This is a genomic window from Leptolyngbya sp. ST-U4 (assembly GCF_039962215.1).
Taxonomy (GTDB): Bacteria; Cyanobacteriota; Cyanobacteriia; order Elainellales; family Elainellaceae; genus Leptolyngbya_A.
Genome location: NZ_JAMPKZ010000001.1, coordinates 980,004 through 1,095,346, shown reverse-complemented (window position 1 = coordinate 1,095,346; position 115,343 = coordinate 980,004). Strand labels below are relative to the sequence as shown.

General features: G+C 51.9%; 97 protein-coding genes and 1 pseudogene (1 of these 98 only partly in view). 47 read left to right on the top strand and 51 right to left on the bottom strand.

Annotated features, from left to right (window positions below; genetic code table 11):
- The 3 genes from NDA02_RS04740 to crtD all read right to left on the bottom strand — a co-directional run.
- Positions 1-96, bottom strand: the 5' end (the start) of a protein-coding gene (locus NDA02_RS04740; protein ID WP_348247822.1) for a hypothetical protein. The gene continues 321 nt to the left of window position 1, outside the view; only the first 96 of its 417 coding nucleotides appear in the window; its start codon is at positions 94-96; its stop codon lies off the left edge, out of view.
- Between the two features lie 579 nt (positions 97-675).
- Positions 676-900 carry a Uma2 family endonuclease gene (locus NDA02_RS04735; protein ID WP_199296823.1) on the bottom strand — a complete coding sequence of 75 codons (225 nt, stop codon included), beginning with the start codon at positions 898-900 and terminating at the stop codon, positions 676-678.
- A gap of 65 nt (positions 901-965) precedes the next feature.
- Positions 966-2,480, bottom strand: a complete 1,515-nt coding sequence (gene crtD, locus NDA02_RS04730; protein ID WP_190794276.1) for a C-3',4' desaturase CrtD — start codon at positions 2,478-2,480, stop codon at positions 966-968.
- 185 nt (positions 2,481-2,665) lie between these two features.
- Between crtD and NDA02_RS04725 the strand changes: the two genes are divergently transcribed.
- Both NDA02_RS04725 and NDA02_RS04720 read left to right on the top strand, forming a co-directional pair.
- The gene (locus NDA02_RS04725; protein WP_190794275.1) at positions 2,666-4,117 is read left to right on the top strand and encodes a DICT sensory domain-containing protein; all 1,452 of its coding nucleotides are present in this window, start codon (positions 2,666-2,668) and stop codon (positions 4,115-4,117) included.
- A 73-nt stretch (positions 4,118-4,190) separates the two neighbouring features.
- Positions 4,191-4,832, top strand: a complete 642-nt coding sequence (locus NDA02_RS04720) for a pentapeptide repeat-containing protein (RefSeq protein WP_190794274.1) — start codon at positions 4,191-4,193, stop codon at positions 4,830-4,832.
- A gap of 69 nt (positions 4,833-4,901) precedes the next feature.
- On the opposite strand, the gene NDA02_RS04715 is transcribed toward NDA02_RS04720, so the two are convergent.
- The 4 genes from NDA02_RS04715 to NDA02_RS04700 all read right to left on the bottom strand — a co-directional run bounded on the left by NDA02_RS04715 (position 4,902) and on the right by NDA02_RS04700 (position 7,710).
- Positions 4,902-5,234 (bottom strand): hypothetical protein, encoded by a 333-nt coding sequence (locus NDA02_RS04715; RefSeq protein WP_190794273.1) that lies wholly within the window; start codon positions 5,232-5,234, stop codon positions 4,902-4,904.
- A gap of 369 nt (positions 5,235-5,603) precedes the next feature.
- Positions 5,604-6,962, bottom strand: a complete 1,359-nt coding sequence (locus NDA02_RS04710; RefSeq protein WP_348254482.1) for a folylpolyglutamate synthase/dihydrofolate synthase family protein — start codon at positions 6,960-6,962, stop codon at positions 5,604-5,606.
- A gap of 208 nt (positions 6,963-7,170) precedes the next feature.
- Positions 7,171-7,488, bottom strand: a complete 318-nt coding sequence (locus NDA02_RS04705; protein ID WP_190790248.1) for a DUF3007 family protein — start codon at positions 7,486-7,488, stop codon at positions 7,171-7,173.
- 3 nt (positions 7,489-7,491) lie between these two features.
- Entirely contained in the window at positions 7,492-7,710 is a 219-nt protein-coding gene (locus NDA02_RS04700) for an NAD(P)H-quinone oxidoreductase subunit L (protein WP_190790249.1), read from the bottom strand.
- Between the two features lie 661 nt (positions 7,711-8,371).
- Here NDA02_RS04700 and NDA02_RS04695 point away from each other — a divergent pair.
- On the top strand, positions 8,372-9,319 hold the full coding sequence (locus NDA02_RS04695) for a hypothetical protein (protein WP_190790250.1): 948 nt from the start codon (positions 8,372-8,374) through the stop codon (positions 9,317-9,319).
- Positions 9,320-9,424: 105 nt separating this feature from the next.
- On the opposite strand, the gene NDA02_RS04690 is transcribed toward NDA02_RS04695, so the two are convergent.
- Positions 9,425-10,273, bottom strand: coding sequence for a DUF1350 family protein (locus tag NDA02_RS04690; protein WP_190790251.1), 849 nt, complete (start codon positions 10,271-10,273; stop codon positions 9,425-9,427).
- 495 nt (positions 10,274-10,768) lie between these two features.
- Between NDA02_RS04690 and NDA02_RS04685 the strand changes: the two genes are divergently transcribed.
- Complete coding sequence (locus NDA02_RS04685; RefSeq protein WP_190790507.1) at positions 10,769-12,967, top strand: cation:proton antiporter; 2,199 nt, start codon at positions 10,769-10,771, stop codon at positions 12,965-12,967.
- A 1-nt stretch (position 12,968) separates the two neighbouring features.
- On the top strand, positions 12,969-13,463 hold the full coding sequence (locus tag NDA02_RS04680) for a hypothetical protein (protein ID WP_190790508.1): 495 nt from the start codon (positions 12,969-12,971) through the stop codon (positions 13,461-13,463).
- 87 nt (positions 13,464-13,550) lie between these two features.
- Here NDA02_RS04680 and rppA read toward each other — a convergent pair whose 3' ends face one another.
- The 5 genes from rppA to groES all read right to left on the bottom strand — a co-directional run bounded on the left by rppA (position 13,551) and on the right by groES (position 20,582).
- On the bottom strand, positions 13,551-14,252 hold the full coding sequence (gene rppA, locus NDA02_RS04675; RefSeq protein WP_190790509.1) for a two-component system response regulator RppA: 702 nt from the start codon (positions 14,250-14,252) through the stop codon (positions 13,551-13,553).
- A 273-nt stretch (positions 14,253-14,525) separates the two neighbouring features.
- Positions 14,526-14,669 carry a hypothetical protein gene (locus NDA02_RS04670; RefSeq protein WP_190790510.1) on the bottom strand — a complete coding sequence of 48 codons (144 nt, stop codon included), beginning with the start codon at positions 14,667-14,669 and terminating at the stop codon, positions 14,526-14,528.
- Positions 14,670-14,785: 116 nt separating this feature from the next.
- Complete coding sequence (locus NDA02_RS04665) at positions 14,786-17,920, bottom strand: DUF4347 domain-containing protein (protein ID WP_190790511.1); 3,135 nt, start codon at positions 17,918-17,920, stop codon at positions 14,786-14,788.
- 629 nt (positions 17,921-18,549) lie between these two features.
- Complete coding sequence (gene groL / locus NDA02_RS04660) at positions 18,550-20,184, bottom strand: chaperonin GroEL (RefSeq protein ID WP_348254479.1); 1,635 nt, start codon at positions 20,182-20,184, stop codon at positions 18,550-18,552.
- Between the two features lie 86 nt (positions 20,185-20,270).
- On the bottom strand, positions 20,271-20,582 hold the full coding sequence (gene groES / locus NDA02_RS04655; RefSeq protein ID WP_190791161.1) for a co-chaperone GroES: 312 nt from the start codon (positions 20,580-20,582) through the stop codon (positions 20,271-20,273).
- A 670-nt stretch (positions 20,583-21,252) separates the two neighbouring features.
- Between groES and NDA02_RS04650 the strand changes: the two genes are divergently transcribed.
- Positions 21,253-25,131 carry a DUF4347 domain-containing protein gene (locus tag NDA02_RS04650; protein ID WP_190791162.1) on the top strand — a complete coding sequence of 1,293 codons (3,879 nt, stop codon included), beginning with the start codon at positions 21,253-21,255 and terminating at the stop codon, positions 25,129-25,131.
- A gap of 3 nt (positions 25,132-25,134) precedes the next feature.
- On the opposite strand, the gene dapB is transcribed toward NDA02_RS04650, so the two are convergent.
- The 8 genes from dapB to NDA02_RS04610 form a co-directional block, all read right to left on the bottom strand.
- Positions 25,135-25,956, bottom strand: coding sequence for a 4-hydroxy-tetrahydrodipicolinate reductase (gene dapB / locus NDA02_RS04645; protein ID WP_190791163.1), 822 nt, complete (start codon positions 25,954-25,956; stop codon positions 25,135-25,137).
- A gap of 92 nt (positions 25,957-26,048) precedes the next feature.
- Positions 26,049-26,630 (bottom strand): adenylyl-sulfate kinase, encoded by a 582-nt coding sequence (gene cysC / locus NDA02_RS04640; RefSeq protein ID WP_190791164.1) that lies wholly within the window; start codon positions 26,628-26,630, stop codon positions 26,049-26,051.
- A gap of 350 nt (positions 26,631-26,980) precedes the next feature.
- Entirely contained in the window at positions 26,981-27,667 is a 687-nt protein-coding gene (locus NDA02_RS04635; RefSeq protein ID WP_190791165.1) for an ABC transporter permease, read from the bottom strand.
- Positions 27,668-27,946: 279 nt separating this feature from the next.
- Positions 27,947-28,687 carry a DUF3891 family protein gene (locus NDA02_RS04630; protein ID WP_190791166.1) on the bottom strand — a complete coding sequence of 247 codons (741 nt, stop codon included), beginning with the start codon at positions 28,685-28,687 and terminating at the stop codon, positions 27,947-27,949.
- Positions 28,688-28,792: 105 nt separating this feature from the next.
- Positions 28,793-32,044 carry an MFS transporter gene (locus NDA02_RS04625; RefSeq protein WP_190791167.1) on the bottom strand — a complete coding sequence of 1,084 codons (3,252 nt, stop codon included), beginning with the start codon at positions 32,042-32,044 and terminating at the stop codon, positions 28,793-28,795.
- A gap of 403 nt (positions 32,045-32,447) precedes the next feature.
- A complete protein-coding gene (locus NDA02_RS04620; protein ID WP_190791168.1) occupies positions 32,448-33,326 on the bottom strand; it encodes a DUF2267 domain-containing protein in 879 nt (292 codons plus the stop codon).
- A gap of 112 nt (positions 33,327-33,438) precedes the next feature.
- On the bottom strand, positions 33,439-33,846 hold the full coding sequence (locus tag NDA02_RS04615) for a hypothetical protein (protein WP_348254477.1): 408 nt from the start codon (positions 33,844-33,846) through the stop codon (positions 33,439-33,441).
- A 414-nt stretch (positions 33,847-34,260) separates the two neighbouring features.
- Positions 34,261-35,547 (bottom strand): hypothetical protein, encoded by a 1,287-nt coding sequence (locus NDA02_RS04610; RefSeq protein ID WP_348254475.1) that lies wholly within the window; start codon positions 35,545-35,547, stop codon positions 34,261-34,263.
- A 381-nt stretch (positions 35,548-35,928) separates the two neighbouring features.
- Between NDA02_RS04610 and NDA02_RS04605 the strand changes: the two genes are divergently transcribed.
- Together NDA02_RS04605 and NDA02_RS04600 are read left to right on the top strand one after the other, a co-directional pair.
- Positions 35,929-36,495: a DUF6658 family protein gene (locus NDA02_RS04605; RefSeq protein ID WP_190790236.1), complete on the top strand. Its 567-nt coding sequence runs from the start codon at positions 35,929-35,931 to the stop codon at positions 36,493-36,495.
- A gap of 45 nt (positions 36,496-36,540) precedes the next feature.
- Positions 36,541-37,191 (top strand): hypothetical protein, encoded by a 651-nt coding sequence (locus tag NDA02_RS04600; RefSeq protein ID WP_190790237.1) that lies wholly within the window; start codon positions 36,541-36,543, stop codon positions 37,189-37,191.
- 102 nt (positions 37,192-37,293) lie between these two features.
- Here NDA02_RS04600 and NDA02_RS04595 read toward each other — a convergent pair whose 3' ends face one another.
- The 4 genes from NDA02_RS04595 to NDA02_RS04580 form a co-directional block, all read right to left on the bottom strand.
- The gene (locus NDA02_RS04595; protein ID WP_190790238.1) at positions 37,294-37,668 is read right to left on the bottom strand and encodes a type II toxin-antitoxin system RelE/ParE family toxin; all 375 of its coding nucleotides are present in this window, start codon (positions 37,666-37,668) and stop codon (positions 37,294-37,296) included.
- Entirely contained in the window at positions 37,661-37,900 is a 240-nt protein-coding gene (locus tag NDA02_RS04590) for a hypothetical protein (protein WP_190790239.1), read from the bottom strand. The genes NDA02_RS04595 and NDA02_RS04590 overlap by 8 nt, the downstream gene beginning before the upstream one ends.
- A 160-nt stretch (positions 37,901-38,060) precedes the next feature.
- Positions 38,061-38,444: a hypothetical protein gene (locus NDA02_RS04585; protein WP_190790240.1), complete on the bottom strand. Its 384-nt coding sequence runs from the start codon at positions 38,442-38,444 to the stop codon at positions 38,061-38,063.
- Positions 38,445-38,589: 145 nt separating this feature from the next.
- Positions 38,590-40,737, bottom strand: coding sequence for a polyribonucleotide nucleotidyltransferase (locus NDA02_RS04580; RefSeq protein WP_190790246.1), 2,148 nt, complete (start codon positions 40,735-40,737; stop codon positions 38,590-38,592).
- A 377-nt stretch (positions 40,738-41,114) separates the two neighbouring features.
- On the opposite strand from NDA02_RS04580, the gene NDA02_RS04575 reads away from it, so the two are divergent.
- Positions 41,115-41,897 carry a hypothetical protein gene (locus NDA02_RS04575; protein WP_190790241.1) on the top strand — a complete coding sequence of 261 codons (783 nt, stop codon included), beginning with the start codon at positions 41,115-41,117 and terminating at the stop codon, positions 41,895-41,897.
- Positions 41,898-41,940: 43 nt separating this feature from the next.
- Here NDA02_RS04575 and NDA02_RS04570 read toward each other — a convergent pair whose 3' ends face one another.
- Positions 41,941-43,044 (bottom strand): ABC transporter ATP-binding protein, encoded by a 1,104-nt coding sequence (locus NDA02_RS04570; RefSeq protein ID WP_190790242.1) that lies wholly within the window; start codon positions 43,042-43,044, stop codon positions 41,941-41,943.
- A gap of 149 nt (positions 43,045-43,193) precedes the next feature.
- On the opposite strand from NDA02_RS04570, the gene NDA02_RS04565 reads away from it, so the two are divergent.
- The 4 genes from NDA02_RS04565 (at position 43,194) to NDA02_RS04550 (ending at position 48,230) form a co-directional block, all read left to right on the top strand.
- The gene (locus tag NDA02_RS04565; RefSeq protein ID WP_190790247.1) at positions 43,194-44,864 is read left to right on the top strand and encodes an ABC transporter permease subunit; all 1,671 of its coding nucleotides are present in this window, start codon (positions 43,194-43,196) and stop codon (positions 44,862-44,864) included.
- 156 nt (positions 44,865-45,020) lie between these two features.
- On the top strand, positions 45,021-45,512 hold the full coding sequence (locus NDA02_RS04560; protein WP_190790243.1) for a pentapeptide repeat-containing protein: 492 nt from the start codon (positions 45,021-45,023) through the stop codon (positions 45,510-45,512).
- Between the two features lie 193 nt (positions 45,513-45,705).
- Positions 45,706-47,349, top strand: a complete 1,644-nt coding sequence (locus tag NDA02_RS04555) for a bifunctional pantoate--beta-alanine ligase/(d)CMP kinase (protein ID WP_190790244.1) — start codon at positions 45,706-45,708, stop codon at positions 47,347-47,349.
- Positions 47,350-47,540: 191 nt separating this feature from the next.
- Positions 47,541-48,230, top strand: a complete 690-nt coding sequence (locus tag NDA02_RS04550) for a GDSL-type esterase/lipase family protein (protein WP_348254472.1) — start codon at positions 47,541-47,543, stop codon at positions 48,228-48,230.
- An 89-nt stretch (positions 48,231-48,319) separates the two neighbouring features.
- Here the strand turns inward: NDA02_RS04550 and NDA02_RS04545 are convergent, their stop codons facing one another.
- Both NDA02_RS04545 and NDA02_RS04540 read right to left on the bottom strand, forming a co-directional pair.
- Positions 48,320-48,826 (bottom strand): pentapeptide repeat-containing protein, encoded by a 507-nt coding sequence (locus NDA02_RS04545; RefSeq protein WP_348254470.1) that lies wholly within the window; start codon positions 48,824-48,826, stop codon positions 48,320-48,322.
- Positions 48,827-48,858: 32 nt separating this feature from the next.
- Complete coding sequence (locus tag NDA02_RS04540; protein WP_348254469.1) at positions 48,859-50,298, bottom strand: LCP family protein; 1,440 nt, start codon at positions 50,296-50,298, stop codon at positions 48,859-48,861.
- 524 nt (positions 50,299-50,822) lie between these two features.
- Between NDA02_RS04540 and NDA02_RS04535 the strand changes: the two genes are divergently transcribed.
- From NDA02_RS04535 to NDA02_RS04455, 17 genes are all read left to right on the top strand, one after another.
- On the top strand, positions 50,823-51,875 hold the full coding sequence (locus NDA02_RS04535; RefSeq protein ID WP_190794687.1) for a mannose-1-phosphate guanylyltransferase: 1,053 nt from the start codon (positions 50,823-50,825) through the stop codon (positions 51,873-51,875).
- Between the two features lie 586 nt (positions 51,876-52,461).
- Positions 52,462-52,872, top strand: a complete 411-nt coding sequence (locus tag NDA02_RS04530; protein WP_190794688.1) for a hypothetical protein — start codon at positions 52,462-52,464, stop codon at positions 52,870-52,872.
- 109 nt (positions 52,873-52,981) lie between these two features.
- Positions 52,982-53,671, top strand: a complete 690-nt coding sequence (locus NDA02_RS04525) for a polysaccharide deacetylase family protein (RefSeq protein WP_190794689.1) — start codon at positions 52,982-52,984, stop codon at positions 53,669-53,671.
- Between the two features lie 142 nt (positions 53,672-53,813).
- Positions 53,814-54,488 carry an HAD family hydrolase gene (locus NDA02_RS04520; RefSeq protein WP_190794692.1) on the top strand — a complete coding sequence of 225 codons (675 nt, stop codon included), beginning with the start codon at positions 53,814-53,816 and terminating at the stop codon, positions 54,486-54,488.
- 20 nt (positions 54,489-54,508) lie between these two features.
- Complete coding sequence (arfB, locus tag NDA02_RS04515; RefSeq protein ID WP_190794690.1) at positions 54,509-54,928, top strand: alternative ribosome rescue aminoacyl-tRNA hydrolase ArfB; 420 nt, start codon at positions 54,509-54,511, stop codon at positions 54,926-54,928.
- 214 nt (positions 54,929-55,142) lie between these two features.
- Positions 55,143-55,268: a hypothetical protein gene (locus NDA02_RS04510; protein WP_277879004.1), complete on the top strand. Its 126-nt coding sequence runs from the start codon at positions 55,143-55,145 to the stop codon at positions 55,266-55,268.
- Between the two features lie 257 nt (positions 55,269-55,525).
- A complete protein-coding gene (locus NDA02_RS04505) occupies positions 55,526-57,280 on the top strand; it encodes a porin (RefSeq protein ID WP_190789814.1) in 1,755 nt (584 codons plus the stop codon).
- Complete coding sequence (locus tag NDA02_RS04500) at positions 57,277-59,619, top strand: tetratricopeptide repeat protein (protein WP_348254467.1); 2,343 nt, start codon at positions 57,277-57,279, stop codon at positions 59,617-59,619. The genes NDA02_RS04505 and NDA02_RS04500 overlap by 4 nt, the downstream gene beginning before the upstream one ends.
- Positions 59,620-59,734: 115 nt before the next feature.
- Positions 59,735-62,173, top strand: coding sequence for a cellulose biosynthesis cyclic di-GMP-binding regulatory protein BcsB (locus NDA02_RS04495; protein WP_348247848.1), 2,439 nt, complete (start codon positions 59,735-59,737; stop codon positions 62,171-62,173).
- A gap of 3 nt (positions 62,174-62,176) precedes the next feature.
- Positions 62,177-64,834, top strand: coding sequence for a UDP-forming cellulose synthase catalytic subunit (bcsA, locus tag NDA02_RS04490; protein WP_242067103.1), 2,658 nt, complete (start codon positions 62,177-62,179; stop codon positions 64,832-64,834).
- An 860-nt stretch (positions 64,835-65,694) separates the two neighbouring features.
- Entirely contained in the window at positions 65,695-66,861 is a 1,167-nt protein-coding gene (locus NDA02_RS04485) for a response regulator (protein WP_190789817.1), read from the top strand.
- 40 nt (positions 66,862-66,901) lie between these two features.
- A complete protein-coding gene (locus tag NDA02_RS04480) occupies positions 66,902-67,279 on the top strand; it encodes a response regulator (protein ID WP_190789818.1) in 378 nt (125 codons plus the stop codon).
- Positions 67,280-67,535: 256 nt separating this feature from the next.
- Positions 67,536-68,045, top strand: a complete 510-nt coding sequence (locus tag NDA02_RS04475) for a chemotaxis protein CheW (RefSeq protein WP_190789819.1) — start codon at positions 67,536-67,538, stop codon at positions 68,043-68,045.
- Between the two features lie 340 nt (positions 68,046-68,385).
- Positions 68,386-71,895 (top strand): methyl-accepting chemotaxis protein, encoded by a 3,510-nt coding sequence (locus NDA02_RS04470; protein WP_190789820.1) that lies wholly within the window; start codon positions 68,386-68,388, stop codon positions 71,893-71,895.
- A gap of 191 nt (positions 71,896-72,086) precedes the next feature.
- Positions 72,087-75,368: a response regulator gene (locus tag NDA02_RS04465; protein ID WP_348254464.1), complete on the top strand. Its 3,282-nt coding sequence runs from the start codon at positions 72,087-72,089 to the stop codon at positions 75,366-75,368.
- A gap of 49 nt (positions 75,369-75,417) precedes the next feature.
- Entirely contained in the window at positions 75,418-75,978 is a 561-nt protein-coding gene (locus NDA02_RS04460) for a chemotaxis protein CheW (RefSeq protein WP_348247853.1), read from the top strand.
- A gap of 12 nt (positions 75,979-75,990) precedes the next feature.
- A complete protein-coding gene (locus tag NDA02_RS04455; protein WP_190791361.1) occupies positions 75,991-76,719 on the top strand; it encodes a pentapeptide repeat-containing protein in 729 nt (242 codons plus the stop codon).
- A 170-nt stretch (positions 76,720-76,889) separates the two neighbouring features.
- On the opposite strand, the gene NDA02_RS04450 is transcribed toward NDA02_RS04455, so the two are convergent.
- The 4 genes from NDA02_RS04450 to NDA02_RS04435 form a co-directional block, all read right to left on the bottom strand.
- On the bottom strand, positions 76,890-78,359 hold the full coding sequence (locus tag NDA02_RS04450) for a glycosyltransferase family 2 protein (RefSeq protein WP_190791362.1): 1,470 nt from the start codon (positions 78,357-78,359) through the stop codon (positions 76,890-76,892).
- Complete coding sequence (locus NDA02_RS04445; RefSeq protein ID WP_190791363.1) at positions 78,289-79,287, bottom strand: radical SAM protein; 999 nt, start codon at positions 79,285-79,287, stop codon at positions 78,289-78,291. The genes NDA02_RS04450 and NDA02_RS04445 overlap by 71 nt, the downstream gene beginning before the upstream one ends.
- A gap of 475 nt (positions 79,288-79,762) precedes the next feature.
- On the bottom strand, positions 79,763-80,536 hold the full coding sequence (gene crtW, locus NDA02_RS04440) for a beta-carotene ketolase CrtW (RefSeq protein WP_348247856.1): 774 nt from the start codon (positions 80,534-80,536) through the stop codon (positions 79,763-79,765).
- 520 nt (positions 80,537-81,056) lie between these two features.
- Positions 81,057-81,251, bottom strand: coding sequence for a chlorophyll a/b-binding protein (locus NDA02_RS04435; protein ID WP_190790070.1), 195 nt, complete (start codon positions 81,249-81,251; stop codon positions 81,057-81,059).
- 482 nt (positions 81,252-81,733) lie between these two features.
- Here NDA02_RS04435 and NDA02_RS04430 point away from each other — a divergent pair, with 482 nt between their 5' ends.
- The 4 genes from NDA02_RS04430 (at position 81,734) to NDA02_RS04415 (ending at position 85,085) form a co-directional block, all read left to right on the top strand.
- On the top strand, positions 81,734-82,384 hold the full coding sequence (locus NDA02_RS04430) for a 2'-5' RNA ligase family protein (protein ID WP_199296323.1): 651 nt from the start codon (positions 81,734-81,736) through the stop codon (positions 82,382-82,384).
- Between the two features lie 141 nt (positions 82,385-82,525).
- Positions 82,526-83,329 carry an NADH-quinone oxidoreductase subunit NuoB gene (gene nuoB, locus NDA02_RS04425; RefSeq protein WP_347277817.1) on the top strand — a complete coding sequence of 268 codons (804 nt, stop codon included), beginning with the start codon at positions 82,526-82,528 and terminating at the stop codon, positions 83,327-83,329.
- 286 nt (positions 83,330-83,615) lie between these two features.
- Positions 83,616-84,443: a hypothetical protein gene (locus tag NDA02_RS04420; RefSeq protein WP_190790072.1), complete on the top strand. Its 828-nt coding sequence runs from the start codon at positions 83,616-83,618 to the stop codon at positions 84,441-84,443.
- 228 nt (positions 84,444-84,671) lie between these two features.
- Positions 84,672-85,085 (top strand): hypothetical protein, encoded by a 414-nt coding sequence (locus NDA02_RS04415; RefSeq protein WP_190790073.1) that lies wholly within the window; start codon positions 84,672-84,674, stop codon positions 85,083-85,085.
- A gap of 271 nt (positions 85,086-85,356) precedes the next feature.
- Here NDA02_RS04415 and NDA02_RS04410 read toward each other — a convergent pair whose 3' ends face one another.
- The 10 genes from NDA02_RS04410 to NDA02_RS04365 all read right to left on the bottom strand — a co-directional run bounded on the left by NDA02_RS04410 (position 85,357) and on the right by NDA02_RS04365 (position 93,727).
- Positions 85,357-86,118: a phycobilisome rod-core linker polypeptide gene (locus tag NDA02_RS04410; RefSeq protein ID WP_190790074.1), complete on the bottom strand. Its 762-nt coding sequence runs from the start codon at positions 86,116-86,118 to the stop codon at positions 85,357-85,359.
- 133 nt (positions 86,119-86,251) lie between these two features.
- Positions 86,252-86,989, bottom strand: a complete 738-nt coding sequence (locus NDA02_RS04405; protein ID WP_348254462.1) for a phycobilisome rod-core linker polypeptide — start codon at positions 86,987-86,989, stop codon at positions 86,252-86,254.
- Between the two features lie 368 nt (positions 86,990-87,357).
- Complete coding sequence (locus NDA02_RS04400) at positions 87,358-88,101, bottom strand: phycobilisome rod-core linker polypeptide (RefSeq protein WP_190790815.1); 744 nt, start codon at positions 88,099-88,101, stop codon at positions 87,358-87,360.
- 232 nt (positions 88,102-88,333) lie between these two features.
- A complete protein-coding gene (locus NDA02_RS04395) occupies positions 88,334-89,173 on the bottom strand; it encodes a phycobilisome rod-core linker polypeptide (RefSeq protein WP_190790816.1) in 840 nt (279 codons plus the stop codon).
- A 66-nt stretch (positions 89,174-89,239) separates the two neighbouring features.
- A complete protein-coding gene (locus tag NDA02_RS04390) occupies positions 89,240-89,878 on the bottom strand; it encodes a HEAT repeat domain-containing protein (RefSeq protein WP_190790817.1) in 639 nt (212 codons plus the stop codon).
- 98 nt (positions 89,879-89,976) lie between these two features.
- Positions 89,977-90,825, bottom strand: coding sequence for a HEAT repeat domain-containing protein (locus tag NDA02_RS04385; protein WP_190790818.1), 849 nt, complete (start codon positions 90,823-90,825; stop codon positions 89,977-89,979).
- Between the two features lie 139 nt (positions 90,826-90,964).
- Positions 90,965-91,225: a phycobilisome linker polypeptide gene (locus tag NDA02_RS04380; RefSeq protein WP_190790819.1), complete on the bottom strand. Its 261-nt coding sequence runs from the start codon at positions 91,223-91,225 to the stop codon at positions 90,965-90,967.
- A 173-nt stretch (positions 91,226-91,398) separates the two neighbouring features.
- Positions 91,399-92,265 (bottom strand): phycobilisome linker polypeptide, encoded by an 867-nt coding sequence (locus NDA02_RS04375; RefSeq protein WP_348247862.1) that lies wholly within the window; start codon positions 92,263-92,265, stop codon positions 91,399-91,401.
- Positions 92,266-92,610: 345 nt separating this feature from the next.
- Positions 92,611-93,099: a phycocyanin subunit alpha gene (gene cpcA, locus NDA02_RS04370; RefSeq protein ID WP_190790087.1), complete on the bottom strand. Its 489-nt coding sequence runs from the start codon at positions 93,097-93,099 to the stop codon at positions 92,611-92,613.
- A 109-nt stretch (positions 93,100-93,208) separates the two neighbouring features.
- On the bottom strand, positions 93,209-93,727 hold the full coding sequence (locus NDA02_RS04365) for a phycocyanin subunit beta (RefSeq protein ID WP_190790088.1): 519 nt from the start codon (positions 93,725-93,727) through the stop codon (positions 93,209-93,211).
- A gap of 503 nt (positions 93,728-94,230) precedes the next feature.
- Here NDA02_RS04365 and NDA02_RS04360 point away from each other — a divergent pair.
- The 3 genes from NDA02_RS04360 (at position 94,231) to NDA02_RS04350 (ending at position 95,673) form a co-directional block, all read left to right on the top strand.
- Positions 94,231-94,368 (top strand): hypothetical protein, encoded by a 138-nt coding sequence (locus tag NDA02_RS04360; RefSeq protein WP_190790089.1) that lies wholly within the window; start codon positions 94,231-94,233, stop codon positions 94,366-94,368.
- A gap of 110 nt (positions 94,369-94,478) precedes the next feature.
- A complete protein-coding gene (locus NDA02_RS04355) occupies positions 94,479-94,955 on the top strand; it encodes a TspO/MBR family protein (RefSeq protein WP_190790090.1) in 477 nt (158 codons plus the stop codon).
- Positions 94,956-95,181: 226 nt separating this feature from the next.
- Positions 95,182-95,673, top strand: a complete 492-nt coding sequence (locus NDA02_RS04350; RefSeq protein ID WP_190790091.1) for a hypothetical protein — start codon at positions 95,182-95,184, stop codon at positions 95,671-95,673.
- A gap of 141 nt (positions 95,674-95,814) precedes the next feature.
- On the opposite strand, the gene NDA02_RS04345 is transcribed toward NDA02_RS04350, so the two are convergent.
- The gene (locus tag NDA02_RS04345) at positions 95,815-96,549 is read right to left on the bottom strand and encodes a M15 family metallopeptidase (RefSeq protein ID WP_190790092.1); all 735 of its coding nucleotides are present in this window, start codon (positions 96,547-96,549) and stop codon (positions 95,815-95,817) included.
- 258 nt (positions 96,550-96,807) lie between these two features.
- Here NDA02_RS04345 and NDA02_RS04340 point away from each other — a divergent pair, with 258 nt between their 5' ends.
- The 3 genes from NDA02_RS04340 to NDA02_RS04330 all read left to right on the top strand — a co-directional run bounded on the left by NDA02_RS04340 (position 96,808) and on the right by NDA02_RS04330 (position 99,900).
- Positions 96,808-97,725 (top strand): response regulator, encoded by a 918-nt coding sequence (locus tag NDA02_RS04340; RefSeq protein WP_190790093.1) that lies wholly within the window; start codon positions 96,808-96,810, stop codon positions 97,723-97,725.
- Positions 97,726-97,901: 176 nt separating this feature from the next.
- On the top strand, positions 97,902-98,618 hold the full coding sequence (ubiE, locus tag NDA02_RS04335) for a bifunctional demethylmenaquinone methyltransferase/2-methoxy-6-polyprenyl-1,4-benzoquinol methylase UbiE (protein WP_190790094.1): 717 nt from the start codon (positions 97,902-97,904) through the stop codon (positions 98,616-98,618).
- Between the two features lie 52 nt (positions 98,619-98,670).
- On the top strand, positions 98,671-99,900 hold the full coding sequence (locus NDA02_RS04330; RefSeq protein ID WP_190790095.1) for a DUF445 family protein: 1,230 nt from the start codon (positions 98,671-98,673) through the stop codon (positions 99,898-99,900).
- A gap of 9 nt (positions 99,901-99,909) precedes the next feature.
- On the opposite strand, the gene NDA02_RS04325 is transcribed toward NDA02_RS04330, so the two are convergent.
- The 5 genes from NDA02_RS04325 to NDA02_RS04305 form a co-directional block, all read right to left on the bottom strand.
- Positions 99,910-100,320 carry a TIGR02588 family protein gene (locus NDA02_RS04325; protein ID WP_190790096.1) on the bottom strand — a complete coding sequence of 137 codons (411 nt, stop codon included), beginning with the start codon at positions 100,318-100,320 and terminating at the stop codon, positions 99,910-99,912.
- Positions 100,317-101,192 carry a TIGR02587 family membrane protein gene (locus NDA02_RS04320; protein ID WP_190790097.1) on the bottom strand — a complete coding sequence of 292 codons (876 nt, stop codon included), beginning with the start codon at positions 101,190-101,192 and terminating at the stop codon, positions 100,317-100,319. The genes NDA02_RS04325 and NDA02_RS04320 overlap by 4 nt, the downstream gene beginning before the upstream one ends.
- Before the next feature lie 310 nt (positions 101,193-101,502).
- Positions 101,503-101,772, bottom strand: a complete 270-nt coding sequence (locus NDA02_RS04315) for a GlsB/YeaQ/YmgE family stress response membrane protein (protein ID WP_190792474.1) — start codon at positions 101,770-101,772, stop codon at positions 101,503-101,505.
- A gap of 90 nt (positions 101,773-101,862) precedes the next feature.
- Positions 101,863-103,194, bottom strand: a complete 1,332-nt coding sequence (locus tag NDA02_RS04310; RefSeq protein WP_190792475.1) for a hypothetical protein — start codon at positions 103,192-103,194, stop codon at positions 101,863-101,865.
- Positions 103,195-103,462: 268 nt separating this feature from the next.
- On the bottom strand, positions 103,463-103,837 hold the full coding sequence (locus tag NDA02_RS04305; protein ID WP_190792476.1) for a phage holin family protein: 375 nt from the start codon (positions 103,835-103,837) through the stop codon (positions 103,463-103,465).
- A 356-nt stretch (positions 103,838-104,193) separates the two neighbouring features.
- Between NDA02_RS04305 and NDA02_RS04300 the strand changes: the two genes are divergently transcribed.
- Positions 104,194-105,852, top strand: coding sequence for an alpha-amylase family glycosyl hydrolase (locus NDA02_RS04300; protein WP_190792477.1), 1,659 nt, complete (start codon positions 104,194-104,196; stop codon positions 105,850-105,852).
- Between the two features lie 143 nt (positions 105,853-105,995).
- Positions 105,996-106,799, top strand: a pseudogene (map, locus tag NDA02_RS04295) (type I methionyl aminopeptidase); the annotation flags it as partial.
- A gap of 174 nt (positions 106,800-106,973) precedes the next feature.
- Here map and NDA02_RS04290 read toward each other — a convergent pair.
- A complete protein-coding gene (locus NDA02_RS04290) occupies positions 106,974-107,873 on the bottom strand; it encodes an LPS biosynthesis glycosyltransferase (RefSeq protein ID WP_242067394.1) in 900 nt (299 codons plus the stop codon).
- Between the two features lie 134 nt (positions 107,874-108,007).
- Here NDA02_RS04290 and NDA02_RS04285 point away from each other — a divergent pair, with 134 nt between their 5' ends.
- From NDA02_RS04285 to NDA02_RS04275, 3 genes are all read left to right on the top strand, one after another.
- Positions 108,008-109,330: an FAD-binding oxidoreductase gene (locus tag NDA02_RS04285; RefSeq protein ID WP_190792479.1), complete on the top strand. Its 1,323-nt coding sequence runs from the start codon at positions 108,008-108,010 to the stop codon at positions 109,328-109,330.
- 3 nt (positions 109,331-109,333) lie between these two features.
- Complete coding sequence (locus tag NDA02_RS04280) at positions 109,334-110,719, top strand: heterodisulfide reductase-related iron-sulfur binding cluster (RefSeq protein ID WP_348247871.1); 1,386 nt, start codon at positions 109,334-109,336, stop codon at positions 110,717-110,719.
- Between the two features lie 758 nt (positions 110,720-111,477).
- On the top strand, positions 111,478-111,891 hold the full coding sequence (locus NDA02_RS04275; protein ID WP_190789596.1) for a gamma-glutamylcyclotransferase: 414 nt from the start codon (positions 111,478-111,480) through the stop codon (positions 111,889-111,891).
- A gap of 12 nt (positions 111,892-111,903) precedes the next feature.
- Here NDA02_RS04275 and NDA02_RS04270 read toward each other — a convergent pair whose 3' ends face one another.
- Both NDA02_RS04270 and NDA02_RS04265 read right to left on the bottom strand, forming a co-directional pair.
- A complete protein-coding gene (locus tag NDA02_RS04270; protein ID WP_190789597.1) occupies positions 111,904-112,455 on the bottom strand; it encodes a zf-HC2 domain-containing protein in 552 nt (183 codons plus the stop codon).
- A 214-nt stretch (positions 112,456-112,669) separates the two neighbouring features.
- A complete protein-coding gene (locus NDA02_RS04265) occupies positions 112,670-113,329 on the bottom strand; it encodes a sigma-70 family RNA polymerase sigma factor (protein WP_348248720.1) in 660 nt (219 codons plus the stop codon).
- A 649-nt stretch (positions 113,330-113,978) separates the two neighbouring features.
- Here NDA02_RS04265 and NDA02_RS04260 point away from each other — a divergent pair.
- Positions 113,979-114,272 carry a hypothetical protein gene (locus NDA02_RS04260; RefSeq protein ID WP_190791052.1) on the top strand — a complete coding sequence of 98 codons (294 nt, stop codon included), beginning with the start codon at positions 113,979-113,981 and terminating at the stop codon, positions 114,270-114,272.
- A 35-nt stretch (positions 114,273-114,307) separates the two neighbouring features.
- Entirely contained in the window at positions 114,308-115,288 is a 981-nt protein-coding gene (locus NDA02_RS04255) for a DUF362 domain-containing protein (RefSeq protein WP_190791051.1), read from the top strand.
- The last annotated feature ends 55 nt before the right edge of the window (positions 115,289-115,343 follow it).

The window sequence follows — 115,343 nt, the reverse complement described above, 5'->3', positions numbered from 1 at the left end:
TTCAGCAGGAGTAATATGGGGGTCGTAGGCGTTATCAGCAGCGCGATCGGCAGAATCGGAAGCAGTGTGCTTGGTGTTATCACGTTCTTTATTCATGGCTTTGCTACTCATTTTGAAAATGCTTGTCAAAAATTCGTTTACGCCATAAGAGTAGCCCGCTGGTAACAACGAATACACTCTCCCTGTAGGGGAATTAAGTTGAATTCAAACGAATTTTGGCTCTGTCAAAAGACGGAAGAAAGTCTGGACAATGAAAAAATTCCGCGATCTTGTCGTGATGGAAGACCCATTCCTTTTGAGCTTCGCATTTGGCATCTTTCCGCTAGCGGCTGATCACCATGCGATATTTCTTGTCTTCCATGCACCGTAGCTCGTTATAGAACTTGTTTGCAGGCAAATTCTGAGTTCAAAAAGCGATCGTTTCTGTTTTGCAGTGCAACTTCTAGGATTGGAAAGACAAGTTTTGAGTTGAAAGGGATAACTTTTGGGTTTAGAGGGCGAGCAGATTTCTTGTCCCTTTGAGCAAGCGTGGAGCAAGAATTCAGCGCAAGAGATGGTCCGAGAGTTACGCAATCAGGCTTAAAGGAATTTCAAAGTTCCCCAGTATTGGGGAATTCAGGGGACACTGCGGGAGGCTTACGACTGCGTCAAATCTCTCCTTAAAAATCCCACTCCTCAAATAGTTCGGAAACAGGCATTGAAAAGCCAGGAACGATGCTTGTGCTGCCGAACATGAATCGCTAAGAGACCACCCAGAAATGAGCTAATGCCTCCATGCTCCATTCCAAAATTGCCCATATCCGCTAGCTGCCCGTTAACCAATTCATAGCGATGCCCATCCTGGGACAATGCCATGAATTCCTCATCCGTCCAGACCTTGTTCTCGGTGGAGATTGTCATCACCCAAGCCTCCTGAGATCTTGCCGGATTGCTGTCTTTAGTGTGGCACGCCCTCACGCGCTCACTTACCTTTTCACTTCCTGCTCAACCTGCCGCATCACGGTCAACGCTGAATAACTTACCCCTGCTGTGCCCTCACCAGGATGGGTCGAGTCTCCCACGAGCCAGAGTGATCGAATTGGAGTGCGCGTCGCAAACCCAAACGGACCAAAGGTGGGAATGCGTTGACCAATGCCGCCGACAATGCCTTTGCTGCGTCCGGTGTAGTGGGCAAAGGTGCGGGGCGTAGCGGCTTCCTGATGCACGATTGTCTCCGGCGTGAGCTGGAAATATTGGGAAAGGCGGGAAAGCGCCTGGTCGGTGTACTGCTGTTTGAGCTGCTGATAGTCTTCGATCGAGCAGTCCCACCAGCGTTTAGGGTCGGTAAACGAAGAGGCAATGATTGTGGCATGACCTTCTGGAGCTCGGCCGTCTCCCGGCTTGCTGACGGACACAAAGAACGAGTTGTTTTCGGCGATCGGTCCCGCGTAGTCGTAAAGAAACTGAAGGTGGGGCGGACAGTTGGCAGGCAGCGCGTCCTGCTTTACGCCCAAATAGATAACAAAAGCGCTAGAGGCAGGCGGCAGTTTTGTAATGCGATTTCGATAGCCTTGGGGAACCGCATTGCCCAAAAGCTTCACCAGATTCTGTACTGTGACATTTGCCACTACCTGGTCGGCGGATTCTGTCCAGACTTCTCCCGTTTTCTGGCTGCGAATTTGCACCGCTTTCACCTGCTTGCCTTCGGTCAAAATCCGCTCAACAGTATGCCGCATCAGGAGCCGACCGCCATCCCGCTCTAGGGATTCGACGAGTCGATCGCTCAATGCCTGCATACTGCCCTGAAGGTGAAACAGTCCATGCGGCTCTTGAGACACTGCCAGCGCGGTTGCGGCATAAAGCAACGCTGTTTCGTCTGCGCTCACCTGGGAATAAAGCTTAAGCTGCATATCGAGAAAGGTCTTCAGGCGGTAATCATGCCCCAGCCCATACCAGCGCAACACCTGACCGACTGTAGAGAAGGTATGAGGCAAGGTCAGCAGGGTATCGGGGCGAACGGCTTGAACGAGCTGCCCAATATCCCACAGATCGCGCGGCGGCAGCACTGGATCGCGAGACTGAAACGCCCAGCTATAGCGAAACAAATCCGCCATCAGTTGCCAAAAGGGTTCGCTGCCGGGAAACTGCTTTTGTCGTTCTGCCTGCCATTGCTGCGGGTCACGCCAGACGTTGATTGGTTGCGTTTCACCAGGAAGGTACACGGCACAGGCAGGGTCGCACTCGGTTGCCGCCGGGGGTTCAATTCCTAACTCCTGAAAAATTCGGTGGTGAACGCCGCCCGGTTCCAGCCCTGCGACCTGGGTTGCGCCCACATCAAAGGTAAAGCCGCGCCGCTTAAACGTAGAGGCACAGCCCCCGGGGACGATCGCCTGATCCAGCACCAGAACGGAATAGCCGCGATGAGCTAGCAAGGCGCCTGCGGTCAGCCCCCCAATTCCTGCCCCAATCACGACCACGCGCCGACCGTGTTTCCTTGTCATAAATTCTGCAAATTCCTAATGGCGTGTTACATTACTTAATATCCTTATCATATCGCTTGTTTGCAGACTGAAAGGAACCTGGACGAGATGAGGAAAGCAATCTGGATTTATCTCTGACTGATCTCCTTGAAGAAGCAAAATCATTTGCGATGATAGAGATGAGAAGTTTTGCTTAAGTTGCCGCAATGCTGCAAGGTTCCATTCTGCAAAAGCTGGGTGACGCGCACCGATCGAGTTTCCCTGAAAAGCGACCGCTTAATTTTGGGGTGTATTACAAAAACACGCTGGTCGCCCTTTGTCATGCGCTGGAGGATGCCATTCTATCGGCAGACTACCAGCCCCTGATGATCACGGCATTTCAACGCGGCAAGTGGTATCTCCAAGAAGCCGATCGCTATGGTGACATTGCCGATCGATCGCGTCAGGTCGTGATTTTAGCCGGGGCAGATGCAGGCTTTACCGACCATCCCACCAGTCATAAGGCGAACGTAGATCTGGTTACGCTTGATCCGACCGATGCTGTAGCGCAGGAGTGGCACTTAATTATCGTGTCGCCCAATTACACTGCAATGGTGCTGTGTCAGGAGCTTTCTGACGAAGATTACGGAACGGCAGGTAGACCGCAGGCAGACTTGGAGCGCAAGTTTTACGGACTCTGGACGTTTGAACCTAGCCTGGTACAGGAAACCGCAGCCCTGGCGATCGACCACGTAGGACGCTATAACCCCGCCCTTCAGCAGCAGCTTCAAACCCATCTGGCGGAGTTGATCGATCGATCGCAGCACCATGATGCACTGTGTCATACGCCGACTGCCGATCATCTGGGCGATATTGTGATGCGGGTGATCGAGTATCTGGAAGAGAGCCAGCAAACCGTCACGACTGACCCCCAACCCCATGCTTTGGTAAGCAATCTCACCTCCAACGAACTTCAGGCACTGCTGCGAATCGCTCAGTTGATTGACCAGACTGACCTGAGTAATCCTAATGCCGCTGCCGAAGTGGCAACGCTGGCAGAAGCAATGGGTCAGCTTTTGGACCTTCCTGCCTGGCAGCTTCATCGTTTGCGGTTGGCGGGTTTGCTGCATCGGATTGCGTTTCTTCAGCCGATCGAAACGGTACTCAGTGCACAAGGTTCTGGTCAAGCGACTCATGCCGCCACACCCCTGACCAGTCCGATTATTCCGGGTGTCAAAGTGCTGCGGAAAATGCAGCGGCTCAAGGCAATTTCGACCATCCTCACCCATCAAACCGAGTGCTGGAATGGCTCTGGTCGTCCTTCGGGGCTAGCAGGCGATGAGATTCCAGTGGAGTCGCGAATTCTGGGGCTGATTGCTGACTTTCAGCAAAAATCGGCGCAGGCGCGATCGAGCGGTACTCCCGATGCCGAAGCTGCTTTGCAGGCATACCAATCCTGTCAGCAGGGTGCAAATGAGCAGTGGGACCCGAAGCTGGTTGAGGCTCTGGGTCTGTTGGTAAGCGCGATGCAGCAGGGCATAAGTTTACCCGTTGCGCTGCCCAAAATTGCTGCTGGACTGTGGCTGCTGGATTCTCACTCCTCGGAAGAATTGCTGTCTTATGGTTCTGAGCCAGAGGGGAGTGAATCAGAAGAGACGATCTCCAAAACAGGCTCCTAAAAATTCCTACTATCCCTTTGCTGGAAGCATTCGTTGTTAGATGCAGTTCAGTTATCACCAAGGACAGGAAACGATGGATATTGAAGCAATTCGCGCAGGAAAAGTGAAGCGGCTCACAGGTGCAGATCTCGAAGACGAAGACCTGTCAAAAGTAAACTTGAGCCGAGTGAATTTGGCAGGAGCCACGCTCAATGGAGCCGATCTGAGGGCAACGACGCTCAACGGAGCCAATTTGGACGGTGCGAGCTTGATGGGCTGCTGTCTGGTTGGGGCGGATTTAAGAGCGAATCTCGTTGGGGCAAACCTGATGCAGGCAGACCTGTCGGAGGCAGACCTGCGAGGCGCAAATTTGCGTGGGGCGAATCTAATGCAGTCCCGACTGGCACAAACCACGCTGGCAGGCGCATTTCTGAGTGGCGCAAATTTGATGGGCGTTAGCTTGCAGGGTGTTGATTTGCGTGGGGCAGACCTGCGTGGGGCAAACTTCAATAGCGCAAATTTGGCAGGGGCAAACCTGGCACAGGCAGACCTTCAAGGTGCGATGCTAACCGGAGCAAACCTGGAAGAGGCAGATCTGCGGGACGCAAATTTAGCCGGAGCGAATCTGAGCGGGGCAAACCTGCTTTGTGCAGATCTAGAAGGCGCAAATCTTCAGGGAACGACGCTAACGAGTGCCTGTGTTAAAGGAACGGTTCTCGATCGCGCCGAAGCCTGATTGCCGTTTTATCCAATCCTTTGTTTTACTCGACTTGCTCAACTGACTTCGCTTCCTGAGATAAGCTTCCTAGGACAGTTGCCCGTAGGTTAGCATGCCAGTGCCGGAGTCTAAATCGGTTGAGGTGTGCGTAATTTGCTCGAGTGCCATCTCGAAGTCGAGTTCGGGCGGCAGGGTCTTGAGCAGCGTCGTGAGGGCGCGGGATACGTCGCGAAATGCCTCAGCCTGTTCATTGAGTGATTCATCGCTCGATTCAGTAGAATCCGATTCAGCGGCGATCGTCTCTGTGCTGTCAGCGCGGTTGTCTACGAGTTCTCGCAAGGCTTCCAGCGTGGAAATTAATCCATACTCCCGGATGAGAGCGTTGAGATCTAATTCGAGGTCATCTGTGGTTTCTATCATGAGCTTTTGTGGTGAGGGGTATGCAGAGTGAGCGGGGGTGTTAAGTGAGCCAATTAGCCTGATCGAGTTCAGACAGTCTCAGGTTCTGATTCAAGTTCTGATTCAAGGTTTGATTATTGATAACGCTACGATGACCAGGAAGCGTCTCGCGTTGATCTTGAGAGGGATTCCCATAGGATGCGAAGCAGGATTTTTGAGCAGAACGAATTCCAGCGTTGCTGAATAGAAATATGAAGAACCCAATTGAGCTTCTGCATCGCCCCCTAAATCCCCCAATCCTGGGGGACTTTGAGGATTAGTTCCCCCCAACGTTGGGGGCTAGGGGGCAAATCATACTCGAATTCAGCAACACCTGATTAAGCGGTCTGGTTAAGTGGAAGTCTGGCGCACCAGACTGAAGAAATGCCCAATTAAGTACAGTGAACCGCACAGCCCGATCGTAGATTCAGCAGCGTCAGTCCGAGCGGCTTCTAATCCTATAACCACATCTGTGTGAGTCTGGCAGTCTTTCAGTTCGGGGCAGACTTCCCAGGCAAGTTGGGCAAGCTGAGCAAGGCTCACCGGGGTTGAGTTGGGCACGGGAACGAGGTAAAGTCGATCGCCCGGACGCAACAGAGCCTTGAACACATCCCCGTGATCTTTTCCGGCGATCATACCCATTACCCAGGCGATCGGTTTTGTCACTTGAGGACTGGTATCGACATATTGCCGCAGCATTGCTGCCCCTGCCGGATTGTGTGCTCCATCAATCAAAAGCGGCTGACCCTGCCAGGAAATCCACTGGAGTCGTCCCTGCCAGGAGGTTTTTCCCATGCCTGCCGCAATTTGCTCGTTGTCGATCTGCCAGCCTTGCTGGCGGAGAATTTGCAGCGTTGCGACTGCCAGCGCAGAATTAATAAGCTGATGCTGTCCTAAAAGCGGGAGCGGATAGCAGATTGACTCGAATGAAAAGGGTGAGTTTTCTACTGAAGTGTCGCACCATTCTGCCCAGCGCGTTTGCTGAGAATCTCTAGTTTGCTCGATCGCAGGCTCTACCCAAACGGCAGGACAGGCTAGCTGCTCTAATCGTTGCTGGAGGACGAGCGCCGCTTCTGTGGGCTGGGGTGCGATCACTGCCGGGCAGTGGGGCTTTAAAATGCCTGCTTTTTCAAAAGCAATATGCGCCAGAGTGGGTCCGAGCCGCTGCCAGTGTTCCAGGCTGAGGGATGTGATCACGCTAACCAGGGGACGATCGACCACATTGGTAGCATCCAGCCGTCCGCCCAACCCGACCTCGACCACTGCCAGATCAACCTGCTGCTGAGCAAAATAAAGCCATGCGGCGGCAGTAATCACCTCAAACTGAGTAGGGCAGGGTTGATCAGGACGGATTGCACCGACCACCTGACGCAAAATTTTGAGCAATTCGATCGGCTCAATGGCTTCCCCATTTATCGAAATTCGTTCGCACCAGTCCACCAGATGCGGGGAGGTGTATCTTCCAACGCGGTAGCCTGCGGTCTGAAGCACCGAGGAAAGAAAGGCACAGACTGACCCTTTGCCGTTGCTGCCTGCCACATGAACGATCGGGACTTGCCGCTGCGGATTGCCCAGATTTTCCAGCAGGAATTCAATTCGCTCTAAGCCTAACTCCACGCCAAAGTGAGCAAACTGGTGCAGCAGCGCATCAATTTCCGCTTGGGCATCAGGTTCAGCAAGCTCAGAAGCAAGTGAAGGGAGATTTGACATGGCAGGACGAATCGCGACAAAAGGCAGATGCTTTCACAGCATACTTTCATCTTGCCTGATCTCGTGGATTCCTGGTGGGTGAGCCTGGGTGGAAAGCAATTGCTTGGTGAGCAACGCTCCTGCCTAAAGGCGATGATTTGAAGAACTTGCAGCGATCGGTTGACTGATCCAGCCGCATCCACCGCACCAACCGCACAACGAGTGGGGATCAGTTTCCCGCCGATCGCTGCTTTTCCTGCTCGACTTCTTCCTGAAGCTTTGCCAGTTCTTCCGGGGTCATTTCTTCGAGTCGCTTTTGCAGCACAGCATCTTCGTAGTTTCGCATCTGCTCACCCAGCGTCATGTTCTTCGTGAGTACGCGAAACAAATAGGTGAGGAGCCATCCGACCACGCCGCCCACTAGCACAGCCTGGCTCCAGATGCCAGCCGAAATGCTATCTAGACCTGCAAACTGCAAAATCAGGTAGATGATTCCCCCTGCAGCAAAAATGCCAATACCAATGCCGATAACATCAATCCGTCGCATGGCTTAGCTGATTTGCCGGGGTTGGGGACGGAAGTTGAGGAAGGGACTCAGCAACACCAGACCGGGGAAGAAGAAAAATACGCCAAAATACATCAGCACGCGCTCGATCGAGCTTGCCACATACCAGCGGCTCTTGAGATACAGAAACAGCAGTGCCGGCATAACCACTAGATAAGCCCCACCTAGAGCCAGGTACAGCAGTGGAACAAGAGGAAGTGACATAGGCTTTCGCTTAAATGAAGCTTTGTTGGGTTCACTTAGGTTCAGCAAGGGCACGGCGAGAATTTCCCGTTTGCCTCTGCTGTTGTCTATCTTACCGCTTTCAACTGCCCGAAATGGAGAATCCAGACTGGGTAGGGGCGATCGAATCCCCTAAAAAACCTGATGGTTAGCGTCAGGAAAGGCGATGAAACTACAGGGAGATAGCTCTAAAGATGAAACTCCAGGGATGATAGCCCTAAAAAGAGAAACCCCAGCCGGAGCCGGGGAAGGGTGATCAGGATTGCATCCCATTTAGTCTTGAGTCGTTCGATTCAACAGTATCGGTAGGGATGACCCGATCGCGTCGTCCGATGTGTATAGATCGGCAGAACAGCCTCTCTGTCAGAAGATGGATGGACTTGTGTAATAAGTACGTGAGCCAGCGTCTCAAGACAGAAAACTTTAGCCCAGAAGCTGCTTAAAGTGATCCATATCTGCTGAGTGCAGATAAAAAGAAGCGCAAAGATTTCGATCGTTTTGGAGCAGAATCTGCAAAATGGGGATAAAGATAGAAAAAATAAATATAAATCATCAGTAATCCTGTTTATTCTTTGATTATTTTTTGATTGATTATTTTTTGCTCAACTTTTGACCTGCACGCTTTGGAAACTCAGGCATTGTCATGACGCAGCACCTCATTCCTCCTGCGGGACACGATGACTTCAACGCCCTATCGCTTCAGGATCAGATTCAAATTGCGCTGGCAGTTGCTGATGAAACCTCGCTGAAGTCGCTCTTAGTGGATTGTGTCCCGCCGATCACCGCTCTGCATCGAATTCGCAATCTCAAAACGACCGTGAGTGTCCCGCTTGCCTCTGGAACAATCGGATCATTTTCTGGGCAATCTGCCGCACCCTCGATCGACGGCATTCTTCAGTTTGAGGAGGCATACTGCACCCTGATCGCTTCAGCGGAGGAACTCAAGCAGGGCATCGCCGACTACACCCAGCAATATGGAAACGATCGCGGCTATCTTGACCTGACCCGGTGCGAGTCTGAGATGCACACCCTGGGGCAATCCCTTCCTTTGTCACAGGCACTGGCACGGTTGACCCATTCGGGCTTTTCGCCGCGACAGATCCAGGCAATTTTGCACCTGCCGCAGGATGGTTGGTTTCAGTCCTGGTGGTATGTCGTAGATGCTGCCGGAGAGTTTACCGTGCCGTTTCTGCGCGTGCTGCGGACGCTTCACTATCCCGATGGCACAGTGACAATTCAGTACAAAGACTTTTTTGCTCAGCAAAAGCCCGACTGCTATATGAGCCAGTCTCGGCAGGTGATGGTTTTGCTTAAAAACGATCGCAGCTTTAGCGAAACGTTGACCCGGATCAATCTCGCGCGGCAGCAGTTGGGGATCGATCGCGTGATCCTGGTAGGTAGCCATCTCTCGGAACTCGAAGCCAAGGCATACATTAATCAGGGCGTGAGCCTTTATATGACCCGCTCGCTGAGCCTGCCAACTCCAGCAAACTGCTGTCACTGTGTGAATTCAGATTGTCCTTGGCACGGACGGTCGGATTCTCCAGTAATTTTGTGTCGGCGATTTTGTTTCGAGGGAGTGGAAGAGTAGAGAGGTGGAGGAGTGAAGGGGTGAAGGGGTAGATGAGTGAGGAGATGAGGAGATGGGGGTGTGTCGGTGGGTGGTTTAGTCAGACTAGGTTTAGTCAGATTAGGTCTAGTCAGAATAAATGGGGTCAAGCCAGTACAGGAGGGTGCGTTTGAGTTGGTTGAGGTCGCGGGTAAGTTCTTGACGGAAGAATTGTCCGATCGCGTCGAAAGGGGAGAATTCGCTGCTTGTTTGCCACTGCACGTCCTGACCGAGGGGGGTAAGGTGGTTGCCGCGCAAGATTTTGAGGTGAGTGGTTTCGGGGAAACGCTCGTTCAGTGCCAGAGTAAGGGGTTTGGTTTGGTCAATGTCGTCGCTGGTAAATTTCACGAGCAGGTTGTGCTTGACCTGATAGTGCTTGGCGATCAGGCGATTGGTTTCTTCGGGCGATGGGGTGAATTCGACATCGAAGGCGGCAAGTTGGGGCAGGGGCAGATCTTTGAGCTGGGCGGAAAATTGGTTAGTAATTTGAGTCATCCACTGGGTTCCGAGGCGCGACAGTTCGCCTAACTGATCCAGCATCGGGATCGATCGCCTTGCCGGGTAATTGTTGAACGAAATCAGAATATTCCCGGCGCGTTCCTGCGGAAACAGACTGCCGATCAACAGATGCAGCTTGCAGCCCATGCTGTGCCCCATCCCGTAAACGGGGAGCTGCTGCCGCAAAATGTCGATTTGCAAATGCTCGATCGCCAGATTGCCAAGTCTTAAAGTGCGCTGGGCGATCGTGGTGTGATCCATTGTGTTGACAAACGGCGTTGCTACGATTGCGTAGCCCTGATTTGCCAGAAACTCCAGCAAGGTGCGGTAGGTAAGCTGGGGAGCCGTTGCCACAAATGCGCCGCCCAGAAAATGAATAATGGCGGTCGGCTGGGGGGGAACCAGCACCCAGTTACCGTAAATTTCCTGCCACTCCATAGCTTTCTTAATAGCGTTCTTGTTAATGTTTTGTGTCGCGTTACTGAAAACGCCGCTTCTTTCACTGTAGCGGCCACAAGAGTGGGGTGGTAGCGCGATCGGAGATGAACATTTCTTTAATGTTCTTATTCATTTCCTTTCGATCGGCTTAGGAGTACAGTCGGGGGCCGAGGAGTTCAGGGTTTGGAAGGCGATCGAGCATTCTTGTCTAAGGATTTTTGTCTATTGTCTGAAAGGTTCTGCGCTAAAAGATGGTTTGACCCGTCGCCCATTGCCTGCATTGCCCCCTAAATTCCTAAACGTCAAATTCCCGAACTTCTGGTTCTAACTGCGGGTTCTAACTTCCGGTTCTAAGTTCGGGGGACTTTGAGGTCTGAAGGAGTCGGTTGGTTCCCATAGAATTGGGGGCTAGAGGGACGGTTCGGCTTACGGGGATTGCGTCTCAAACATTCTCAAAAAATGCTTGTTAGAAAAAACGTTTAAGCGGGGGCTGCCATGTCGATCGTTGTAATGGTTCTGCTGCAAGTCTTGCTGGTGATTGGGCTATCGCGCCTGATGGGTCTCGGGTTTCGGGCTTTACGGCAGCCGCTGGTGATTGGCGAAATTGTTGCCGGAATTATGCTCGGTCCTTCCCTGTTCGGCACGGTGGCTCCGACGCTGGCGAGTGCGCTGTTTCCACCAGAGACGATTCCGTTTCTGGATGTGCTGTCTCAGGTCGGCTTGATCTTTTTTATGTTTCTGATCGGGCTGGAGCTGAATCCCCGCTATCTACGCGGACAGCTCGAGACTGCTGTTTTGATTTCCCATATCAGCATTGTGGTTCCGTTTACGCTGGGCACGTTGCTGTCGCTGCTGCTGTATCCGCTGGTGTCAAACGGCAGCGTTTCGTTTACGGCGTTTGCGCTGTTTTTGGGGGCGGCGATGTCAATTACGGCGTTTCCCGTTTTGGCGCGGATTATTACTGAAAACAATTTGCAGAATACGAAGCTGGGAACGCTAGCTCTCACCTGCGCTGCGGTGGATGATGTGACTGCCTGGTGTGTGCTAGCTCTGGCGATCGCTGTAACTCGCACTAACAGTATGATTGCGGCTCTGCCTACGCTGATCGCAGCCGTGGTTTACATTGCCCTGATGCTGACGATCGGGCGATTGTTCCTGAAACGGCTTGCGAAATACTACGATCGCACAGGCAAACTGACGCAGTTCGTTCTGGCGGGAATTTATATGGGCGTGGTGGCTTCTGCGCTGATTACCGAGGTGATCGGGATTCACCTGATTTTTGGGGCGTTTTTGCTGGGAGCCGTAATGCCCAAAAACGAAGGACTCACCCGCGAACTCGCCGAAAAAACTGAGGACTTTGTGCTGACCTTTTTGCTGCCGATCTTTTTTGCCTATAGCGGGCTGAGAACCCAGATTGGATTGCTGAATCGTCCAGAACTATGGCTATTGTGTGGGCTGGTGCTGCTGGTGGCGATCAGCGGCAAGTTTATTGGAACCTATGCAGCAGGGCGGGTATGCGGCATGGCAAAACGAGAAGCGGCGGCGTTGGGCTGGCTGATGAACACCCGCGGGCTAACCGAGCTGATTGTGCTGAATATCGGCTTGAGTCTGGGCGTGATTTCGCCGTTGCTGTTTACGATGCTGGTGATTATGGCACTCGTTACCACGTTCATGACTTCGCCTTTGCTAGAAGTGACTTATCCGAAGCGGCTGATTCAGCAAGATTTAGTCGCCTCGCCGCCAGAGCAGCCGTCTCTGGTGTCTGCTTCGGTGTATCGAATTCTGGTTCTGGTAGCGAATCCTGACACGCAGCTTAGACTGGTGCAACTTGCAGCGGCAATTGCTGGGACTCAGCTTCAGCAGGCGATCGTGAATCCCTTAAGTCTGATTGAGCTGGAGGAAGACTACGCCTTTGAAAGCACTCCCCTGGAAGCCGATCGCCAGATTGCAGCCCGTCAGCAGCATCTTCAAACCCTGGTGGAGAGCTTGGAGCCAGCGGTGCGTCCTTTGATTCATTCGATCGTGCGGGTGGCAAATGATGTGGCGCGAGAAGCTGTTCAGGTGGCAGAAATGGAGCAAGCCGATTTGATGCTTGTCGGGTGGCATCGTCCTGCCTTCAGCACTAATTGCCTGGGCGGCCGAGTCGGGCAAATTTTGAGTCTGGCGAGAACCGATGTAGCGGTTTTTGTAGATTACCCTACGGGCAAATTTGCGGTTCAGCCCCAGTTGCCCCAGCTCAATCAGCTTTTGTTGCCTTATGTGCCAGATATTCACAGCGATTTGGGCTTGGAACTGGGACTGCGAATTCTGGCAGGTCGTCCAGAGAGCCATCTGACTGTGCTCTGTGTTACACCTTCCGATCGCGCCGTTGGCAAGACGGCTTTCGGTCAGCAGATCGATGATTTAAGCTATGAGCTTCGTACCACCCTTCAGCGGTTGCCTGCATTTCTGCGCGATCGCGTTCACTTAAAAGTAATTACCACGGTAGAACCAATGCGGGCAGTGGTCGAATTGTCGGAAGGCATGGATTTAACGATCGCCGGAGCCAATCGGGAGTGGGGCATCGAGCGACAAACCCTGGGGCAATATACCGATGAACTCGTGAAACAATGCCGATCGTCGCTGCTGATCACTCGCCGCTATAGCCGTGTTACGTCTCATCTCGCCCCAGTTCTTATGGAAAGAGAGGCTTAAAATGCACCAATCTGCAATTCGATCGCATTTACTGTTCTATGGTGGAATGATTACCTCAGTGTTCATCCTATTTCGCTTGACTGCTGCTTATGGAGAAGCCCGGCTGCAAGCCCCGCCCAATATCGACGGCATCTATTTCAGTTCGATCGCGCCTCCGGGCTGTCCGAATGACTCGCGCTTACGGCTAACTGTGCAGCAGTCAGGAATTTACCTCAACGGCTCGGTTGATCTCGTGCAGGCAAACGTATCACCCGAAATGCCCGATTCTACCAGTTCTGAAAAGCTGCCGCTAACAGGTCGCTGGAACCAGGAAGCAATGGCTCTTTCGGGCAACACCGATGCGTTAGCCGCTTGTCAGCCTTCTTCAAATTCGGTACTTATTAAGGGAACGATTGCCCCAAACGATCAGCTCACTGCAAGTCTGCAATCCGGCGACACGCCTGCCTGGAGCTTTACTGCCGATCGTCAGGAAAGATCTCAGACCCAGGAGCATTAGGAGCATTAGAAAAGGGTTAGAAATTTATAAAGGAAATTCATAAGGAATGAGTCTCCCCCTCGTCTCCCAATTCTGGAACCCCTGAAACTACCCTCGCCCCTCCCCTTCGATCGCCGACCCAAACCGATACCCCTTGCCATAAACCGTGTGGATTAGAGGTGTTTCACCGTCGGCTTCGATCTTGCGGCGCAGCAGGCGAATTTGGGCGGCTAAGGCATTGCTGCTAGGCTGCTCGCTCGTACTCCAGAGCTGCTGATGCATTTGGTCATGGGTCAAAAGCTGGTTGGGCGATCGCATAAAGTAGGCAAGCAACTGGCACTCTTTTTCCGATAGCTCAATTTTGCGTCCCTGGCGGTAGGCAAGCTGATTTTCCAGGTCGAGTTCCAGATCATTCACTTGTAGCCGTGTGGCAGGCTTCACTTCCAGCGTTGGCGGGCGGCGCAGCAGTGCCCGGACTCTTGCGAGGAGTTCGCGCAGCTCAAACGGCTTGATTAAATAATCATCAGCTCCCGCATCCAGTCCTGAGACGCGATCGTCGATCGTATCCTTCGCAGTCAGAAATAGCACTGGAGTGGTATCCCCCTGGGAGCGAAGCTGCTGGCAAATCTCTAAGCCCGTTTGCTGGGGCAGCATCCAGTCCAGAATCAGCAGATCGTAGCTTCCGGTAGCAGCCAGCTTACGTCCTTCTGAACCATCGTGGGCAATATCAACGTGATACCCCTCGCGCCGCAAAATTCGACTGAGGGGCTCGGTGAGTTCAACCTCGTCGTCAACAAGCAGAATTTGCATGGGCAGCCAGGAAGAGAACGTTCGTTGCTGTCAATTTCTCAATCTTAATATCCCTGAAATGTCCCTGATCAGCAGGAGGATAGAAATCAACGTGAGATGCGATCGGCATAAATCACGGGTCATGGGTCATTAGCTGTGGGTTACTTGTGCTTCGCGGATGACGAATGACCGACCACGAGACTAACCACGAATGACGAATGACGAATGACTGATGACGAATGGCTGATGACGCTTCCGTTATCCCTGGTTTGATACTGTCCTTCTGATGTCCTTCTACTGATCGAGCAAATTTCGAGATAGCGTCGTAAACCGAAGACTGCTCTGCCTGGCTTCCCTGCTGGTATCGATCGGGGTGGTAGCGATCGGGCTGGTTAGAAACAAGAATTCAATCAGCAGCCATTTCTGTGGAAGGGGCATCCTGCCCAGCTGGTTCGTAAGATAAATATCTTATTGAACTGGGCGGATGAGGATACCCCCACAAGCGATTGAGGCCGTTTCCTTAGCACATGATGCACCCTAGCTGACGCTATACCTTAGCTAACGATAAAGTTATTCGCGCTTAGGTCACTGGGAGCAACGCCTTGCAGCAGAACTAACCGGACAAATCCGTTTGCCGCATCGCCGTTGGCATCAACTCGAACAATCGTTCCTCTTGCAGTTTCCGCGAGGCGCACGTATTGCTGGAAGCGGTTTGGACTGCTGTAGCTGTCACCCTTGAAGAGGACTTTCAGGTCAATCCGGTCTTCCCGTTTAAAGTCAAGGACTTGATCAAGCCCGTGTCTTGCCGATCGATATAGGTAGGTATCCCGACCGCCGCCTCCGCTCATGACATCGCGACCGCCGCCGCCAACCATGACATCGTGACCCAGACCGCCGAGAATTCGATCGTTCTGAGAGCCACCCGAAATCCGGTCGTTGTCCCGGTTGCCAAGCAGCAGATCGACATCGCCATTACCGCGAATCCGGTCTTTGCCTCGCCGCCCGAAGACGGTATCCGTTTTTTCACCGCCAATCGCCCGATCGTTGCCCAGACCGCTGTTGATGAAGTCGCGTCCCTTTTGTCCCTCAATCCGGTCGTCATCTTGCTGACCGTTCAGGATGTCCAGGTTCGTGCCTCCTCGAATTCGATCGCGACCGCGACCGCCCATGAGGTTATCATCTCCGAACTTGCCTTCCAGCCGATCGTTGCCGCGTCGTCCCATTGCGGTATCGCGACCGCGACCGCCAAACGCCCGATCGTTGCCCAAGCCGCCGTCCAGGGTGTCAATGCCGTTGTTGCCGCGCAGGTCATCGTTGTTTTGCTGACCTCTGAGCCGATCGCCTGCCGCACCGCCCAACAGTCGATCGTTGCCCCGGTTGCCATTGAGTCGATCCGAACAGCCTGCACCCAACAGTTGGTCGTTACCCGGCTTACCCACCAGGCGATCGCGATCCTCGGTTCCAACCAGACGGTTGTTGCGGCGATTGCCTTTGAGCCTGACCCCTGGTTTGCAGCCGATTGGGTCGAGCAGTGAGTTGAAATTGAGCGTTACGGTTGCCGGAGTGGAGTCAGTTAGACCAGAGCGATCGGTTGACGCATAGGTGAAGCTGCCGCCGCTAAAGTTAGGACCCGACTGAAAGAAGATCTGTTCGATATCTGCTGCCGGAATCACCTGCCCGGCGGTAATTGCGCGACCTCCTGCGCCTGGCAAACCAAGGAACAGTGTGCCCTGAGCCGTATCAGGAACGGTGACAATGGTGAACGAAGCAACGCCATCCCCGGGATCTGGATCAGTTCCCCCCAGTCCAGGCAGATTGGTCAGCGTGTTTTGGGGCAGGTTAAACGGTCGATCGAACGTATCAGGAGCCTGGTTTTGCCCCGGAACTGGAATAGGACCAGGAGTATTTTGCAGCTGCAACGACACTGTGCCAGGCGTATCGCTTTCGCTGCCGAGGTTATCGATCGCAGTATAGGTGAATCCGCTGCCTGTAAAAGTGCCGCTCGACTGGAAAAAGACTTGCCCAATTTGCTCTGGGGTCAGCGTTTGCCCCGCAGTCAGCCGCACATTGCCCGCCGGATCTCCCAGGAACAGCGTTCCCTGGCTGGGGTCGGGCAGCGTCAGAATGCGATAGTTCGTCACGGTTCCATCTGGATCGCTTCCCCCCAGGTTGGGCACGTTGACAGCGCTATTAATCGGCAGTCCCGCAGCCGAGTTGTTGGTGAGCGGTGCAGAAGTCAGGGTCGTCACTGCCAGGTTACGGACTTCGTGGTTGGCGGTGGAGTCCCCTGTTCCGGCGGCAAAACCAAACTTAAAGAAGTCGGGCACTTCACCGTTGCCGGCTGAACGGGTGTTGTAGTTGGTAATGACCGCTTCTTGCGCGTCCAGGAAGTCGCCGTCGTTGTTGCCGTCGATCGAGACGTTGAGGATTCCATCGCCTGAGAGCGTGATCTGAACCCGCCGCGTCGATTGTTCGCGGTTGGTCGCCGTCACATTATTCAGCATGTAGTTGGTTGGGTCGATCGTTGTTCCAGTGAGGTACTGGTAGCCCGTCGCTTCTCGACCCCGCACCGCAACCGTATTGGGAAGCCGTCCATCGCTACCCAGCCCCGGCGCGCCTCCATTTCGCCCTTCGCCCCCGTTGGAGTAGTTGCCAAACGCATCAAACCCGACGCCTAGATAGCCCCCTGCCACCCCCGGAATACCTGTTCTTTGGGCGTAGCCTAAGGAGCCCCCAAACGCCCCAGCATTAGTTGAGTAAGGGGTGCTGCCGTCAATTAGGAAGAAGCTGATTCCGTCTGCTCCGGGAGGCAGCCCGTTTCTGGAGGTTCCGCCCCACTGAAACATATCAAAGGTAATGTTCAGACCCGCGCTGGAGCTAATGGGCTGGTTGTAGAGGACAAAGCCTGCCTGATCAAAGGTCGCGTTGGTGAGGCGCAGTACTCCTGCTCCATCAGGGTCGAGCAACTCGCCAGGGTTTCCTGGTAAGCCGCCTCCACTAGGAGGAACTTGAGGAGGGGCTGCGAACGGGAAGGGTCGAGCCGTCAAATAAGGCGCAACGGCAGAATTGCCAGCATCTCCTGCGCCCTGACCGACCCCTGATACCCAGGAGGTGGCTCCAGGGGCGACCTCGCTGCGCGTAAACGTTTCATTCACAAAAACAACGGGAGCCAAAACAGATTGAAAGTTAGCCATCGCAGTAGCAGAAAAAATAGAGGGGGATAAGATGGCTCCCACCGTTGATTCCAGTGTCCAATCACCACCCAGCTTAGCGTTGCCAGTTCGATTGGTGGAAGCCGCGATCGATGCACCCGTAAGATGGCTCAATTTCTGGATGAAAAGCTGTCCGATCGATCCGGCAGCGACTTCGCAGCCATAGAGTAAAACTTCTGCCCGATCAGTAAAAGCACGAATCCATTGACGAATCTGGTCTGTGTACTGAGACAGAGTTGCCATGCTCAGTTGCGCCGCGCCCAGGTAAAGTGTTCCTGGAGAGCCGTGCGAGAGCAGATGAATGCTTTGGATCGATCGCCGGTTGGCAAGAGCTTCGGTAATTTGCTCAATGCCGTCCCGATCTGCCTCTAAAACGATTACGTCAGCTTCAGCCGTGAGATGGTCTGTCAGACTGCGGTAATGATGCACCGATGGGTCAACAATCAGCAGTATTTTACTGAAATTGGCAGATGTCATAGCTCGTCATCCGAAACGAAAGTTCATTAAATCAATAACTGTGAAATTATCGACTACAACTGGGTAGTTCCGCGTAGAACGCAGTAATTTCCGCAAGATTTTGCTTGGCTCTTAGTTAAATTTAAACAGTTTCTATAACGGCTATTACGAAGATCCAGTTAATAAATTCTGCTTAATTTTAATTTGTCAATGATTTGCTTTGTAAACATTGCATTGAATCATTGAGAGTTGGAGCCGAGCGAATCAAATCGATAGAATCTCAGTGAATTCTTGCATAAATGACACTGGATTAAATTTATAGCAACTTTATCTAAATAAGTAAAATCTCTGTAGTTTAAATAGCAAGTTTATGTATTGAAATCAATCGCTATCGTAATTAAAGTGCAAACAGAGCAATGAGAGCAGCTCGACGAGCTAACGCCTCGCTCCATCTTGCTTGAGCGACAATTTCTATAGAACGAACGCAAACCATAAGCGCAAAAAAACGATCGCCCTCCGGGAGAACGATCGATCTTGAATAAGAAGGGCTTATCCTAACAGAGAAGTTACATTACCTTTCTGATTGGTTCAGCCCTCATTGAATTAAGAATTCAGTCGAAACTTAATTCACACAATCTTAGTAATCGAACTTAGTAATCGAAGTCACCGCCACCCATGCCTGCGCCTGCGGGAGCTGATTCCTTCGGTTCGGGCTTGTCTACAACGATGCACTCGGTCGTCAACACCATTCCGGCGATCGAAGCCGCGTTTTGCAGAGCCGATCGGGTCACTTTCGCCGGGTCAACGATGCCTGCCTCGAACATATCGACAAATTCGCCGCGAGCCGCATCATAGCCGACGTTGAAGTCCTTCTCTTTCACGCGCTCTGCGATCACCGCACCGTTTTGACCTGCGTTTTCAGCGATCCGCTTCAGGGGAGCCGCCAGCGCCCGAGCCACGATCAGCGCACCCGTCAGCTCTTCACCGCTCAGGTTGCCGTTTGCCCACTCTTCCAGCGAAGGCGACAGGTGAGCCAGAGTCGTACCGCCACCGGGGACGATGCCTTCTTCAACGGCTGCCTTGGTTGCGTTAATCGCGTCTTCCAGGCGCAGCTTGCGATCCTTCATTTCGGTTTCGGTTGCTGCACCCACCTTGATGACAGCAACACCGCCAGACAGCTTCGCCAGACGCTCTTGCAGCTTCTCTTTGTCATAGGAAGACTCGGTTTCTTCCATTTGACGGCGGATTTGCTCGCAGCGAGCTTGCACTGCCTTTTCGTTGCCTTCAGCCACGATCGTGGTGGTGTCCTTGGTGATCGTGAGACGGCGAGCGCGACCCAGCATATCGATCTTGACGTTGTCGAGCTTCAGACCTGCATCTTCGGTGATCACCTGACCGCCCGTCAGCACAGCGATATCTTCCAGCATTGCCTTACGACGATCGCCAAAGCCAGGAGCCTTGACCGCAGCCACGTTCAGTACACCGCGTAGACGGTTCACCACCAGGGTTGCCAGGGCTTCTTTCTCGATGTCTTCTGCCAGAATCAGCAGCGGACGACCAGAACGAGCGACTTGCTCCAGCACGGGCACGAGGTCTTGCACCAGCGTGATTTTCTTGTCGGTGATCAGGATGAACGGCTCATCCAGCACGGCTTCCATCCGCTCGGTATCAGTGGCGAAGTAGGGGGAGATATAGCCTTTGTCGAAGCGCATACCCTCGGTGACTTCCAGTTCGGTTGTCATGGATTTGCCTTCTTCCAGCGAAATCACGCCTTCGCGACCCACTTTCTCCATTGCTTCGGCAATCATGGAGCCGACTTCATCGTCGTTTCCGGCAGAGATTGAACCGACTTGAGCGATCGCCTTAGAATCTTCAACCTGACGAGCGTGCTCAGCAATCTTGCTCACCAGGAAGCCTGTTGCTTTGTCAATCCCGCGCTTCAGGGAGATGGCGTTTGCGCCTGCTGCAACGTTCCGCAGACCTTCTTTCACGACCGCGTGAGCCAGCACGGTTGCGGTGGTTGTACCATCCCCTGCGGCATCGTTGGTTTTAGAAGCTGCCTGACGAATCAGCGAAACGCCCGTGTTCTCAACGTGATCTTCCAGTTCGATTTCTTTAGCGATCGTCACCCCGTCATTGACGATCTGCGGTGCGCCAAACTTCTTCTCCAGCACCACGTTCCGACCTTTGGGACCGAGGGTGACTGCAACTGCTTCAGCCAGGATGTCCATGCCTTTTTCCAAGGCACGACGAGCATTTTCGTTGTAAATGATGCGCTTAGCCATAGTTAAACCAACTTAAGTCCAGTAAATACAAATCAGCAAATTCAGCAAGCAAATTCAGAAAACAGTGGAGCGTAATCGTTCAGAAACTAGGAAACGATCGCCAGAATGTCTTTTTCAGACAAAAGTACATACTCTTCGGTGCCGAGTTTGATGTCGGTTCCGGCGTACTTGGAGTACAGCACTTTGTCACCAACTTTGACTTCCGGCTCTTGGCGGTTGCCATCTTCGCCGCGCTTTCCAGGACCCACAGCGGCAATTTCACCCACCTGGGGCTTTTCTTTTGCCGTATCGGGCAGATAAATTCCACCAGCGGTCTTCTCTTCAGATGCGCTGACCTTCACAAACACACGATCGCCCAATGGCTTGACGGTACTAACGCTCAGAGATACTGCTGCCATATCAAGAATTCTCCAAATATCAGAGTAGGTGTGTAGCATTGCTCAGCAGAAATCCGGTTCCTTGGCAGAACCAGTGCATAGCTTGGAAAATAAACAGCCTTGCAATCTGCTTCAGTTTGTCAAGTAATTTCTTGAGCGAGAGTTTAAGGTTTAGCACTCTCAACCCCTGAGTGCTAATTTAGCGGAACGAGACAGACAATTGCAACCGATTGACACCCCCCTTTTGGAGTACGGGTTCCCGAACTGGGGTAGGATGCGCGCTGTAAAGTAGCCTTTTTGGCGCATTGAGCGCGGTTGAATCTAAAGCCCAAATCTAAAACCAGCATTGTTTCAGCCCTGCGAGTTTTATCGCTGGCACGGGCATTCTACTTAAGTAATTGTTCAAGTAATTCTTCAGACAGCCTAATTGCCTATTTCTAAAACTAAATTCAGCAAGATTTCCGTTTCATGCATCAGTATTTATCAAAAAAAATTTATCAAAAAAATTGCTGCTGCTTGCAAGATAACTATCCAGCTATGGGTATATTTCCCCTAGATTTCTGAGGATGGTCTGTCTCTACCCGCCTTCCAGTTTCGGTATTTAAGCAACTTCTAAAAGATTTACAAAGTTAATTTCTCAAACGTTACAAGTTTCGCTTTTTGCTGCTCCCACTTCTGACCGCATTTACCCATGACTGAAATTCGATCGACGCTCATTGTTGTTGACCCCGCCGTTGCAGACTATCAAACCCTGCTGCAAGGAATTGGGTCAGATGCAGAGGTTGTTTTGCTCGATCCGTCCCAGGATGGCATTGCTCAAATTACGCAGCTTTTAGCGGCGCGGCGCGATCTGCTCAGCCTACAAATTGTGTCTCACGGCAGCGAGGGTGCGGTGCAATTGGGTTCGGCACATCTCAGTGGGTCAACGCTCGGTCAATATGCGCTCCTGCTTCGGCAATGGTCAGCTTCTTTTCGTCCGGGTGCGGATCTGCTGCTGTGGGGCTGTGATGTAGCGGCGGGAACCGTGGGGCGATCGTTCCTGACTGAGTTAAGCCAGCTCACCGGGATAGATATTGCCGCCTCAACTAATGTGACAGGCAGTGCCGCACTGGGCGGAGACTGGACGCTAGAAGCCACAACCGGAGAAGTTACGACGCCGATCGCCTTCTCACCCCAAGCACTCGAAGCCTACAGCCAGAAGCTCGCAACCTTTAATGTGGGCAGCTACGACGATCTGATGGATGCGATCGACGATGCAAATAGCACCGCAGGCGATGATGTCATCAACATCACGAACGACTTTGATATCATCGGTGCTTTGCCAAATATCAAATCGAACATTCGCATCCTGGGCAACAACAAAACCCTCAACGGCCAGGACCATCGTATTTTTACCGTTGAGAGCGGGACAGTTCTGATTGAAAACCTGACGCTTGATGGGGGCACTGCAAAAGGAGCAGACGCAACCCTGCCCGGACAAACCGGAGGACTAGGAGAGGGCGGCGGACTCTTGATCATCGGTGGCAACGTTACGCTAGTTCGCGTCGGGTTTCAAAACAACAGCGCAATCGGCGGCACGGGTGGCAATGCTCCCGGTGAAACGGGCGGAAAAGGAGGAGATGCGCGAGGCGGAGCCATTTCGATTCAGGGTGGTTCACTGCGCTTAGCTAGTGTGACATTTAATGGCAACGCAGTTTCGGGCGGAAGCGGCGGCACGGGCGCAACCGTAGGAGCTTCTGGGACTGGAGCTGCTAGGGCACTGTTTGTTAACAACGGTGTAACAGTAATTACAGAGGGCGATCCGGCTTACAACGGCGATACGGTTGTCGGGTCTGTGGTGAAAGTGAATGTGCCCAGAGCGACGATCGCCCGGTCTGCTGCTCCGCTTACGGCTGCCAATGTAGTGGACTACACCGTGACCTTTGACAGTGATGGCCCGATCACGGGGGTAGATGCGACCGATTTTGAGCTGACTCCTGGCTCGATCAGCGATGCGGCGCTCGTGCCAAATATTACCGGGTCAGGCAAAACCTACACAGTCTCGATCGAAACAGGAACCAGCCTCACCGGAACCATTGGGTTGCGGCTGCGCGATAACGACTCGATTACCAGCACAATTTCCACTAATAGAGGAAATATTGTTGTTCCATTGGGTGGCACGGGAATCAACAACGGCAACACATCCGGCGCAGCCTACCAGATCGATCGCACCCCTCCAGGTGTTTTGTCGATTAATCGGCTCGATGCTCAAAACCTAACTGCGGCAGACCAGGTTGCCTATCGCGTGGTGTTTTCCACAGGCGTGAGCGGGGTGACGATCGATGATTTTCAGCCTGCTGCCGTGGGCATTACCGGAGCAACCATTACAGGCATTACCCCGATCAGCGCAGACACTTATAACGTCACCCTAAATACGGGAACTGGGAACGGCACGCTGGGCTTAAACCTGATTGACAATGACTCGATTCAGAATAATCTGAACGTGAAGCTAGGCGGCACAGGAGCCAATAACGGCAATTTCACCAATAGCCAAACCTACTCGATCGACAAAACGCCGCCCCTGGCTTCAGGAATTACCGTAGAAACCCCCAACCCCACCAATGCCGATCGCGTTGATTTCACAGTCAACTTTACTCAACCCGTCACTGGGGTCGATAAGGGTGATTTTGTCCTGGCGACGACCGGAGGCGTGAGCAATGCTCAGATTACAGACCTGGTGGAACTCAATCCGGTAACCTATCGCGTTACGGTCAACACGGGCAGCGGCGATGGCAGCCTGGGACTAAACCTGAAAGACGACGACTCGATTCGTAACGGGCTAGGAGTGGCATTGGGCACTGCCGGAAACGATAACGGCAACTTCACCGGACAGGTTTACACCTTGATCAAGAGTGCGCCGATCGTTTCATCAATTACGCCGATTAACCCCAGCCCCACTGCAGCCGCCACTGTCAATTACGCCGTTTCATTTACCCAGGATGTGCAGGGTGTTGATCAGCGTAGTTTTGCCCTTCAGGGAATTCCTGATGCTCAGATTACGGGGGTGAACGGCAGCGGCAAGAGCTACACGGTCAGCGTGAATACGGGCAGCAGCAGCGGCAATTTGCAGCTTAATTTGATCGACACCGACCTGATCCGCAATAACATCGACGTACCGCTGGGTGGAGCAGGGGCAGGAAACGGAAATTTCCTCGGCGGTTCCTATAGTGTGAACAAAACGCCTCCCCGCGTTGCCTCGATCACTCGTCTGGAAAGCAATCCGCTGAACGCTACCAGCGTCAACTTTGCGGTCATTTTCAACGATGCGGTTTCGAGAGTGGATGCCACTGACTTTAGCCTTGCTACTACAGGCGTGACTGGAGCCAGCATTGCGTCGGTCACGCGAGTTAACGACAGCTTCTACACGGTTGCGGTGAATGCGGGCAACAGCGACGGCACGATCGGCTTAAACCTGATCGACAATGACTCGATTATCAACACGCTGGGAGTCAACCTGGGTGCGGCAGGAATCGGAAACGGCAATTTCACCGGAGAAGTTTACACGATCGATCGCACGGCTCCTGTTCCAACCATTGTGCCCGTCACCCCCCAAACCCGCCGCGAACAGGTCAACGCTATTACGCTGCAATTTAATGAAGCGGTCGCTGGGCTGGACATCAACGATTTGCGGCTCACCAAAGACGGCAATCCGGTGAATCTCTCTAGAGCCACACTGAATAGTGCAGACGGCATCACCTGGACCTTAGGCAACCTGCGAAAGCTAACCAACGGGCAGGGCGACTATCGGCTCAGCCTCACCGCAGGCGATACGGGTATCAGCGATCGGGCAGGCAATCCGCTGCAGGCAAACGTGGCAGAGCGGTGGACGAATCTGGTGACAGTCAAGATTTGTGATCCGGGCATCACGCGGCGCGGCACCAAAGATGCAGACCTTCTGGAAGGCACAGAAAACAGCGACATTCTGAGCGGACGGGGCGGCAACGATACGCTGGTCGGCTTAGACTGTGACGATCGCCTTGACGGGGGCAAAGATAACGATCGCCTCGACGGGGGCTTGGACGACGATGTGCTGCTTGGCGGTTCGGGCAATGACATTCTGATTGGCGGCAACGGTCAGGATACACTTTCTGGCGGCTCAGGAGCCGATCGTATTATCTTCGCGGGTAGCAGTCCCGCCGCAGCCCTGACCACCTCGCTGGCAAATGCTCCCGATCGGGTGCGGAAGTTTAATGCTGAGAAAGGCGATCGCTTTGAGCTGGACTTTGACAATAATCTGCGATCGAGCGATCGTCTCAGAGGGCTATTTAACGCCGGACGAGTCAGAGGAAAAACCTTGGAGCAAGCCAGCCGCAACGCCTATAAAGACAAGAATCAGCGCAGCCAGGGTCAAAAGCTCCATGGAAATGAGGCGGTCTTTTTTAACTGGCGCGGCAATACCTATCTGTCGGTCAATGATACGGTCAAGGGCTACAGCGCAAACCGCGACCTGGTTATCGATGTGACAGGCATCCGGTTCAATCCCGGAAACAGCGGAGCAGGTGTGTTAACGACGGTAGATTATTTTGCCTAACCGTTACAAAATCTTCTCCAGTCCATACACCAACTGCTTAAGCTGAATTACCTTGCGGATTGACAGCAGCACACCCGGCATATAGCAAGCCCGATCGCTCGTATCATGCCGGAGCGTATAAATTTGCCCTGGTGCACCAAAAATCACTTCCTGGTGAGCGATTAGTCCTGGCAGGCGAACGCTGTGAATCCTGATGCCGGACTCGGTTTCTGATCCTCTTGCTCCAGGGAGCTTTTCGGTTTCCTGAACGCTGGGTGGGTTAAAGGGCTTACCAAATTCTTCTAAAAGCTGAGCCGTCTGAATCGCGGTTCCACTGGGCGCATCGGCTTTTTGGTTGTGGTGCAGCTCAATAATTTCAACGTGGTCGAAATACTGCGATGCCTGAATTGCCGCCTGCTGAAGCAGCACCACCCCGATCGAAAAATTCGGAATAATCAAACAGCCTGTACTGGCTTTATCGGCAAACTCGCTCAGTTCTTCAATCTGCTCCTCGCTCAGCCCGGTTGTGCCAATTACCGGACGCACCCCGTAAGCGACCGCTGCCCGCACGTTGTCATACACCGAATCGGGGTGGGTAAAGTCCACCATCACCGCAAGCTGCTTTTCCTGTGCTGCCATTGCCAGCGTTGCTTCCAGATCATTCAGCACCGGAATTTCTAGCGCACCACAGCCGACAATTTCGCCAATATCCTCCCCCTGAATTTCTGGATTGCGATCGATCGCGCCCACCAGCGTCATATCATTCGCTCCGGCGATCGCTTTCACCACTTCCCGCCCCATCTTGCCTGCTGCACCATTCACCACTACCGGAATTGGATCTGCCATAAGTTCCCCGCGATTCAACACAGGCAATTTTAAAGCAACGCAGACGACAGGGGGGACAAAGCAGCAGGAAATTAAATCCCGCTCAGATTCTGCTAAATAAAAAATTCAACCTGGGGCTTCGGCGGAATATACTCTCGCCGCTCCAACTCTTCTAAAACTTTCGCAATGCTCTCTTCCGGCGTTTCCCGATCGGTATAGCAAACGATATCAGGATTGGTCGGCTCCTCATAGGGATCGTCTATTCCGGTAAAGGCTAGCAGTTCGCCTGCCCGCGCCATTGCGTATAGCCCTTTAGCATCCCTCAATTCGCAAACTTCGATCGGCGCATTGACATAAACTTCGATGAAATCTTCGATCGATTGCCGCATTTCTTCACGGGCATCGCGATAGGGACTGATGGTTGCTACGATCGCAATCACCCCGTTCCGGCTGAGCAGATTTGCCACAAAGCCAATCCGCCGCATATTCGTGGTGCGGTCTTCGCGGCTGTAGCCCAATCCTTTGGAAAGATTGGTTCTGACGATATCACCATCCAGAACTTCGACCGGGCAGGCACGACGCTTTAGCTCACGCTCTAACCCCTTTGACAGGGTTGTTTTACCTGCTGCGCTGAGTCCAGTCAACCACAGAACCAATCCTTTCCGTTCCATAGGTTCTTCCCCTTGCGACTTCATCCAAATTGAATCCCGATCGAGCGTTTGTGGTCTGCGAAGTCGGTTATCAAATACAAGATTTTCCCTGATATTTCCCTCGAATCTGGGAATCAGACTAGTTCTAATTTAGACGCTGCAAGGATGCGATGTCCAATCAGCCATTTTAGCCAGCCAATCACACCTCCTTTTGGAGTGCGCTGCTCTTGCTCTGTTCCTGAATCAATATCTGGATTCATTTCGGGAGCGATCGCGATCGATCGAGCATTCGTGGATTGAGCAAGGTCAATTTCATGACGAGTATTTGCACGTTCGGCGACTCCAAAAGTCGCGCCATAGGTCAGTAGGATTGAGGGTCTCTAGGGGGAAGGGCTTTAGAGGGAAGATCTGCGTCGCATTGCAAACAGCAGACCCAACCCAGACGGCTGCGATCGCTGCATTCGCCGAGCAGGACTGGTGAATTGTTCCAGCCCCAGCAGCACACCATTCACTGACCAAGCCAGGGCTGCCACCGCGATCGACCCTGCCCAGATTTTGTCGTAGCGTCCGGTTTGAGCGATGCCTTCAAATAAAAGCGTTCCTAGTCCGCCTGCCCCAAACTTCGCGCCGATTGTTGCAATGGCAATCACCACGATCGCCGCCAACCGTACCCCGGCAAGAAACATGGGCAGCACCAGCGGAACCTGCACGCGCCACCATCGCTGCCAGGCATTCATTCCCATTGCCCGCGCCGCCTCCATCACCTGTGGCGGAATTGCCTGAAGCCCAATCGTAAGACTTCGCACCAGAATTACCTGACTATAGATCACCATTGCCGCAATCACCGATCGCGCATTCAGTCCTAAAAACGGAACCAGCAAAATGATCAGAGCCAGACTGGGAATCGTGTAGAGCAGCCCTAACCCACCTAGAACCGGAACCCTAAGCCAGGGCAGTCGCGTGATCAGCAGCACGATCGGCACTGCAACCAGGATTGCCAGAATTAGCGTTACACCCGTCATCGCCAGATGCTCCAGCAGCAAATTCCAAACGATCGACGGGTTTTTGAGGATATAGGTCATGGTCCATATAGAATTGATCGGCTGAGAGGCGGTTCGGAGAACGATCGCACCTTGTTCAAACCTCCTCTCATGTTAAAGGCTTGAGATACTCCTGAATTAGATCCAGCCTTGTGCAGGCGATTGAAGTATAAAAAATGGAGTGCAGGGGCAGAACTCTGTACGGCGAGAAAGCCCCCCCACCCCCGTACCTTACATACCCCCGTACCTTACATAAATGAAAAACGCTGTAGGTTAAGTTGAGATAGGTGAATAGCGATAGGTTGATGATTTGCGATCGCTCTAGTCCACCTTGGTAAACGTCCATTCCAAGATGTCGATTGGAGCGGACTGAAGGACTTGCACTAATTCCTGATTGTTCTTAAATTGAAGCTGTTTCACATGGCAAGCTTCCACATTCACCGTGAATTCGTCTTCTTCAAAACACCAGGGTTCGACCGTTAGTTTGCCGTCTTTGAGCTGACGCACATCATAGCGAATGTCATCGATGCCACTTGTAATTTCCAGGGCGCGTTCCATATCAGGAATTTTTTGCTGTACCAGAATCAGGGAGAGCCGATCGCACCAGCGCATAAACTGATAGGCCCGTTCTGCTTCGTCTTTGCTGATGCCCAATTCTTTTTGATAGCGAGTTTGCAGTTCGATTTGCTCGTTCAAAAACTCATCCCATTCGGGAGAAGCTCCCCACTGAGTCTGACTTAGAAAGGTCAGGTGTTTTGAAGTTAGCAGCGTCACGAAGCGTCCTCGATAGCGGGCACTGGTGATTTGACCCCGCATACTGGCGATCGACTCTTTATCCGGGATGTGAGCCAGCGTGAAGTCCAGCGGTGCGCCTGCGGGGGTGAGTTCGTTGCCGTCCCATTCTTTCTCCAGATCGTCGTGGTGAGAAATTGCGGCGATCGTTTCATAGAGTCGAATCGGGGCATTCGATCGCTCCCAGTGTCCGGCAAGTTGGGCGGCTAAAAGGGCATGGGCACGGTGGTAGATAATTTGCCAGCCGTCTTCTACTAAGTTGGAAATCATTGCAATCTCTCGAAATTGAACTACTGACTTCATTGAAATTGAATAAGCTCATACAAAAGGGCATAGCCGTGCCATGCCCTTCGGTTTCAGGTTAGTCCTGAATGTTTAGCTTGCTGCGATCGAACCGCCAATTGCCGCCGTTACTGCGGACACGACCGCGGTAAAGAATAGCCACCAAGCAGCCGTTGCCGCTGCTTTGCGAGTTTCGTCAAGCTGACGCTGCGCCTGATATTTAACGGTTTCAACACGACGCTGCGCTTCCATTTGTACCCGCTCTGCCCGTTGCAGAACACCCACCCGTGCCGATTCGATTTGATCCACAATGCGGTGGGCGTACTCGTTGGGAATGTCGGCGCGTGACCCCAGGATTGCCATCATCGTGCCGCGATCGAAATGGCTTAGACGATCGCGAAGGGCGTCAAAGCCAGCCTGCGGATCGTCAAACAGTTGCAGCACGTCGCGCTTGATGCCTTCGTAGTTGAGTTCGGGGCGATCGAGCGAGTTGAGGTAGCTGCGAATCCGATCGAGGATGTTGTCGATCACCGACTGAATGCGGTACTGCACCTGTCGAATCTGATCGAGGAACTGCATTAGGGTCGAGTTGACCTGATCAACAATTCGCTCGGCTTCTTCACGGGAGATGTCTTGACGTTGAGACATCAGCGCAATCAGCGTCGATCGATCAAAGCGAGACAGGCGATCGCCCAACTGGTACATTCCGGCTCTCGGATCGTTCAGCAGGGTTTGCAGATCGCGCTTGATGCCTTCAGGATTCAGCTCTTCCTTGTTGGTATTCCGCAGGTAGTCTTCCAGCATCGACTCAAAGCCCATTACCTGCTGCTGCGTTCTCAGCGCGAGACGGCGGGGGCTGCGGCGAATCTGGGCGATCGAGTTTTGCACCTGATCGATAGTCCGGTTCACCTGATCGGAGCTGAGATCCTGACGCTGACTGAGCAACTGCACCAGCGTATCGCGATCGATGCTGGCAAGTCTGCGGCGTAGGGCGAGCGATCCTTCCTTCGGATCGTTCAGCAGAGTTTGCAGATCGCGCTGAATCCCTTCGGGATTGAGGGCTTCTTTGTTGGTGTTCCGCAGATATTGAGCCAGGGTTTCGAGCGTTTGATTGGTGCGATCTTTCACCGTATCCACTGCGGTTTGCGGTGCGTGAACGACCGAATTCCAATTGGACTCAACCTGACCCACAATCCGATTGGCTTCGTCGTCGGTCAAATCTTGACGCTGGCGCAAAAGCTGTACGACGGTATCGCGATCGAAGTGACCTAGCCGATTCCGCAAGGAAGAAATGCCCGTCTGCGGGTCGTTCAGCAAAAGCTGCAAATCGCGCTGAATCCCTTCAGGGCTAAGTTCGGCTTTGCCTGTGCTGCTGAGATAGTTCGCAAAGCGATCGCGCAGCGTGGTGAGTCGCTCTTTTGCCTGCTGATCGAGCGATCGAGATTCTTCTAACGCCTGATTGCGAGTGGCTTCCAGCGCGTTTAGAATCGTTTCTGTTTCCTCGGGCGTGAGATCCTGACGCTGCATCAGCATTTGGCGCAGGGCATCACGGCTAAAGGGAGCCAGACGCACTGAAGTGGTTTCGTACTCTGCTTCCGCATTGTGCAGAATCGCATAGAACGCGGGCAGAGTGCTGTTTGAGAACAACTGCTCCTTGGGCGTCAGCGTGAGATAAATTTCGATCCGCTGCTGCAAATCAGTCGTCACCTCGCGCTCTTTTTCGGCTCTAGCCGTGGTAATCACTTCCTGCCGAATGCGCTCAAGCTGGTCAGCGATTTCTTCAACCCGAGACGGCGTAAACACACCCCGCGACGAAAGTAGCTGCACAAACAGGGCACGATTCAGACGCGAAACCTGATCGATCACAGCGTCGGGGTCGGCTGCCGGATCATACAGCACTTCGCGGAATTCGCGATCGAGCCGTTCGGGAGTCATCTGCCAGGAATAGGTATTCAGCAGATAGTGTTCCACATCGGTGCGAATCGGAGATGGCTGATTGTCGCCTTTCACCTGCGACACCGCTTTGCTAGTTTGCTCCGAAACGGTTCCTGAAGCAGATTTAAGGCGATCGACAATTTGGCTCACGTTAATGTCAGACAGATCGGTGCGCCCCATCACCAGGCCAATCAGCGTATTCAGACCTGTCATTGCGGTCTGCTGCATCATGCCCTGGCTTGCACCCGCATTGCTACCTGTGCTTGCAGTACCGGCTGTACTGGCTGCATTGTTTGCGGCATCCGCTGCGCTACTTGCTGCACTACTCGCGGCATTCACCGCATTTGTAACATTGGCTGCCAAGGTCGTATTGTTGGTTTGCGCCTGACGCAGTTCATCCGCAAGGCGATCGATCTTGCGGTTCAGTTCGTCGATTTGAAGCTGTCCGGGCTGCGTGCTTTGCAGATAGTTGGTCAGTTCGGACATTTGATCGCGCCGCTGACGCTTGCCCAGCGTTTGCCGCCAAGTCCCTTCCAGCAGATCCGCAAATCGATTCACTTCCTGCGGTGAGAAGTCGGTGCGACGGCTGACCAGATCAACAAATGTTTGGCGATCGATCTGGCTCAGGCGGTTGTTGTCTGCCAACGCCTGAACTTCTGGATCATCCAGCAAACTTTCAAAATCACGTCGTACCTTAGTCAGGTCGTAATTAGGCAGGTTGAGTCGGTGCACGTAGTCTTCGATCGACTGGCGGATCTGCGAAGGGTCGATCGCACTGCCAATCTCATTGCGAACGGCTGATGCCACTGCTTCTGCGGTCGAAACTGCCTGCCGCTTTGCCATTTGTCCGCCGATCGCTGCCGTTGCCGTGTTGAAAACTGACTGGAAACCGGAAGTGGCTGCCTGCACGACCGAACCCACCATCGAGCCAACGGTCGTCGAGCTAAACCAGACCAGCAGCGAAAAGTAAGCCGCCCAGATCACCAAACCGACGATCGCCCCCAGCCCAGAGCTGGTCAGCAGACTGAGCTGCACTGCCAGATAACAGGCAATAAACAGAGCTAAACTTACGCTGATCAGCGTCCAGAGACCGACGCCAAACCCGATCTTGCGAATTGTGGAGCCAACGCCAGAATCATGGTCATCATCGTGATGGCTCGATCGACTCGATTGATGATCAGGATCGGTTGAGCGACCCAAAATTGAAATGCCTGCTGCGACCGAAAGGTTGGTTAGCACCAGCTGAATCGCAAATGCCAGCAGGATTCCAGAAATCAAAGCAACGAAAAACTGCGGTCCTGAAAACAGAACCGAGGTTTGTTCGGGGCGAGCCAGGTTTGGATCGACGGGAACTTGTGCAATCCAGGACAGCCTTCCCCAAGACTCCATAACTGTGAACGAATGAACCATGTCCGTTTCCTTCTAATACAAAACAAATTCACGCAAAGAGCTTGCGCGAGGCTGACGATGCGGAGCAGTTCCACGTGAGGGCGATCGCAGCACAGCAAAAATGAATATTCCTAATAGAGTAAGAATCTCTTTGATTGGGGAAATTTTCATCTCCCCCAGGTGAGAAAGACCCGCCTACTCAAGCCTGGATTGTAAGCACGATCACCAGTAGACGGGCAAATGCTGAACCGATCGAAGTAGGGAAATGCAAAGCAATAACGACAAATTGTGCTAATCGAAATAATTAACAAAAAAATAGCAATAGATTCGATGAAACCCGTTTTTTACCGGATTATGACGATCGAAATCTATTGCTGATTTGTTAGGAGAGAGTCTAGGGTAGGGGAAATCAAACAGGCTGTGGTTATGCTTCTTCCCAGAGTTTGCGAACTACGCCTGGCAGAGCTTCAGCCACTTCCTGAATTCGTTCTGGCGATAGCTCGTCCTTAGTAGCTGAGAAGACCGCTTTAACGACCGTTTCTCGATCGGTGGTTGGCGGTAAGCCTCCCTCATTTGCCACGCGGAACAAGAAGCGATCGTCGTCGATCTTCAGCAAAAATCCGGCATTGTCATGCAGCGGCGGACGAAAACGACTGATAAAGGCAACCAGCGGATTGGTGTCATGCCATAAATCGCTAATTTCCATTTTCAGAGCCTTGTTGTCGGTTGGCAGAACCTCTTCGTGCAGTTCAGATTCAACGCGATCGGCAGCTTCTTTGGTCAACAGATCGCGCATGACGCGGAAGACCACTTCGGTCAGGTCGCGGGCATCGAACAAATCTGGCAGACTGCCTTTAACCATCACCTTTTCCAGGAACGGCTTATCCTTATCGAGGATCGGCACGCTCGGACCTTTCTCGATCGCTTTGGGCGGTTTTGCCTTCATTTCTTCCAGCATTTTGCGTCCCTTCTGGGTCAGCTCTGCCTTCTCAAATTCGATCAGGTGAGGCAAAGGACCATCGGACGAACCGAAGGTACCCGCAATCCGAAAGTCAAATTCCTTCGGGTTCACGGCATCCGGCACGTCTTCCTGATTGCCGTAGGCATTGCCGCTAAACTCAGCGTTGATATACTGCTCTTGGTTCAGGAAATCTAAATGTCCGAGAAGCTCAACCGGAGTCACTTCCATTCCGGCCAAATCCGTTTCAGTAATCTTTACTGGGTCTGGACCCGGGCCTTGATCGCTTTCATCGATCTTTTGCAGCAGCACATAAACCAAGTCATCACGAATAAAAATCGGCATTATCTTCTCCTGTGTGCTTCTCGCTTTGAAAATCTAAACAATTTTGATTGCAAAATTAATGGTTGTAAACCCAGCCTAAGGCTTAAAAATCTATCCTCGTTCTATTCTCGTTTTAATGACCTTTTGTCGTTTCTGGCTTCGCCTGTGTTCCTCTCCCAAATCGCTGCTTTTTCACCAGATCGATCGTCTCAGGAACTTTATCTGGAAGCCCACGCAGATTCTTTAATCCCGTGTCTCCGATATTGCGTTTCGCCTTATCGCCCAGGTCTTCTGCTTTGCGCTGAATCCGCTTTAGGACTTGCGGGCTAATTGTATCCACCTCATTCGGTTGCGCCTGAATAATGCGAAGTCGCTTTTCAGGGGCATTTGGCGCATCCGATGCAGCTTGCGCCTGAACGGTGCTCTGCAGAACAAATGCTGGAGTCAAGAGCAAAGCAACCGTCATCAAACCGATCGCTATTGTTCGGCTGATTGTGCGGAGCAGTTGCATCTGACGCAGCCAACGCATCAATTGACGCATATTCAATTCTCCAAGTATTCAGTTCGGTCAGTAAGGTTTAAACAATGAATCGATCGCTATTAATTAACAATTCGACTCAATCATGCAACTCAATGATGCAACGGCGTTCCCAAATCTTTGTATAAGATCGCACTGTTAATTTTCTTTGGCATCATTCAAAAGATGGAAGTAGAGATGGGTCAGCAGACAGAAAAATTGCTCCCTCTTCAGCTAGATTTCGATAGAACTTCCTGTCAATTGCAGCCCTATCGGTTCTCGACCTGCCCTATTAAACTTGTCCCACTGCCTTTAAACAGCGGTTGTAAGTTCAAGAGGTTTAGGTTTAAGAGAGTGGTTTTTAGACATCAGTGATGAGGGTAGGCTTAAAACCTATCCATGCAACGTCTACCGTTTCGTTGGAGGCAATAGAGATGGTTAGGATCTAAAAATTGCGGCGATCGTGCCAAAATCACTCTGCGTCGAGGGCGAAGCAGAATGAGAGGAAGAAAACATCCCAGGATTCAGCACGTACACAGTGCCCCCATACAGCAGGGTTTGCTCGATTGCAAGCTGAGTCAAGTCAATATCCCCTGCTTCAGCCCGCCAATGCACATCTACTTCCCAGGTGTAGGGATTAAACCTGCCCCACTTTTGATAGTTCGATGCGATGAATAGGGTTTTGACTCTGCGATCGACTGCTCTAGTAATGATTTCCCCAAGATGATTTGAGGCAGAGCCAACCTGAGCTGCCTGCCGATATTGACGTAATGCCTGCTCACGCTCACTGCTCACCAGCTCTTGAACCCGATTCCAGGCTTGTTGGTGCAATTCTTCCAGCTTCATCGTATCCAGGTTGCCAGCAATTTGTGTGTTTAGCATGGTTGGGGCTGTGTTGATTGTGCGATAAGTGGACAAAAGTTGAGGCATTCCTGCCAGAAGGAGCGGCGCATTTTGCGGTTCTAAAAAGCGATCGAGCTGTTCTGCTAACTCTTGACAGTCGTCGTGCATTTGCTGCTTCAGAAAAGCTTCCTGTTCCAAAAAATCATCACGAAAATCATCGTAGATCAATGGGCGACCTACTGCACGGGAACCAATCAGGCGTTTCGATCGAGCCGCTCGAATTGAGGGTTCAAAGCGATGGAGTTCAATTGCGTCGACCAGCGGCTCTGGTAGTTCCTCTGAACTGACAATGCGAATTCCCTGACGAGAACCTTGCAGCAGTCGCACCCGGCTCTGCCCAAATGCCAGCACATAGAAAAGTTCTCCCTGGGTTAACAAGGGCATCAGCGGCTTCAAATCAAAACATTGCCCAACTCTCACGGTTTCGATAAAACACCCTAGCAGTTGATAACAGCGTAAAAACCGAGGCTTGTAGAAGATCACCACACTTTCGGCAGTCAGCGTATTGATCACCTGCTGTTCCAGGGTTTGCATCGTGTCCCGAAAGTCAGTCGCGATTCTAGCTGCGAAATCAGGATCATTTGCCCGATCGCCTGCTTGATTAAGCTGTTGCTGAACGAGATGAATTGCCTGTTGAAATTGCTTCTGAGCCGCTCCAGATTTCCTGTGAATGCAAGCAGATAAATAGATTGAAACGTAAGGCAGCTCCGAAGGGGCTAAAAGTTCTGGTAATTCAACCCTGGAGAACAAACCCATCGCTAGCAAACCTCCGGTTTCGAAAAAGCTATTCCGAAAAAGCTGTGCAGTAGAGCTGCCAAACATAGAGATCGGGGAGGAGACCTCTCCCATCGCTCAAATTCTGTTGGTTCTACAATCTCAGATTTAGAAGATTCTCTACATCCGCCATGAGGTAACTTTCGCAACAGCCTGCCCTACCTCAGAAGATTTGCGCTCATGGCTTGATCACTATCAAAAGACAGAGGATCAATGCTCTACTAACCCTCTAATTTATGGTTAATTTGCAAACAAAGTCCTGCTTTCAGTCACCGCTTTCCTACCCTGCCGCAGCGCTTCAAATAAGTTCACAATATGTTCATGCTGAACTGAATATAACTTTGGCTAGAGGAAGTTACGCCAGCGTCTCAAGTAATGTGAGTAGCGTCTCAAGCCTTTTATAAAATTGCGAAAGCACGGAGTACTTTTGTGAAGCAAGTTGTTTCCTGGCTTAAACAGCTACGGATTGCCCGTCTCGCTATTGTTCTGGTCGCTGGATTTACGCTGTTGCTCACCTCCTGCAACAGTGGAAACATTCAAGGAGCACGCCCGGAAGTTCCCCCCGTGCAGATGGGAGGACAAAACAATCCCTACAAGGGAGGCGGTGACGGCTATACCGATTATAAGATGTCTACCGATCCGAAAGTGAGCGGCGAACACGGAAATCGTAATACAAAACCGATGATGCGTTCTTCGCTAATCGGTAATGGAGAATTGATTGCAAGCAGTGACGTAAAAAGTAATTCAGCACAGGATATTCTCTATCCCGGCGATGACGCTGAAAGAAGCAAAAATCCTGATGTAGGTCCAGTCGGACAGGATTATCGCGAGAAGATAATCAAGAATACGGAAACTGCAACCCCTGAGAAACAGCCGATTATCCAACGCTCAAATCCTAACGAAAAAATTCTAGAAAAGATTGGCGATCAATTCCAGCAATCAACTGATTTCATCAAAGATGCGCTCGAAGGTCAAGCGGAAGGTCAATCGAAATAATCCTGAATCCCATTTGATCGGCTTAAAATATAACGGAGTGTAAATATGAAGGATTTACTGTTCGATCGTTTTTCAAATCTTGTTGCTGCTGTGAAGCGGTTTCCGTTCGCCCGTATCGCTGTAGTTCTGGTTGCAGGGGTGCTGATGCTAGTTAGCACGGCTTGCGGCAATGCGGCTCCGCCTGTGTCGTCAAATAGCAGTCCGGCAAGCCCGATGTCGTCTAATCCGCCCACGCCAAGATCTTCGGGCGAAGGCTCTTACCATGCTAAGACAGGAGCCAATCAGCCCACTGAGTTGTATGACCCGATCCAGGAGCCTGAGGGCGGCATGAATGTGTACAGCGACACCGACCCTCGCTATCAGCGCAAAAACCTCGGTGCCCAGATCGAACGACGGGTGGATAAAGCCGAGAAAAATCTCGATAAATCGATCGAGAGCGTTGGAGACTACGTGGATAACTATACGAGCGGTGCACCGTTGGGTGAACGAGTTCGCAACATTACTGACAGCGTTGGCGAGTCTGCTGAAGATCTAACCGATCGCGTCAAAGGCGGAACCGATCGTGGCACTCAGAATGTGAAAGTGAACACCAAGCGTGCAGAAAGCAATGCCAGCGAAGCCGTGAAGGGAGTTGCTGAAGACACAAAGAGCAATGCTCGTGACCTGACCCGCAAAGCAGAACGCGCCCTGGACTAATCACCTTGCAGTTGAACTGCTCTTCCCCCGTCCCCCCAACGCCAGGGGGGAAGTTTGCTTTTTCTGGATTTCAAAATGCCAATGTCTACCAGTTTTGCTTCTTCAAGTACCACCTTTGTCTTCGCTCGATCGCCGTTCATACTCTGAAATAGCACTCCGAATCTCTTCTGTTTCAATATCGGCTTGCTCAGATTTTGCATAAATTGTGAGCAGAATGATTCCGGTTACTGTTTTGACGTAGTAAATCAGACGATAGCCGCCACTTTTACCTTTCTGCGTGTCACTATTGCGGACTCTCAGCTTGAAGACTGTATACCTAATTCCGGGTATTTGATCTCCTAGTAACTCCCCCCGTTGAAGCTGCTCAATAACAGGCTGTATATCGTTTTTGATATTGCGATACTTCTTAGAAAGAGCGCGTAGGTTTCGGTTAAATGTTAGCGAAGCTTCAACTTGAATGAGAGGCTGATCAGCCATCTTCAAGCCCTTCCCAAACCTGAGCGATCGGAATTGTTTGTCCAGTCATTGCTTCATGCCAGGACTGCCGAAAATCTGTTAAAACTTCCCTCTGAGATCCACCCTCCATAGCTTCCTCTTCCGGAATGAGAACAATCACTTCTACACGGCTGCTTTTCTCAGCCAGGAGAGGGTGATCTAAGGTGAGTTGTCCTTGATCATCGATCGTCGCCATAACTTTAATGGCTTTCATTACTCCTCCTAAGTGTATTGAACTACTTTATAGACGTCACTCGATTGCTGTTCTGGCTAATATGCAGTTCTCATTATTTACACCGAAATGCATTGATGAGAACTCTGTCTCTAACTCCTTAACGGCTGTTTCTAGAAGCATTATCCTTCTACTAAAACATTCAATAGTAGCGAATCAGATACTTTCTCTCGATCGATGCCTGTAAAGATGGACTAAACTCCGTCTGAAATAAGTTATCTAAATTTATCCTGACAATTGATTGCACTTCATCCGGCAAAGGCGCAAAATCAGAACATCGATAGTAATACACCTGCTGATTAGAAGCAATCTCTAAAAGATAATTCACAGCATCCCGGAGCATTTCCTCCTCATTGGGATAGCCATAAATGTATTCCAATGTGCAAAAAAATCGATTGCTTCTATAGCCAGGATGGGTGTAGACATCTGCATAATATCCGTCTCCCTTCCACAGGTTAGAGATCTGGCAAGCGATCGTTTGCAGATCTAGGATTGTCTCAAACTCAAAAGTTGCACTATCGGACATATATCACTAATGTGGGAGAAATAACGCGAGCAGCTTGCTTGTGTATTCACAAATGGTTCCATAAAGAGAAAAGGACGGGCGATCGACCCATCCTCTTCTCTACTGAGCTTTAACTAATGAGCTTTAACCAACCGCTTAAAGCAAACTACTTCGCTGAAGTTTCCCGTGCGGCGGCTGCCTCATCAGGGTGGATGCCCAAACGAGTCAGGTTGACCCGTCCCCGGTTGTCAATTTCGCGGATTTTGATGATCACTTCATCGCCGACTGTCACTTCGTCTTCGACTTTGCCGACGCGATAGTCTGCAAGCTGAGAGATGTGGATCATGCCTTCTTTGCCGGGAAGAAATTCGACGAATGCGCCGATCGGGATAATTCGCGTCACTTTGCCGACATAAACATCGCCTGCGCTCAGCTTGCGCGTCATGCCTTCGATGATGGCACGCGCCTGTTTTGCCTTATCGCGATCGACGGCAGAAATGGTGACGGTTCCATCGTCCTGGATATCGATCTTGGCTCCGGTTTGCTCGGTGATGCCCTTGATCGTCTTGCCGCCCGGACCAATGATCATCCCAATAAATTCGGAGTCAATCTTGATCGTAAGCAGGCGCGGCGCAAAGGGCGACAGTTCGGTACGGGGCTGGTCGATCGCCTCCAACATTTTGTTCAGAATGTGCAGACGCGCTGAGCGAGCCTGACCGATCGACTGAGCGACCACCTCGATCGGCAGTCCAGTAATCTTCATGTCCATTTGCAGGGCAGTAATGCCGTCGTCAGTTCCGGCAACTTTGAAGTCCATATCGCCGAGGAAGTCTTCAATGCCCTGAATGTCGGTGAGGATGCGAACTTCTTCGCCTTCCTTGATCAGACCCATTGCGGCACCACTCACGGGTTTAACGATCGGCACACCCGCATCCATTAGTGCCAGCGTTGAGCCACAGACCGACCCCATCGAAGTCGAACCGTTCGAAGACAGCACCTCAGACACCACCCGAACCACATAGGGAAACTTGTCTTTTGGCGGAAGCACGGGAATAATTGCCCGTTCTGCCAGTGCGCCATGTCCAATTTCCCGTCGTCCTGGAGAGCGCATTGGCTTGGTTTCACCCACCGAGTAAGGCGGGAAGTTGTAGTGGTGCATATACCGCTTTTCTTCGTCGGGATGCAGGTCGTCCATCTCCTGCTCTTCTCCCGGCGTTCCCAGCGTCACGACCGACAGCACCTGCGTTAAGCCGCGCTGAAACAGGGCACTGCCATGGACTCGCTCAGGCAGCAAATGGGTACGGCAGCTAATGGGACGGACTTCATCGAGTTTGCGACCGTCTACGCGCACATTGTCTTCGACGATCTGGCGGCGCATCAGCTTTTTCGTAATGTCCTTAAAGGTGTTGCCGATCGCCTTGCCGTCTGCCATTGCTGCCACCCGCACCGGATCGTCTTCGGGCAGGGCTTCAATCTCAGTTACGAGCGACGCTTTCACCGCATCCAGCTCAGTATCCCGATCGGTTTTGGTGAGTTCAAACTGCGAGAGAATTTGCTTGACCGGGTCTTTTGCCCGTTCAGTAATGAAATTCTCCAGTGTTGTGTCTACTTCCGGCGGCGTTATCAGGGCAGGTTCGATGCCCAACTCTGCCATCAGGTCGCGCTGTGCCTGAATCAGGTCGCGAATCACCTCATAGCCAAAATCGATCGCCTCGATCACATCCTGTTCGGGCAACTGATTGGCTCCCGCTTCCACCATGATCACGCCGTCAGGAGAGCCTGCCACCACCAGATCCAGATCGCCGCGCTCGATCTCGTCATAGGTGGGGTTAATGATAAAATCATCACCGACCAAGCCAACTCGTACTGCTGCCATCGGACCATTAAACGGAATGCCTGCCAGCAGCGTGGCGATCGAGGCTCCGGTGACTGCCAGCACATCCGGCGGCACTCGCTCATCTAGAGACATCGTGGTAGCGACAATCTGAATATCATCGCGCAGCCAGCCCGGAAACAAAGGACGCATCGGGCGATCGATCAAGCGACTAATTAGGGTGGCTCGCTCAGGAGGACGACCCTCTCGTCGCAAAAACCCGCCGGGAATGCGCCCGGCTGCATAAAGCCGCTCTTCGTAATCCACAATCAGCGGCAAAAAATCGATTCCTTCTCTTCCCGCAGCCCGCGTTGCTGCAACAAAAACGGCTGTATCTTCTAACTGAATTAATACCGAACCGCCTGCCTGCGGAGCTAGCAGACCTACTTTGAGTCGAATATCCCTACCATCGATGGATATTGACTTATCTACTTCTTTCAACATGAAGCGTTTTTCCTTCTTGGTGTCCTCATTTCTTCTTCTTGAAGAAATCCTAGCACTGATATCCTTGTACTGACCGATGTCCTGACTGACAAGCCAGTTCTCCTACCATTATTGTCGCTTGAATGTACAGCAACTTTAAATAATTTTTAATTTATTTCTAATCTTTTGACTTTTTTTGACTCTCTTGATGCCACTGATGCCGCAGGCGCGATCGGGCAGAAAACTTGTGAACGGTGCAGCCTTCCCTGAAGCCGGTAAAAGAATCTAAACTCAGTTAAGAATGATTTGCAATTAAAGACCTGACAGGGTTTAATCGGTCTAGGTCAGATTGCGGTCTTTGTTGCTGTCTAGGATTGAGTTATCGCGGAAGAGCTGTGCGTTTAAACCTGCTAAAAACTGTGCCCGTTGGAACGATCGCCCTGGTTCTATCGATCGGGCTACATGGCCTGCTGTTGGGCTTGCCTCTGCCGGAGCGAGATGTTGTTTCCGAACAAACAGAGCCTGAAGCATCTGAGTCGTTAGAGCCGATCGCAATTCGCGCTGCCGTTTTGCCCGTTGCTGCACCGAAGCCGACCATTTCTCCCACACCGCAATCGGCACCGAAGGCAACCCCGAAGCCTGCACCGCAAGCGGTTGCTCCGCAGTTCCCCGCAGGGGTAATCGTCCGTCCTGTGCCTCAGGCTGCTCCTGTTCCTGCGATCGTGCCTTCACCCTCTCCGGTTCCCAGTCCTGCTGCAACTCCCATTGTTGTCAGCCCTTCCCCGACGCCCAGCCCGACTCCTTCCCCCGAACTTTCTCCTAGTCCTACGCCCAGCCCCGATGCGTTTACCGCCAATTTTCCCCACTTTGAAAATGCCCAGGCGGGCTGTTTCGGCTTAGAAACCTGTCGTCAAATCGAAGGCGAAGTCAGTTTCCGGGAGGTCGGACGCACAATGATGGCACAGCTTGAAGCAAAGGGCTACACGGTGCGCCTGAGAGACGATCTAGCAGATGATACCGGGCGGAAGGTGTATGAAGTTTCAAAAGATGATGAAACCCAGTATCTTAGCGTTCTTTCTGGTCTGGACCTGGGACGAACGGTGTATGTGCTGGCTGCGGAGCCGATGACGATCGAGGATTTACAGACTGGGAATGTTGGTGGAGCGCCGGAAGGGTAGGGAATTTTTTGTTTGGAGGGGCTGTTTGAGGGGTGGCAAAGCCTCAGGGTTTTGCAGGGGCGATCGCAAACCCACACAGCAGACCTGGAATTACTTCAGCCTTTACCGCAGACCCAATCGCGAAAGGTGCATCGGCAGCCGTGCGAACGATCAGCGTCTCTCCTGACACCGTTTGCAGTGAGTAGCGGTATTCCCGACCGAGAAACTGCCGATCGCGAATAATCCAGTCTCCCTGGGGGTGCAGCTGAATTTGCACATCTTCCTGGCGAATCATCAGGGCAGCTCGATCGATCGCTGTGATATCACTGGAATCCGCAGAAATGGTTTGAGTGAGGGGAATCAAGCCGATCGCCGTTTGCCAAACCTGTCCCTGACGCTGGGCGGTGAGAAAATTTGCCTGGGTGACAAACTCTGCAACAAAACGAGACGTGGGTTCGCGATACAGTTCTTCCGGTGTGCCGATTTGCTCCAGGTGTCCCTGCCGCATCACAGCAACGCGATCGGCGATCGAGAGGGCTTCTTCCTGATCGTGCGTGACAAAAATTGCGGTCGTGCCTGCCGTTTTGAGAATGTCGCGGAGTTCCTGCCGCAGCCGCAGCCGCACCTGAATATCTAAGTTGCTCAACGGCTCATCGAGCAAAACTAGCGACGGATAGGGAGCCAGTGCCCGCGCCAGAGCGACTCGCTGCTGCTGACCGCCCGAAAGCTGATGGGGAAATCGCTGCTCCATGCCCTCTAGCCCAACTAAGGCGATCGACTCTTTGACGCGCTGCTGCACCAGTTCGGTGGGTTTGGCGTGGTTTTGCAGCCCGAAGGCGACATTTTGCTGCACGGTCAGGTGAGGAAACAGAGCGTAGTCCTGAAACACCATGCCAACGCTGCGCTTTTCTGGGGGTAGCCATTTGCCGGCACCTGCAACGGTTTGATTCGCAATCTCGATCGTCCCGCTTTGGGGCGTTTCAAATCCGGCAATCAGCCTGAGCAAAGTCGTTTTGCCGCAGCCAGATGGACCCAGCAGTGCCAGCAGTTCCCCGGTGGGCAGGCTCAGGCTCACTGACGACACCGCAGGCGGTACATTAAGGGCAAACTGACGGCTGACGCGATCGAGCTGCAAAACAGAAGCTGGAGAAACCGAGGCTGGAATCATAGATAAAACGGCAGAGCGAAGCGACAAATCGTAAACTAGGCGTTTGCGGAAACAGCACTAGCTTTTATAGTTTAAAGGGTCAATGCAAGTAATTCTCATTAAGACATTAAGAGTCGATTGTTGTGACGGTTTCTCCTGAGTCTTCTTTCATTTCCTCCTCTACGCTGCGAAGTTTTGCCCGCTTCTGGAACGGCTGGACGATCGCGGTTTGCCTGATTGCACTGCTGATTGCCACGCCGATTCTGGTGGTGCTGAGCAGTGTGTTTGTCGATGCGCGTCAGGTCTGGCAGCATCTTGCGGAGACCGTGCTGGTAAGCTACCTCATGAATTCCCTCTGGCTGATGCTGGGTGTGGGGGCGGGGGTGCTGGCGATCGGGGTGAGTACAGCGTGGTGTGTAACGATGTGCCGCTTTCCCGGAAGCCGATCGCTGGAATGGCTACTGCTGTTGCCGCTGGCGGTTCCGGCGTATCTGATGGCGTATGTTTATACAGAACTGCTGGAATTTTACGGTCCGGTGCAGATGACTCTGCGCGGCTTGTTTGGCTGGACTGAAGTAGGGGATTACTGGTTTCCGCCCATTCGCTCGGTGGGTGGCGCGATCGTCCTCTTCAGTCTGGTGCTGTATCCCTACGTTTATCTGCTGGCGCGGGTGGCGTTTCTGGAACAGTCGGTTTGCACGCTGGAAGCCAGTCGGTTGCTTGGCTGTTCCCCCTGGCGCAGTTTTTGGAAGGTCGCTTTGCCCCTGGCGCGTCCGGCGATCGTCGCAGGCTTAGCTCTGGCTTTGATGGAAACCCTGAGTGATTTTGGCGCAGTACAGTATTTCGGCGTCAATACCTTTACGGTGGGCATTTACCGCACCTGGTTTGGCATGGGCGAACGAATTGCGGCTTCCCAGCTTTCGGCTCTGCTGCTGGGGGTGGTGCTGCTGCTGCTGATTTTAGAGCAACTGTCGCGCCGCCAAACGCGCTATTACCAGACTTCTAGCCGCTATCAGCGATCGTCCCCTTTCGTTTTGCAGGGCTGGCGATCGATACTTGCGCTGACGATTTGTGGGCTTCCGGTGTTATTGGGCTTTCTGCTGCCTGCGATCGTGCTGCTGCAAATGGCGTTGAGCAACGTCACGAAGAATTTCAGCGATCGGTTCTGGCAGTTGGCGAGTCACAGTTTTCTCGCGTCGATGATTACGGCGGCGATTGGGGTAGTGCTGGCGTTGATTCTGGCGTATGGGCTGCGGCTGCGTCCGAGTTGGGGCATGAATTTGGCAGTGCGAACGGCGGCGATCGGCTATGCGGTTCCGGGCACGGTGATTGCAGTCGGGGTGCTGATTCCACTCGGTCAGTTTGATAACCGGATCGATGCCTGGATGCAAGCCACCTTTGGCATCTCGACTGGGCTACTGCTGAGTGGGACGATCGCCGCGCTGGTGTTTGCCTATTTGGTGCGGTTTCTCACCGTTGCCTTTAATTCCGTCGAGTCTAACCTGGGCCGAATTAAGCCGAATCTCGATGAAGCCAGTCGATCGCTTGGCTACAGCCCCACCCAAACCCTGCTGAAAATCCACGCCCCTTTGATGGGAAGCGGATTGCTTACCGCCGCACTGCTGGTGTTTGTAGACGTGATGAAAGAACTCCCCGCTACGCTGATTGTGCGTCCCTTTAACTTTGATACGCTCGCTGTGGAGGTGTACAAGCTTGCTTCCGATGAACGACTGGCAGAAGCGGCTGCTCCGGCTCTAGCGATCGTGCTGGTGGGGGTGATTCCGGTGGTGCTGCTGAGTTGGCAGGTGGGGAAAGGGGTGGATAGGGGGATGAGTGGATGAGGAGGTGAGGAGATAGGGGAATGGGGAGATAGGGAGATAAGGGATTTAGGGGCAATGCAGCACCTTCGATACTTCCCAAGCAATTTTTCGGTACTTCCCAAACAATTTTAAGGATGTTCCTGTGTCGTGAAGTTTTCAAAAGTTGAATTAGCTGATATGAAACGTAATTTTCGATTCTTTCCTTTCTCGATCGCTCTCCTGCTTCTGCTTGCAAGCTGTGCTAAACCTTCTCCGCAAGAGCAGCTCAGGAGCGAGAAAAAATGTGCAAAATGCGATCTGCAAAATATCGATTTGACTCAGGCAGACCTGAAAAAAGCCCAGCTCAACGGCGCAAACCTTAGCAGTGCCAATCTCAGCCAAGCAGATCTGAGCGGAGCATTTCTCGATAGCGGCAATCTCAGTAGCGCAAACCTGCAAGGCGCAAATCTGAGCAGTGCTGGACTTTCCGCTGCCAACTTCAGCAACGCTAATCTGCAAGGTGCAAACCTGCAAGGAGCCTATCTCCGAAACGCTGACCTCACCAACGCAAACCTTACAGGCGCAAACCTGCAAAACGCCGACCTCAGCGAAGCCAAACTCGACCAGGCAAAACTAGAAGGTGCAAACCTTACCGGAGCCATCCTACCTGACGGCATGGTCAAACCCTAACGTCCCAACCGTTTCCCTCCCTCGATTCCCCCAACTCCCTCGGCTCCCTTTACAAACACCCTTTACAAATAATCCCACTCCACCCCTTCATCCCCCCATTCCCCTACTTCCCCATCTACTTCCCCGCCCAAGCGGTTCCTGCCCGTAATTTTGTACACTACAAGGCGGAGACTTTCGCGGGGAGAATCGATCGGTGCGCCTGTTCACCACCATCGCCGGATTACGCTGCTATCTAGAAGCACAGCGATTACCCCTTCAGGGAACTGCGAAGCAATCGACGCTGCTCCCGCAGAATGGAGTCGATCGTCCGGGTCATTCCTTAACTTTCGGACTCGTACCGACAATGGGCGCACTTCATGCTGGGCACCTGAGCCTGATTCGCCAGGCAAGGCAGGAAAACGATCGCGTTGTGGTCAGCATTTTTGTGAATCCGCTTCAGTTTGGTCCAAACGAGGACTTTCAGCGATATCCCCGAACGCTGGAGCAGGATGGGCGACTTTGCCAGGAAGCGGGTGTGGACGTGATTTTTGCGCCCTCCGCCAGCGAGCTGTACGGAACTTCATTTCCACCGATTGCCAGTGCGGTGACGCAGGTGATTCCCCCAGCGGTAATGATGACAGGGCTGTGTGGGGCATCGCGTCCGGGTCATTTTCAGGGGGTGGCAACAGTGGTGACGAAACTGTTAAATATTGTGCAGCCCGATCGCGCCTATTTCGGGCAGAAAGACGCGCAGCAGGTCGCCATTATTCGCCGCATTCGAGAAGACTTAAACCTGCCTGTGGAGATCGTCGCCTGTCCGATCGTGCGCGAAGCGGATGGGCTTGCCCTAAGTTCCCGAAATCGGTATCTTTCTCCAGAGGAACGATCGCAAGCCAGTATTTTGTATCGAAGTTTGCAAAAAGCAGAGCAGGTTTTTGAAGAAGGCAGGCAGTTGCGTGAAGATTTGATCCGGGCAGTGCAGGCACACCTCTCCATCGTTCCCTCCGTTCAGCCAGAATATATTGAACTCGTTCACCCCGACACCATGAAACCTTTAGAGCAAGTTGAAGACACCGCCCTCCTCGCCATTGCTGCCCGGCTTGGCTCGACTCGCCTGATTGATAATGTGCTGCTGCGAAACCGTCAGCCGATCGTCGCTCTTGATGGACCCGCCGGAGCCGGAAAATCCACCGTGGCGCGTCTTGTGGCACAGCAATTGAACTTGCTCTACCTTGATACCGGGGCAATGTATCGTGCTGTAACCTGGTCAGTGCTGCGATCGGATATTGCGATCGACGATGAACCTGCGATCGCGGAACTGGTGAGCCAGTCTGAAATCCAGCTTGAACAGGCAGTTCCTCAGGGTTCAGCCAATGCCCCCTATGCCCTGCGGGTCTGGTTTAACAGCGAAGAAGTGACCCAGGCAATCCGTACTCTGGAAGTCACTGCTCAGGTTTCTGCCATTGCTGCTCTGCCCACTGTCCGCCACGAACTGGTCAAGCGTCAGCAGGCTTATGGACGACGGGGCGGCATTGTGATGGACGGCCGCGACATTGGCACTTATGTTTTCCCCGATGCCGAACTGAAGATTTTCCTCACCGCTTCAGTTCAGGAACGGGCACGCCGCCGCCTCGAAGACCTGAAGCGACAAGGACAGCCCCTCGTTAGCCTGCCGGAACTGGAACACGCTATCGCCGATCGCGATCGAAAAGACAGTACCCGCAAGCTTGCCCCCTTGCGAAAAGCCGTTGATGCGATCGAGATCAACACCGACCATCTGACAGTGGCTGAGGTGACTGCCCGGATTGTCAGCCTGTATCAGGAAAAGTGTCTAAGATACCCCGAAGTTGTGAGCTAACTTCCAGAATAGGGAGTCAGGCGATCGATACAGAAAAGTTATCGATCGCAATCCAACTTACAGCAACGGGGTTAAAATTCATGAAGTGTTATAAACAACACGCAACTTGCTGAAGTGTTCGGGTCGTCCTACCCGGTTCTGTTTAGCGGTTAGCCCCTCTGCCCGTTTCACCCCCCTGTTTCAATCCCAAGATGCAAACAGTCATTCGCCCTGCGGTTCAGATTGTCAGCCCTACTCTGCGGATTGTTGCGCTGGGTGACAGCGTGATTTACGGCTTTGGTGACCCGGAAGGCGGGGGCTGGGTCGAGCGATTGCGGCGACAGTGGATGTCTCCTGAAGGACCTGATCACGCACTTTATAATCTCGGCGTTCGAGGGGACGGAGTGCGGCAGGTGTCCCAGCGTCTCGAATCCGAGTTTCGGCAGCGTGGTGAACTACGACATCGCCTCCCCGACGGCATTATTCTCTCAGTCGGCACAAACGACTCCTCGCGAGTGCAGCGGTTAACCGGAAAAAACCTGACCGATTTCGAGCAGTTTCAGACTGAGCTTGCAGTTCTGCTCGATTGCGCCAATCCACTCTGTCCGGTCTTTTTTATCGGCATGACTCCCGTAGACGAAGCGCAAATGCCCTTTGCCAACTGCCTTTATTACAACCACGCCGACCAGCACCGCTACAAAGAAGCGACTCGCCTCGCCTGCCTGGAACGAGAGATTCCCTATCTGGATATCTTTGATTGCTGGATCAATCGGGGAGAAGCCTGGTGGAAGTCGCGCCTTTGCTCTGACGGTCTGCATCCGAACAGCGAAGGCTACCGATCAATTCTGGAGGATGTCCTAGCCTGGGAGCCGTTGATGCGCTGGCTAAAAGGTTCAGCTTAAAAGATGGTTCTTCTCAGAGTCCCCTAGCACTGGGAAATTTCTGGGGCGATGGAGCACTGAGAACACGCCTCAAACCACCCCTAACCTTCCTAAGGACAGCCCAAACTGTCTCGTGTTGAAACCCCAGTCACCGGGTTCACGCCGTCTGCTCGCTTGCAGAGTTCTGAGATTTCAAAGCGATCGAGAATCGCATCGGTAAAATCCGCCCCGGTCACTGTCACATTCTGAAAGCTAGTGCGGGTTGCCGTTACGCCAATCAGCAGCGCATTGGTTAAATCTGCCCCCACCAGGAAGACGCGATCGAGCAGTGCTCCAGTCAGGTTAGCTTCCCGCAGGTTAGCATCGAGCAGCACCCCCTTGGTTAAAATTGCGTCTGAAAGGTCGGCGCCCTCAAAGTTCGCTGCGCGCATCTCGGCGGAGACAAACGCTTTGCCGTGAAAATCGGCGCGGGCAAAGTTCTCCTGGTTGAGATTGGCGTTGTTGTAGTTCACTGTATCGGTAAGGGCAATTGCCGGAGTCGCGTTCAGCAGCACCCACAGACAAGCGAGTCCTACAACCAGCACCAGACTCAGTAAACATTGCAGCAGTTTTTTCATATCTTTTTGCTCCTATCGCGACCCAACCATTCCTAAATGCCTGATCGCTTTGCCCAATCGTCGCCCACCCGAATCGTGAGATCCGATTGCAGGTCACCCGTTGATGCAGCCACTACCTGACCCGTCCCCATCACGGTTTCCAGGTCTGAGGCACTGCGAAGGTCGCCGCGCTGAGCAATAATCTGGGTCTGCTCTAGGCGATCGGGCCAGTCTTCGACCACATAAACCTGATTAAAGCCCTTGGACTGAAGATAGGCGGCAACTTTGCTGCCCAGATTAGAATCACTAGAGGCATTTTGAATGGCAATTCGCAGATCGGCGCGATCGGTCTGGGGATTGGTGACCGTGTATGCGCCCACGTTAAAGTATTCCTGCATCACCTGGTCTCGTCCAGCAGCATCCATTAGCCAGTAGCTTGCAGCGTACTCGTCTGGCGTACTAAAGCGACCTGGCAACATTACCATGTGCAGATTTTCCTGCTCCAGGTTCAGCCCCGTTGAGGCAAGTGCCATCATCTCTTCCAGCGAAAGGTTGGTGTCGATGTATTTCTGGAAAAGCTGGACGATTTGCGGGATGCGAGTGACCAACGTGGGATTGGTCAGCCGTTCTCGCAGGGCACGAATGAGCTGCTGCTGTCGCTGCACTCGCCCAATGTCGCCATTGCTATCTTGACGGAATCGGGCAAAGCCTTCTGCCTGGCTGCCGTTCAGGGTTTGCCACCCCGGTTGCAGATCGATCTTGAGCTTTTGAGTGTCATCTTTATATTCCATTCGCTCCGGCACAAAGACGCGAACGCCGCCCAGCAGATCGACCAGTTCTCGAAACGCGCCCGTACTCACGCGCACATAGCGATCGATCGTCACCCCGTTGAGCGTACTGCTGACCACCTTTGCCGCCGTTTCTGGACCACCCAGCGCATTCGCATAGTTAATTTTCTCCGTGCCCTCGCCCGGAATATAAGCCTGGGTATCTCTAGGAATTGAGAGCAGATTGACGGTGTTTTGCGCGGGATCAATTCGCACCAGCAGCATCGTATCGCTGCGCCCGGCAAAGACATTGCTGGAGGAGCGATTGTCGGGTAGATCGAGCGGCAAATCAATTCCCATTACCAGAATATTGACTGGCTGCGTGATCTGGTAGCGCAAGGCTGATTTCCAGGGGGAGTCTGTCGTTTTTTCCGGGGCAGGCGCAACGCTCGGGCTCAGGGGAACGGTGAACGCTGCCATTGCCCCGATCGCCGCTGAAGTCACTGCGGTTAGACCCAAAAGTGCTCCCCGTCTCAGGTGCCGCCAAAAAGGCGATCGTTGGCTCAGCTCGGCGGGCGGCTGGGCATCCTCAGCAGAGAGAGTGGGTCGGGCTTGTGCCTGACTGTGTTCCTGGAAAGTGTCCACCGCTGGGGGCTTTGCCTCAAGGGTGTTTGCTTCGCTTGTCCGCTGTAATACCTGTTCCGGCTTGCTTACTCCATCACCCATGTCAGTTTGATACCTGTAGGTTTTTGACACTCGACTGCTTTGACCCTTAACTCCAACGCCACCTGGTAAATCGCTGTTTAAAGAATGGCTAAACTACTCATTTCAGACTGTTCATTTCAAACCGCTCACTTCAGGAACGATGAACAGATACAAGAGAGACAATCAAATAGAATCACTGCCTCAGCTCTCAATTCCAGAAACTTACTCGAATTTGGCAAGATAAATTTGCATGTTGCTTCGTGTTCTGGTTGCTTCGTGTTCTGATTGATTCACGTTTTGAATGATGCTTTGATTCTGAACTATGTATTTTTATTACTAATCGAGCAGATTATACCCTGAAGCCAGATCGATCGCCTTCCTTCATCAGCGGCAAGCCGAGCCATCTTTCAGGATTTCTGAGTCTATCTACAGAGGGAAAATCAGCGATCGATGAAGATGCGATAAAGCGATCGGCAAGAGAATTCGCCTCGTTGAGCAATCCTTGATAGGATGGGGCGAAACCTCAAAGCGTTGGTCGGACTGTCATGATTCCCGTAATTTTGGCTGGCGGAAAAGGAGAGCGATTCTGGCCCCTGAGCCGCAAAGCGCGTCCCAAGCAGTTCTTGAGCCTGGACGGAAGCGGCAAAAGTCTCCTGCAAACCACTGCCGATCGCCTTCTGGATCTGGCTAACGGCTGGGAAGGATTATGGGTCATCACTGCAGCCCATCTCGCAGACGGCGTTAGGGAACAATTGCCCGACCTGCCCGCTGAAAACCTGCTGGCAGAAGTCGAAGGGCGCGATACGGCTCCTGCGGTTGCCTGGGCAACGCTCGAAATTGCCAAACGCTATGGCGAACAGGAAACGATCGGCTTTTTCCCGGCAGACCACTGGATTGGTAACCAGGACACTTTTTATCAAACGCTGGCAGCCGCAGAAGAACTGGCAACCACTCATCAGGCGATCGCTACCCTCGGCATTACCCCCACCCATCCTTCCACCGGATACGGCTACATCGAGCAGGGTGAAAAAGTCGGGCTATTTCAGAACTGTCCTGGCTTCAAGGTGAGCCGCTTTACCGAAAAGCCAAATTTGGCAACAGCAGAATCTTTTCTTGCGACCAGGCGCTATAGCTGGAACGGCGGAATGTTTATTTTTCCGGCAGGCGTAATGCTGGCAGAACTGCGAACCCACGCGCCCGAAATGATGAATCTGCTGGAACAGGAAGGCTCAGCGGTCTATCCCAACCTGCCCAAGCTCAGCATTGACTATGCTGTGATGGAAAAAACCGATCGTGCTTATGTGCTTCCAGTCACTTTTGAGTGGGATGACCTGGGCGACTGGAACGCGATCGATCGGCTGCTGCACCAGACTGATCAGCCCAATGTAGAGCTGGCGCGACACGTTGGTTTGGATACTAGCGATACTCTGCTTTATGCCAGCAATCCAGAGGATCTGATTGTGACGATCGGCTTAGAAGATCTGGTTATTGTGCGAGAAGGCAAAGTAACGCTGATCGCCCGCAAAGACCGAACTCAGGATATTAAGCAGGTCTTGAAAAAGGTCCAGGAACAGTCTGATCTGTCAGACTTACTGTAATCCTCCTTGAAGCCGTAATTCCCCTTGAAGCCGTAATCCCCCTTAGAATCGGAGCTTGCCTCAAATCCGCACGACCGAACAACAGGGTGAGGTAGCGCACGGAAGGGGCTGGAACCTGTGGCTCGATCGGCTTAGATCTCCTCAACTTCCCTTAGAAAAGGGGACGTTTAGAAGAGGGGACGCTGTATTGCAGGATCGAAAATTCAGGGGCGATGTAAAACATGGATGTAAAACATGAGCAATGCCTCAAACAGACTTTGAGGAAAAAGTTTTAATTAGTTTCTATTCTGAGAGATAGAAATTAACCCCCTTTCCTTATTGATAAACTCTTTTACAAAACTTCGATCTCACTTCCCGATCGATTGATAAGTTTCTATCCTGAATAGCTAAGAAAAACGAAAACTGATTTATCAGAAAGATAGGCGTTAAATCTAATCAGTTCAATGATCTTGGTGACTTTTGGTAGAAAGTGCGGGTTGGGTGGCGAGCTATATTAGCCGAGAGCCACCTGTGCTATTGATATCTGCCAATTTGTCAACAATTTGTTCACACTATGATTGCAATAGAACATGATTGCAACAGAAAAATGATTGCAACAGAAAAGAGCGTAACTCAAAACCACGTCCTGGTTTTAAACCAAGGCTCGGACAATCTTCAGCGACTCGATACCCTCTTGGCTCAGCTCCGATGTCCGGTGGAGTGGACCCATTCCCCGGAGCAGGCAATGTGGAAGGCACAGCAAATTTCTCCCTGTCTTGTGATTCTGGCAGGAAGCCCCTACGATTGGTCACGCCCTATGGTGCATCGATTTCGCACTATGAACGATCAGTGCAGTATGACGATCGTGGGACTAACCGATTCCCATGCTCCAAGCTGGCTGCGTCAGGAAGACAATCCCGGCGTGGATGGGTTTCTCGTCAAGCCGATCGATCAGGATGTGCTGAAATCGCTGGTGCATTCTGCTCGGGTGCGTCAAAACTGGTGTACTGCGTGTTGAGGGTAGTAGGTAAATTGCTAAATTCGTTAGGCTGAATTCGTTAGGATGAAAAGAAGCAAGGCAGTTTCAGTCGTTCTGCCACCAAAATTTGATTCATACCGCTTCAGTTATGCAGTTCGCTCCGCTTTATCCCATCCTGCACAAAGTTTTGTACCCTGCTTTTCCCGCCTGTTTGTGGCAGGGCAGCACCGATTCGCCCTGGATTGCTCTCACGTTTGATGATGGTCCTCACCCACAACATACGCTTCAAGTGCTGGAAGTGCTCGATCGCTATCAGATCAAAGCGAGCTTCTTTTGGCTGGGGCTGCTGGTCGAGCGGTTTCCTGAAGTGGCGCGAACTGTTTGGCAAGCGGGACACGGGGTAGCAATTCACGGCTACGATCATACGATGTTTACCCAAATGAGGCTGCCTCAGCTCAAGCAGTCGCTCGATTGCACTCAGCAAATCATCGGCGAAACTTGTGGGCTTGATCCGAGCGCCACTGCCCAAATTCGCGATGTACGCCCGCCGAATGGAGTGTTCACGCCTAAAATCTTAAGCGCGTTGCAGCAGTGGAACTATCGCCCGGTGATGTGGAGCGTGGTTCCCGAAGATTGGACAAGACCCGGAGTGTCGATCGCTGCTCAGCGAGTTTTAACCCAGAGCCGCAATGGGTCTGTGATTGTGCTGCACGATGGCTATACAGGTGGAGAAGATGCAGCCGCCACTGTGGATTATTTCATTCCGCAACTGCTTGATCGCGGCTATCAGTTTGTGACGATCGATCGGCTCTGGCAGCAGTGTCAGGGGCAGGTTTAAGCTAAAGTATTGCTCTGCAAAGTGACAGAGAGACGATCGCCCGAATCGTTTGATCCTTCTCTACTCCGAAAGAGGTCAAGTCGCAGTCCTTTTGGCAACATCAAATAGTAATGCCTAAAGTGATGCATAAAGGGTGAAGCTGATGCCGTTAGACGGAGTAATTTTGGATGTGGACGGAACGCTGGTGTTAAGCAACGATGCTCATGCTCAAGCTTGGGTTGAGGCGTTTGCGGCTTATGGCTACGAGGTGTCCTTTGATCGAGTGCGTCCGCTGATTGGCATGGGGGGCGATCAGGTTGTGCCACGTTTAGTTCCCGGGCTAGACGCTGAGGAAGGCGTGGGCAAAGAGATCGCCGATCGCCGCAAAGAGCTGATTCTCGACAAGTTTGGCTCCCATTTAACCGCAACGCCCGGAGCGCGAGAACTGGTGCAGCGAATGCAGGCAGCCGATTTGCACCTGATTATTGCCAGCTCTGCCTCCGAGCAGGAAATGGGTGTGTTGCTCAAAGCGGCTTGTGTGGAGGATTTGCTGGACGAGTTCACCACCTCCAGCGATGCGGAAGCCTCGAAGCCTGCCCCGGATATTGTGGAAGTGGCTCTGGAAAAAGCGGATCTCAAAGCCGATCGCGTGATTATGCTAGGCGATACACCCTATGATGTGGAATCGGCGGCGAAGGCAGGCGTGGGCGTGATTGCCTTTCGGACGGGCGGCTTCAGCGATGAGGATCTGTCGGGGGCGATCGCGATTTATGATGATCCGGCAGATTTGCTGCAACACTATGAAGAGTCTCCTTTAGCGCAAGCCGTCGATCGATAGTCTCAACCTATTCGCAAGTCATGCTCCAGATCACCAACAGCGTTAGCATCCCCGAAGACGAGATTGACATGAGTGCGGTTCGCTCCCAGGGCGCGGGCGGGCAAAACGTGAATAAAGTCGCCACTGCGATTCATCTCCGCTTTGATATTGGGGCTTCTTCGCTGCCGGAATCGTACAAGGAACGGCTATTGCAGCTCAGCGATCAGCGCATTACCAAAGATGGTGTGATCGTGATCAAGGCGCAGCAGCACCGCACCCAGGAGCAAAACCGCGAAGAGGCACTCGAACGGCTGCAAGAGCTGATTAAAAGCGCGATCGTCTTGCCAAAACCGCGCAAAGCCAGCAGACCAACGTTTAGCGCAAAACAAAAACGTTTGGAGAGCAAAAGCAAACGATCGCACATCAAGGCACTCCGCGGCAAAGTGGCAGACGATCTATAGCAGGTTTAAACCTTAATTTTTAAGGGAACCCAGGGAAGTCTACGTCTTTATAAAGTTCTAGTTCGCGGCATCTTCATTGAGGATGGCGCTTTTTTCACATCCTCTTCAGAGGGAACGCTGCATAAGCGATTAATATTTACTTTAGGTTCAGTTCTTATACGGGTGTAATTATCGCCCAATTCCTCTCTAGAACTGTGTCCTCAGTATTTTTCCCATGCTGGTTCACGGATTGAATCCTTTGCTGATTTATCCGGTTGACCCGATCGGGAGGAAGTGGTGGCATCTCCCCGGCAGACTGTTTCATATCGGCTGTACTGCGGCTAAAGCATCTATCTACTGAGATTTGCAGTACAGACTTCTCGATCGCCATTTCTGCTGAACTTCAAGCTTCGGATCTCTTTGATCGCGTGTTCCTAATTCGATCGTCTCATCTTAAATGATGGTTTTAAGTGATGGTTGATATCGCTGACTGAGCATCGGGTGTGCATCAGCGCAGCGTGAACTGGCTATCGCACTCTAGCTCCAGGAATAAGGGTCGTTTGCCCTTTTGCTCCTTCATCCTGGGCTGAATTTGCCATGAACGTTTTGTTGAAAATCATGACTTTATCTTCTGATTCCAATCCAACTCACTTCTTAAAAGCGAGGGTTGATGGTTCCCGTCAGGCTGCACATCAAGTCATTCCATTGGCAGGTGGCTGGCATCCAGTGTTTTGGACAGGCATCACTGCCCTGAGTACTCTGGCTCTGCTCGGACTAGAGGCCGTAGTCTCCCAGACTGCGAATGCCCAAGCTGTGAATGCCCAGAATGCAAATGCCCAGAATGCAAATGCCCAGATTATTAATGCTCAGAATGCTTGGAATGTTCAGAACGCGAATGCTCAAACTGCGATCGTCCAATTAAATCTTCCGGCTGCGAATGCTCAACCTGTGAATAATGCCAATGATCAGTTGAGTGAAATTGCAGAAGTGACTGAATCAGACGCTTTAGAATTATTGAACGAAGCTGTAAATCAGTCCATAAATCATAGTAATGATGCTGGAGAGTATTCTGCGATCGATCCGTTAGGAATATACCTTGATGCTAATTTGGTTAGTTATGAAGAAAAAGGTAATGAATTTGGCAATGAAGCGATCGATGAATTCGAAGAATTAAGTTTGAATCGATCGGAGCCAGATCAATCCGATTCAGATCTATCTAGGTTGAACGAAGAGAGAATTACGGCAGAGACAGAAACCGCGAATCAACCGGATACGATCTCGATCGCTCAAGCTAATATCGCTCAATCTAATACGGAAGCTCAGTACAGCGACCCAAACCTTTCCCCTGCGGATGGCGAGTCAATTGCTCAGGGCGGCAGTGCTTTGTTAGGCGCGCCGTTTGTTCAGCTTCAGGGAGCGATCGTGGTTCAGGGCGATGAATTCTCGGCACGGGCAAGAACCACGGCAAGCTATGCTATTACGCCTAATCTGCTGGTAGGGGGAACGGTGGATCTGGTGACGGGGGACACTTTTACCGATTCGCCAGAATCCGGGCTGAATTTGAATGAACTGTATGTTGCGGTGTCGCCCAGCGAAATCCCGACGCTGCGGTTTGCGGTTGGCTTGCTCGATTACACTTCCTATTTCGATCGCAACAGCTTTGCGAAAGATGGCGTCACGCAGTTTTTTAATCCGATTTTTCAAACGAATCCCGCTCTGGCAGCCGCAGGATTGTCGTCGCGTCCAGGGGTGTTGGTGAATTGGACTGTGACCGATCACTTGGAGCTTCGCGCTGCCGGATTTTCTTCGCGTCGCGATCTGGGAGATTTTGCGCTCGATGGCTTTGCAGCTGAGGCAGCGGTGCGGATTCAAAACTTGATTTTGCGCGGCACTTATTTAACGGCGGAAGATGCCGGAGACGATAGCGGCTTTCGCGAAATTTTTCAGTTCGATCGCGGCGACAATGACTTTGGATTGCGATCGGGCGATCGAGAGCAGGCATACGGCATCAACGCCGAGTATTTTGTGCCGTCGATTCGCTTAGGGCTATTTGCCCGATACGGCTGGTATGACAACCTCGATCTGGAGCGCGGCGGCGAAACCTACAGCTTTGGGTTTAATTTGCTTGATTTGTTTTTGCCAGACGATCGCCTCGGTCTGGCTTATGGACGTGATCTTTCCAACGAGGGACTGCGGAAACGGCGGAACGACGACCTGCCTGACGTGGTGGAGCTATTTTACGATGCGCGGCTACTGCCTTATTTACGTGCCGGATTTACTGCACAAGCCAGGAATAGTTTCTCAGAAACAATTCTGGGATTTCGGGTGCGGGCAGACTTCACGCTGAGCGATCTGGGGAGGGCTTTTCAATGAAGCGATCGGTGAAGCATCAATTCAGCAATAAATTCAGCAATATTCGTCTGATCTGGCTGCTGGGCATTCTGCCTGCTTTGATTTTCCCGTTCACCGTTACGCTGCCTGCTCTGGCACAATCGGCTGATCCGGTGACTCGTCAGGGCTATGTGCTGCTCGATCGCGGCTGGGTGAACGATGCTATTACCGCCTTTCGGCAGGCACTTCAGCGCAATCCTCGATCGCTGGAAGCTCGCTTGGGCTTAGCCATTGCCTACCAACGTGCCGGACAAGACAGCAACGCCTGGAACGCCTATCAGCAGGTGATTCAGCAAGACCCCAATAATGGGCAGGCACTAGCAGCGATCGGCTTGCTGGGGAGCTATCGTTCAGAGTGGAACCAGGCTGGCATTAATGCCCTGACGACGCTGCTCAACCTGAATCCAAACGATCGTTCCCGCCGGGCGCAACGTGCCTTGCTGTATGGCTATCAGGGACAGTTTGAAGCGGCGATCGGCGACTATGAAATTTTGCTGGCAGAATCCGTGCAGCCGGAAACCGTTTTGCAAGCAGCGCAAATTTATACCTACAGCGGCAATTACACCACCGGGCGCAGCTTGTTCGATCGCTATCTGGCAAGTGGGGCAACCGTTCCAAATCAAGCGATCGCTGCCTACGCCCAAACGCTTCAGGCAACCGGAGAAGTGCCTCAGGCGCTCCAAGTTCTTGAAGCTCGGCTCAGGTCAATTCGATCACTGGATCAAGCGGCAATGGAAATGCGATCGGCTCTGGCAGTGTCTTATGCGATGAATCAGCAGATGGAGCAGGCATTTGGCGTACTGGAACCGCTGCGCGACCAAAAAGCTGCCCGATTACCCCTTGCCAGAGCTTTGAGTGCGATCGGACGAACGGTGGCAGATGCAGAACCCTACGAGGCAGCCGTTGCCCTGTATCGGCGGGCACTCAGCGAAACGACGAATCCTGCACCTGGACTGTTGCTGGAAGTCGCCGATGTGATGAGCGAGTCGCAGCTTGCCTTAGCGGAGGGAATCGCTCTGTACGATCGCCTGATTGCCCAGCAGCCCCAGCGAGTGAGCTTGCAGGTGAAGCGAGAAATTGCTGCCTATGATTTGCGCCAGATTTCGCGTACTCAGCTTGAACAAAAGCTGCAAACGATTCTCACAACGCTTCCCACTTCGACGGTCGAACGTCACGCCATTGCAATCGGGCTAAATCGACTCACTCCTCCCGCTCCGGTGCTGCTGCCCATTTATCAATCGCTGCGGGATGTGGCGGGGAACGTACCGTTTCTCTATTTCCGCTTGGCGCAGATTGCGCTAGAGCAAGGGAATTTCGACGGAACGCGATCGGCGGTGGCAGACTATCGGGCAACGCCAAAAGGCGAGGCAGATTTGGGTGTGGAACTGCTGCTGGCAGAACTGGAGCGACAGGAAGGCAACCTGGACGGCAGCGCGAACCGCTATGGCAAGCTGATTGCTACTACCGAAGCACAACCGCTCCAGCTCAAAATCTATGAAGATGCGATGCGTGGTTTAGCAGGGGTGCGGCTAATGCAGGGGCGATCGGAAGACGCGCTGAAAATTTACGATCAGCTCCTTGCCCGAAATCCCGATGACCTGACTAGCCAACTTGGACGCGCCAGCATTGCCTATTCGCTGAAGCAAATTTCCAAAGCCGATGCCGAAGCGGTTTTAAATCAATGGTCTGCCGCGCAATCGACCCAGGTTCCGCCAGAGCTATTCATGCTGGTGAGTACGCTGCCTGCAGAAGCCGATCGCGAACCGCTATACGACGAGCTGCTAACGATCGATCCGAATAATCAGGGCATTAATCGCCGCTGGGTACAGCTCTGGGCAAACCGGGATGCCGATCGCGCCACTGCCAGAGTCAATGAACTACTTGCCGCGAATCCCAACGATATTAACCTTTACTTTTTGCAGGGCGAACTGGCACAGCAGCTTGGCAACTTGAACCAGGCAGGACGGGCATACGAAACGATTGTGACCCAACAGCCTAACAACCCCGACGCGCTGCTGGCTCTGGGGGGTGTGCGGTTTGAACAGCGACAGCTTGGCGAAGCCCAAACTTTATTCGATCGCGTCCTTGCCCTCAGACCCAATGATCCAGAGGTTCGTCGCCTACTGGTGGAATTGAGTTTGGCGCAAGATCGGCCCGTTTCTGCCCTGAATCAGCTTCGCGAAATGAATCAGTCCGATGAAGCAACCGGTTCACCGATCGAGGATTACCCCCAACGGGGAAGTGCTTCTCAACGCCTGGATCAGCTTCAAGTTGATTTGCTGCGGCGACGCGGATTTCAGCCGAGCTGGGAGCGATATTAGCGGCTGATGCCCCTCTGATTTGGTTTTGCGTGTTTTGTGTGTTTCCTATGTGTTTCTTGTGTTTTCTGTGCGTGTTTCTTGTCCGTCTTTCCTTTACTGATTTCCTTCTCCCATCATGAGAGATTTCCGTCACCGTCTACCCCACCAGGGAAACTGCATCGAGTCTTGTGCATCCTCTGCATCTTCGGCTCATCATCGATCGCATTCATTCATCCATCTTCCAAAACATTTCCTGAAGCGTTTCTGGCGACGATCGCTCCTTTATGTCGGTCTGTTTAGCTGTAGTTTGACGCTGAGTGTTCTCAGTTTGACTGCGACGGCAACCGAAACAAAATCCCCTGCACCGTCTGGCAACGCGCCTGCTAGCCAACCTGTAAAATCTTCCGCCTTTGCGCTGCCCAAGAATGCTCCTGATCCGATCGTCGCCCCTGCGGATTTGAGCGAATACGTGCTGGAGTTTAGCCGGAGTCCGATCGTGGGCAATCGGCTGCGGTTAGAAAGCATTTACAGCGAGGCAAGGCTGCGTTTTACCCGTCCGCGTGATTGGGAAACGAAAAGCGTGAAGCTGCAATTGCGCTATCGTCATTCGCCCGCCCTGTATGCGACGCGATCGAATCTCACGGTATTGGTCAACGGAACCAGTGTGGGCAGTGTGCCGCTGAATCAGCCGGAAAACAAGATTACCACCAGTCTGTTTAACGTGCCCGTGAGCCTGCTGCAAGACTATAACGAGGTGACGATCGCCGCGCTGCAAAACAATTCGCCCACCTGTACCCAAGACCCCTACGATCCGTCGCTGTGGACAGAGATCTTGCCTGACTCCAAGCTGGTCTTTGCCGTCGATCCGCAGTCGGTTCCGCTCAATTTCAGCCGTTATCCCTATCCGTTCCTGGATGTTCTGAGTCTGGATGCGCCGCAAATTGCCTTTTTGTTGCCCAGAACGATCGACGAAAGCTGGCTCACTCCCACGGCTCGGCTTCAGACCGCGATCGGACAATATGCCCGCTATCGAGAAGTAGATAGCCGCACGATCGAGGCGATCGATCAGATTAAGAAAAACGAGCGGCTGATCATGATTGGCACACCGGAAAGCCAGCCCGCGATCGCCGATCTGGATTTGCCGCTGGCGATTCAGCAAAATCAGCTTCGGGATGGTCAGGGCAAGGTGCTCCCGCCGGATGTGGGGGTGCTGATGCTGACGACAACCGATAGCGATCGCGTGCCCGTGCTGGTGGCAACTGGAAACGGGGATGTGGGTGTGGCGAAGGCTGTGCAGGCATTGGTGCAGCGTCCCGATCGCGCCATTGCGACAGGCAGCGTCATGCTGATTGAGGAAACTCAGTCGATCACGGCTCCACCGTTGCGGGAATGGCAGGGCTATTTGCCGACTCAAGAGCAGTTCAAGCTGAGCGATCTTCGCACCTATAACGATCAGCCCTATGGTGATGTGACGGTGCGCGGCTCCCATGCCCCGGCGTTAGAGTTTGACTTCCGCGCCCTGCCGGACGAGCAGATTCTCACAGGCAGCAGCATGACGCTGGTGTATAGCTATGGTCCGCAGGTGAATCCGCTGACGTCACAGGTGGAAGTTCAGCTCGACGGAGTGCCCTTGGGCGGCGATCGACTCACTTCGGTAGACGGGGCAAATCGCCAAATCCTGAAAATTGATCTGCCCGAAGGCTCGGTGAAACCCACCTCGAAAATGCAGGTCAACTTCCGGCTCGATCCGCGTGAGCGGCGATCGTGCAGTCGGGTAACGGATCAGCAGCTCTGGGGCACAATTCACAGCGATACGTCGTTTGATTTGCGGCGGGAAAATGTGACGCGCCTGCCTGATCTGAAGCTAATGCAATCAGGATATCCGTTTGCGGCTCCGCAGGATATGTCAAAGCTGGCGATCGTCCTGCCCGAACAGCCGAACCAAAAAGATCTGGATCTGCTGCTGGAAACCAGCGAACGTCTGGGACGGCTCACCCGTGCCGATGCAATTCAGTTTCAGGTGTACCGTAAAACCCAGTTGCCCAAGGAGATCCAGCGCGATCGTCACTTGATTGGCATCGGAACCCAGGCACGGTTTCCCTTACCGGAGGTGTTCCAGTCTCAGGGCTTTGCGCTGCAAGGACAGTTGACGCGCCAGTGGGCAGGCAATCAAACGCAGACCGCCCCCGATGCCGAAGGATTGATTCGATCGATTTTGTCGCCCTGGAACTCAGAGCGCGTCGTGGTGGCTCTCACCGGACAAACAGACACTGGGCTTCAGCAGGTGCAGTCGGTGATGCAGCGCGATTTTCTGTTTAGCCAGATCGAAGGCGACACGGTGCTGATCAGCAGGAATACCGAGAACCCTTCACCCTTTGATCCGTCGGATTATCGACTGGAGTTCTTGCGGCAGTCTCCACAGCGCGAAATCATTACCGAGGGCGGCTGGCAGGAGTGGTTCAAGGTGTTTCAGAGCAACTGGTATGTGCTGGCTCCGGGGTTTGTAGCAGCTACGCTGATTCTGTATGCGGTGACGCAGGTTTATCTCAAGAAAGTAATCGGGCAGGAGCGTTAACGCATGATTCGCTGGATGAAACCCAAACATAAGTTCAGGAATGCGGAGGCTTCTCGTCGCGCTGATCGGCAACTGGAGCAAGTCAATGATCGGTTTACGACGCTGCTGGTCGATCGGCTGCCGGATTCGGTAAACAGCGTGTTGAAATGGCTCGGTCGATCGCAGTTGGTGCTGCTGCTGATTTGTCTGATTCTGTTTTTCATGCCGTTTATTACCATTCGCCCTAATTTCTGGCAGCAGGCTTTGTTAGGAGCTTGTGTGGTCACGGTGGGACGCTGGTTTCTTTATCTGGCAGAACGTCCGCAAAACAAATCAGACGACGCGCTGCACCTGCTGCTGATGCTGCTGAGCATTCTGACCACGCTGCGGTATTTTTATTACCGAGTCAGCTATACGCTCAACTTCGACTCCTGGGTCGATACGGTATTCTCGCTGCTGCTGTTTGCCGCCGAGCTATACGGCATTCTGACGCTGTTTCTTGCCTATTTCCAAACGCTGAAAATTCGCGATCGTAAACCGATCGATCTCTCCCTCTTTCCGCAAGAAGAATGGTTTACCGTTGATATCTACATTCCCACTTACAACGAAGATGTGGAAATCGTGCGGAAAACGGCTTTAGCGGCATTAGGGGTCGATTACCCCGCAGATAAAAAGCGAGTGTACGTTTTGGATGACGGACGGGCAGAAAAGTTTCGGCAGCGACGGGCAGAACTGCAACAAATGTGCGAGGAACTGGGCTGCACAATGCTCACCCGCGACAACAACGATCACGCCAAAGCCGGAAACATCAACACGGCACTGCATAAAACAAAAGGCGATCTGGTCATGATTCTCGACTGCGATCACATCCCGATTCGCGGTTTTTTACAGAAAACAGTCGGCTTCTTTTTTGATCCGCAGGTTGCCCTGGTGCAAACGCCGCACTGGTTTTATAACCCCGATCCGTTTGAGCGCAATCTGTACACGAACGGTCAGGTTCCCGTGGGCAACGAGCTGTTTTATAAAGTGCTGCAAAAAGGTAACGATTTCTGGAATGCAGCTTTCTTTTGTGGCTCGGCAGCCGTGATTCGGCGGGAAGCGATTTTGGAAGTGGGCGGCATTGCCACCGAGACTGTTACTGAAGACTGCCACACTTCACTGCGGCTGCATTCGATCGGCTATAAGAGCGTTTACTACGACAAGATTATGGTCGCAGGGCTGGCTCCTGAAACCTTTTCCTCGTTTGTGGGACAGCAGGTGCGCTGGGCGCGGGGCATGGCGCAAATTTTGCGGCTCGAAAATCCTTTGTTCAACCGCAAGCTCAAACTCAGAATGTCGCAGCGACTCTGCTATTTCAGTGCGACAATGCACTTCTTTTTTGGCTTTCCCAGGGTGATGTATGCGATCGCTCCCACGTTCTTTTTGCTGTTTGGCATCAACTCGGTAAAAGGACTGGGGCTAGAAACGCTGGCGTACGCGCTGCCGCATATTATTTTGTCAATGCAAACGAATCACATTCCCTATAAGCACGTTCGCTTTTCCTTCTGGAATGAGATCTACGAGTTTGCCATGTCGTTTCAGGCAGGTATTGTGACGCTGCTGGCATTAATCAATCCCAAGCTGGGCAGCTTTAACGTTACTAGCAAAGGATTAACCGTCAACGAGCGGAGCTTTGATCTCGATTCGATCCGCTATCTGGTAATGCTGGGCGGAATTACCGGAGCTTCGCTGCTGGCAATCCCCTTCTGGCTGATCCTCAGTCCGCAGGAAACCCAGGCAGTGCTGATCAACTCGCTCTGGTGTCTGTTTAACCTGCTGCTGGTGATGGCTGCCTGCATTGCCGCCTTTGAGCAACCCCAGCTTCGCCGCTCCCACCGGATGCCCCGCCGCCTGATCGCGATTATTCACAGCGACGGACAGCGATGGATTGGCAGAACCACCAACGTCAGCGAAACGGGCGCACAAATCCTGCTTGATGAGTGGCCCAACGTCTCGGACGAGGTGCGCGTCGAACTGATCGGCGACTACGGCGCAAGGGCACTGCTCGATGCCAGAATTGTGCGCGGTATTGCGACCGATGTTCTGCAAACTCTGCTGTCCGTTGATTTTGTCAGCCCCACCCGCGAGCAGCAAGATGATCTCACGATCGTCCTATATGCTGATGTGCGTGAATGGTATTCGCAGCAGCGATCGCAAATTGATAAACCGATTCAATCGCTCAAGTTCATTGCCACCAGTCTTATCCGTGCCTTTCGCGATCTGAAGCCCGAAGTGGGCATGAAAGTGCGAAAACAGGTGCGCGGCTGGGCGCAAATTTTCTGGGAAGGCTGGGAAGATGAAATTTATACGGCAAAAGTGACCGAAATCGGCACACGCGATCTGCGGCTTGAGTTTGTCGATCGCACCCTGCCCAAACTGGAAACCCTTGGCACTGAGCAGCCAATTCTCTCGCTTATGATCAGCCGCGAAGGATACGACCCGCTGCCGCAAACCGTGCTGGCACAGGTGCAAAGTATCGAAGTGCTGCCCAGCCTGCTCCCTGACCCCGAAACAATTCATTCCGAAGGACAGCAAGCCGTCGCTGTTGCCTCGCAGCACATTATTATGGAGCTTTCCTTCCCAGAGTCGCTCGATCGCCAGCAACGGGAGAAGATTCGGCGGATTTTGAGGTTGTTGAGTTAGTGGGATAGGTAAGTGGCAGAACCGAGCTAGCTTTGCTCACGTTCAAAGTTTCCCTTTGCTTTTTTAGAGCGACAAGTCAAAAGTTGGGAGATTCAGGGGGGCAATGGAATACTCCTGCGACCCCTCAACCATCCCTAACCCCCGATCAAATCCAATTGCATTCTGCTGTGAATTTATTTTTGTATCATCGATAACCTCGATCGCGTGTATTGATTCGATCGAGGTCATTGCCTTGCGGATATCTTACAAATGTCTTGCTGAGTTCATTTTTGATTGGTTAGGAGTTCATAAAATGGAGTAAAAACAGGAAACTTTTATCCTGATCAAATGGATTCTAGTTGGATTGTCGAAGTTAATGCGGATCGTTCAAGTGCTTGTATTCAGGCAGATTCTCCCTTGCAATCTTATATCTTCTTTATCTTTTTTCTGGCTATCTTTATCAAGCGTCAATAACTCTTACATCGAAAGCTGATACGCTTAATGGGTATGAAAGAGATTTGCACATCAGGTTCGGCTCTTGCCTCCTAATCGGTTACTGGAGTGCAGGAAACAGGGAAAACACTACCGCCAATTCAGCGCTGCCGAAACCACTGCATCTTACCAAGCTTTATTCAAGTGTCATTTTTAGATCTGGTTTCGCAGATCTTGTTCTATAGATCTGGTTTCGCAGATCTGTATTTGCAATCAGGCATCTGCTAGTCACTCACAGATTACGCAGTTCCTCACCCTCATTTCTCTTAAGCGGTGTGCATTCTCGTCACCCTAGCTGTTTGAAATTGCCTTCCATTCGGTTTGTCTCCAATGTTTGGTTCTTTTCAACAGTTTGTGATTTCTGCCCCCTTTGACGAACGGAGTATTCAATGCAGACCATCCGTATGGGAACCTATCGATCGCCCCAAACGCTCCATCCACTCAGTCTCCTGGCTCAAATGATTAGCCGTCAGGCAAGCGGCTGTTTGCAAGTTGTGAGCAATTCCACCATCTGGTCACTCTACTTAGAGCAGGGCAAACTGGTTTACGCATCCAGCTCTGCCGAACCGTTTATCCGTCTCGATCGCCATTTGCGTCGTCTCAGTCTCAAGGTTCCCAGTTTGGTCAGTGCTATTCGCGTCCAAGTGCGGCTACTGTTTGAGTCTGTGCGCGATCGAGACGAGAAAGTCCTCCCTGACTATCAGGCAATTACCTGGCTGATCGAACAGCAGTTTCTCCTGCCGGAACAAGCCGCAGAGCTGATCGAGGGACTGGCACGAGAAGTGCTTGATTCTTTGCTGGCAGTGCAGACTGGAAGCTATGAACTCATCGAAGCCGATCAATTGCCTGCCCAACTGCCGCAGTTTTGCCAGCTCGATCTGAAAGCGATCGTGGAATCGGTGCAGCAGCAAAAGCCGCGATCGGTTCCTGCTGAAAATCGGTTTAGCGAACCGTCTCGATCGCCTGAGGCAAGACCGTCTGAGGCAAGACAATCTGAGGCAAGACAATCTGAGGCAAGACAATCTGAGGCAAGACCGCTTGAATCCAGGCAGCCCGAACCGCGATCGGAGGCGCTCACCGCTGCACCGCTGGATCGCAACGGGTCATCGCCCTTTGCCCAAAAGATTGCGCCAAACGGATTACCCGCTCCAAACTACGGGGCAGCACAGCCTCGCCCAAACTCTGCCAAAACGACTTATACGATTGCCTGCATTGACGATAGCCCCACGGTGCTTCAGGCAATTAATGCGTTTCTGGACGACAAGATGTTCTCTGTTGTGTTGATTAGTGATCCGGTGCGGGCACTGATGCAGATCATCCGCAGTAAACCGGATTTGATTTTGCTAGACGTAACCATGCCTAGCTTAGACGGCTATGAGTTATGTTCTCTGTTGCGAAAGCATCCGACCTTTCGAGCCACGCCCATCATTATGGTCACGGGTAATACCGGATTTATCGATCGCGCCAAAGCTCGTCTAGTTGGTGCTTCAGGCTATCTCACGAAACCCTTTACTCAGTCTGACCTGATGAAGATGGTGTTTAAGCATCTGACCTGAAGCCAGAACTGCCATCCAACAAATTCATATCTGAGAACGCATGAATAACACGATCATGGGAACGATTCTAATCGTTGAAGATACTCATTCAGAAATGGAGTTAATGAGCCATTACCTGCGAGAAGGCGGCTATTCCGTCATTGGTGCAGGAACCGCAAAAGAAGCTCTGGATAAAGCGATCGAACAAAAGCCCGATGTCATTGTCACCGATGTGGTGATGCCGGGAATGAGCGGCTTTGAACTCTGCCGGACCTTGCGAAAGCATCCTGTCACCGAACGAGTTCCGATCGTGATTTGCAGCTCAAAAGACCAGGAAATCGATCGGCTATGGGGCATGAAACAAGGCGCAGATGCCTACATCACCAAACCCTTTACCCGTGAACAGTTCATTCGTGCAATTAAATCGGTTTCTGGCTAAGCGGCTATTTGAGTAATCTTCCGAACCGCCTCCCTAACGAGTCAATTCTGGATGAACCAAGCCTTGCAAGCTTTCATTTGTCACCAGGCATTTGTCACCTGCCACCAGAACGTTTAGCGGCTCAAGGTTCCCCCTCGCTCTTTTAGAGCGGCAAGTCAAAAGTTGGGGAATTTAGGGGGCGATGTAGTTCCTTTGAGACTTCTCAAACAATCTCTCCGCAGTTTCTCTTCTCCTTCCTTTTCAGCTCTTTTCACTCATGGAAATTGCAAAGCTTGCGCTGACCGAAAGTCGATCGCAAAAACAAACGGGCGATGCCTATCTCAAATTCTGGCTCACCCCGGAAATTCCAGCCGTCATTTCAATGCAGTCGATCCAGGAAGCTTTGGTGCTGCCTGCGCGTCGGCTTACTCCAATGCCTAATATGCACCCGGTAATGCTGGGCTTACTCAATCGACGCAGCCGAATTAGCTGGACGATCGATCTGGCGCAGCTTCTCGGCGTTTCCCTGCTGGATGTTTCGACTCAGCAATACACGATCGTCCTGTTGCAGGTCGGCAATATTCCCTTAGGTGTGGCAGTTCACCGGGTCGAAGGATCAGTTCGCCTGCAATCCGATCAAATTCAATCTCCCCTTGGGCAAATTGCCGCATCGCTTGTTCCCTACCTGCGCGGCTGTGCCCTTCAGCAGCTTTCAGATCGACAGGAAGTGCTGCTAGTGCTAGAGGCAGAGGCGATCGTGCAGGCGTCTGTGCTGCGGGTGGCGTAGAGGGATGAGTGGGTGAGGGGATGAGGAGATGGGGGAGATGGGGAGCTAGGGATGTGAAGGGGTGAAAGGCATTAGGAGCCATTTATAGGTGTTATTTTCTGTCAGTGTTGTTGCCTGTTTGTTAAAAGTCTGTTCACTGATTTATAAATTCGCTCCTGTTTCCTAATTTATTTCCCGTTTATTCTCCGTTTATTTCCCAATCTCCAAATCGATCGCGCCTAATTCACTGTTTTCCCCTTTACTGTCTCCCCTCGTCTGCCCATCCCCCGATCGCCCACCTCTTGATCTCCCCATTCTCTCTATTCTGTTCTCCCCATTCCATTCCTGAGGTATCGCGCTCATGACCATCCAGCCCCGTCCCCTTTCCAACGGACAGTTTCCGCCTGACAAAGATGATCTGGAACCGATCGGGTCAGAGCCATCGGAAATTGAGTCTGTTCCTGCTGTTTCTGCTGAAACCAACCGAAAACTACCATCGTTGAATTCGGGGCGATCGCAGGTCAGTCTTCCGCTTGAGATGAACCGGGTTCAGGCGGATCATTGGTTTCGCAATTTACCCGTGCGGCGCAAGCAGAGGTTTGCACTGCTGACATCCGAGCTAATTGCAGTGCTTGGGCTGGTGGGAGTGGGAGCGCTGCTGCTGATTGCAGGCGGACGAGCTCAGCTCGCAAACCAGGCAAAATCGGAGGCGACGGTCGAGCGGCTGTCCTACGAAGTCAAAACCAATCAAATGGGATTTGGGTTTCGGGGGCAGTCAGACAACCCGCTGATTATTAATGCAGCGAGGGACAGGGTAAACGGACGATCGCTCTCTGGGGAACAGGAAGAAGAACTCAAGCGCACTCTGAGCAATGAGATTGCAGCCCGCAACATTGAGTACGCGACGCTGGTTGGCATCGATGGACGGATCATTGCCAGCGCAAATGCCGATCGTCAGGGCGAAAAATTTGACCCGCAGGGATTGGTGAGTCAGGTTCTCGCTTCACCGCGTCAGGTCAGCGCAAATGCGTTGGTCAGTGCCGAAGAATTAAAGAAAGAGAATCCGCCGCTTCCGGCTGAGCTGAAAGAACAGGACAGGCTGATTCGCTATGTGGTGACGCCTGTGCGTGACCCGGAGCGAGACACGACTATTGGTGCACTGGTTGCCGGAGATGTGGTAAAACAGCCGATCGTCGAAGAGTCGATTGCTGCCTTTGAGAATGGCTATAGTGCCGTTTATGCGCGGCAGCCTAACGGAGAATTTAAGCTGGCAACCAGCCTTGATCTGGGCAATTCAACCGATCTCGAAGCAGCGCAGGCAAATGTTCCGCTTTCAGATCCCCAAATTTTGCAGCGAGCTGCAGATGCCCTGCAACCCAAACAGACTGTCGGTGAGGCGGTGACCGATCGCATCCGGGTCAACGGACAAACCTACACCGTTGCGGCAAAAGCGTTACCCAATCCTAAGGGTGAACCGATCGCGATTCTGGTGCGCGGCACGTCTGAGTCAGCGTTGAACCGATTGCTGTGGCAAATTCTGCTGCTTCAGCTTGGGGTGGCAGTCGTGGCAATTGCAGCAGATGTGGCACTGGGAACGCTGCTTGGACGCTCGATTGCTCGACCGATCGAGTCACTGCGAGAAGTCACCCGGCGATTTGCGGCAGGCGATCGATCGGCACGGGCCCGGGTGGAATCGAACGATGAAGTCGGTCAACTAATGCAGACGTTTAATACGCTGGCAGATAGCGTGACCGCATCAGAATCGCTGCTCAAACAGCAATACACCGATCAGCAAAACACGACCGAGCGAATCCAGTTGCTCAGCCGCATCACCACCCAGATTCGTCAGTCGCTTAATGTTGATTACATTTTGTCTGCGCCGCTCGACGCGATTCGAGAGCTGCTCAAAGCCGATCGGATTGTGATGTATCGGTTTAACGAAGACATGACCAGCGGCAAAATCGTCTCAGAATCCGTAGGCGATCGCTGGATCAAATCGCTGGGACAGGAAATCTATGACCCTCTAACCCCCGGAACGGTGCAGCGATACAAAACAGGCAAGATTTCGCAAATGGACAATGTCGACGAGACAAAGCTCTCGCGCTGCCACTGCGAAATTTTAGAGCGGTTGGAAGTCAAGGCAAATCTCGTTGCGCCCGTTCTGGCAGGGGAAACTCTGGTTGGCTTGCTGTGTGTGCATCAGTGTTCGGGTCCGCGTCTGTGGCAGCCAGGAGACATTGATCTGATGCAGCAAATCACGACGCAAATTGGCTATGCCCTGACTCAGGCAATGCTGCTGCGACAACAGGAAACAACGGCTCAGCAAGAGCAGCTTGTGAATACGATCGTTTCTCGAATGCGGCAGTTTATTCACCGTCAAGACATTTTCGATGTCGTCGTCCGGGAAATGCGGGAAGCCCTGGAAGCCGATCGCGTGGGCGTGTATTTGTTTGATGCAAACTGGGCAGGAACCTTTGTGGCAGAGTCCGTTGTGCGAGAATTTCCGCCTGCATTAGGGGCGCGGATTGCGGACCCCTGCTTTGCCGATCGCTACGTGGAAAAATATCGACTCGGTCGGGTTCAGGCAACCAATAATATCTATGAAGCTGGGCTTACCCCTTGCCATATCGGGCAGCTTGAGCAGTTTAAGGTCAAGGCAAATCTGGTCGCGCCCATTTTGATCAAAAACGAATTGATCGGATTGCTGATTGCCCATCATTGCAGCGAACCGCGCTGCTGGAAGGAAAGCGAAATCACGCTGATGAAGAAGAGCAGCAAAGAGCTGGGATTTGCGCTCGAGCAGGCAGACCTGTTCCAGCAAAAAGAAGAGGCCCGTCAGGCAGCCGAAGTGCTTTCCGAGGAGCAGCGGCGGCAGAAAGAAGCTCTGCAAATGCAGCTCATCGAACTGCTGAGCGAAGTCGAAGGAGCCGCCAGAGGCAATCTGACCGTGCGGGCAAACGTCACAGCGGGAGAAATTGGCACGGTTGCAGACTTCTTTAACTCGATCGTGGAAAACCTGCGGCAGATTGTCACTAAAGTCAAACAGTCCGTTGAGCAGGTTAACAGTTCGCTGGGTGAAAACGAAGGCGCGGTTCGCCGTCTGGCAGAAGAAGCCCTGAAGCAGGCAGACGAAACAACGCAAATCATCCAATCGGTTGAGCAAATGACCGTCTCGATTCGTCAGGTGGCAACCAGTGCCCGCCAAGCCGCCGAAGTTGCCCGCACCGCCTCCAGCACCGCAGAAACCAGCGGCAGCGCAATGGATCTGACTGTGCAAAACATTCTCAGCCTGCGGGAGACGATCGGCGAAACCGCTAAGAAAGTAAAGCGACTGGGCGAATCCTCTCAGCAAATCTCCAAAGTGGTGTCGCTGATTAACCAGATCGCACTGCAAACCAACCTGCTCGCCATCAACGCCGGAATCGAAGCAGCCCGCGCAGGCGAAGAAGGACAGGGCTTTGCCGTGGTTGCCGAAGAAGTCGGAGAACTGGCAGCCCGCTCTGCCAACGCCACCCAGGAGATTGAAAAAATCGTCGCGACCATTCAGCGCGAAACTAGCCAGGTGGTGGAAGCCATGGAGCAAAGCACCGCCCAGGTGGTCGAGGGAACCCATCTGGTCGAAAACGCCAAGCAGAGCCTCGGTCAAATTCTGGCAGTTTCCCGCGAAATCGACAATCTAGTGCAGTCGATCTCAGAAGCCACCGTTTCGCAGGTAGAAACCTCTTCTGCCGTGTCTCGCTTGATTGAACAGGTGGCACAAGTCTCCAAGCAGACCTCAAAATCCTCAATTCAAGTCTCCGACGCGATCCGCGAAACCGTGACGATCGCCCAGGAATTGCAGGCGTCTGTGGGTGCATTTGAAGTCGAGTAACCCTGTTGTTGGCGAATCTGTGGGGTAGGCACTGCTTACCCTACAACCCCCAAATTATTGACCAGAGGAGGTTTGAGAAACGATCGCCCCCAAAGTGCCCCCTAAAGTGTCCCTAAACCGTTCCCTAAATCGCCCCCTAGCCTCTCATTCCCACCCCATTCCCTCATCCCTCCACTCCCCACCCCTCCCCTATGTCACAGGATAAGGAACTCGCAATCCAACTTCAGTTTCTTGACGAAGCGCGAGAATATTTGAATACGCTGGATGAAGCCCTGCTCGGACTTGCCCATTACGGGGTTCATGTTGAAAAAGTCAATGCAGCCCTCCGATCGGCTCATTCGATCAAGGGGGGAGCGGGCATGATGGGCTTTACCGCCCTGAGTCAGCTCGCGCATCGGCTCGAAGACTCGCTCAAGGTGCTCAAAATTCAGCGGCAGACGATCGCCCTCGATGCAGAGCTAGAGGGACTGCTGTTGTCTGGGGTGGACTGTATGCGGCACGTCATTGACTGCGACAGACAGCAAATCGTGCTTGATCCCGCCTGGCTAGAGCGAGAGGCGATGCCCATTTTTGAGCAGCTTCACGATCGCTTGGGCGATCCAGAAGACGAAGATGCTCAGTCGATGCTGTCGCCAGAGGATGGGCATGACATTGTCCCGCTCTTGTTTGAAACCGAGGTAGAGGGCTGTTTGACCCGCCTCGAAGCCGTTTTGAGCGAAAACAATCCCTGTCTGCGTGAGGAGCTAGAAATTCTGGCGCAAGAACTGGGCGGACTGGGCGAAATGCTTCAGCTTGAAAACTTTACTCAGCTTTGTGGGTCGATTGCCGCTCACATTGCCGCCGCCCCCGATCGCATTGAGGACATCGCCCCGATCGCATTACAGGCTTGGCGACGATCGCAAGCTCTGGTCATGATCGGTCAAAGAGAAGCACTGCCAACGGCGATTGAAGTGCCCGATTTAACAGATTCGATGCCGGATTCAATCTGGAACCTGGATCAAGCGGCAGGTTTTGAGGTTTCAGTTCATCAATTTGAAGCTGAGCCTTTTGAAGCTGAACCCTTTGCAGCGGAAGCACATCATTGGGATAAATCAGATTTTGCAGTAACGGACGCTGCCGCAGTTGCTGAAGCTGATGCTGCACTGCTCGAGGGATTTGCGATCGATGATCCGATTTTCGACTCTGTGAAGGACTCTGTGCTGAACGAAGCGGCTTCAGACTCACGCCCTGCCACCGTCGAGGTTACGGCAACCCAGCCAGAGAACTCCGCGATCGTTTCCCCAACGATTCCTGAAGTTACAGCAAACGCACCAGCTTCGAGTAAAGCCGGAGTTCGATCGGAAGCACGATTTGCAGAAATTAGCGTAGATACGTCTTCTCCCACGGCTGCGAAAGATACCGGAGAGAACACGGTGAGAGTTCCGGTGAAGCAGCTCGACCAATTAAGCGATTTGTTTGGTGAGCTGACGATCGAACGAAACGGGCTTGATTTACACCTGAAGCGTTTACGCGGTTTGATTCAAATTTTGAACGAGCGTGTTCAAGTTTTAGAACAGTCAAATACACATTTAAGAGATGAATACGATCGCGTTGGGGTTCAAACCGAATCCAGCCTGCCGCCTGCCCTGCGATCGTCCGACTCAACCTTGAATCTAATTCCTTATCAAACTCCGCTCCTGCCCTCAGCAGACAGTGCACTGAATACAAGACTGAACGGTTTCGACAGTCTGGAAATGGATCGCTACAGCGATGTGCATTTGCTGTCGCAGGAAGTGATGGAAACGATCGTGCAAATTCAGGAAGTCGCCAGCGATATTGATCTCAGCCTGGAAGATACCGAGCAAACGGCGCGAGAACTCAATAAAACATCGCGTCAGCTCCGCACTCGCATGACCCAGGTGAGGATGCGTCCGCTGTCGGATATTACGAACCGTTTTCCGAAGGCACTGCGAGAGCTATCGCTGCAATACGGTAAGTCCGTTGAGCTGGTGCTGCATGGAGAAGGGACGCTGATCGAGCGCAATATTCTCGAAGCGTTGAGCGATCCGCTGATGCACCTGCTTCGCAATGCCTTTGATCACGGCATTGAAACGCCAGAAGCCCGACGGGCAAACGGTAAACCAGAGCAAGGCACGATCGAAATTACTGCGAGCCACCGCAATAGCCGCACGATTATCACGATTCACGACGACGGCGGCGGCATTCCGATCGAGAAAATCCGTGCAAAGGCGCAGCAAATGGGCTTGGATGAAACTCTGCTTGCAGCTGCCAGCGATGAAGAATTATTGTCCTTGATTTTTGAGCCAGGATTCAGCACGAGCGATCGGGTCACCGCCCTTTCCGGTCGCGGTGTAGGCATGGATGTCGTGCGTGATCGGCTGCGGCAGATTCAGGGCGAAATTAAGGTCAACACGCAGGCTGGCAGGGGCACAACGTTTATTCTGTCCGTTCCCTATACTCTGTCGGTGACGCGGGTTTTGATTGTGGAAAGCAACGGAATGCTGCTGGCGTTCCCCACCGACTCGATCCAGGAAATGATCTTGCTGCAACCCGAACAAATTATCAAGACAGCAGGCAGCGAAGCCTTCACCTGGGAAAACACGATGGTTCAATTGGTACGCCTCTCTCAGTGGCTTATGTTCAACCATCCTCGCTATCAGGACGACCTGGAAACCCCGCCTGCGATTACCGTCCCCACCGTCTTGCTTGTGAATCAGGGCAATCAGCCCGCTGGAATTCAGATCGATCGCTCTTGGGGAGAACAGGAAGTTGCCATTCGTCAGGTCGAAGGCGGTTTTCCAATGCCGCCCGGTATGAGCAACTGTACGATTCTGGGAGACGGACGGATTGTGCCTCTGGTGAACCTGCCCGAACTGCTGCACTGGATCGCAAGCTGCGAACGATCGGTCGTCGATGCTCAATCTGCCTATCCCGCCCTGTCCCCTGTGAATGGCATGAATGGCAGATTGCCCCTGGGAGGAACTGCCGAGCAATCAATCAATTTGTCGTCTGCGGGAATGCTCCCAGGAATGATTCCGGGAATGGTCGCGGGAATGTTGCCTGGAACCCCAGGGAGAATGCTGCCGAGAACTCAGCCAACCGTGCTGATCGTAGACGACTCAATCAACGTTCGCAAATACCTGGCACTCACCCTCGAAAAAGCCGGATATAGCGTCGCCCAAGCCAGAGACGGACAAGATGCCCTCGACCAACTTTCTTCTGGGCTGCACGTCGAAGCCGTCATCTGCGACATCGAAATGCCCCGTCTCGACGGCTACGGCTTCCTGGCACGCATTAAGTCAGACCCCCACCTCGAACAAATTCCGATCGCCATGCTCACCTCTCGCAGCGGAACCAAACACCGCCAACTTGCGATCAACCTCGGCGCATCCGCCTACTTCTCCAAACCCTACAACGAGCAAAGCCTCCTCCAAACTCTGGAACGTCTGCTTGAGCTTACTCCCGCTGGTTGATGGATCGATATCCCTCCGCTCCCTCATCTCCTCACCCCTCCACCCCCCAATGTCCTCCTTCCTCTCCCGCCGCGTTCTCCACCGTCGCTCAGATGCAATCCAGCCGCTGATCACCTTTCAACTTCAGCAATTGTGGTTTGCTCTGCCGATTCTGGTGGTGCAGCGCGTCATTCCGCTTCAGCAGGTGTATGGTCAGTCGGCGAATGGGAGCCTCAGCCTGACCCACTATCAGAATCAAGAGATTGTGGTGATGGACATTCGATCGCGGATTTTCACCGATCTTTCCCCCACTCTTCCACCCGCCGACTCAGAAGAAATGCCTGCCGCCCAGCCCCATCTGCTGATCCTTGACTACCGGGAAGGGGAACTCATGGGAATTCGGCTGGATGCGCTTCCGGTTTTGCGTCGCGTTCCCCGATCTGCCTTCGCCCCCGTGCCGCCCACCTATTTGCTCGAAAGCGGCATTCGCTGTGTCAGTGCCCTGGTCACACCCGCGGATTCAGAGCCAATGTTTTTCCTGAACCTGGAGCAACTTTTTGAGGTTCGATTATTGCAAAGCGCAACCTCGCGGGAATCCCTGCCTGCGTCTTCCCCTATTGAACGATCGTGATAAGCACAAGCCATGAAAGTAATTGATATTAAAACCGATATTAGACCTGTAATGAACGTTCAAATTCTCCTGCCGATCGCCGCAATTCTGCTTGCCATCGTGCCGATCGCCCTTCGGTTTACAGTCATGCCGCCGGAGCCGTCGGGGACAGAATCATCAGAAGACAAACCCTTGATCGCGCTGCCGATTCGCCCTACGCTGCCGCCGATCGATCGCATTAATCAGACCAATCGTTGCCCAGACTGTATCCTGGAGCAAGTTGACCTGCAAGGCCGTGACCTGAGCCGGATTGATTTGACTCGTGCAAATCTCAGACAGGCAAAGTTCACTAAAGCAATTTTGATCAATGCCATGCTGGTGCGGGCAATGCTGCGAAATGCCAATTTTCAGGAGGCACAGTTGCAGGGGGCAGATCTAGGCGAAGCAGACCTGCGAAACGCTAACCTTCAAGAGGCACAGATGCTGCACAGCAGCCTATCCAGAGCAAATCTCACCGAGGCACAGCTCCAGGACGCAGAACTTCGCGACGCTGACTTAAGCAATGCCAACTTGCAGGAAGCTAACTTTACCAATGCCAGCCTTTATGGAGCCATCCTTCGCAATGCGAATCTGCGAGATGCAAATTTTACCGGAGCCGATCTACGCTACGCTGATTTATCCGAAGCAGACCTCACCGGAACGAATCTAACGAATGCTCGCCTCGATTTTGCCACGCTGCCTCCCGACTGGCGATCGCCCTAAATTGCTCTTCACAGCAGGCAGTATTTCCTCTGTAACATCAGATTTTCGCTTTCCCCGGTCTTCTCCGCGACAGAACATGGGCAAAAGCGCAACAAAAAAGCGATCGATCGCAACCAACCGCTCCAATTTAATTTTTCTATTGAGCTAACAATTAAGCGAACAGCGGACATCTAGCCCTGCTTTGAGCCGTGATGCACTGTTTTAACCCACTTGAGCCGCTTCGGACGAACAGCCATTCGCAGCGTCGTGCTTGCCATTACTGGAATCCAGTGCAGCATATAGAGTGTTCCGAACAGGGTTTGCGCCATTGCATTTGCTACCCCGATCGGCAGTCTTCTCGACCGGGCTGTACCCGCCGCGCTTTGCGATCGCACCGTTTCCTTTTGTGTTGCCCGAATGCCCAGAAACAGATTGATCAGCGAGAACGTGATCATCAGACTGGTGATCGGAGCCAGCACCGGAGGCGTACTGCGGACGATCGCCATCAGCATATCTGGTACAGAGGCAGTGGGTAGAAGGTACTGCGACATCATGAACATCAGCAGGTCGATCGATTTTGTCGTGCCCATGCGGTTGCGAACCAGCAGTCGCCAGTAGTCCAGGTATCGCTGATAGCCGCCTTCTGCCCAGCGGTTGCGCTGATGCCAGAGCGCGGTTGCCGTGGTGACGCCTTCTTCACCAACGGGAGGAGTCATCAGCAGATCAATTTCCCAGCGATTCAGGTGCAGCCGCAGCGTCAGATCGAGATCGTCAGTAATCGTTTCCTCGTTCCAGCCGCCGCAGTGTTCCAGGGCAGCTCGCCGCACAAATTGACCGTTGCCCCGCAGTTCGCCAATGCCGCCGATCGCGATCCGCTGCTGCTGCACATAGCTATCAAACGCCATTTCTGCAGTCTGTCCGCGTGTCCAGAGGTTGGTCAATCCATTCACGATCGCCTTCCGCACTTGCACTGCCCCAATCGTTTCGCGGTCAAACAATGGCGCAACCCGTCGCAAAAGCTCCTTCGGAACCTGGGCATCAGCATCAAAGACGGCAATAATATCGCCCTGCGTCAGTTCCCAGACTTCGTTCAGCGCACCCGATTTTCCCCCTCCCGCATTAGCAGAACGTCGAACTACATGAAGCTGCGGATAGTCCTGTGCCAGTTTTTCTAGAACCTGCGGGGTGCGATCGGTGCTGTTGTCGTCAATGATCCACAGGTCGTAGCGGCTACTCGGATAATCCAGGCTGCATAAATCTTTAACCAGAGAGCCAATCACGGCTTCCTCATTTTTTGCAGCAACCAGCATCGAGACATAGGGACAGGCTTCGGGATCGTCGCTCGATAGCAGCTTCGCCGGGGGAAGCGGACGCGCCAGCAGCACTCGCAGCGCATGAATGCTCATAAGCGTGGTTAAACCCCAAACCAGCCAGATGCCCCAAGATAGCAGATGCAGAGCGATCGTGCCGCCCCAAATCATCGTGATTGCAACGGCTGCTTTTTGTCTTCGTCCTTCCATGCCTCGATCGAATAAATGACTGCTGGTGAGAGAATCGTCCAAGTCATTGTCATCTAGGGGTTCAGGAAGATTAGACAGGAGTGAGTTCATTCTTATTGGATCGCTGAAGGAATCGCTTTCGCGCCAGGAATTCGCCGGCATAGGTCATTTGATTGAGAAACCAGTATTTGTCAACGCCCTTGAAAAAGCTGGGGATCAGGTAACACCAGACCGTGCAGCCTTCGCATACCGATAGCTTGCCCTGCGACTGACGATATTCCTCAACCGTTTCCGATTCCCGATACAGCTCATAGAGCCGACCCTCGATCGGCACTCCGGTTTGAGCAAAGTGATAGCAAGGCAGCAATAGCTCATCGTGTGGCGAAATGGCGATGACTGCATCCACCGCTTTACAGCGTGGGTTTTGCGTATCGTTGCCGCCCGCCTCGATAAATGCCAGAGCAGCCTTATTGTAGCCAACATTTCTATACCTTCTGGCAGTTGACTCGATTGCCTGAGCAATCTCTGGTGTCGGATTTTTCTTGCTGTTGTAATTGCTGTGTGCCGTAAATGCCGGGTTGAGCCAGACCCGCACCCCCAGCTTTTGCCCCAGCTCTGCCACCCCGCCGATGCGATCGTAGTTTTGAGCCGTCACCGTGTGATTCAGCACCGGATATTCGCCGAGCGATAGGGCAAGTTGAACGGACTCAACTAGCGTATCGAAGATTTTCACGCCTCTGGAGTGGTCGTGGGTTTCTGCGTCTGCGCCATCTAGCGAAAAGTTGAGGAAATCTACTAATCCCTGAATTTCCTTTGCCTTCTTGGGGTAGAGGATCGTATTAGTGGTCATGCTGGTTGTGAAGCCAAGCTGTTTTGCAGTCTGATAGATTTGCCCAACATCATGACGCAGCAGCGGTTCACCCCCGGTAAAATCCACATACCTCACGCCTAATCGCCTCAAGTCGCGCAGATTATGCTCGATCGTTTCCAGGCTTGCCTCCTGCTTTGGCTCCAGTGCCCAAATGTCGCAGAAGTGGCAGCGAGCATTGCAGCGGTAGGTCAGATAGTAGTTGGCAATGAGGGGCGGCATAGGTTTCTAGAGGTAAACTTCTAGGGTTTGGAGATGACTAGATGGGATAGCGCAATGCCCGTCTTCAACGTTCTTGATAAACGCTTTTGTTTCCAGACAAGCCATCCCGACGATGAGCGCATTCGCTTTCATCAATCTTTCGACACTTGGAATAGTCTATCAAGGTTGCGGAGAAATATTGAGAAAATTAGTGAGCTTGCTCTGGCAGTCTTCTAACCCGATGATTCAGCAGGAAGGCAGAACCGTTGCCGATCGCCCTGGCTTGAGCATAGACATAAAAAAGCCCGCAGTTGCGGACTCAGGAAAGCAGTCTTGCATTAAATCAAATCGTAATCAGGAGTAGAAATAAAGAAAACCTTCAGGCAGGAAATCGATCAATATCAATCGATATTTATGCTCTATCCATGCTTTGTCTAGGCTTCAAGCATTGAACCCGACGCAAACTTGATAGAGTTGCTCCGCTGTAGCCAAGTGGCTACAGGGCATTTTGCAGTCTTGCATGATGGACTTTCGGCAGCCTCCACCAGGGAACACGCGGATACTCATGATGCTCTTCGTGATAGCCAAAGTGGTAGCAAGCTAGGAACGAGAGCAGGGTTGGTAGTGCGAAAGTTTTGGCACGATGGGCACTGGGATAACCGCCTTCGGGTTCTCGATGCGGCAGAAACGTCCCGAAGAAGAAGAGCTGAAGCGAGCTTGCGATCGACGGAATGACCCAAAACAGCACCAAATTTTTCTCAGGAATGTGCAGACAGAACTCTGCCAGGTTAAAAATCACCATCAGCCCAACTAGCCGCCGCCAACTCCAGTAACCCTGCATAAAGTGCAGATACCAGACGATCGGGTTTTTATGCTTGCCGTCGTGAAAATCGGGATCAAGTTCGCTAGCCGGATGGTGGTGGTGCATCCAGTGCTTTTTCAGCAGCTTCTTATAGGAGAATAAGCCGTAGAGCAACACGCACAGCGTTCCGATCGTGTTGTTCACTTTAATATTCGATGGGAAAAGCGCGCCGTGCATCGCATCGTGGGCAGTAATAAACAGTCCCGTGTAGAGGAACATCTGCCAGAGCATCATTGCCGGGATAACCCAGCCGGGGATTTGATTCAGATTAAGCGAGAGCAGACCGATGAGGCTGGCTGCCCAGATGCCAATAACCCCAAGCGCGATTATGAGCGCCAGCGATGACTCGGAAGCGGCTTTTTGCTCAATCTCACTTGGATGCGGATAGTTGTACGATGCGCCAGTCAATCTTCTACTCCTTTCTCTACTGAATCTCTACCAAATCAATTTCTACTGAAATAATCTCTACTGGAATAGCTACCAGGGAGATTTCGTCTCTATCAAGGGTTGCTTGTAAGGATCGCTCGAGTTTATTTACAAAACTTAACATAAATAGTTAAGCATAGCCCTAAGCCAATCGCAATCAATCAAACTAGCGATCTCTCTGTTGGTTTCCTGCCTCTCCGGTCAGAGACTCAGGGCAATGATTTTTGAAGGACGCGATCGATAAGCAAAATTTGTAGGTTGAATAAAACCAAAGCTCTGCTTCAGGACGTACCAGTTCTTTCTTAGGATTTGCTAATTGCAAAAGGCGATAGAGCAATAAAGCAAGTCATTGGTCTTTAGCCAGATTAAAGTTGCGTTCCAACCCTGCTAGACTGACTTGTTTCTTCCTTTGATTGCTTCGCAAATCTACTTTTTTCAGTTCACAATATTGAAAGAACTGGTACCTTTCATCACCCTATCTGATGAGTCCCGAATCAAAGTATTAGGACAGGTGAAGCAGGTCACGCACGACGCTATAACCGCCCAGATCCCACAGCAGGTATGCAGCGAAACCGATCATTGCTAAACGACCATTCCACAATTCTGCCTGGGGATTCCAGCCGAAGACAAAAGCATTGCGGTCGACCTGGTTGTAAGCCTTAGCAACGGGGGGTAGATCGGTAGAACGAGTTTCCATGATTAAGCTCCTTAGGTTGTGCTTGTTAACTTCGTACTTGTTGAAATCGGGTGCAATCGAATTACGATTGATGAGTTCATCCTAGTTTACCGTTTTGATGTTTGCAGTCTGTCTAGAGTTCTAACCTGTGCTTGTCTTCGAGAAGCCTAAAGAATGAGGAGTTTTACTTTAATGTCGCCCTGGTTATAGAGGCATTGCTTCATCTTCCAACAGGCTTATTCACTCTTATAGAACTGCTGCGTAAATAAGGAGTAATCATTAGCGCTGGTGTGATGTCGGTGTCAGAATTAATGTAAAAAACAACGTTAAAAATAAAGAAGAAATAAAGTTTGCTGGTGAAGTAAGGATTGGGTGATTGATCATCCTTTTCTCTGGAAAACACTGGTTCAAAGCTTTACAGCGCAGCAGCTATTTGAGCAACTACTGTTCAGGCACTCAAGGTTCAAGCACTCTAGCCAATTTCAGCAAAAGCTCCTCCCAACATGGCTCATCAACCTATCTTCTATGCCCCTGATTCTAATCAGCAGGCAATGCCAGGCAGTTTCCCTGCCGGCGCGATCGATGCCTTGCCGCTCGTGCTAACGCTCAAACTGGATTCCGCTAGCTTCGATCGGCTCAATCAACTCCGACAGGAATATTTCCCCAGCCATCGCAATTTTTTGCCTGCCCACGTAACGCTGTTTCATGCCCTCCCCGGGAATCAGGAAACCAGCATCCGCGAGACGCTGCAAATCGCCTGTGCGAATACGGCTCGATTTCCCCTGGCTTTTCCGACGCTGCGCTTTCTTGGCAGGGGCTTTGCGGCTGAGATCGAGGCTCCCGAATTAATACAGTTGCAGCACCAGCTTATGGCGGACTGGCACTCAGAGTTAACGCCGCAGGATCGGCAAAAGTACAAGCCGCACGTCACGATTCAAAACAAGGTTTCGCCTGAGGTGGCTAAACCCCAATACGAACAGGCTGCAAGAGCGTGGCAACCGCTGAGCGGGTTTGGTGAAGGGCTGTTGCTGTGGTACTACAAAGGTGGACCCTGGGAACTGGTTGAAGCGTTTGAGTTTCAGTCCAATTCTCCTAATGGAGAAACAGGTTCGCATTGTGCTGAGGCTGGAACTACCCCTTTGGATAGAAGGTAAAACCCGGACATAGCAAATAGGGTAGAGAGGCGGCTGCCTATCCGTGGTTAAGTCTTGCTTTTTAGTTTTGCGATGAAGCGAGCGACTGCTGGAAGTCATCTGCGTTTTTTCGATCGCCTCTCTCTGCGTATAAGTGCAGTTATGATGACCAATCCGTCTCGATCGGGTCAACCGTCTGAACCCAGTGGCTCAGATCTGATTGTGAATCCCGCCACCTATCCAAGTATCACCACGCAGCTTTCGGAAAACGTCATTCTGACGACCGTAGACGATTTGCACAACTGGGCGCGACTTTCGAGTCTTTGGCCTCTGCTGTATGGAACCGCCTGCTGCTTTATTGAGTTCGCTGCCTTGATTGGTTCGCGTTTTGACTTCGATCGCTACGGTCTGATCCCCAGAGCTTCTCCGAGACAGGCAGACCTGATCATTCTGGCAGGTACGCTAAATATGAAGATGGCACAGCCGACCCTGCGCCTGTATGAGCAGATGCCCGATCCGAAATACGTGATCGCGATGGGAGCCTGCATGATCACAGGTGGGATGTTTAGCGCAGACTCGCCAACAGCGATTCGTGGAGCAGACAAGATTTTGCCGATCGATGTCTATATTCCCGGTTGCCCGCCGCGCCCAGAAGCAATCATGGATGCGATCATCAAACTGCGAAAGAAAATTTCGGCAGAAACGGTGCAGGAACGTGGGGTGAAAGGTCAAACGCATCGTTACTACACCACCACCCATAAAATGAAGCCAATTTCAGCAATTCACGACGGCAACTACCTGCGAGCTGACAGTCGAAATAAGCCGCCTGAGCAAATTGCGGCAGCACTGGGCACAGAAATGCCGCCTGCACTGCAAACTCAGGTGTTCCGCGGCAGTGAGCGCATTCGCAGCGAAGAGCGCAATCTAGATACTTCTAGAGTCGAGGGTTCCGTAGAAGACATGTAAATTCCCTTGCTCAACTATCAGTACATCGCTCTGGTGTACAGTAGTGTTCCTTTTGATATAACCGATCGCTTAACCATGCAGTTCTCTCGGTAGACGTATGAGGCGATCGGTTTTGTTATTTTGATTGCAATCGTAGAAAGGTTGAACTTTAATTCAACGTGAAAAAGCTGCGGTATCGGCAAATTTTCAGCTTGAGTCAGGAATTTGTGCGTCGATCAAATCGCTGAACTAAACCGCAATCAATCCGGCGATTGATACGAAGATTGACAAGAGGAAAAAGACAGCAATGAATCGAACGAATCTAAAAAATCAAGTTTGGGTCAGTACGTTTGCGATCGGATTACTCGCATTTCCGCTCACAACTACTGGGCTGGCACAAACCTCAGGTGGTGCAGGTAGCACCGGAACCTCTGGAACGGCAACCACTACGGGAACCACCGGACCCTCTGGAACTGGAACAGGAACGACTGGAACCTCTGGAACTGGAACAGGAACGACCGGAACAGGAACGACCGGAACTTCTGGCACTTCTGGCTCAGCCGGGACAGCAGGTAGCACCTATGGCTCACCAGGAACGACTGGGACTTCTGGCACTTCTGGCTCAACAGGGACTGGGGCAACCGGAACCGGGACGGGCGGCTCAACCAATAGCCCCTCGATCGCACCTGGATCCACCGGAACGCTGACTTCTCCCGGTTCGTCTGGCACTTCTGGGACTTCTGGCACTTCTGATACAGGAACCTCTGGCACGGGAACGACTGGCACAACAGGTACCGGAACCACCGGAACCACCGGAACCTCTGGAATACCCGGAACGAACGAAACGACCGGAACCTCTGGAACCACTTCCGGCTCCGGCACGACCAGCACAACGCCCGGCAATTCTTCGACCACGGTGATTATTTCACCGACGGCTTCTCCCAGCCCTGTAACTGAAAGTCCAACGACAACCACGACGACCACGACCTATCGAAACGTCCGTGGCGATCGAAATAACAACCTGGGCTGGTTAGGCTTACTCGGTCTGCTGGGACTAATTGGCTTGACGCGCAAATCTCGTCAGGCAACTGTCCATCGTGAAACTGAATCCACGCGACCGGGTTCCAGATTCTAAAAAAGACAACAAAACAAACAGCGGATGGTTCAGGATTAATTCTTTCGCTTGTTGTGTTTTGTTGATTGGTTCAGTGGGTTGATCTGAAGTGCTGAATCTAAGTAGAACAGCCAGCAATTACCGATCGCTCACGGGTCTAAGCAGGGTGGGTTAGTGAACAGCTGCCCACCCCATTGAAATTTTCACTCTGCCTTTGTCAACCTTATTTTGCTGTGTTGGTATTGCATTATGAATTCCTTTGTTGACCCTAATCAGCTTGAAAACTTCTTTAGTGCCAAACTCTCCGAACCTCCCTATTTTCTGCTGGCAGCCGGTTTATTTATTTGCCTCACATCCGGCTTAGCCTTCGCTGCATCGGTTCGCGCCGAAATGGGACGCTGGTACAAAAACCCCAATGTTGGGTCTTTCTCGCGCTGGATTCGGCTTCAGGTAGCTTTTCCCTTTGCGGGCGTTTTGCTGGGTATAGGGGTTGGGCTGGCAGCCACCCTCATGACTGTTGGGGTATCAACCGTGTTTGCCTGGATCATTACGCTGCTCGTAACCCCGCTTGCTGGAGGATTCCTCTGGTCACGCATTGGTAAACAAATGGGACGAGAAGCATTAAATTTTTACATCGATCAGCAAATGCACCACCAGTCCTAATGAATAAATTTGTTTGGGTTTGATTTTGTCCTTCTACTGATCCGTGCAATTTGTGATTTATGAATGGGGCAACTGCCCCTTTTTTAGGTCTGCTGCTTTTTGTGATTTGCTGCAAATCTCTAAACTAGAGCTAAAACTAGAACTGGGTCTCGCTGCTCCCTGACTCAAAAACCTTCTGTAGATTACAAAAGGCGATCGAATCTAGAGAGTAGCCAGACCCAGCAAATAAATAATCAGAACGATCGGCGAGTGATCAGTTCAACGCAACACCTTAGCGTTTACCGCGGTAGGGCACTTTGTTCAAGTAGTCGATATCCGATGCCCGCAAAGATTGGGAATAGTTCCCTTTTGCACCGATCGAAGATGCCATGTCGCGATACTTGCGCGGATCGCCTTCCTGCAACTGACGCTCCTGGAATTTGCGGTTGTAAAACTTCTCCACCACAAAACGCCAGTCGGTCTTGACGGTTCCTACGGTTTCGCGGAAGCCCTCACCGTAGCGGGGAGTCACTAGATTAAACGGACGACCTTCCATCCGCTTGCGCTGGTAAGGCACGGTGTTGTCGCCAAATGCCTGGGTATATTCTTCGCTGTCGAGCAGTGCATCAATAAAGCCATAGAAGCCCAGCGTTGCCACTTTGATCGACCAAGCGATTTTTTCGTCCTCATTGTAGGCAGAACGACCGAGCAGCCGTTTCAGGCAGATATCGACCAGACGATAGTTATCGTTGACCTCAACGACCTGGCTGTAAAACCGCTCAGACTTGGCTAAGCCACGAATAAAATCGCGTGTCGTAATCGCCCGGTTCTTGAGCTGAGACTCCAGCGCAGAGTGACGGTTGAACTTGAGCGTTTGATGCTCGCTAAACACCTGACGGTAGGAAGCCCAGATCACTTCCTGCATCTCCGAAGCGGAGGCAGCATCCTCAAGGCGATAGATGTAAGGTGTATCTTCGTTTTGATCTGCCGTGCCAAAGCTCTCAACACGGTGATTTTGTGTGGTTGGTCTGTATTTAAGCAAGGGCAATGCCATGCTAGATCTCCCTTGTGTAATCGTGATGTGCAAAATCGGGTTATCTCATTTTGGGGCTGTGCGGCGCAGCGTCCCTTGGCTTATTATCCCGTGGAATGGCGCGAAATGAATAGCCTTAGCCGCTTCTCTGGCTTTAGCCAATTGCTCCTGTCAGACTGGAGGCGAGCAGCGTGATCGTACAAACCAGAACCAGCAGCAGCAGCACTCCACTCACACGCCCCCAGTTAATCCCTGCTAGGAATCGAGCCAGGTCAAAGGGTCGATCGAAATCCAGCTCAAACCGAGGGGTTGGCACGTATGGCTTTGGCTGGGGCAGTTTGTCCCGGTAATCGGCTCCATAGCGAGGCGTAAAGCTAAAGGGGCGATCGCTTAAGCGTTTCCGCTGATAAGGAACGACCATATCGCCAAAGGTGCGAGTATATTCCTCGCTGTCAATTAGCGCATCAACAAACTGATGCCAGCCCTTCGTCGCAATTTGTATCGACCAGGCGATTTCTTCCTCGCTATTGTAGGGAGCACGACCCAGCAATCGCTTCAGGCAGATTTCGACCAGGCGATAGTTATTGTTTGGCTCAACCACTAGCTGATAAAACCGCTCAGATTTTGCCAGTCCCCGAATGAAATCGCGCACGTCGATCGATCGATTCTTAAGCTGCGTTTCCAGCGCAACATGACGGTTAAACTGGAGCATTTCCTGCTCATTAAACACCTGCCGATAGGCAGCGCGAATCAGAGCTTCTTGCTCAATAGGTGTGGTTGCGGCTTCCAGGCGAAAAACATAAGGAGTGTCCTCGTTCAGGTCAGCCGTTCCAAAGCTGGAAACTCTTTGGTTCTGGGTAGTGGGCTTATACTCAAGCAGAGGCAAAGTCATACCGATTCTCCTAATGAACTGCAATGAACGAGTCTAAATGTTCGATGTCGGAGGAGCAGTAGAAATCTCTTGCGGCGATCGAATTCAGTTTCTCCAGGCAGCAGGCAAGAGACTCAGTCAAAGACGTTCTTGAGTGCAGGTGTGATAGTCGGGGACGTTTATCCCTTAGGTCGGGGCAGTCCGCAAACTACCCTGACAGAATTGATTCAGCAAACGAGTAACTTGGAGCAGGAAAAGGTCAGAGTGTTTGATTCGCAGAATGATTCATGCGATCGTTCCGCTTTCCATGTCTTCAACCCTATCCATCAATTCAATTAATCGATGAATTGAATCAATTGACTGGTGCTCAAACTGCTCTATTTCACCCTTTACCGTACCGGAAAGCCCGCTGTGGTGCTAATCGAAACCCGCGTGTCCTGGGGTTTGGTGTCGCGGCTGGTATCAGGAATTTGAATATTCTTGGTACTCACCGGAGTCATTTGCTTCGGCGTAATCTTGATCGATCGCGCCATGTCCAGGAAGTTTTTCACATCGCCCCACTTATACCGCTCGGTTTCCAGGCGATCGCGCCAGTAATCGCCATAGCGAGGTGTCACCAGGTTAAACGGACGATCCTTGTAGCGACGACGCTGATAGGGAACGGTCGTGTCGCCGAAGTTGGTGCTGTACTCTTCGCTGTCTACCAGCGCATCCACAAAGCTATCAAAGCCAAGCGTGGCAATTTTGATCGACCAGGAACGCTTCTCGTCTTCGTTATAGGGAGCACGACCCAGCAATCGCTTCAGGCACACTTCCACAATCCGATAGTTGGAGTTTGTTTCCACTACCAATCTGCGGAAAGTTTCTGACTTTGCCAGACCTCGTACAAAGTCGCGTACGGTGATCGATCGATTCTTGAGCTGAGACTCCAGATCACTCTGACGGCTGCTGCGCAGGATAACGTGCTCGCTAAAAACCTGACGATAAGCTGCCCAGATCATTGCTTCCAGATCCGTGTTATCCGTGCAGTCTTCAAGCCGATAGATGTAGGGCGTGTCTTCACCAGGAACCTCATAGCCCGGAACTCGATGATTCCGTGAGGAGGGGGTGTATTCAAGCAGAGGAATGGTCATGGTGTTACTAAAGAGGAAATAAAGGAATAAAAGTAAATGATGAGAGCCGATGAGGAAAGGCGGATGGATGTGAGAAGGGCTGAAGATCCCTTCTAGTCCCCCTTTTATAAAGAGGTAAGTACCCGATGCAGATAGCCCTTAAGCAAATAGGAGGCTGTATGGCTCAAAGTTCTCCCTTTTTAAGCAGGATTTAAGGGATCTCGACCGTCTTGCCACCCACCTACAAACTCCTCTAAACCTTTGGCATGTTGTACAGATAGCGGTAGGGCAATGCCACATTGGTTGCCTTCACCGTCGGCTTTACTTCACCTGCACTGCGGCTCGAATCAGGAACCTTAATCGTGCTGGAAGTTGCCCGCGCCACGTCCCGCTGCGAATCCTGCTGCGGAATTAGGAGCGACTGCGCCATGTTAAAGAACATCGGCGACACTGCTTGACGAATAACTTTGCGATCGAGGTTGCCGGATTGATACTGCCGTACTTGGTAGTAGGAGCGAGTTTGCAGCTCCATTTCCAGCATTCGGTTCCGCCAGTAGTCGCTATAGCGCGGGTTGGTCAGGTTAAACGGGCGACCTTCCATCCGGCGACGCTGATAAGGAACCACATCATCGCCAAAGTTTTGCCTGTACTCGTCGCTGTCCACCACTGCATCAATAAAGCCGTGCAGTCCTTTGGTCGCAATCACGATCGACCAAGCAATCTGCTCATCTTTACTGTAGGATGCCCGTCCTAAAAACCGCTTGAAGGTGAGATCGACAATGCGATAGTTCGAGTTCAGGTCAGCAATCTCATCGCGGTATACGTCCGACTTGCCCAGCCCTCGAATGAACTCTCGCACTGAAATCGCCCGGTTCCGCAACTGAGATTCCAGCGCAGGCTGGCGATAGCTTTCCAGAACCAGATGTTCGCTAAAAATCTGCCGATAAGCTGCCCAGATGATCTCGTTTACGTCAGTATCCGAGATGGCGTGGCTCAGGCGGTAAAGGGTAGGGTCGTCCTCATCGGGGACATCGTAGCCCTCCACACGCTGATTCTGGGTCTTAGGAGTAACTTTGAGAAGAGGGATCGACATTGTTTAACCTAGTGTTTTGTGTACAAAGGGGGGAGTAGGAAAGGGGGAATAGGGAGTGGAAATAAGCTACTTGCCTGCCAGTTCCCGGAGTGCTTTCTGGCTTCTTGCCTGTACTGCTAAATCTGCATCCTGCTCCGCAATTTGCCGCAACTGCTGTTCGATCGCCGGATGCAAAGAATTGGCTGCACCTGCCAGTACCTCCAGTGCCCCGATTGCTGCATAGCGCAAAGACCAGTCGGAGTCCTGGCTAATTTTTATCAGCGAGGTCATCACCTGTTCTTGAACCGATGCCCTGTTGTCTTCAGGGAGCCAGTCCCAGCGAAGAGAACCGAGTCCCCTAGTTGCAGCCCGCCGCACACTCGGCGCAAAATCTGCTTCAGCCGCCGCCAGCAATACCTCTAGCGCACGCGGATCGCCAATACCCACTAGTGCCCGAATCGTCCAGGCTCTTGCGCCATAGTTGTAGTCGTCCACCAGGTCGAGCAAGGGCTGAACTGCGATCGCGCCCATTTGCACCAGACCCCGCACTGCGATCGCCGCAGCCCCCGGATTATTAAATCCCAGAGCGCGAATCAGCGTCGGAATGCCTGCCTCCTGCTGGGCTGCTGCCAATGCCTGCACCGCACCAACCAATCGTTCGGGCGAATCTGCCTGATCGATCGCATCAATCAGCGGCTGGGCATTAACGGAGTTAGAGATTGTCATCGGGCAAGAAAACATCAGAAAAGGTGAGGAATCGGGAATAGAGACTTAAACGAGTGAGCCAATTTGACAGGTTTGTTGTAGGGAGGATATCCCGCTTGCTACAGCAAACTGTCCATCAAATCCATCAGTTTCAGCGCGTCCGGCGACAGAGCAGCTCCCGATCGAACCTGATGTTCCAGCAAGCCTTTCAACGAGAACAGCTTGAAGCTATTTTCAGCGGCAGCCGTGGCAATTGCTTCAGCCGCAGGCAGATAGCCTACTGCTCCCAGGTCAGACAACGCAGCGCGACGCAAATTGATATCGCTTCCGGAAAGGGCAGCGACCAATCGATCGCCATACTGCGCCTCATCGGTGAGCTGATACATGGCGCGGGCAGCGGCATACTGTACTCGTCCCAGCGAATGAGCTAGGAAAGGCTGAATAAAGTCGATTGCTTCTTGCTGCCACGGGGTTCCGGGCGCGAGTGCCCCCAGAGCTTCCATGACTGCCTCGATCGGTTCTGCCAAGTGAGGACGACCCGGAACAGGCTGAGCCGCCTCCAGACCGCCTTGCAAAAGTGGCAACAGAGCTGGAACTGCCGACGCATCGCCAAGCATTCCTAAAGACTGTGCGGCTGACTCGCGAACATAAAAATCTTCGCAGGACAAACACGCTACTAACCCCGGAACCGCCCGTCGATCGTCTAGCTTACCCAATGCCCTTGCCGCATTTCGTCGCAGCGGATAGCCGCCCAACTCGGTGCGATCGGACTCGTCCTGTAAGGCTGTAACGAGCGCATCGACTGCCGCAGGCTCTTTAACGCGAAATTTGCCCAGCCACCAGGCAGCGTAGTACCGCAAGCTCAGGTCAGGATGGGTCAAATTAGCAATTGCCTGTTCGATTGTGAGGTCGCCTGGGGAGCCGCCGGGCTCAGAAGGATTATTCCGATCGATTGAAGATTCCAGCATGAAACACGCACCAATATGCAGGCAAACTGCCCGCCTAGAAGCGATTTAGCTTAACGAGTGAGATCAAGACCCTTAAAGCTGAATCGTTGCAAAGCACCTCCCCCACTGGGGAAACGGCAGGCTGACTGCCGCTGCCCAATCAATTTGCCGACGCCTGCGCCGACTCTTCTGCCGACAAAGGCTCGATATTGACAATCTTGCCGCCCATTCGCAAAATGCGCTGCATTTCTTCGTTCATCCGGTTATAGGGCACAGTGATAAACACGCTGCCGCTCCGACGAATCGAATAGTTATTGCGATCGTTTTCTTCGTTTTGACGCAGACCGACCACCTCATAACGGAACATCCGGCTTCCAGAGGGGCTATTTGCTGAACCACCAACCGCAGCTTGTCCAAACATGAGTCGAATACCTCCTGAATGAGCTGTTGAAATAAAAGCTGAAGTGCGTGCAGAGCGACAGGCTAAACCCCTTTTCTCCAAAGCAGCGGCTCACCTGAGGAATAAACCAGAGCAATGGGAAAAGCGACCCTAAAACCCATCGCCCAACACGCTATGCTAGCCTGACAGACGGATTACGCAGGCGAAACGCTCACAATCCTGCCGCCCTGACGGTGGATTTGCTGCATCTTGGGAAGCATCTGATTGTAGGGAACCAGGTATGCTGTGCTGCTACGCCGAACACTGGGATAGCCAGAGCCTCGCAGTCCCGCCACTTCCAAGCGATACATTCGGGCTTCGTCACCTGCAACCGAGCCGCCTAGGCACTTTGCAGGCGCAACATCGTTTGATGCCCGATAGTGGGACCAACCGCCGTTGCTGCTCGAAGGAGCCATAATCGACGAAGTTTTATTTTGCGCCAGTTCCCGTGCCAGACGCGAGTTGTTGCGCTCGGTTTGGGCACGATCGCTGTTGGCATAGCCACGATACAAACGGAACATCCGGTTAAAACCTACCGTTCTCGACCCGGTATGAACATCGAAGCCCCGGTAGTAGGGCACAATATTCTCGCCGAAGTTCGACTGGTACTCTTCCGAATCAACGTAGGAATCAATCTCAGCATCAAATCCCTGGTTCTCGTAAAGATCCAGGTGATTGATCACTTCGCTCTCATCGTAAGGAGCGCGACCCAACAAATGCTTGTAATTGAGTTCGATCACGCGCGTCTGGAAGTTGGGGTAAAGGAACTTCTCTTTATACAGTTCTGACTTCGCCACGCAGCGCACAAACTCTCGCACTGAGATCTTGCGATCGCGCAGCAGAGACTCTGCACTGGTCAGACGCTCTGACTTCATCAAATAATCGTTGCCCAACACCTGCCGATAGACGGCACGAATCACATTTTCTACATCCTCCCTGGTCGAAGTAGGACGCAGTTCTACCCGTGCCGAATCGCTAAATGCCGACGTGCCCAACCGGGACGCTGCTGTTGTCACAGCCATAGGTTATCTCCTCCAACTTATCTGTTCTGTCTTAACAGAGCGAGAATGCCAACAAGCAAGACGAGGCTAAGGAACGAAGAAGGAAAGGAAAATGAAACAAATTGCGAGTTAAATTTTAAAAAGGCAATACAGCATTTTCTAATTGAAGGAAAATAGAGCCGATCGTTTGGGGTTCCGAGCAGGCTTGCCCTTCATCCTCCATTCCTCATCCCTTTCCCCTAAATATCTTCAGATAGACGAACATTCTCAAATACTCGAATACCTGTAGATACACTAAGCCCGGAAAGATAAACCATCGCTAGCAAACAACCAGCAACCGCATACCTTTCCGGGCTGCACGATCAATTAGCTTAGAGCGTTGATCGCGTAGTCGATGTAGGCATTTGCTTCAACAGCAGCTTGACCTGTGATACCGTGGTTAGCCTTGATGTGCTTCAGAGCTTCCACATACCAGCTCGGAGACAGGTCAAAGGTGCGGTTGATTTCGTCCAAACCAGCAACCAGGTACTCATCCATGGGACCCGTACCACCTGCAACGAGGCAGTAGGTTACCATGCGGAGGTAGTAGCCGATATCGCGAGAGCACTTAGCCTTACCGCGAGCATCAGCAGCGAAGTTAGATCCCTGAGTTTGAGTCGTGTAGGGGAACTTTTGATACACTGCATTAGCTGCGCTGTCGACCAGCTGTTGAGCGTTGCTGGTCAGAGTGCGAGCAGCTTCCAGAGACGCGGCAGCACGCTCGTAACGACCGTACACCTGGGTCATTTCAGCGTTGCTGAGGAAACGACCTTGGGTATCAGCAGCAGCGATGGCTTCGGTAATGGGTGTCTTCATGTGATTATCTCCCTAAATTTGTAATCCTTGAAATGTTTGCGTTGAGACAAAGGTTTGTCATCGGTCACTGAACACAGCAAATAAACCGAGGACACTGACAAAGAACAAATTAAGCAACAGCCGCAGCAGCGCGATCGAAGTAGCTAGCCACTTCAGACATCAGCGCGGAGCAATCGCCCTTGGTGATGCCACTGGGGTCGTTAGCGAGTGAAACAGCAGCTTCCTTCATCTTCTGAACGCCAGCAGCTACAGAACCACCGGGAACACCCAGAGCTTGGTAGGTCTCACGCAGACCGTTCAGGCAACGATCGTCCAGAACGCTGGAATCGCCAGCCAGAGTAGCATAGGTCACATAGCGCAAGATGATTTCCATGTCGCGCAAGCAAGCAGCCATGCGGCGGTTGGTGTATGCGTTTCCGCCCGGCTGGATGAGCTGAGGCTGTTCTTCAAACAGAGCGCGAGCTGCGTTAGCAACGATCGTGGAAGCATTGCTGGTGATCCGGTTTACGGTGTCCAGACGCTTGTTGCCTTCTCTGACCAGACTGGTCAGTGCATCGAGCTGAGAAGTGCTCAGGAACTCACCCTTAGCGTCGGCTTGAGAAACAACCTTGGCGAATGCATCTAGCATGGACTCAATCTCCTAATTGTTTTAGTTAAGTTCGGTTTGGATTAAACCTGATTTAGGTTCAAGCTGGCTAAGCAACCTGAAGGAGAAATCACAGATTCGCTTCAGCTCTCTGATTGACCTCTTAGTTTGTCTCAGCCCTCATCTCAACATAATGGAAAGCTAAGAGAAATCTGAGAACAACTTCACATTTATATGAGAAACCAAAAGGCGTTGTACAAAGCAGCTTGGGTAGCGATTAGTCTGTCATTTTTGCCCTCCAGGTATTCTTATACAATGCTGTCGAGGCAGAATTTGTTACGAGTTATTGAGAACCGTCTCGGAATAGAGATAAGCGGCGAGAATTCCCTTTTCATCAGCATTTCAACGCAATTAACTCCGACAAAGCGTTACTTTTCTTTTCACACAACCTAAAGATTATTAAGTTGTGTAAATTGCGCTTTTTTTAAGTCGATGGCGAGAAAGGTTTGAAGTACAGGCATTCACATGTTTTATCAGGAAAACTGGTGGAAGCTATTGTGTTAAGTTATTTGAAGCATATTCCTTCGGTAGAATTTAAGTTTGGTAAAGGCATTCTGCGATACAGCAGCCTGGATAAATATTTCTTCTTTGTCAGAAATAGCGGTGAGGCGGTGAGTCAGTAGTGGGTAGGCAAAGGATAATTCCTTGGAGCGATTCCAACAGCGGTTTGATCTGGCAGCGTGAGAAACGAAGTTTGCTTGAAAACGATTAGCGATCGCGAAAGGATAACTCTATGCTTCCGTCCTGGCTGGTGATTGGGGGAGTGACCCTGGTAGTTGTAGGAATTGGGGGAAGTCTCAACCCGCCGGGAGGACTTCAGTGGTTCAGGCGGCTGCGGCGTCCCCGGTGGCTTACCTTTGAGGCAGCAATTCCCTTCATCTGGACGACGGTTTTTATCTGTGCTGCATGGTCTGCTTATATCGTGTGGGAAAAAGATCCAGGCAGTTCTAGAACCTGGCTGTTGATGGGCGGCTATTTGCTGCTGGAGATTCTCACCCTGGCATATAACCCAATAATGGAACTTCGCCGTAGCCTGATTACGGGCGCGATCATTGGCGCAACCGGGTTCTTCTGGGGAATTATATTGACCTTATTCGTGTTACCGATCGCTGGCTGGGCAGCAGTGTTGCTCATTCCCTATCTGCTTTGGAGTCCGATCGGCACTTACACCACCTGGGCAATGGCTCAGCTTAATCCGGCAGATGCTTGAGCCGTCCGCTAGAAGGGATTGGTGCACATCGTTTTAACGAACGCTGCAAGAAACGGTCATGACTTGCTGATACAAGAGCTTGTAAGCGCTTGACTAGGATGCAAACAGGTATCGCAGCCAAAGAGAACTATCATATGAAGCGGCTATACTGAGCAATACAGCTAGACTGTTGCAAAATTAGTGCAAGTTGTGCTTGCTGTTTCTTAACCGTCTAGGGGAAGTAGATATGGTTTGTTCTCTGTTTCGTTTGCGGAGGGGCATCTGGTTGACTTTGACGATCGCTGCCGTTGCTTTTTTAGTCATAAGCTGTAGCGAAGGAAAAGTTTCTCAGTGTAATCAGCTCATTAGCGTTGCGAACGAGGCGGTTGCTCAGGTGCAGTCCGTCACCCAGAGCACGGCTGCTTCTCCCGATGCTGGCAATTCCACGACAAATCCTGCAAATAACGTCGGAGCGATGAACCGAATTGCGGCAGCAGCAGACCAAGCGCGGGGAGAAATGGAAGCTTTAGAATTTGGCGATCAGCGTTTGACCGAGTTTAAATCTCGCTTTGTCGCGATGTATTCCGAAATTAGCGGTGCAACTCGTGAACTAGTCTCTAGTGCAACTGCAAGCAATTCTCAGGCGGCTCAGCAAGCCTTTAACTCACTTAAAACAGCGACCGACAAAGAAGCTCCGCTCGTCGAAGAAGTGAATCGCTATTGTGCCAATCCTCAATAGTGAATTCAGTAGGCGATTTGTAAGAGTTTGTTAAGAGGATGCTGAGGGCGCGGAAATCCTGCATTGCTCCTTAAATCCCTCAAACTAAATCCCTCAAACTAAATCCCTCAAACTTGGGGAATTTTGAAACGAACAGCAAACTCAAACTCTGCCATAGCAGGCAGCCCACGATCGCCTTGGATTAGCCTGCTGCATTTGCCATGCCCAGAGTTGATCGCCCCAGGAGAAGTGCCACCACTCGTTAGGATGCTGCAAAAATCCTGCTTCTCCCATGACCTGCTGCAAAAGCTGACGATGGGCGTGAAATCGAGCCGCTGTTTCTAGAGTCACGTCAGGACTGCGGGCTTGCCAGACTGCGATATCGGCAAAATGATTGGGATAGGAGCGCGGCGACAGCTCATCGATCGCAGAACCCATGTCTACCGTTTGCCCCATCTCATCGACCAGCGTGACATCGATCGCAGCTCCGGTGCTATGAGGTGGCGGCATGGCAGAGTTCGCACTGGGAACTGCCCAAAATTGATACACTTCCTGCCAGATTTTGGCTTGCTCTGATTTGGTGAGTTGGGCAAGCGTTAATCCGCGTTCTGCCAGGGTTGCGGTAAAGGTATAGTCCACCATAAACTGCTGCACCGCGATCGGACGATAGGCATCAAAAATCTGAATTCGCCAGCCAGGCCGCAGCGTTTGCAGCAAAGTCTGTGCCTGATGCAGTTGCTTTAATACACCCTGTCGTAAAAAGTAGGGTGACTTATTGCCGTAGGGCGCACCCAGCTTGATGTAAGCATGGGGCTGCTCTAGTGCAAACGCTTCGATTGGAATTGGCAAGAGCGGTTCGCCGCATTCAAGAATAGGAATTTGCTGATAGGGCTTCATGGCGATTAACAGTAAGCAGCGTTAATTAAAAATAATTAACAGTGAGCGGCAGTGAGCAGGAGTAAGTAACGGTAATTAACAGTGAGCAACGGTGAGCCCCTGTAGAAATTACCGAGGGGTTGAAGCGATCGTAAACCTCCTTGCATGAATCCCGCAGATCTACGCAGTGCACCAACTAAAACTGATTGTTACAGTAAGCCTAAACCAGCTCTCCTCGCGTTAAGCAAGCAACTAACTTGCGCTCCCGGATCATGCCCTATGACGAATCTAATTTCCCCTGACGCTTACCATGCAATCATGAGCCTGAAGCAATCGAAGAAACCCAGGATGCTGGTGGTCGATGACGAACCCGATAATTTAGATCTGCTGTATCGAACCTTTCGACGCGAGTACGAAGTTCTACGCGCAGAAAGCGGCGTTGTTGCTCTTGAGATTTTGGCGCAGCAGGGTGAAGTTGCTGTGATTATTTCTGACCAGCGAATGCCAGAAATGAAGGGGACTGAGTTTTTGAGCCGTACCACGCCTCAGTTTCCCGACACAATGCGGATTATTCTCACTGGATTCACGGATATTGAAGATCTGGTTGAAGCAATCAACTCTGGACAGGTCTACCGCTACATCACCAAACCCTGGGAACCAGAGGAACTCAAGCAGGTCGTTTATCGGGCAACCGAGGCTTATGAGCAGCTCAAGCAGCGAACTGAGGCACTGCATTGGGTACAGGCTCAAACAGCACTGCTCACTCAGATCGCTCAAATTGGGCAGTCTTCGACTCATCAGGAGTATCTTCAGCGGGTTGCTGCCGCCTGTGGTCGTGTGCTATCTGCCGATCGCTGTGTTTTGCAGCGAATTAAACAGAAGACGCTCAGCACCGCCGGAGTGTATTGCCTGGAAGAGTCAGACCTTGCCGCAGCCCAGGATGAGCTGGTCGATGATCCGTTAGTTCAGGCAGCAATCGAGACGCAGAGCCTGCAAATTGCTAATGACAAAACAGCAGATGTGCCGCTGCGTCTGGTAATTCCAGTTCTGCCCAAGGAGCGGGTATCCGATGAAGTTTTGGCAGTTCTTTCGCTTCAATGGCAGCAGTCTTACCCACTCCAGCCCCATCATCTGACGCTGCTAGAAGCGGTTTCTACGCTCGTTGGCATTATCCTCACCTGTGCTTCGCCCTGCTAGCTAACTTTTCCTGCTTAATTTTTTCCTGATTTTATCGTGCTCTTTGTACCGAAGGCTGAGGCTTTGTCTCTCCTTCGGTTTTCCACCGTTAAAGGTAGGGTTTATCGGTTGCGGTTCACTGTGCTTGCAGCCAGTCTTCCTGTGTAGGATCAAGGAGTAGTTATTTTTGCATCGCTGTGACTTCGCCTTCCCCCGCCCCGCCCCCTGCACAAGACGTTCGCGCCTTGTTCGATCGCATTGCCCCGGCATATGACCAGCTCAACGACTGGCTGAGTTTGGGGCTGCATCGTGTCTGGAAACAAATGACGGTTAAATGGAGCGATGCGCAGGTGGGCGATCGCTGCCTTGATGTATGCTGCGGTAGTGGCGACTTGGCTCGGTTGCTTGCGCGGCAGGTGGGCGGAATGGGAAAGGTCTATGGCGTGGATTTTGCCTGCGCCCAGCTTGAGATCGCCCATCAAAAAACCGTTCTCAGCAGTCGCACTGCACCGATCGTCTGGCAGGAAGGTGATGCGCTCGATTTACCCTTCGAAGCAGAAACGTTTGATGCAGCGACAATGGGCTACGGATTACGAAACGTCACGGATATTCCCAAAAGCTTGAGCGAACTGTACCGAGTGCTGAAACCGGGGGCAAAAGTTGCCATTCTGGACTTTCATCGCGCTGGCAACTCGACGATGCGAACTTTTCAGCAGTGGTATCTGGATCATCTCGTGGTTCCGGCGGCAGCCCAGTTTGGCTTACGTGACGAGTATGCCTACATCAATCCCAGCCTCGATCGCTTTCCGCTTGGGTCTGAGCAGGTTGCGCTTGCCAAAGCTGCCGGATTTTGCCATGCAGTTCACTATCCGATCGCCAGTGGCATGATGGGTGTTCTCGTTGCAACGAAATAAGATTTTATCTTCAAGATCTATCCCCCTTTACCTACCCCTTCTTTTTCCGACTGTGGACTTCACAACCCTCTGGACTCTGGCTGCTCCCCCGATCGTCGGTGGTGTAATTGGTTACTTCACCAACGATCTGGCAATCAAGATGCTGTTTCGTCCCTATCGGCCGTTATATTTGGGGGGACGCAAGCTGCCGTTTACGCCGGGGCTGATTCCCAGTAACCAGGAACGGCTGGCAAAGCGAATTGCCGATACGATTATGGGATCGCTGCTGACACCAGAAGAACTGCAAAATCTGGCTCGTAAGTTGCTGCAAACCGAGCGGATTCAGGGAGCGATCGAGTGGCTACTGAAACTCGCGCTTGATCAGGTGCAGGACAGAAACCAGGAAAAAGCGGCGGCGATCGTGGCAAACGTGCTGCACGACCTGGTAGGTCAGTCTTTGCCCAGAGTGGTCAAAGTGCTGGCGCGGCAAGAAGACTTTTTAGAAGCGCAGCTCAATCAGCTTTTTGACCAGGTGTTGCTGGAACTGCGGCTAACTGAACCCCAGGCAGAACAAGTTGCCGACTGGCTCCTGCAATCTGTCATTCCGCCGGATGTGCTGCGGCAGTTGATTGTTGATTTTCTCACCGATCGCAATATTAGAGTGATCGATGAAGGCTTTCGGGAAAAGACAAGCGGCACGTACTGGGTGGTGGCAAACCTGTTTGGGGTGCGAAACGCGCTGACCCGGTTGCGAACTTACTGCCTGGATGAGCGAGAAAGCAGCAACGTGCGGCTCGATGAACTGGTTCAATCGCTGGGGGTACGCGATCGGCTAAAGGAAATGCTGCAAAACCTGTCTCTGCAAAACCTGCCCGTCGCCACCGTGCGCCAAATCCGCAAAACTATGCGTGATGAGATCCGGCTGTATCTTCAGGACAAAGGCTCAGATCTGCTTCAGGGCATGAGTGATTCGATTGATTGGAACGAAGTTGCCAACCTGCTGCTGACTCGCCTGCGCACTTCGGAAGTCGTTTCCAGCTCGCTGCATCCCATCAGCTATGAACTAGCACTGATTCTGGAACGCTATCTGGAACGCGATCTCGAATCGCTGGTGGCTCAGGTTATTCCGATTCTCAATATCGATCAGGTCATTATCGATCGCGTCAAATCGACTTCTGCCGCCGACCTGGAGCTGGCAATTCAGGGCATTGTGAAAAATGAATTGCAGGCGATTGTGAATTTGGGCGGCGTTCTCGGCTTTGTGATCGGGTTGCTCCAGGTGGGTTTACTGCTGGTTCGATAGCAAGGACTGCTAAGGCAGTTTGTAGCTGGCAATGCGAATGCTCAACTCCCCCTGACGCGGATCGCGGCTAAAGACAAACGCGCCCTCTTCCACTTCATTCCTGGAGAGAAAGTCGATTGTTTGATCCCCAGATTCGGTCACGCCGTTGATTTCTAGCTCTCCCATCACCTGGACTGATTCAGCAGTTTTGCCGCCTGTATTGGTGACTTGATAAGGCACATAAAACTGTCCCGCTGCTTCGCGCACTTCTCCAAGCTGAGTTTGCACCGATAGCACTGGAGGGATATCTTTCTCGGTTGCCCATGCTAGCAGTACCAGACTGATGATTGTCCCCAGGATCAGGCAGGCGATTGTAAACGTAACCTGCTCAGCCGAAATTCGTCGCTGGGCTTGGGGTTTGGGTCTAATCGTGTTTTTCATATTGCAATTCGTCCTGCTGCGCCGCCGATCGTAGCTGGAAGTCCTAATAGCAAGGTCTGCTCCAGCCAGGAATTCCAGGGGTCGCTAAAATCGAGCCGATGAAAAAAGTAAAGCATGATGGCAGCCGTACTGAGGGAAAGCAGGTAGGAGACGATCGTTTCAGTGAATGGACGCTGAAATAACCCTCCCTCTTGAAGCCTGCGCTTCTGAGTTGTAAAGCCTGCCGCGAACACAATACAGTAGGATACCAGCAGCGACATGCCAATCACCACCAGCAGCCAGGGAGGAGAAATTGCTGCCGCCAGCATCGGCACTTCATCGGTCGGAGCAATACTAAACCCAATAAAAATACTGCCGATTAGCGTGGCTCCAATATCAGTCAGGGTTGAGTTAGAGCCTTGAGAACGAGGTGGCTGCCCTGAATCGTTTTCTTCATCGTTCCCACCCCGATTGCCCTGCAAAATCGATCGCGCCAGCCCTACGCCGATCGCAAATGGAACACTTTCAAACACAATCTTGCCAACTGCCTCATTCACCGACGTATCCCAGGTGATTTCTTGAAGCAAAATCAGCACCCAGGTTACGCAAACAATGCCGATCGCCAAGGCTTCAACGCTGTCTGTCAAAGCTTTCCGTATCTGGTCAGGATACTGCTGCCGAAATCCATCAGTTCTGTTGAGCAAAAACACGATCACATACGTCGATGCCAGCACCCCTAGCAGTCCACCTGCATCGGCATAAGATCCGATCCACCACACTTCCATCGTGTATATCAGGGGAATGCCAAATAAAAATCCTCCTGCCAATCCCCGCACGACATCCGCTAATTCCGATCGCCACTCTTGCCAACTGGGAAGCGTTAAACGTCTCACGATTTGTTAAGCCTCTGCCTTTTAAAACGGATGAATAAACAAACAAATCAAAATAATCAATGATTAATCAAATTTGATATCGCTTCTGATATCGCCTAAATCCATTCAAGTCAACTTAAACCAATAAAATTATAGGGTCCAGTTCTCACCAGAGTGATGAGAGCTGAACCCTAAGCAGAAACAATTAGACAACTCGACAAACTTGAGATACTCGTGCAATTTGCGAATGAACTAAAAGCCGATCGCTTCCCTAGGAAGCTGCTTTACATCGACCAGACAAACAACAGTGAATTTGTTGCTTGATGACTGCTTATACCGCACGACGGGTCAGCAAACCCCAGATGAACAGGGCAACGATCGCTCCAATAATTGCAACAATCAGACCAGGAATGCTCAGACCTGCTGCGGTAAGGGAAAGCGATCCAGTCGTGAGCAGGGCGTAAAGGCTACCACCAACAAAAGCACCAATAATCCCCAGGATAATCGTGCCGAAAATACCGCCGCCCTGATTGCCGGGATAAATTGCCTTTGCAATTGCACCAGCTAATAGACCTAACAAAATCCAAGCAAGAATATTCATGATTCAACCTCTATGTCATCACAAGCTTTCTATTCTTAGATTATCAAGTTGCTCCAGATTTCTTTTCTGCCGTAGGGTATAAAACTGTCGCTAAAATCCAGCTCCAATTTTGCGTTTTCCCTTAGGCTTTTCTTTACTTTTTTCTTTGCTTAGCTCCTGAATTGCTTCTTGAAAAAGGTTGTGCAGATGAATAGGAACACTGGCAATTTCTGGCAGCTCTGTTTCGATCGATTTATCAAATTCCTGTAACAAGTTAACCAAATCTGTTTCAAGGTTAAGTTGAGGACGGTCGAGTGCCGATCGCAGCACAATCTCTAATTGCTTTGGATAGAGCTGCGCAAGATGATACCAGACAAAAGCTGGAACTTCAGGATCGCGCAAATAGCGATTCACTAAATCCTGACCGTTAGGAATTGCTGTCCAATCTTCTGCCTCTAGCAGGCTGCAAAACTGATGGTAGGTCGGTAGAAAAACCTGTCCCCAGCGCGGATGCGTTAAAACCGTCACTTGTTCTGCTTTTTTCAGGCGATCGGGCAAATCGACTTTTGGAGTAACCATTTTGGCTTTGCCCTTGCCGTCAAAAAATTGGGCAACTTCCTTTGCATCTGCCCCCATTGAGGTTGCGGCTTCTGCAATTTCTTCCTGAGTCACGCCCGCTTCAGCCGTTAATTCTTCCAGGCTCTTAGAATCATCAATTCCAGCGTCGGTAAGTCGCCTTTGCGTTATGACTTCCTGAAACTCAGCTAACTTTTTATTAAGCTGATAGCCCGGCATTGTAATTTCAGCCGCACCAAAAAAGTCGGTGAATTCTTGATGATATTTCTCAACCGATTTCCAGGCTTCGGCTAATAGATCTGGAGCATCGCTATATAAATGGTTTTTATAATTGTCTTTGAAGTTGCCGATCGCGACTGCAAGTTTGGGCTTGCCTAGTTTTCCCATCTGTACCGGAGGACTAAAAAACATCCAGCCCTCACGAGTAACAGGCGCAATTTGAGTAAGGATAATTTCGCCTTCTTTAAGTCGCTGCATTTTGGCAGGATGATCAATCGGCGTGAAATAAACTCGATAAACTTTAGCAGTGAGCCAGTTCATTAATAAAAAGCCATCGTCATGGACGTGCTGAATTGCAAACACCCCCACAAAGCCGCGTCGCCAATGTTGAACGAGTTGCCGATCGTCTTCCGAAAGCTCAGCTTCGTCCTGGATGAATAAATCAATCGGCGTTTTATCGCCGGCATAGCCTTCTGCAATAAATCGATCGATCACTAGACTGCGCTGGTGCATATCTTGCTGTTTCGATCGCTTCATTTGTTCTGCACTGAATGCCTCTAGCGCAGTTGCAAGGTCTCCTTCAGCATCAAGTACATAATCTGAAAGAGCCTGCTTTAATTCACCAGCACGCTGCAAAATGCTATCCACAATGTGATCCTCAAACAGTGGTGATCTTTAAACAGTGATGCTCAGACAGCAATCCTCAAGTAACTCCCAAGCAGTAATCCTTAAATAGCCTGCGACTACCGTCTCCAAACATATGGAGTTCAAGGGCGATCGTCAAACCTCCTGGGATAGATTGCAGGCAAGAGAAATTTTGAGAGACAAAATGAGAAACAAAAAAGGCACTCAGGAAACTGAGTGCCATGCTATCGCATTCACCAATCTGTCTTGCTGCGTTCCGAATCCGTCAGCATTAAGCCTGACTCTTGAGATCCAGATTCGGATTGCGCTCTGCAAAATACTTGCTCAGGAATGTGTTCACAAAGGAGAGAATTACCGGAGCCAGAATGAGCCCCAGCAAACCGTGAACCGAGAAACCAGGGACAAAGGCGGCTGCCAACCAGAGGCACAGTCCGTTAACCACCAGAGAAAACGCACCGAGCGTCAGGAAGTTAATCGGCAAAGAGAGGGTAGCAATAATCGGACGAATCACCGCATTCACAAACCCGATCGCCACAGCTGCCACCATTGCGGCAACAAAGTTGTCAAGATCAACACCAGGCACAACCAGATCAACAACTAACAGGCTTAGTGCGGTCGCTAAAGTTGTAAAAAAAGCTCCCAACATAAAATCTTCCTCAAATTTGCTTCAACAATTCGATTTAACGTTCGCTTCAAATGAACTAATGATTTGCTGCGCTAAACATAAGTTGCTGCACCAAACGAAACGCGCTTTGTTGCAGTGCAGAAGATAAAAACAGAACGCAGATAAAAGCCCCTGCTGACTCGATCGGCTTTATCTTGCTTTCCATTTTGCGTGAAGAAAAATCGTTCGCCCTCTACAGTAGGACAGATCTCGCTCAAGCCACCCTAGCCGGAAAACTCTCTGCTCGAAGTCTTATCTCTTTCGCTGGATTTACAGAAATAAATTTCTTCCCGGAAAATGCTCTTATTAAAAACAATGCACTTTTGCTCAGGAACTATATGGCAAGCCCTATTGAATTCAAACTTTTTGCTCCGTATAACAATGGGGCTGCGCTGATTGGGTCTTTTTCAGATTGGCAAGAAATCCCGATGCAGAAGGGGGATGACGGCTATTTTCGCGTCACTGTTGATCTGAAGGACGGGTCGTATGAATACAAGTTTAAAGTGCAGTCAAGGTCCTGGTTTTTTGAGCCGGATCAGTGGGTTACTGTCACTGACCCTTACGCAACTGATATTAACGGCATGAGTGCAGAGGAAAACAGCATTGCTCATGTCAAAGACGGTGAGCGAATTGTTGATACATATGTGTGGCAATATGACGATCGCCCGCTGCCCGCCGATCACGAACTGGTGATTTATGAGATGCACATTGCCGATTTTTCAGGCGGCGAAGATGATCCCTATCCGCGTGGTAAATACAAGCACGTCATCGAAAAGCTCGACTATTTGTGTGAATTGGGAATTAATGCGATCGAGCTAATGCCTGTAAAGGAATATCCGGGGAGCTATAGCTGGGGCTACAATCCGCGCCACTTCTTCGCCCCTGAGACAAGCTACGGCACAACCGCAGAACTGAAGCAGATGATTGACGAATGCCACGCTCGCGGAATTCGCGTCATCATGGACGGAATTTATAACCACTCCGAGTCATCATCTCCCCTAACCCAAATCGATCACGACTACTGGTATCACCACGATCCCAAAGACGCAGAGTTCAATTGGGGACCAGAGTTCAACTACGAGCATTACGACGAAAACCTGCAAACCTATCCGGCGCGTCGCTTTGTCGGTGATACTGTGCGCTATTGGGTATCCGAGTATCACCTGGATGGCATTCGATATGATGCTGCCCGTCAAATTGCTAACTTTGACTTCTTGCACTGGATTGTGCAGGAAGCCAAGCAAACCGCAGGCGCGAAACCGTTTTACAACATTGCCGAATACATTCCTGAAAATCCTGCGATTACCAATGTAGATGGTCCGATGGATGGCTGCTGGCACGACAGCTTTTACCACACCGTCCTGCCCCATATTCTCGGCGATATGTTCGACCTGGAACGGCTGAAGGATGCGATCGATCCCAAACGTCAGGGTTTTCTGGGCGTGACGAACGTAATTCACTATCTGTCAAACCACGATCACAATCACGTGATGGCAGATTTTGGCGATCGAGGAATTTTAGGCGAAGCAGCCTTTCGTCGCCGCAAGCTGGGTGCAGTGCTGGTGATGACTTCTGTAGGTGTGCCAATGCTCTGGATGGGCGAAGAGTTTGGTGAATACAAACTGAAAACAACCGACCCCGCCAAACTGGACTGGACGCTGTTGAAAAACGAAGAGAATCTGGGTTTGTTTAAGTACTATCAGGGATTGATCGCGCTGCGGAAAAACAACCGCGCCCTGCATACAACCAACATTGATTTCTTTCACGGAAATCCTGATGCCAAGGTTTTTGCCTATGTGCGCTGGAACGAAGAAGGCTCACGGATTGTCGTCGTCGTCAACCTCTCCGATCAGTTTCTCGCAGGTTACCAAATTTCCCATTTTCCTGAAGATGGAATGTGGCACGAATGGACGAAAAACTACGACATTGAAGCCAAGAATGGTTTGTTGACGATCGACCTCGGCGAATACGAGGCGCAAGTGTTTGTCTGGCACTAGGGTTCACAAATCAAATTAGTAAAGCTGCACTGCTGCGTGAAATGAGTTGGCGAGAAAGAATAATCCTACTTTGCATTGCCTTTTCCGTTTGTGTCTAATTTCTGAAACCGCTAGAGTAGAGAAAAGAGACCTTAAAGCAGCGGCAGGAATTCATGGATAACGAACCGATCGTCCTTATGTCCAGTCGGGAGATCGAAAAGATGCGACAGGCGGGGCAAACGGCAGCTGAGCTGCTGGCATATCTGGAGCCAATGGTAAAGCCCGGAGTCACGACTCAGGAACTCAACGACGCGGCAGAAGAATGGACGCAAAAGCGAGGGGCAAAAAGCGCGCCTTTGGGCTATCCGAACGGCAGTAGCAATCCCTTTCCGCGATCGATCTGTACGAGTGTGAATGAAGTAGTCTGTCACGGCATCCCCAACATCAAGCAGATTTTACGGGATGGTGACATTATTAATATCGATGTCACGCCCCTGGTGGACGGTTATCACGGCGATACGTCGAAAACCTTTTTTGTGGGCACTCCTTCCCCGATCGCTCGTAAGCTGGTCGAAGTGACGGAAGAATGCTTATGGCGCGGAATCCGCGAAGTCAAACCCAACGCGAAAATTGGTGACATTGGCGCAGCGATTCAGGAATATGCCGAGTCTCAGGGCTTCTCGGTGGTGCGAGATTTTGTTGGGCATGGAGTCGGGCGCACCTTTCACACCGCTCCGCAGATTCCCCATTACGGCACACGCGGCAAAGGCAAAAAGCTCCGTCCCGGCATGGTCTTTACGATCGAACCCATGATCAACGAAGGAACCTGGGAAATTGAAGTGCTAGGGGACAAATGGACTGCTGTGACGATCGATCGCAAGTTATCTGCCCAGTTTGAACACACGGTGGCAGTGACTGAAGACGGCGTAGACATTCTCACGCTACCGCCCGCTTTAGTTCCGGCTTAGGAAGCGACTGTAGAGAAACAAGTCAATTTCTGTGAGGGTTCCAGCTTGAGTAGCCTCCTAGACTCCCAAAACTGGAGAAGTTTGAATGCTGAATCCAGCTCAGTTTCTTCCAGACCGGGTGGCACTAGGAGGCGAGATGTAGCAGTAGTGCACTGCTCCGTTTCCTGGAGTTTTCTAGAAAACAATCTGTCGCCCGATCGCAAACTTTAGCAGTCGATCGGGTGTTTTGCTGTATCTCAGGAGTTTCCAGCGCAGAAATCGCCCGGTGAGCAGCCGTCCGATGCCCTTGAGCCGAGCATAAAGGCGTGCCTGATAAAAATGCCAGTAGCGATTTGAGCTTGTGCCTGCGTAATCGGGCAGAAATGCCAGTTTTCCGGCTAACACATCGGCTCGATGAATGCCGCTCATCCCGTTCTGCTGATGTTCAGGATTCGATCGTCCTCCATGTTCGCCATAGTTACGATAGGCGATGTAGTTTTTAAAGCCGCGAATTCGCAGATATTTCTCGATATTAGAGTCGAAGGTACAGTAGCCTGTGCCCTGCTTCTCGGTGACCTGATCGGCCAGTCCGCAAAGCGTTGCTGCCCCTTCTGGGGTGAGAATATAAGCGACCAGTCCCGTCGAAAATCCTTCGGCATAGCCGTCTGTCGAGAGGGAATATACCTGAGGCGCACAGGTATAAAGCCAGCAGATGCCGACGTTTGGCTGCTCTAAATTAAATGGAAGCGGCAAGTTCCCCATGCCTACCACAGGCACAAAATCTGCTTCAACAATCAGCGTCGGGCGATCGGACTGGGCGGCTTGCTTCCAGGCGTGCTGATGGTTCAGCATACAGCGATAGGTCGCAGCACAATCCTGATATTCAGGGCTATCGTTTTGTCGCAGCACTTCACAGTCAAATCCCAGGAAGGTGAGAACTGCTTCCAGTCGATCGGTATTTTCGCGGTAGGCAATGATCAAGGCTTGTCCGATCGCCTGATTCAGCGGCTGAATGGACGAGCTAATTGACGACTGGGGTGATGGTTTTAACTCGAGACTGCTGGCTGTGATACTGCTGGCTGTAATGTATTGCATAAGCTGCACTGCATCTAAAAATAATTGTCCGCAGTCTATCCAGGCACAAGGGTTGCCCGCCTGAGAATTTTCACGGGATTCGCCTCGCCTCCTGATAGAGTGGGGAAGAGTCGTCTGGACGCTGATGAGTTGCCATGAGTTCGATCGCCCCAAGTCTTGCCCAATCGGTTGAACGCATTCTCGGTGCAGGGGGAGTCGTTTCGTGGGATGCGGCTGATCTGATGCTTCGATCGCAAATTTCCCAGGCAGTCACTCCCAGCACTCAAATTGACTGTATTGCCTATCCTGAAACGCAGGAACAGCTTGCCGAACTCATAGCCTGCGCGGCACAAAATCGCTGGCGAGTGTTCCCCTGCGGAAGTGGCAGCAAGCTGCACTGGGGCGGACTGGCGGGCGGAATTAATTTAGTGATCAGCACCGCTCGGATGAATCGCCTGATCGAACATGCCATTGGCGATCTCACCGTTACCGTAGAAGCAGGAATGCGGCTGGCAGACCTTCGGGCAATCCTGGGGAAAGAAGGACAGCTTCTCGCGATCGATCCTGCCTATCCAGGCCAAGCAACGGTCGGCGGTATTGTGGCAACCGGAGATACAGGCTCACTGCGCCAGCGATACAACAGCGTCCGGGATATGGTGATCGGCATTTCTTTTATACGATCGGATGGCCAGGTGGCAAAAGCAGGCGGACGGGTCGTGAAAAACGTTGCGGGCTACGACCTGATGAAGCTGCTCACGGGTTCTTACGGAACGCTCGGTATGATTAGCCAGATTACCTTCCGCATTTATCCCTTACCTGCCGCTTCTCAAACAGTGGTTCTCACAGGGAATTCAGCGGCGATTGCTCAGGCAGCCTCCACTCTGCTTGCGTCTAGCTTGACTCCGAGCGCGATCGATCTCATTGATGACCGCACAGTAGGAGCCTTGGGACTGGGGGAAGGCGTGGGACTGATGAGTCGCTTTCAGACGATCGAAGTCAGTATCAAGAAACAAACGGAGCAGCTTTTTGCCCTGGAACAGAATCTGGGTTTAGCGGTAACGGTGCAATCCGGCGATGATGAAATGGCTCTGTGGCAACAATTACGAGAAAGAATCGAAACTGACCCCCAACCGTCTACCGTAACCTGCAAAATAGGAGTGTTACCCGCTCAAGCAGTCCAGACGTTGGCGCAGTTCAGCCAGATCGGTGCTGATATGACAGTTGCTCAGATTCACGCCGGAAGTGGTTTAGGCGTTTTGCGGTTTGAATCGATCACCCTCGATGCGCTGCTGAAGCTGCGATCGATCTGCCAGGCACAGGGTGGCTTTCTCTCAGTGCAGGCGGCTCCTCTGGCTCTTAAACAAGCGATCGATGTGTGGGGCAGTTCTGGTTCTTCGTTGGATCTGATGCGTCGCATTAAGCAACAGTTTGACCCGCAATTCCTTTTCAGTTCCGGTCGGTTCGTCGGTGGAATTTAACCCATGACCACAGAATACAGAATTCCTGATACGTCCTATAGTCCTGAGTCTGCTCTGGCTCCCTCAGAAAAAAACTTTGACGCGCAGCATCCGCCCGATCCCAAGCTAATCGATGCCTGCGTTCACTGTGGCTTTTGCCTCTCCACCTGCCCCAGCTATCGCGTGATCGGCAAAGAGATGGACTCGCCGCGCGGACGCATTTATCTGATGGATGCAATCAACGAGGGTCGGGCTCCCCTGAACGAGGCAACGGTGCAGCACTTCGATTCCTGTCTGGGCTGCCTTGCCTGCGTCACCACCTGTCCATCGGGCGTACAGTACGACAAGCTGATTGCCGCGACCCGTCCCCAGATTGAGCGCAACTATTCCCGCAGTTTGGGTGATCGTCTTTTCCGTCAACTTCTGTTCACCTTTTTCCCCCATCCCGATCGCCTGAGAATGCTGCTGGCTCCCCTGATGCTCTATCAGAAACTGGGAATGCCTCAGTTGGTGCGGGCAACGGGGTTGCTGAAAAAATTCTCTCCCCGGCTGGCGGCAATGGAAACGCTGTTGCCCGAAGTGACAGTGAAATCTTTCCAGGACAATTTGCCGACGATCGTTCCGGCGAAGGGCGAAAAGCGGTATCGGGTGGGCATGATTCTCGGCTGTGTGCAGCGATTGTTTTTTAGCGACGTGAACGAAGCCACTGCCAGAGTCCTGACTGCGAACGGCTGCGAAGTGGTGATTCCCAAATCTCAGGGTTGCTGTGCCGCACTCCCCCACCACCAGGGACAGGAAGCCGATGCCCAGGCACTTGCCCGCCAGATGATCGACAGCTTCGAGGATACGGGAGTCGATGCAATCATCATTAACGCTGCGGGATGTGGTCACACGCTGAAGGACTACGGACACCTGTTGCAGGACGACCCAGCGTATCGTGAGAAGGCGAAAGCATTTTCTGCCAAAGTCAAAGATGTACAGGAATTTTTGTGGGCGATCGGCTTAACTGCCAAACTCTCCCCCTTGCAAAGCGAACCTCTAGCAATCGTCTATCAGGATGCCTGTCACCTGCTCCACGGACAAAAGATCAGCCTCCAGCCTCGCCAACTCCTGCGGCAAATTCCGGGTGTAACTTTGAAAGAGCCGATCGATGCAGCCCTTTGCTGCGGTAGTGCAGGCGTTTACAATATGCTCCAGCCAGAAGTGGCGGAAGAACTGGGTCAGCAAAAGGTGCGAAATCTTCTCAACACGGGAGCCAGTCTGATCGCTTCTTCTAATCCGGGCTGCTCGCTACAAATCCTAAAACATTTGGAATTACAGGGTAAAACGATGTCGTTGTTTCACCCGATCGCGCTACTGGATCTCTCAATTCGCGGTATTCCTTTACAAGCGGCTGATACAAGATGCTGAATAAATAGTTAATCCTTAAATTCCGGTGGTGAGTTACCTATTTCTTTAGAAGAACGGCTTGCAGCAGTAGAAAGGGCGATCGCTGAGTTGCAGAAACAGGCTGCAACTTCTTAAGCGAATAACTTTAATCGAATAACTGGCTCTAATCTATCACCGAGTCTTTTAAGGATGAACTCGCATTTAAGGAAGTGCTTGCCTGTGGGCGATCGATTGATAAGGCAATTCAGGGCGATGATTTGCCCCTCAAAGTGAAGGACGAGACATAAAACAGTTAACCACAAGTGGTTTATAGCATTCGAGCGGACAAATAGAGCTAGCTATACTAAAGAAATCTTCCTTAAAGAGTGGAATGCCAACGACTGTACAGTTGGGATGCTTGTATCGAATTAGCTACTATTTGACCTACTCGATGCTTTAACCCATTCGTCTTGTTTGTATCGACGATTGAACCCAAAATCTGTATGTTTTAGCAGGGCAAAACGAGGAAGTTGAGTTCGAAGTGGCTCCAACTGGGGAGGTGCTGTGATGAGTTCAGTGGATTATGCGGCAATGTCATACCAGGAGTTGAGGCGTTATTTTCCTGACTCATCGAGAAGATACTGCGGCTTTTCAAGCGTATTTGGCAAGGCCTAGGGAGCGTTCATATCCTATCGTCACAACCATCAATGCCCCTAGACTTTGACAGCAAAATAGGGGCTGCGATCCAGCAGCAAATAGCAAACTATTAAAATAGCAGCACAAGCTAACGATCCAAGACAATGCTGCAAGTCTTTGTGTACGGAAGCCTGAAGCCGGGAGAACAATACTTCGATCGCTACTGTGCTGCCTATCTCACGGCAATGCAGGAAGCGATCGTCTACGCTCAGCTTTATGATTTGCCGATGGGCTATCCGGCGATCGTTCCCGGCAATCATCCAGTTCGGGGATATGTGTTTACCTTTGAAGATCTAGAAGTGCTGAACTTGCTGGATCAACTCGAAGACTATATGCCCGATCGCCCGATCGAGCAAAACGAATATCAGCGCAAAGAAATCCAGACGTTTGACCTGCATCAGCAGCCGTTGGGCTGGGCGTGGGTCTATGAGATGACCCAGGAGCAGGCTGAACGTCTGGGAGGAGTGATTTTACCTGAAGGAAGCTGGCATCGAAACTCGATCGACCACTGTTCCTAATTCACTGCCCGTTTATTGCAGCGTACTTTGCTTCATTGCCGGATTAGGGCTAGAAACGGCTGCTTTGGGGATTTCAATCACCGGGCGATCGAGCGCGATCATCAAGCCATCTTGGGGAATTGCCCGCTCAGAATTTTGAGGGGCGTTTGCCATCTGGGGTGAGCCAAACTCGCGGGGCAGTGTGCCGACCACAGAACCCACAACCAGCGCGGCGAATGCCAGTCCGCCCCAAATAAGCCGCTTCGGAGTGCGGTGCAGCTTCGCAGAAACCTGCTGAACGACTTGTTCTACGGGCTGCTCGGAAGGGGGCATCGGCAGCGCGCGTAGACCCTGGCGCAGCTTCAGCAGGCGGGCGTACAACTGCTGTGTTTTGTAGTCAGTTTTCAGCCATGCTTCGATCTGACGGCGTTCTGTAGCAGTGACTTCTCCGTCCAGATAGGCACTTAACAGCTCAAATCGATCGCGCTTTGTCAGGTTATCGCTTATAACAGACGGCAGTGGCTCAGGGTTTTGTCCCTGTTTAGGGTGGGGATTTAAGCGATCGAATTCGTCAAAGTTAGACATTTTCAGCGTCTCAAGCAGTTAGTACGAGAACCAAGCTATTCAGCCTCAAATATTGCACCCATCAGCAGGATACTACGCTAAACAGCTACCTCTATTACAGGCTAGCGATCGGGTGAGTGACATCAATAAATAGACTGTAGCGAAACAGAATGTCATGCATCGTAAAGAGCATCACAGTTTCTTTACAGTTTCTTTAGACCGCTAGCTGAGGCAACTAGTCCTCCAAATAGCCCTGAAGCTGAGACTGGAGGCGTTGTCGCGCTCTGGCAATGCGAGATTTGACGGTTCCGAGGGTAACGCCTGTGATTTCGGCGATTTCCTCATATGCCATGCCTTCAATCTCACGCAGGACGATCGTAGTCCGAAAGACTTCCGGTAGGTCAGCAATTGCTGACCGGAGCTGATCGTAAAATTCCTGCGTTGCCAGTTGCTCTGCCGGGCCCGGATCGTCTGAGGCAATCTCCCAATCCATTTCTCCGTCTTCTACGCTAAGCGGTGCATCTAATGACAAAGGCGCATTAACCCGCTTCCGCTTTCGCAGCTCGTCGTAAAATAGATTGGTCGCGATCCGGCTCAGCCAGCCCCGAAACTTTCCGGGTTCCTGAAGCCGCTTAATATTCCGGTAGACCCGAATCCACACTTCCTGAGACAAGTCTGCCCGATCAGTCCAGTCAGGGGCAAGGTGATAAAGCACCTTTTCGACATGGGAGTGATAGCGACGAATCAGTTCAGCGAAGACAGCTTTTCCAGGACGTAGACCTTCCTGGCATTGCAAAATTAGGTCGAAGTTAGACAGTTTTTCAACTGGCATAGCAGCCTGGGGGGCAATTGCCTCAACCGCTGACCAGGACACAGGAAGAGATTCGCTACTCATGGACAGAACTCGGCTCTGTGGGATTCCAGTATGATGTGACGCTGTCATTTGTGAGATGTTCCCCAATGTTAATTGAAGGTGAATAAGCAATGCGTTCGCTCTGGGCTGGAGGTTCTTAGGTTCTTAAACTGTCTGAGCCTTGGTTGGCACGATTACTGAGATCCGCTTATTCGGAAGTTTTAGAAAACTTTGAACGTTGAAAGCCAACTAATTCTAAAGATTTAGAAGGGCTTGAACGTTGCTAGCAGTATGCTGCCCTGTTAGGATGCCGCCTTGAGGGGTTGACCCTGAAGAATTCTTGAATACTTCTTATCTAACCTTCTGAAGTTTCAGAAGTTTCTGAACATTCATTATATGGAAAACTCAGTGCGGGAACAAGGTCTCTCTATAGAAATTTGTAATTGAAGCGAAAGAATTAACTTGAAGAGAAAGGACGATTTTTCCCCCGTACCAAGTTCCCGAAACAGATACCTTTGGGCGGAATGCACCAAACCCTAAGAAATCCCTTGATCCCAACGATTCCTCAATCGATCGCCTCAGCATAGCGAGAGTGCCAATCAAAAAACTGTCTCACAAAGAAAACTGTCTCACAAAGATTAAGTTTCCCCCTTCCCTCCCCTGATCCCTCATCCCCAACTCACCCCTCTCTATGCACAGCCAAAACACCACGACAACTCAAATCACCTTCCACTACCTCAACGGTCACACCGAGTCGTTTAACTTGTTCGAGTCGATCGACAATACGACTCCGCAGGGGCTACAGCTCGAAGTGCGGCACTTGCTCCAGCGCGATTGGTGGATTTTGAACTTGCCAGAGCAAACGGTCATGATCAATATTGCAAACGTGACCAAAGTTGAAGTGAAGCCCACCCTTGCTCAGCTTCAGGGAGAAGGTATTTTCTCAGACGTGGAGCGAGTGACGGCTTTAAATCGATCGCGCTAGCAGGTCTTCTACAACCCACCCTTAGGAGCAATACGATGTCTAATCAGCAGCCTCACAAAGCAACCGTTAGTCTGGTTCGGGCAGCGTCCTACGATCGATCGCCATTAGAAGCGGCTCTGCGTGCCCTGCTAGAGCCATTAGGAGGAATGAGTGCATTCGTGAAACCCGGCGATCGAGTGCTGCTTAAGCCCAACTTGCTGACCGGGGCACGTCCGGGCAAGGAATGTACGACTCGACCAGAAGTGGTTTACTGGGTGGCAAAACTGGTGCAGGAAGCGGGGGGTGAGCCTTTTTTAGGGGACAGTCCGGCATTTGGCAGCGCGAAGGGAGTTGCTGTGGCAAATGGTTATGCACCAATTTTGGAGGAGCTAAATCTATCGATTATCGACTTTCAGGGTCAACGCTACGAAACGGTGAGCAAGGAGTTTAATCACCTGTTGTTGAGCAAAGAGGCGATCGAGGCAGATGTCGTCATCAATCTGCCAAAAATTAAATCTCATGTTCAGCTCACCCTGACCATGGGCGTAAAAAATCTGTTTGGCTGCGTTCCTGGCAAGATGAAAGCTTGGTGGCATATGGAAGCCGGAAAAGACAGGGTGCGGTTTAGCAATATGCTGGCAGAAACGGCAAGGGCAATTGCTCCTGATTTGACGATCGTGGACGGCATTATTGGGCACGAAGGCAACGGACCCAGCGGTGGCGAACCTCGACCGCTTGGAGTTTTAGCGGCATCGGCGAATGTGTTTGCAGTCGATCGGGCGTTAGTGGAAGTGCTGAGTGCTGATCCCGCCATGATTCCAACGGTGGCAGCTTCGATACGGCTGGGCTTTTGTCCAGATTTAGACCAAATTGAGTTTCCTGCGCTCACCCCTGCGGAACTGCGCGTCACAGACTGGAAGCTGCCCGAAAAACTGATGCCGATCGACTTCGGACTGCCGCGTGTACTGAAGTCTACGTTTCGCCATTTCTATATTCGGTTTATTAAGGAGCCGATCGCCGCTTACGGTGGACGCTAGAACTGTAAAAAAATGGATTAAATAAGCCCCGCTTACCTTCGGTGTGAAAGTGAGC

What these genes read in the sequence shown, in the direction of transcription:
- NDA02_RS04735 (WP_199296823.1), bottom strand. Translation starts at nt 900, where the DNA reads ATGACAATCTCCACCGAGAACAAGGTCTGGACGGATGAGGAATTCATG.
- crtD (WP_190794276.1), bottom strand. Translation starts at nt 2,480, where the DNA reads ATGACAAGGAAACACGGTCGGCGCGTGGTCGTGATTGGGGCAGGAATT.
- NDA02_RS04725 (WP_190794275.1), top strand. Translation starts at nt 2,666, where the DNA reads ATGCTGCAAGGTTCCATTCTGCAAAAGCTGGGTGACGCGCACCGATCG.
- NDA02_RS04720 (WP_190794274.1), top strand. Translation starts at nt 4,191, where the DNA reads ATGGATATTGAAGCAATTCGCGCAGGAAAAGTGAAGCGGCTCACAGGT.
- NDA02_RS04715 (WP_190794273.1), bottom strand. Translation starts at nt 5,234, where the DNA reads ATGATAGAAACCACAGATGACCTCGAATTAGATCTCAACGCTCTCATC.
- NDA02_RS04710 (WP_348254482.1), bottom strand. Translation starts at nt 6,962, where the DNA reads ATGTCAAATCTCCCTTCACTTGCTTCTGAGCTTGCTGAACCTGATGCC.
- NDA02_RS04705 (WP_190790248.1), bottom strand. Translation starts at nt 7,488, where the DNA reads ATGCGACGGATTGATGTTATCGGCATTGGTATTGGCATTTTTGCTGCA.
- NDA02_RS04700 (WP_190790249.1), bottom strand. Translation starts at nt 7,710, where the DNA reads ATGTCACTTCCTCTTGTTCCACTGCTGTACCTGGCTCTAGGTGGGGCT.
- NDA02_RS04695 (WP_190790250.1), top strand. Translation starts at nt 8,372, where the DNA reads ATGACGCAGCACCTCATTCCTCCTGCGGGACACGATGACTTCAACGCC.
- NDA02_RS04690 (WP_190790251.1), bottom strand. Translation starts at nt 10,273, where the DNA reads ATGGAGTGGCAGGAAATTTACGGTAACTGGGTGCTGGTTCCCCCCCAG.
- NDA02_RS04685 (WP_190790507.1), top strand. Translation starts at nt 10,769, where the DNA reads ATGTCGATCGTTGTAATGGTTCTGCTGCAAGTCTTGCTGGTGATTGGG.
- NDA02_RS04680 (WP_190790508.1), top strand. Translation starts at nt 12,969, where the DNA reads ATGCACCAATCTGCAATTCGATCGCATTTACTGTTCTATGGTGGAATG.
- rppA (WP_190790509.1), bottom strand. Translation starts at nt 14,252, where the DNA reads ATGCAAATTCTGCTTGTTGACGACGAGGTTGAACTCACCGAGCCCCTC.
- NDA02_RS04670 (WP_190790510.1), bottom strand. Translation starts at nt 14,669, where the DNA reads ATGCCCCTTCCACAGAAATGGCTGCTGATTGAATTCTTGTTTCTAACC.
- NDA02_RS04665 (WP_190790511.1), bottom strand. Translation starts at nt 17,920, where the DNA reads ATGACATCTGCCAATTTCAGTAAAATACTGCTGATTGTTGACCCATCG.
- groL (WP_348254479.1), bottom strand. Translation starts at nt 20,184, where the DNA reads ATGGCTAAGCGCATCATTTACAACGAAAATGCTCGTCGTGCCTTGGAA.
- groES (WP_190791161.1), bottom strand. Translation starts at nt 20,582, where the DNA reads ATGGCAGCAGTATCTCTGAGCGTTAGTACCGTCAAGCCATTGGGCGAT.
- NDA02_RS04650 (WP_190791162.1), top strand. Translation starts at nt 21,253, where the DNA reads ATGACTGAAATTCGATCGACGCTCATTGTTGTTGACCCCGCCGTTGCA.
- dapB (WP_190791163.1), bottom strand. Translation starts at nt 25,956, where the DNA reads ATGGCAGATCCAATTCCGGTAGTGGTGAATGGTGCAGCAGGCAAGATG.
- cysC (WP_190791164.1), bottom strand. Translation starts at nt 26,630, where the DNA reads ATGAAGTCGCAAGGGGAAGAACCTATGGAACGGAAAGGATTGGTTCTG.
- NDA02_RS04635 (WP_190791165.1), bottom strand. Translation starts at nt 27,667, where the DNA reads ATGACCTATATCCTCAAAAACCCGTCGATCGTTTGGAATTTGCTGCTG.
- NDA02_RS04630 (WP_190791166.1), bottom strand. Translation starts at nt 28,687, where the DNA reads ATGATTTCCAACTTAGTAGAAGACGGCTGGCAAATTATCTACCACCGT.
- NDA02_RS04625 (WP_190791167.1), bottom strand. Translation starts at nt 32,044, where the DNA reads ATGGTTCATTCGTTCACAGTTATGGAGTCTTGGGGAAGGCTGTCCTGG.
- NDA02_RS04620 (WP_190791168.1), bottom strand. Translation starts at nt 33,326, where the DNA reads ATGCCGATTTTTATTCGTGATGACTTGGTTTATGTGCTGCTGCAAAAG.
- NDA02_RS04615 (WP_348254477.1), bottom strand. Translation starts at nt 33,846, where the DNA reads ATGCGTCAATTGATGCGTTGGCTGCGTCAGATGCAACTGCTCCGCACA.
- NDA02_RS04610 (WP_348254475.1), bottom strand. Translation starts at nt 35,547, where the DNA reads ATGTTTGGCAGCTCTACTGCACAGCTTTTTCGGAATAGCTTTTTCGAA.
- NDA02_RS04600 (WP_190790237.1), top strand. Translation starts at nt 36,541, where the DNA reads ATGAAGGATTTACTGTTCGATCGTTTTTCAAATCTTGTTGCTGCTGTG.
- NDA02_RS04595 (WP_190790238.1), bottom strand. Translation starts at nt 37,668, where the DNA reads ATGGCTGATCAGCCTCTCATTCAAGTTGAAGCTTCGCTAACATTTAAC.
- NDA02_RS04590 (WP_190790239.1), bottom strand. Translation starts at nt 37,900, where the DNA reads ATGAAAGCCATTAAAGTTATGGCGACGATCGATGATCAAGGACAACTC.
- NDA02_RS04585 (WP_190790240.1), bottom strand. Translation starts at nt 38,444, where the DNA reads ATGTCCGATAGTGCAACTTTTGAGTTTGAGACAATCCTAGATCTGCAA.
- NDA02_RS04570 (WP_190790242.1), bottom strand. Translation starts at nt 43,044, where the DNA reads ATGATTCCAGCCTCGGTTTCTCCAGCTTCTGTTTTGCAGCTCGATCGC.
- NDA02_RS04560 (WP_190790243.1), top strand. Translation starts at nt 45,021, where the DNA reads ATGAAACGTAATTTTCGATTCTTTCCTTTCTCGATCGCTCTCCTGCTT.
- NDA02_RS04550 (WP_348254472.1), top strand. Translation starts at nt 47,541, where the DNA reads ATGCAAACAGTCATTCGCCCTGCGGTTCAGATTGTCAGCCCTACTCTG.
- NDA02_RS04545 (WP_348254470.1), bottom strand. Translation starts at nt 48,826, where the DNA reads ATGAAAAAACTGCTGCAATGTTTACTGAGTCTGGTGCTGGTTGTAGGA.
- NDA02_RS04540 (WP_348254469.1), bottom strand. Translation starts at nt 50,298, where the DNA reads ATGGGTGATGGAGTAAGCAAGCCGGAACAGGTATTACAGCGGACAAGC.
- NDA02_RS04535 (WP_190794687.1), top strand. Translation starts at nt 50,823, where the DNA reads ATGATTCCCGTAATTTTGGCTGGCGGAAAAGGAGAGCGATTCTGGCCC.
- NDA02_RS04530 (WP_190794688.1), top strand. Translation starts at nt 52,462, where the DNA reads ATGATTGCAACAGAAAAGAGCGTAACTCAAAACCACGTCCTGGTTTTA.
- NDA02_RS04525 (WP_190794689.1), top strand. Translation starts at nt 52,982, where the DNA reads ATGCAGTTCGCTCCGCTTTATCCCATCCTGCACAAAGTTTTGTACCCT.
- NDA02_RS04520 (WP_190794692.1), top strand. Translation starts at nt 53,814, where the DNA reads ATGCCGTTAGACGGAGTAATTTTGGATGTGGACGGAACGCTGGTGTTA.
- arfB (WP_190794690.1), top strand. Translation starts at nt 54,509, where the DNA reads ATGCTCCAGATCACCAACAGCGTTAGCATCCCCGAAGACGAGATTGAC.
- NDA02_RS04510 (WP_277879004.1), top strand. Translation starts at nt 55,143, where the DNA reads ATGCTGGTTCACGGATTGAATCCTTTGCTGATTTATCCGGTTGACCCG.
- NDA02_RS04505 (WP_190789814.1), top strand. Translation starts at nt 55,526, where the DNA reads ATGACTTTATCTTCTGATTCCAATCCAACTCACTTCTTAAAAGCGAGG.
- NDA02_RS04500 (WP_348254467.1), top strand. Translation starts at nt 57,277, where the DNA reads ATGAAGCGATCGGTGAAGCATCAATTCAGCAATAAATTCAGCAATATT.
- NDA02_RS04495 (WP_348247848.1), top strand. Translation starts at nt 59,735, where the DNA reads ATGAGAGATTTCCGTCACCGTCTACCCCACCAGGGAAACTGCATCGAG.
- bcsA (WP_242067103.1), top strand. Translation starts at nt 62,177, where the DNA reads ATGATTCGCTGGATGAAACCCAAACATAAGTTCAGGAATGCGGAGGCT.
- NDA02_RS04485 (WP_190789817.1), top strand. Translation starts at nt 65,695, where the DNA reads ATGCAGACCATCCGTATGGGAACCTATCGATCGCCCCAAACGCTCCAT.
- NDA02_RS04480 (WP_190789818.1), top strand. Translation starts at nt 66,902, where the DNA reads ATGAATAACACGATCATGGGAACGATTCTAATCGTTGAAGATACTCAT.
- NDA02_RS04475 (WP_190789819.1), top strand. Translation starts at nt 67,536, where the DNA reads ATGGAAATTGCAAAGCTTGCGCTGACCGAAAGTCGATCGCAAAAACAA.
- NDA02_RS04470 (WP_190789820.1), top strand. Translation starts at nt 68,386, where the DNA reads ATGACCATCCAGCCCCGTCCCCTTTCCAACGGACAGTTTCCGCCTGAC.
- NDA02_RS04465 (WP_348254464.1), top strand. Translation starts at nt 72,087, where the DNA reads ATGTCACAGGATAAGGAACTCGCAATCCAACTTCAGTTTCTTGACGAA.
- NDA02_RS04460 (WP_348247853.1), top strand. Translation starts at nt 75,418, where the DNA reads ATGTCCTCCTTCCTCTCCCGCCGCGTTCTCCACCGTCGCTCAGATGCA.
- NDA02_RS04455 (WP_190791361.1), top strand. Translation starts at nt 75,991, where the DNA reads ATGAAAGTAATTGATATTAAAACCGATATTAGACCTGTAATGAACGTT.
- NDA02_RS04450 (WP_190791362.1), bottom strand. Translation starts at nt 78,359, where the DNA reads ATGCCGGCGAATTCCTGGCGCGAAAGCGATTCCTTCAGCGATCCAATA.
- NDA02_RS04445 (WP_190791363.1), bottom strand. Translation starts at nt 79,287, where the DNA reads ATGCCGCCCCTCATTGCCAACTACTATCTGACCTACCGCTGCAATGCT.
- NDA02_RS04435 (WP_190790070.1), bottom strand. Translation starts at nt 81,251, where the DNA reads ATGGAAACTCGTTCTACCGATCTACCCCCCGTTGCTAAGGCTTACAAC.
- NDA02_RS04430 (WP_199296323.1), top strand. Translation starts at nt 81,734, where the DNA reads ATGGCTCATCAACCTATCTTCTATGCCCCTGATTCTAATCAGCAGGCA.
- nuoB (WP_347277817.1), top strand. Translation starts at nt 82,526, where the DNA reads ATGATGACCAATCCGTCTCGATCGGGTCAACCGTCTGAACCCAGTGGC.
- NDA02_RS04420 (WP_190790072.1), top strand. Translation starts at nt 83,616, where the DNA reads ATGAATCGAACGAATCTAAAAAATCAAGTTTGGGTCAGTACGTTTGCG.
- NDA02_RS04415 (WP_190790073.1), top strand. Translation starts at nt 84,672, where the DNA reads ATGAATTCCTTTGTTGACCCTAATCAGCTTGAAAACTTCTTTAGTGCC.
- NDA02_RS04410 (WP_190790074.1), bottom strand. Translation starts at nt 86,118, where the DNA reads ATGGCATTGCCCTTGCTTAAATACAGACCAACCACACAAAATCACCGT.
- NDA02_RS04405 (WP_348254462.1), bottom strand. Translation starts at nt 86,989, where the DNA reads ATGACTTTGCCTCTGCTTGAGTATAAGCCCACTACCCAGAACCAAAGA.
- NDA02_RS04400 (WP_190790815.1), bottom strand. Translation starts at nt 88,101, where the DNA reads ATGACCATTCCTCTGCTTGAATACACCCCCTCCTCACGGAATCATCGA.
- NDA02_RS04395 (WP_190790816.1), bottom strand. Translation starts at nt 89,173, where the DNA reads ATGTCGATCCCTCTTCTCAAAGTTACTCCTAAGACCCAGAATCAGCGT.
- NDA02_RS04390 (WP_190790817.1), bottom strand. Translation starts at nt 89,878, where the DNA reads ATGACAATCTCTAACTCCGTTAATGCCCAGCCGCTGATTGATGCGATC.
- NDA02_RS04385 (WP_190790818.1), bottom strand. Translation starts at nt 90,825, where the DNA reads ATGCTGGAATCTTCAATCGATCGGAATAATCCTTCTGAGCCCGGCGGC.
- NDA02_RS04380 (WP_190790819.1), bottom strand. Translation starts at nt 91,225, where the DNA reads ATGTTTGGACAAGCTGCGGTTGGTGGTTCAGCAAATAGCCCCTCTGGA.
- NDA02_RS04375 (WP_348247862.1), bottom strand. Translation starts at nt 92,265, where the DNA reads ATGGCTGTGACAACAGCAGCGTCCCGGTTGGGCACGTCGGCATTTAGC.
- cpcA (WP_190790087.1), bottom strand. Translation starts at nt 93,099, where the DNA reads ATGAAGACACCCATTACCGAAGCCATCGCTGCTGCTGATACCCAAGGT.
- NDA02_RS04365 (WP_190790088.1), bottom strand. Translation starts at nt 93,727, where the DNA reads ATGCTAGATGCATTCGCCAAGGTTGTTTCTCAAGCCGACGCTAAGGGT.
- NDA02_RS04355 (WP_190790090.1), top strand. Translation starts at nt 94,479, where the DNA reads ATGCTTCCGTCCTGGCTGGTGATTGGGGGAGTGACCCTGGTAGTTGTA.
- NDA02_RS04350 (WP_190790091.1), top strand. Translation starts at nt 95,182, where the DNA reads ATGGTTTGTTCTCTGTTTCGTTTGCGGAGGGGCATCTGGTTGACTTTG.
- NDA02_RS04345 (WP_190790092.1), bottom strand. Translation starts at nt 96,549, where the DNA reads ATGAAGCCCTATCAGCAAATTCCTATTCTTGAATGCGGCGAACCGCTC.
- NDA02_RS04340 (WP_190790093.1), top strand. Translation starts at nt 96,808, where the DNA reads ATGACGAATCTAATTTCCCCTGACGCTTACCATGCAATCATGAGCCTG.
- NDA02_RS04325 (WP_190790096.1), bottom strand. Translation starts at nt 100,320, where the DNA reads ATGAAAAACACGATTAGACCCAAACCCCAAGCCCAGCGACGAATTTCG.
- NDA02_RS04315 (WP_190792474.1), bottom strand. Translation starts at nt 101,772, where the DNA reads ATGAATATTCTTGCTTGGATTTTGTTAGGTCTATTAGCTGGTGCAATT.
- NDA02_RS04305 (WP_190792476.1), bottom strand. Translation starts at nt 103,837, where the DNA reads ATGTTGGGAGCTTTTTTTACAACTTTAGCGACCGCACTAAGCCTGTTA.
- NDA02_RS04300 (WP_190792477.1), top strand. Translation starts at nt 104,194, where the DNA reads ATGGCAAGCCCTATTGAATTCAAACTTTTTGCTCCGTATAACAATGGG.
- NDA02_RS04290 (WP_242067394.1), bottom strand. Translation starts at nt 107,873, where the DNA reads ATGCAATACATTACAGCCAGCAGTATCACAGCCAGCAGTCTCGAGTTA.
- NDA02_RS04285 (WP_190792479.1), top strand. Translation starts at nt 108,008, where the DNA reads ATGAGTTCGATCGCCCCAAGTCTTGCCCAATCGGTTGAACGCATTCTC.
- NDA02_RS04280 (WP_348247871.1), top strand. Translation starts at nt 109,334, where the DNA reads ATGACCACAGAATACAGAATTCCTGATACGTCCTATAGTCCTGAGTCT.
- NDA02_RS04275 (WP_190789596.1), top strand. Translation starts at nt 111,478, where the DNA reads ATGCTGCAAGTCTTTGTGTACGGAAGCCTGAAGCCGGGAGAACAATAC.
- NDA02_RS04270 (WP_190789597.1), bottom strand. Translation starts at nt 112,455, where the DNA reads ATGTCTAACTTTGACGAATTCGATCGCTTAAATCCCCACCCTAAACAG.
- NDA02_RS04265 (WP_348248720.1), bottom strand. Translation starts at nt 113,329, where the DNA reads ATGAGTAGCGAATCTCTTCCTGTGTCCTGGTCAGCGGTTGAGGCAATT.
- NDA02_RS04260 (WP_190791052.1), top strand. Translation starts at nt 113,979, where the DNA reads ATGCACAGCCAAAACACCACGACAACTCAAATCACCTTCCACTACCTC.
- NDA02_RS04255 (WP_190791051.1), top strand. Translation starts at nt 114,308, where the DNA reads ATGTCTAATCAGCAGCCTCACAAAGCAACCGTTAGTCTGGTTCGGGCA.